The organism is Microcella alkaliphila (assembly GCF_004216855.1).
GTDB lineage: Bacteria > Actinomycetota > Actinomycetes > Actinomycetales > Microbacteriaceae > Microcella > Microcella alkaliphila.
This window is the reverse complement of the sequence record NZ_SGXT01000016.1, coordinates 114,707-222,151: the sequence shown is the minus strand read 5'-3', so window position 1 is coordinate 222,151 and position 107,445 is coordinate 114,707. Positions and strand designations below refer to the sequence as shown.

General features: G+C 68.8%; 135 protein-coding genes, 2 tRNA genes and 1 riboswitch (2 of these 138 only partly in view). Of the genes, 86 read left to right on the top strand and 51 right to left on the bottom strand.

Going from position 1 to position 107,445, the window contains the following annotated elements:
• A protein-coding gene (locus EV140_RS09920) for an alpha/beta hydrolase (RefSeq protein WP_130283484.1) crosses the window boundary here: on the bottom strand, positions 1-248 show its 5' end (the start). 271 nt of this gene lie to the left of the window's left edge; 248 of the gene's 519 nt are visible here — the first part of the coding sequence; its start codon is at positions 246-248; its stop codon lies beyond the left edge, outside the window.
• A 51-nt stretch (positions 249-299) separates the two neighbouring features.
• Here EV140_RS09920 and EV140_RS13265 point away from each other — a divergent pair, with 51 nt between their 5' ends.
• Entirely contained in the window at positions 300-473 is a 174-nt protein-coding gene (locus tag EV140_RS13265) for a hypothetical protein (protein ID WP_157985640.1), read from the top strand.
• Here EV140_RS13265 and EV140_RS09915 read toward each other — a convergent pair.
• Complete coding sequence (locus EV140_RS09915) at positions 470-970, bottom strand: FBP domain-containing protein (RefSeq protein ID WP_130283482.1); 501 nt, start codon at positions 968-970, stop codon at positions 470-472. The genes EV140_RS13265 and EV140_RS09915 overlap by 4 nt on opposite strands.
• Positions 971-1,042: 72 nt before the next feature.
• On the bottom strand, positions 1,043-1,609 hold the full coding sequence (locus tag EV140_RS09910; protein ID WP_130283480.1) for a YceI family protein: 567 nt from the start codon (positions 1,607-1,609) through the stop codon (positions 1,043-1,045).
• Positions 1,610-1,684: 75 nt separating this feature from the next.
• Between EV140_RS09910 and EV140_RS09905 the strand changes: the two genes are divergently transcribed.
• Positions 1,685-3,283, top strand: coding sequence for a DUF7059 domain-containing protein (locus EV140_RS09905; protein WP_130283478.1), 1,599 nt, complete (start codon positions 1,685-1,687; stop codon positions 3,281-3,283).
• A gap of 15 nt (positions 3,284-3,298) precedes the next feature.
• Here EV140_RS09905 and EV140_RS09900 read toward each other — a convergent pair whose 3' ends face one another.
• The 4 genes from EV140_RS09900 to EV140_RS09885 form a co-directional block, all read right to left on the bottom strand.
• Positions 3,299-4,096 carry a hypothetical protein gene (locus tag EV140_RS09900; protein WP_130283476.1) on the bottom strand — a complete coding sequence of 266 codons (798 nt, stop codon included), beginning with the start codon at positions 4,094-4,096 and terminating at the stop codon, positions 3,299-3,301.
• Positions 4,093-4,980 (bottom strand): ABC transporter ATP-binding protein, encoded by an 888-nt coding sequence (locus tag EV140_RS09895; protein WP_130283474.1) that lies wholly within the window; start codon positions 4,978-4,980, stop codon positions 4,093-4,095. Before EV140_RS09895 ends, EV140_RS09900 begins: the two co-directional genes overlap by 4 nt.
• Complete coding sequence (locus EV140_RS09890) at positions 4,977-5,333, bottom strand: GntR family transcriptional regulator (RefSeq protein WP_130283472.1); 357 nt, start codon at positions 5,331-5,333, stop codon at positions 4,977-4,979. The genes EV140_RS09895 and EV140_RS09890 overlap by 4 nt, the downstream gene beginning before the upstream one ends.
• A gap of 71 nt (positions 5,334-5,404) precedes the next feature.
• On the bottom strand, positions 5,405-6,208 hold the full coding sequence (locus tag EV140_RS09885) for a hypothetical protein (protein WP_130283470.1): 804 nt from the start codon (positions 6,206-6,208) through the stop codon (positions 5,405-5,407).
• A gap of 71 nt (positions 6,209-6,279) precedes the next feature.
• Here EV140_RS09885 and EV140_RS09880 point away from each other — a divergent pair, with 71 nt between their 5' ends.
• Positions 6,280-7,113: a DUF3097 domain-containing protein gene (locus EV140_RS09880; RefSeq protein ID WP_130283468.1), complete on the top strand. Its 834-nt coding sequence runs from the start codon at positions 6,280-6,282 to the stop codon at positions 7,111-7,113.
• A 112-nt stretch (positions 7,114-7,225) separates the two neighbouring features.
• Here the strand turns inward: EV140_RS09880 and EV140_RS09875 are convergent, their stop codons facing one another.
• Entirely contained in the window at positions 7,226-7,429 is a 204-nt protein-coding gene (locus EV140_RS09875) for a cold-shock protein (protein WP_130283466.1), read from the bottom strand.
• Between the two features lie 287 nt (positions 7,430-7,716).
• On the opposite strand from EV140_RS09875, the gene EV140_RS09870 reads away from it, so the two are divergent.
• From EV140_RS09870 to EV140_RS09840, 7 genes are all read left to right on the top strand, one after another.
• Positions 7,717-8,220, top strand: a complete 504-nt coding sequence (locus tag EV140_RS09870) for a hypothetical protein (protein ID WP_130283464.1) — start codon at positions 7,717-7,719, stop codon at positions 8,218-8,220.
• Positions 8,220-8,717 (top strand): DUF427 domain-containing protein, encoded by a 498-nt coding sequence (locus tag EV140_RS09865; RefSeq protein ID WP_130283462.1) that lies wholly within the window; start codon positions 8,220-8,222, stop codon positions 8,715-8,717. The genes EV140_RS09870 and EV140_RS09865 overlap by 1 nt, the downstream gene beginning before the upstream one ends.
• A gap of 75 nt (positions 8,718-8,792) precedes the next feature.
• Entirely contained in the window at positions 8,793-9,878 is a 1,086-nt protein-coding gene (locus EV140_RS09860) for a VIT1/CCC1 transporter family protein (RefSeq protein WP_130283460.1), read from the top strand.
• A 218-nt stretch (positions 9,879-10,096) separates the two neighbouring features.
• Complete coding sequence (locus EV140_RS09855; protein WP_130283458.1) at positions 10,097-10,783, top strand: M23 family metallopeptidase; 687 nt, start codon at positions 10,097-10,099, stop codon at positions 10,781-10,783.
• Between the two features lie 43 nt (positions 10,784-10,826).
• On the top strand, positions 10,827-11,528 hold the full coding sequence (locus EV140_RS09850; protein ID WP_130283456.1) for a TVP38/TMEM64 family protein: 702 nt from the start codon (positions 10,827-10,829) through the stop codon (positions 11,526-11,528).
• Positions 11,525-12,040 carry a GNAT family N-acetyltransferase gene (locus tag EV140_RS09845; protein ID WP_130283454.1) on the top strand — a complete coding sequence of 172 codons (516 nt, stop codon included), beginning with the start codon at positions 11,525-11,527 and terminating at the stop codon, positions 12,038-12,040. The genes EV140_RS09850 and EV140_RS09845 overlap by 4 nt, the downstream gene beginning before the upstream one ends.
• Positions 12,037-12,876, top strand: coding sequence for a glycosyltransferase family 2 protein (locus EV140_RS09840; RefSeq protein ID WP_130283452.1), 840 nt, complete (start codon positions 12,037-12,039; stop codon positions 12,874-12,876). The genes EV140_RS09845 and EV140_RS09840 overlap by 4 nt, the downstream gene beginning before the upstream one ends.
• Positions 12,877-12,897: 21 nt before the next feature.
• On the opposite strand, the gene EV140_RS09835 is transcribed toward EV140_RS09840, so the two are convergent.
• The 3 genes from EV140_RS09835 to EV140_RS09825 all read right to left on the bottom strand — a co-directional run bounded on the left by EV140_RS09835 (position 12,898) and on the right by EV140_RS09825 (position 16,270).
• On the bottom strand, positions 12,898-14,001 hold the full coding sequence (locus tag EV140_RS09835; protein ID WP_130283450.1) for a baeRF3 domain-containing protein: 1,104 nt from the start codon (positions 13,999-14,001) through the stop codon (positions 12,898-12,900).
• A 140-nt stretch (positions 14,002-14,141) separates the two neighbouring features.
• Positions 14,142-14,801: a response regulator gene (locus tag EV140_RS09830; protein WP_130283448.1), complete on the bottom strand. Its 660-nt coding sequence runs from the start codon at positions 14,799-14,801 to the stop codon at positions 14,142-14,144.
• A complete protein-coding gene (locus EV140_RS09825) occupies positions 14,798-16,270 on the bottom strand; it encodes a GAF domain-containing sensor histidine kinase (protein WP_130283446.1) in 1,473 nt (490 codons plus the stop codon). The genes EV140_RS09830 and EV140_RS09825 overlap by 4 nt, the downstream gene beginning before the upstream one ends.
• 54 nt (positions 16,271-16,324) lie before the next feature.
• A riboswitch (TPP riboswitch) is annotated at positions 16,325-16,432 on the top strand.
• Positions 16,433-16,490: 58 nt separating this feature from the next.
• On the opposite strand from EV140_RS09825, the gene EV140_RS09820 reads away from it, so the two are divergent.
• Genes EV140_RS09820 through EV140_RS09810 form a run of 3 tightly spaced genes read left to right on the top strand, consistent with a single transcriptional unit; the run spans position 16,491 to position 19,955 of the window.
• Positions 16,491-17,177 carry an ECF transporter S component gene (locus EV140_RS09820; protein WP_130283444.1) on the top strand — a complete coding sequence of 229 codons (687 nt, stop codon included), beginning with the start codon at positions 16,491-16,493 and terminating at the stop codon, positions 17,175-17,177.
• Positions 17,174-19,459: an ATP-binding cassette domain-containing protein gene (locus EV140_RS09815; protein WP_130283442.1), complete on the top strand. Its 2,286-nt coding sequence runs from the start codon at positions 17,174-17,176 to the stop codon at positions 19,457-19,459. The genes EV140_RS09820 and EV140_RS09815 overlap by 4 nt, the downstream gene beginning before the upstream one ends.
• On the top strand, positions 19,452-19,955 hold the full coding sequence (locus tag EV140_RS09810) for a nucleoside/nucleotide kinase family protein (protein ID WP_130283440.1): 504 nt from the start codon (positions 19,452-19,454) through the stop codon (positions 19,953-19,955). The genes EV140_RS09815 and EV140_RS09810 overlap by 8 nt, the downstream gene beginning before the upstream one ends.
• On the opposite strand, the gene EV140_RS09805 is transcribed toward EV140_RS09810, so the two are convergent.
• From EV140_RS09805 to orn, 6 genes are all read right to left on the bottom strand, one after another.
• Positions 19,933-21,144 (bottom strand): D-alanyl-D-alanine carboxypeptidase family protein, encoded by a 1,212-nt coding sequence (locus EV140_RS09805; protein WP_130283438.1) that lies wholly within the window; start codon positions 21,142-21,144, stop codon positions 19,933-19,935. The two genes, EV140_RS09810 and EV140_RS09805, sit on opposite strands and share 23 nt — an antisense overlap.
• A gap of 14 nt (positions 21,145-21,158) precedes the next feature.
• Positions 21,159-21,545, bottom strand: coding sequence for a metallopeptidase family protein (locus EV140_RS09800; protein WP_130283436.1), 387 nt, complete (start codon positions 21,543-21,545; stop codon positions 21,159-21,161).
• Positions 21,532-22,026 carry a DUF2017 family protein gene (locus tag EV140_RS09795; RefSeq protein WP_157985639.1) on the bottom strand — a complete coding sequence of 165 codons (495 nt, stop codon included), beginning with the start codon at positions 22,024-22,026 and terminating at the stop codon, positions 21,532-21,534. The genes EV140_RS09800 and EV140_RS09795 overlap by 14 nt, the downstream gene beginning before the upstream one ends.
• Positions 22,023-22,322, bottom strand: a complete 300-nt coding sequence (gene clpS, locus EV140_RS09790; RefSeq protein WP_157985638.1) for an ATP-dependent Clp protease adapter ClpS — start codon at positions 22,320-22,322, stop codon at positions 22,023-22,025. The genes EV140_RS09795 and clpS overlap by 4 nt, the downstream gene beginning before the upstream one ends.
• A gap of 91 nt (positions 22,323-22,413) precedes the next feature.
• A tRNA-His gene (locus tag EV140_RS09785) sits at positions 22,414-22,489 on the bottom strand.
• A gap of 40 nt (positions 22,490-22,529) precedes the next feature.
• A complete protein-coding gene (orn, locus tag EV140_RS09780) occupies positions 22,530-23,171 on the bottom strand; it encodes an oligoribonuclease (protein WP_130283430.1) in 642 nt (213 codons plus the stop codon).
• A gap of 147 nt (positions 23,172-23,318) precedes the next feature.
• On the opposite strand from orn, the gene EV140_RS09775 reads away from it, so the two are divergent.
• Entirely contained in the window at positions 23,319-23,582 is a 264-nt protein-coding gene (locus EV140_RS09775) for a glutaredoxin family protein (protein WP_130283428.1), read from the top strand.
• Here the strand turns inward: EV140_RS09775 and EV140_RS09770 are convergent.
• Both EV140_RS09770 and EV140_RS09765 read right to left on the bottom strand, forming a co-directional pair.
• The gene (locus EV140_RS09770; protein WP_157985637.1) at positions 23,541-24,143 is read right to left on the bottom strand and encodes a potassium channel family protein; all 603 of its coding nucleotides are present in this window, start codon (positions 24,141-24,143) and stop codon (positions 23,541-23,543) included. The two genes, EV140_RS09775 and EV140_RS09770, sit on opposite strands and share 42 nt — an antisense overlap.
• A 218-nt stretch (positions 24,144-24,361) precedes the next feature.
• Complete coding sequence (locus tag EV140_RS09765) at positions 24,362-24,604, bottom strand: helix-turn-helix transcriptional regulator (protein ID WP_130283424.1); 243 nt, start codon at positions 24,602-24,604, stop codon at positions 24,362-24,364.
• A gap of 150 nt (positions 24,605-24,754) precedes the next feature.
• Between EV140_RS09765 and EV140_RS09760 the strand changes: the two genes are divergently transcribed.
• Positions 24,755-24,946, top strand: a complete 192-nt coding sequence (locus EV140_RS09760; RefSeq protein ID WP_157985636.1) for a helix-turn-helix domain-containing protein — start codon at positions 24,755-24,757, stop codon at positions 24,944-24,946.
• A 26-nt stretch (positions 24,947-24,972) separates the two neighbouring features.
• Here the strand turns inward: EV140_RS09760 and EV140_RS09755 are convergent, their stop codons facing one another.
• Entirely contained in the window at positions 24,973-25,311 is a 339-nt protein-coding gene (locus EV140_RS09755) for an HIRAN domain-containing protein (RefSeq protein ID WP_157985635.1), read from the bottom strand.
• A gap of 83 nt (positions 25,312-25,394) precedes the next feature.
• On the opposite strand from EV140_RS09755, the gene EV140_RS09750 reads away from it, so the two are divergent.
• The 15 genes from EV140_RS09750 to EV140_RS09680 are packed head-to-tail and all read left to right on the top strand — an operon-like array spanning position 25,395 to position 33,478.
• Positions 25,395-25,628: a hypothetical protein gene (locus tag EV140_RS09750; RefSeq protein ID WP_130283418.1), complete on the top strand. Its 234-nt coding sequence runs from the start codon at positions 25,395-25,397 to the stop codon at positions 25,626-25,628.
• Complete coding sequence (locus EV140_RS09745) at positions 25,625-25,882, top strand: hypothetical protein (protein ID WP_130283416.1); 258 nt, start codon at positions 25,625-25,627, stop codon at positions 25,880-25,882. Before EV140_RS09750 ends, EV140_RS09745 begins: the two co-directional genes overlap by 4 nt.
• Positions 25,883-25,888: 6 nt before the next feature.
• Positions 25,889-26,131 (top strand): hypothetical protein, encoded by a 243-nt coding sequence (locus EV140_RS09740; protein WP_130283414.1) that lies wholly within the window; start codon positions 25,889-25,891, stop codon positions 26,129-26,131.
• The gene (locus EV140_RS09735; protein ID WP_130283412.1) at positions 26,128-26,769 is read left to right on the top strand and encodes a phage antirepressor KilAC domain-containing protein; all 642 of its coding nucleotides are present in this window, start codon (positions 26,128-26,130) and stop codon (positions 26,767-26,769) included. The genes EV140_RS09740 and EV140_RS09735 overlap by 4 nt, the downstream gene beginning before the upstream one ends.
• A complete protein-coding gene (locus tag EV140_RS09730) occupies positions 26,766-26,963 on the top strand; it encodes a hypothetical protein (RefSeq protein ID WP_130283410.1) in 198 nt (65 codons plus the stop codon). The genes EV140_RS09735 and EV140_RS09730 overlap by 4 nt, the downstream gene beginning before the upstream one ends.
• Positions 26,960-27,226 (top strand): hypothetical protein, encoded by a 267-nt coding sequence (locus EV140_RS09725; RefSeq protein ID WP_130283408.1) that lies wholly within the window; start codon positions 26,960-26,962, stop codon positions 27,224-27,226. Before EV140_RS09730 ends, EV140_RS09725 begins: the two co-directional genes overlap by 4 nt.
• Entirely contained in the window at positions 27,226-27,861 is a 636-nt protein-coding gene (locus tag EV140_RS09720; RefSeq protein WP_130283406.1) for a hypothetical protein, read from the top strand. The genes EV140_RS09725 and EV140_RS09720 overlap by 1 nt, the downstream gene beginning before the upstream one ends.
• Positions 27,858-28,637 carry a hypothetical protein gene (locus EV140_RS09715; RefSeq protein WP_130283404.1) on the top strand — a complete coding sequence of 260 codons (780 nt, stop codon included), beginning with the start codon at positions 27,858-27,860 and terminating at the stop codon, positions 28,635-28,637. The genes EV140_RS09720 and EV140_RS09715 overlap by 4 nt, the downstream gene beginning before the upstream one ends.
• Positions 28,634-29,116 carry a hypothetical protein gene (locus EV140_RS09710; RefSeq protein ID WP_130283402.1) on the top strand — a complete coding sequence of 161 codons (483 nt, stop codon included), beginning with the start codon at positions 28,634-28,636 and terminating at the stop codon, positions 29,114-29,116. The genes EV140_RS09715 and EV140_RS09710 overlap by 4 nt, the downstream gene beginning before the upstream one ends.
• Complete coding sequence (locus EV140_RS09705) at positions 29,113-29,469, top strand: VRR-NUC domain-containing protein (protein WP_130283400.1); 357 nt, start codon at positions 29,113-29,115, stop codon at positions 29,467-29,469. Before EV140_RS09710 ends, EV140_RS09705 begins: the two co-directional genes overlap by 4 nt.
• Complete coding sequence (locus tag EV140_RS09700; protein WP_130283398.1) at positions 29,466-29,708, top strand: hypothetical protein; 243 nt, start codon at positions 29,466-29,468, stop codon at positions 29,706-29,708. The genes EV140_RS09705 and EV140_RS09700 overlap by 4 nt, the downstream gene beginning before the upstream one ends.
• Positions 29,701-29,985: a DUF3263 domain-containing protein gene (locus tag EV140_RS09695; protein ID WP_130283396.1), complete on the top strand. Its 285-nt coding sequence runs from the start codon at positions 29,701-29,703 to the stop codon at positions 29,983-29,985. The genes EV140_RS09700 and EV140_RS09695 overlap by 8 nt, the downstream gene beginning before the upstream one ends.
• Before the next feature lie 12 nt (positions 29,986-29,997).
• A complete protein-coding gene (locus EV140_RS09690; protein WP_130283394.1) occupies positions 29,998-31,353 on the top strand; it encodes a ParB/RepB/Spo0J family partition protein in 1,356 nt (451 codons plus the stop codon).
• The gene (locus EV140_RS09685) at positions 31,350-31,733 is read left to right on the top strand and encodes a hypothetical protein (protein ID WP_130283392.1); all 384 of its coding nucleotides are present in this window, start codon (positions 31,350-31,352) and stop codon (positions 31,731-31,733) included. Before EV140_RS09690 ends, EV140_RS09685 begins: the two co-directional genes overlap by 4 nt.
• The gene (locus tag EV140_RS09680; protein WP_130283390.1) at positions 31,730-33,478 is read left to right on the top strand and encodes an SNF2-related protein; all 1,749 of its coding nucleotides are present in this window, start codon (positions 31,730-31,732) and stop codon (positions 33,476-33,478) included. The genes EV140_RS09685 and EV140_RS09680 overlap by 4 nt, the downstream gene beginning before the upstream one ends.
• On the opposite strand, the gene EV140_RS09675 is transcribed toward EV140_RS09680, so the two are convergent.
• Complete coding sequence (locus EV140_RS09675) at positions 33,475-33,810, bottom strand: hypothetical protein (RefSeq protein ID WP_130283387.1); 336 nt, start codon at positions 33,808-33,810, stop codon at positions 33,475-33,477. The genes EV140_RS09680 and EV140_RS09675 overlap by 4 nt on opposite strands.
• Before the next feature lie 48 nt (positions 33,811-33,858).
• Entirely contained in the window at positions 33,859-34,332 is a 474-nt protein-coding gene (locus EV140_RS09670) for a hypothetical protein (RefSeq protein WP_130283385.1), read from the bottom strand.
• Between the two features lie 608 nt (positions 34,333-34,940).
• Between EV140_RS09670 and EV140_RS09665 the strand changes: the two genes are divergently transcribed.
• From EV140_RS09665 to EV140_RS09500, 34 genes are all read left to right on the top strand, one after another.
• Complete coding sequence (locus EV140_RS09665; protein WP_130283383.1) at positions 34,941-35,321, top strand: hypothetical protein; 381 nt, start codon at positions 34,941-34,943, stop codon at positions 35,319-35,321.
• Complete coding sequence (locus EV140_RS09660) at positions 35,318-35,497, top strand: hypothetical protein (RefSeq protein WP_130283381.1); 180 nt, start codon at positions 35,318-35,320, stop codon at positions 35,495-35,497. The genes EV140_RS09665 and EV140_RS09660 overlap by 4 nt, the downstream gene beginning before the upstream one ends.
• Positions 35,497-35,913, top strand: coding sequence for a hypothetical protein (locus EV140_RS09655; protein WP_130283379.1), 417 nt, complete (start codon positions 35,497-35,499; stop codon positions 35,911-35,913). Before EV140_RS09660 ends, EV140_RS09655 begins: the two co-directional genes overlap by 1 nt.
• Complete coding sequence (locus tag EV140_RS09650; RefSeq protein WP_130283377.1) at positions 35,910-36,197, top strand: hypothetical protein; 288 nt, start codon at positions 35,910-35,912, stop codon at positions 36,195-36,197. Before EV140_RS09655 ends, EV140_RS09650 begins: the two co-directional genes overlap by 4 nt.
• Before the next feature lie 4 nt (positions 36,198-36,201).
• Positions 36,202-36,465, top strand: a complete 264-nt coding sequence (locus EV140_RS09645; protein ID WP_130283375.1) for a hypothetical protein — start codon at positions 36,202-36,204, stop codon at positions 36,463-36,465.
• A complete protein-coding gene (locus EV140_RS09640; protein ID WP_130283373.1) occupies positions 36,458-36,739 on the top strand; it encodes a hypothetical protein in 282 nt (93 codons plus the stop codon). Before EV140_RS09645 ends, EV140_RS09640 begins: the two co-directional genes overlap by 8 nt.
• Positions 36,736-36,927 (top strand): hypothetical protein, encoded by a 192-nt coding sequence (locus EV140_RS09635; RefSeq protein WP_130283371.1) that lies wholly within the window; start codon positions 36,736-36,738, stop codon positions 36,925-36,927. The genes EV140_RS09640 and EV140_RS09635 overlap by 4 nt, the downstream gene beginning before the upstream one ends.
• A 685-nt stretch (positions 36,928-37,612) precedes the next feature.
• Positions 37,613-38,164 carry a hypothetical protein gene (locus tag EV140_RS09630; protein WP_130283369.1) on the top strand — a complete coding sequence of 184 codons (552 nt, stop codon included), beginning with the start codon at positions 37,613-37,615 and terminating at the stop codon, positions 38,162-38,164.
• 67 nt (positions 38,165-38,231) lie between these two features.
• On the top strand, positions 38,232-38,522 hold the full coding sequence (locus EV140_RS09625; RefSeq protein WP_198674415.1) for an HNH endonuclease: 291 nt from the start codon (positions 38,232-38,234) through the stop codon (positions 38,520-38,522).
• A 32-nt stretch (positions 38,523-38,554) separates the two neighbouring features.
• Positions 38,555-38,842 (top strand): hypothetical protein, encoded by a 288-nt coding sequence (locus tag EV140_RS09620; RefSeq protein WP_130283367.1) that lies wholly within the window; start codon positions 38,555-38,557, stop codon positions 38,840-38,842.
• A gap of 2 nt (positions 38,843-38,844) precedes the next feature.
• Positions 38,845-39,048: a hypothetical protein gene (locus EV140_RS09615; RefSeq protein WP_130283365.1), complete on the top strand. Its 204-nt coding sequence runs from the start codon at positions 38,845-38,847 to the stop codon at positions 39,046-39,048.
• A 366-nt stretch (positions 39,049-39,414) separates the two neighbouring features.
• A complete protein-coding gene (locus tag EV140_RS13370; RefSeq protein WP_198674414.1) occupies positions 39,415-39,645 on the top strand; it encodes a hypothetical protein in 231 nt (76 codons plus the stop codon).
• Entirely contained in the window at positions 39,587-41,179 is a 1,593-nt protein-coding gene (locus EV140_RS09605) for a hypothetical protein (RefSeq protein WP_130283361.1), read from the top strand. Before EV140_RS13370 ends, EV140_RS09605 begins: the two co-directional genes overlap by 59 nt.
• Before the next feature lie 14 nt (positions 41,180-41,193).
• Positions 41,194-42,630, top strand: a complete 1,437-nt coding sequence (locus EV140_RS09600) for a phage portal protein family protein (RefSeq protein ID WP_130283359.1) — start codon at positions 41,194-41,196, stop codon at positions 42,628-42,630.
• Positions 42,627-43,832 (top strand): head maturation protease, ClpP-related, encoded by a 1,206-nt coding sequence (locus EV140_RS09595; RefSeq protein ID WP_130283357.1) that lies wholly within the window; start codon positions 42,627-42,629, stop codon positions 43,830-43,832. Before EV140_RS09600 ends, EV140_RS09595 begins: the two co-directional genes overlap by 4 nt.
• Before the next feature lies 1 nt (position 43,833).
• On the top strand, positions 43,834-44,199 hold the full coding sequence (locus EV140_RS09590; protein ID WP_130283355.1) for a DUF2190 family protein: 366 nt from the start codon (positions 43,834-43,836) through the stop codon (positions 44,197-44,199).
• Between the two features lie 28 nt (positions 44,200-44,227).
• Positions 44,228-45,124, top strand: a complete 897-nt coding sequence (locus tag EV140_RS09585; protein WP_130283353.1) for a phage major capsid protein — start codon at positions 44,228-44,230, stop codon at positions 45,122-45,124.
• Positions 45,124-45,420 carry a hypothetical protein gene (locus EV140_RS13365; RefSeq protein ID WP_198674413.1) on the top strand — a complete coding sequence of 99 codons (297 nt, stop codon included), beginning with the start codon at positions 45,124-45,126 and terminating at the stop codon, positions 45,418-45,420. Before EV140_RS09585 ends, EV140_RS13365 begins: the two co-directional genes overlap by 1 nt.
• A 15-nt stretch (positions 45,421-45,435) precedes the next feature.
• Entirely contained in the window at positions 45,436-45,804 is a 369-nt protein-coding gene (locus EV140_RS09575) for a hypothetical protein (RefSeq protein ID WP_130283351.1), read from the top strand.
• Positions 45,801-46,160 carry a hypothetical protein gene (locus EV140_RS09570; protein WP_130283349.1) on the top strand — a complete coding sequence of 120 codons (360 nt, stop codon included), beginning with the start codon at positions 45,801-45,803 and terminating at the stop codon, positions 46,158-46,160. The genes EV140_RS09575 and EV140_RS09570 overlap by 4 nt, the downstream gene beginning before the upstream one ends.
• A 15-nt stretch (positions 46,161-46,175) precedes the next feature.
• Positions 46,176-46,466, top strand: a complete 291-nt coding sequence (locus EV140_RS09565) for an HK97 gp10 family phage protein (protein ID WP_130283347.1) — start codon at positions 46,176-46,178, stop codon at positions 46,464-46,466.
• Positions 46,463-46,882: a hypothetical protein gene (locus EV140_RS09560; RefSeq protein WP_130283345.1), complete on the top strand. Its 420-nt coding sequence runs from the start codon at positions 46,463-46,465 to the stop codon at positions 46,880-46,882. Before EV140_RS09565 ends, EV140_RS09560 begins: the two co-directional genes overlap by 4 nt.
• 48 nt (positions 46,883-46,930) lie before the next feature.
• Positions 46,931-47,512 carry a hypothetical protein gene (locus tag EV140_RS09555; protein ID WP_130283343.1) on the top strand — a complete coding sequence of 194 codons (582 nt, stop codon included), beginning with the start codon at positions 46,931-46,933 and terminating at the stop codon, positions 47,510-47,512.
• An 80-nt stretch (positions 47,513-47,592) separates the two neighbouring features.
• Positions 47,593-47,970 carry a hypothetical protein gene (locus EV140_RS09550; RefSeq protein WP_130283341.1) on the top strand — a complete coding sequence of 126 codons (378 nt, stop codon included), beginning with the start codon at positions 47,593-47,595 and terminating at the stop codon, positions 47,968-47,970.
• Between the two features lie 65 nt (positions 47,971-48,035).
• On the top strand, positions 48,036-48,329 hold the full coding sequence (locus EV140_RS09545) for a hypothetical protein (protein WP_241971405.1): 294 nt from the start codon (positions 48,036-48,038) through the stop codon (positions 48,327-48,329).
• A 23-nt stretch (positions 48,330-48,352) separates the two neighbouring features.
• Positions 48,353-51,673 carry a phage tail protein gene (locus EV140_RS09540; protein WP_130283339.1) on the top strand — a complete coding sequence of 1,107 codons (3,321 nt, stop codon included), beginning with the start codon at positions 48,353-48,355 and terminating at the stop codon, positions 51,671-51,673.
• Positions 51,670-52,524, top strand: a complete 855-nt coding sequence (locus tag EV140_RS09535; RefSeq protein ID WP_130283337.1) for a phage distal tail protein — start codon at positions 51,670-51,672, stop codon at positions 52,522-52,524. Before EV140_RS09540 ends, EV140_RS09535 begins: the two co-directional genes overlap by 4 nt.
• Positions 52,515-53,627, top strand: coding sequence for a hypothetical protein (locus EV140_RS09530; RefSeq protein WP_130283336.1), 1,113 nt, complete (start codon positions 52,515-52,517; stop codon positions 53,625-53,627). Before EV140_RS09535 ends, EV140_RS09530 begins: the two co-directional genes overlap by 10 nt.
• Positions 53,628-53,683: 56 nt before the next feature.
• A complete protein-coding gene (locus tag EV140_RS09525) occupies positions 53,684-54,247 on the top strand; it encodes a hypothetical protein (RefSeq protein WP_130283334.1) in 564 nt (187 codons plus the stop codon).
• A 69-nt stretch (positions 54,248-54,316) separates the two neighbouring features.
• The gene (locus tag EV140_RS09520; RefSeq protein WP_130283332.1) at positions 54,317-54,628 is read left to right on the top strand and encodes a hypothetical protein; all 312 of its coding nucleotides are present in this window, start codon (positions 54,317-54,319) and stop codon (positions 54,626-54,628) included.
• Between the two features lie 74 nt (positions 54,629-54,702).
• Positions 54,703-55,893, top strand: coding sequence for a hypothetical protein (locus EV140_RS09515; RefSeq protein WP_130283330.1), 1,191 nt, complete (start codon positions 54,703-54,705; stop codon positions 55,891-55,893).
• Positions 55,893-56,840 carry a M15 family metallopeptidase gene (locus tag EV140_RS09510; protein WP_130283328.1) on the top strand — a complete coding sequence of 316 codons (948 nt, stop codon included), beginning with the start codon at positions 55,893-55,895 and terminating at the stop codon, positions 56,838-56,840. Before EV140_RS09515 ends, EV140_RS09510 begins: the two co-directional genes overlap by 1 nt.
• Positions 56,841-56,870: 30 nt before the next feature.
• Positions 56,871-57,209 (top strand): hypothetical protein, encoded by a 339-nt coding sequence (locus EV140_RS09505; RefSeq protein ID WP_130283326.1) that lies wholly within the window; start codon positions 56,871-56,873, stop codon positions 57,207-57,209.
• A 46-nt stretch (positions 57,210-57,255) separates the two neighbouring features.
• Positions 57,256-57,468: a holin gene (locus EV140_RS09500; RefSeq protein ID WP_130283324.1), complete on the top strand. Its 213-nt coding sequence runs from the start codon at positions 57,256-57,258 to the stop codon at positions 57,466-57,468.
• Positions 57,469-57,787: 319 nt separating this feature from the next.
• On the opposite strand, the gene EV140_RS09495 is transcribed toward EV140_RS09500, so the two are convergent.
• From EV140_RS09495 to EV140_RS09485, 3 genes are all read right to left on the bottom strand, one after another.
• Positions 57,788-57,860, bottom strand: a tRNA-Arg gene (locus tag EV140_RS09495).
• Between the two features lie 12 nt (positions 57,861-57,872).
• Complete coding sequence (locus EV140_RS09490; RefSeq protein ID WP_130283322.1) at positions 57,873-58,763, bottom strand: tyrosine-type recombinase/integrase; 891 nt, start codon at positions 58,761-58,763, stop codon at positions 57,873-57,875.
• 150 nt (positions 58,764-58,913) lie between these two features.
• Positions 58,914-59,171: a hypothetical protein gene (locus EV140_RS09485; protein ID WP_130283320.1), complete on the bottom strand. Its 258-nt coding sequence runs from the start codon at positions 59,169-59,171 to the stop codon at positions 58,914-58,916.
• 418 nt (positions 59,172-59,589) lie between these two features.
• On the opposite strand from EV140_RS09485, the gene EV140_RS09480 reads away from it, so the two are divergent.
• Positions 59,590-61,023, top strand: coding sequence for a pyridoxal phosphate-dependent decarboxylase family protein (locus EV140_RS09480; RefSeq protein WP_241971404.1), 1,434 nt, complete (start codon positions 59,590-59,592; stop codon positions 61,021-61,023).
• On the opposite strand, the gene EV140_RS09475 is transcribed toward EV140_RS09480, so the two are convergent.
• Genes EV140_RS09475 through EV140_RS09465 form a run of 3 tightly spaced genes read right to left on the bottom strand, consistent with a single transcriptional unit; the run spans position 61,020 to position 63,802 of the window.
• A complete protein-coding gene (locus tag EV140_RS09475; protein WP_096422189.1) occupies positions 61,020-61,790 on the bottom strand; it encodes a hypothetical protein in 771 nt (256 codons plus the stop codon). The genes EV140_RS09480 and EV140_RS09475 overlap by 4 nt on opposite strands.
• A gap of 26 nt (positions 61,791-61,816) precedes the next feature.
• Positions 61,817-62,794, bottom strand: coding sequence for an EamA family transporter (locus EV140_RS09470; protein ID WP_130283318.1), 978 nt, complete (start codon positions 62,792-62,794; stop codon positions 61,817-61,819).
• A complete protein-coding gene (locus EV140_RS09465; protein WP_130283316.1) occupies positions 62,795-63,802 on the bottom strand; it encodes an aldo/keto reductase in 1,008 nt (335 codons plus the stop codon).
• 36 nt (positions 63,803-63,838) lie between these two features.
• Here EV140_RS09465 and msrA point away from each other — a divergent pair, with 36 nt between their 5' ends.
• The 3 genes from msrA (at position 63,839) to ssb (ending at position 65,309) form a co-directional block, all read left to right on the top strand.
• Positions 63,839-64,366: a peptide-methionine (S)-S-oxide reductase MsrA gene (gene msrA / locus EV140_RS09460; protein WP_130283314.1), complete on the top strand. Its 528-nt coding sequence runs from the start codon at positions 63,839-63,841 to the stop codon at positions 64,364-64,366.
• Between the two features lie 82 nt (positions 64,367-64,448).
• Positions 64,449-64,661: a methyltransferase gene (locus EV140_RS09455; protein WP_096422181.1), complete on the top strand. Its 213-nt coding sequence runs from the start codon at positions 64,449-64,451 to the stop codon at positions 64,659-64,661.
• Between the two features lie 168 nt (positions 64,662-64,829).
• Positions 64,830-65,309, top strand: a complete 480-nt coding sequence (gene ssb, locus EV140_RS09450) for a single-stranded DNA-binding protein (protein ID WP_130283312.1) — start codon at positions 64,830-64,832, stop codon at positions 65,307-65,309.
• Between the two features lie 58 nt (positions 65,310-65,367).
• Here ssb and EV140_RS09445 read toward each other — a convergent pair whose 3' ends face one another.
• The 4 genes from EV140_RS09445 to EV140_RS09430 form a co-directional block, all read right to left on the bottom strand.
• Positions 65,368-66,018 carry a response regulator gene (locus EV140_RS09445; RefSeq protein ID WP_130283310.1) on the bottom strand — a complete coding sequence of 217 codons (651 nt, stop codon included), beginning with the start codon at positions 66,016-66,018 and terminating at the stop codon, positions 65,368-65,370.
• Entirely contained in the window at positions 66,015-68,309 is a 2,295-nt protein-coding gene (locus tag EV140_RS09440) for a PAS domain-containing hybrid sensor histidine kinase/response regulator (RefSeq protein WP_130283308.1), read from the bottom strand. The genes EV140_RS09445 and EV140_RS09440 overlap by 4 nt, the downstream gene beginning before the upstream one ends.
• On the bottom strand, positions 68,306-68,692 hold the full coding sequence (locus EV140_RS09435) for a response regulator (protein ID WP_130283306.1): 387 nt from the start codon (positions 68,690-68,692) through the stop codon (positions 68,306-68,308). Before EV140_RS09435 ends, EV140_RS09440 begins: the two co-directional genes overlap by 4 nt.
• A 65-nt stretch (positions 68,693-68,757) precedes the next feature.
• Positions 68,758-70,167: a sensor histidine kinase gene (locus EV140_RS09430; protein WP_130283304.1), complete on the bottom strand. Its 1,410-nt coding sequence runs from the start codon at positions 70,165-70,167 to the stop codon at positions 68,758-68,760.
• A gap of 396 nt (positions 70,168-70,563) precedes the next feature.
• On the opposite strand from EV140_RS09430, the gene EV140_RS09425 reads away from it, so the two are divergent.
• The 3 genes from EV140_RS09425 to EV140_RS09415 are packed head-to-tail and all read left to right on the top strand — an operon-like array spanning position 70,564 to position 73,256.
• Positions 70,564-71,076 (top strand): DUF6993 domain-containing protein, encoded by a 513-nt coding sequence (locus EV140_RS09425; RefSeq protein WP_130283302.1) that lies wholly within the window; start codon positions 70,564-70,566, stop codon positions 71,074-71,076.
• Between the two features lie 5 nt (positions 71,077-71,081).
• Positions 71,082-72,764 (top strand): energy-dependent translational throttle protein EttA, encoded by a 1,683-nt coding sequence (ettA, locus tag EV140_RS09420; protein WP_130283300.1) that lies wholly within the window; start codon positions 71,082-71,084, stop codon positions 72,762-72,764.
• Between the two features lie 15 nt (positions 72,765-72,779).
• Positions 72,780-73,256: an acyl-CoA thioesterase gene (locus EV140_RS09415; RefSeq protein ID WP_130283298.1), complete on the top strand. Its 477-nt coding sequence runs from the start codon at positions 72,780-72,782 to the stop codon at positions 73,254-73,256.
• Positions 73,257-73,279: 23 nt separating this feature from the next.
• On the opposite strand, the gene ykgO is transcribed toward EV140_RS09415, so the two are convergent.
• On the bottom strand, positions 73,280-73,402 hold the full coding sequence (gene ykgO / locus EV140_RS09410) for a type B 50S ribosomal protein L36 (protein ID WP_130283296.1): 123 nt from the start codon (positions 73,400-73,402) through the stop codon (positions 73,280-73,282).
• A 55-nt stretch (positions 73,403-73,457) separates the two neighbouring features.
• Between ykgO and EV140_RS09405 the strand changes: the two genes are divergently transcribed.
• Complete coding sequence (locus EV140_RS09405; protein WP_130283294.1) at positions 73,458-74,468, top strand: GTP-binding protein; 1,011 nt, start codon at positions 73,458-73,460, stop codon at positions 74,466-74,468.
• Between the two features lie 10 nt (positions 74,469-74,478).
• Here the strand turns inward: EV140_RS09405 and EV140_RS09400 are convergent, their stop codons facing one another.
• A complete protein-coding gene (locus EV140_RS09400; protein WP_130283292.1) occupies positions 74,479-75,363 on the bottom strand; it encodes an acyl-CoA thioesterase in 885 nt (294 codons plus the stop codon).
• 20 nt (positions 75,364-75,383) lie between these two features.
• Between EV140_RS09400 and EV140_RS09395 the strand changes: the two genes are divergently transcribed.
• Positions 75,384-76,073, top strand: a complete 690-nt coding sequence (locus EV140_RS09395) for a DUF8185 domain-containing protein (RefSeq protein ID WP_130283290.1) — start codon at positions 75,384-75,386, stop codon at positions 76,071-76,073.
• A 10-nt stretch (positions 76,074-76,083) separates the two neighbouring features.
• Here the strand turns inward: EV140_RS09395 and EV140_RS09390 are convergent, their stop codons facing one another.
• Positions 76,084-77,742 carry an FAD-binding dehydrogenase gene (locus EV140_RS09390; protein WP_130283288.1) on the bottom strand — a complete coding sequence of 553 codons (1,659 nt, stop codon included), beginning with the start codon at positions 77,740-77,742 and terminating at the stop codon, positions 76,084-76,086.
• Positions 77,743-77,939: 197 nt separating this feature from the next.
• On the opposite strand from EV140_RS09390, the gene pdhA reads away from it, so the two are divergent.
• The 4 genes from pdhA to EV140_RS09370 are packed head-to-tail and all read left to right on the top strand — an operon-like array spanning position 77,940 to position 82,378.
• On the top strand, positions 77,940-79,070 hold the full coding sequence (gene pdhA / locus EV140_RS09385; RefSeq protein WP_130283286.1) for a pyruvate dehydrogenase (acetyl-transferring) E1 component subunit alpha: 1,131 nt from the start codon (positions 77,940-77,942) through the stop codon (positions 79,068-79,070).
• Entirely contained in the window at positions 79,070-80,107 is a 1,038-nt protein-coding gene (locus EV140_RS09380; RefSeq protein ID WP_130283284.1) for an alpha-ketoacid dehydrogenase subunit beta, read from the top strand. The genes pdhA and EV140_RS09380 overlap by 1 nt, the downstream gene beginning before the upstream one ends.
• The gene (locus EV140_RS09375) at positions 80,107-81,504 is read left to right on the top strand and encodes a dihydrolipoamide acetyltransferase family protein (protein ID WP_130283282.1); all 1,398 of its coding nucleotides are present in this window, start codon (positions 80,107-80,109) and stop codon (positions 81,502-81,504) included. Before EV140_RS09380 ends, EV140_RS09375 begins: the two co-directional genes overlap by 1 nt.
• Before the next feature lie 4 nt (positions 81,505-81,508).
• Positions 81,509-82,378 carry a class I SAM-dependent methyltransferase gene (locus tag EV140_RS09370; protein WP_130283280.1) on the top strand — a complete coding sequence of 290 codons (870 nt, stop codon included), beginning with the start codon at positions 81,509-81,511 and terminating at the stop codon, positions 82,376-82,378.
• Positions 82,379-82,577: 199 nt separating this feature from the next.
• Here the strand turns inward: EV140_RS09370 and EV140_RS09365 are convergent, their stop codons facing one another.
• Positions 82,578-83,666 (bottom strand): NADH:flavin oxidoreductase/NADH oxidase, encoded by a 1,089-nt coding sequence (locus EV140_RS09365; protein ID WP_130283549.1) that lies wholly within the window; start codon positions 83,664-83,666, stop codon positions 82,578-82,580.
• Between the two features lie 62 nt (positions 83,667-83,728).
• On the opposite strand from EV140_RS09365, the gene EV140_RS09360 reads away from it, so the two are divergent.
• From EV140_RS09360 to EV140_RS09340, 5 genes are all read left to right on the top strand, one after another.
• The gene (locus tag EV140_RS09360; RefSeq protein ID WP_130283278.1) at positions 83,729-84,595 is read left to right on the top strand and encodes an NAD(P)H-hydrate dehydratase; all 867 of its coding nucleotides are present in this window, start codon (positions 83,729-83,731) and stop codon (positions 84,593-84,595) included.
• Positions 84,541-85,932 carry a glycosyltransferase 87 family protein gene (locus EV140_RS09355; RefSeq protein ID WP_198674412.1) on the top strand — a complete coding sequence of 464 codons (1,392 nt, stop codon included), beginning with the start codon at positions 84,541-84,543 and terminating at the stop codon, positions 85,930-85,932. Before EV140_RS09360 ends, EV140_RS09355 begins: the two co-directional genes overlap by 55 nt.
• The gene (locus EV140_RS09350; protein WP_130283274.1) at positions 85,929-86,261 is read left to right on the top strand and encodes a thiamine-binding protein; all 333 of its coding nucleotides are present in this window, start codon (positions 85,929-85,931) and stop codon (positions 86,259-86,261) included. The genes EV140_RS09355 and EV140_RS09350 overlap by 4 nt, the downstream gene beginning before the upstream one ends.
• A gap of 144 nt (positions 86,262-86,405) precedes the next feature.
• On the top strand, positions 86,406-87,959 hold the full coding sequence (locus EV140_RS09345; RefSeq protein WP_130283272.1) for an HNH endonuclease signature motif containing protein: 1,554 nt from the start codon (positions 86,406-86,408) through the stop codon (positions 87,957-87,959).
• A gap of 49 nt (positions 87,960-88,008) precedes the next feature.
• Complete coding sequence (locus tag EV140_RS09340; protein WP_338418546.1) at positions 88,009-89,310, top strand: MFS transporter; 1,302 nt, start codon at positions 88,009-88,011, stop codon at positions 89,308-89,310.
• A 14-nt stretch (positions 89,311-89,324) separates the two neighbouring features.
• On the opposite strand, the gene EV140_RS09335 is transcribed toward EV140_RS09340, so the two are convergent.
• From EV140_RS09335 to EV140_RS09310, 6 genes are all read right to left on the bottom strand, one after another.
• Positions 89,325-89,999 carry a response regulator transcription factor gene (locus tag EV140_RS09335; RefSeq protein WP_096422137.1) on the bottom strand — a complete coding sequence of 225 codons (675 nt, stop codon included), beginning with the start codon at positions 89,997-89,999 and terminating at the stop codon, positions 89,325-89,327.
• A gap of 39 nt (positions 90,000-90,038) precedes the next feature.
• On the bottom strand, positions 90,039-91,304 hold the full coding sequence (locus EV140_RS09330) for a hypothetical protein (protein WP_130283270.1): 1,266 nt from the start codon (positions 91,302-91,304) through the stop codon (positions 90,039-90,041).
• A complete protein-coding gene (locus tag EV140_RS09325; RefSeq protein ID WP_130283268.1) occupies positions 91,301-92,458 on the bottom strand; it encodes a sensor histidine kinase in 1,158 nt (385 codons plus the stop codon). The genes EV140_RS09330 and EV140_RS09325 overlap by 4 nt, the downstream gene beginning before the upstream one ends.
• A 56-nt stretch (positions 92,459-92,514) precedes the next feature.
• Complete coding sequence (metX, locus tag EV140_RS09320) at positions 92,515-93,714, bottom strand: homoserine O-acetyltransferase MetX (protein ID WP_130283266.1); 1,200 nt, start codon at positions 93,712-93,714, stop codon at positions 92,515-92,517.
• A gap of 59 nt (positions 93,715-93,773) precedes the next feature.
• Positions 93,774-95,090, bottom strand: coding sequence for a bifunctional o-acetylhomoserine/o-acetylserine sulfhydrylase (locus tag EV140_RS09315; protein WP_130283264.1), 1,317 nt, complete (start codon positions 95,088-95,090; stop codon positions 93,774-93,776).
• Positions 95,091-95,222: 132 nt separating this feature from the next.
• A complete protein-coding gene (locus EV140_RS09310) occupies positions 95,223-96,263 on the bottom strand; it encodes an acyltransferase family protein (RefSeq protein ID WP_130283262.1) in 1,041 nt (346 codons plus the stop codon).
• Between the two features lie 17 nt (positions 96,264-96,280).
• On the opposite strand from EV140_RS09310, the gene EV140_RS09305 reads away from it, so the two are divergent.
• Positions 96,281-97,099 carry an SDR family oxidoreductase gene (locus EV140_RS09305; protein ID WP_130283260.1) on the top strand — a complete coding sequence of 273 codons (819 nt, stop codon included), beginning with the start codon at positions 96,281-96,283 and terminating at the stop codon, positions 97,097-97,099.
• Here the strand turns inward: EV140_RS09305 and EV140_RS09300 are convergent.
• Positions 97,086-98,591 (bottom strand): MFS transporter, encoded by a 1,506-nt coding sequence (locus tag EV140_RS09300; protein ID WP_241971403.1) that lies wholly within the window; start codon positions 98,589-98,591, stop codon positions 97,086-97,088. The two genes, EV140_RS09305 and EV140_RS09300, sit on opposite strands and share 14 nt — an antisense overlap.
• 49 nt (positions 98,592-98,640) lie before the next feature.
• Between EV140_RS09300 and EV140_RS09295 the strand changes: the two genes are divergently transcribed.
• Positions 98,641-99,342 (top strand): uracil-DNA glycosylase, encoded by a 702-nt coding sequence (locus EV140_RS09295; RefSeq protein ID WP_422386112.1) that lies wholly within the window; start codon positions 98,641-98,643, stop codon positions 99,340-99,342.
• 23 nt (positions 99,343-99,365) lie between these two features.
• Positions 99,366-99,953, top strand: a complete 588-nt coding sequence (locus EV140_RS09290) for a GNAT family N-acetyltransferase (RefSeq protein WP_096422124.1) — start codon at positions 99,366-99,368, stop codon at positions 99,951-99,953.
• Here EV140_RS09290 and EV140_RS09285 read toward each other — a convergent pair.
• The 3 genes from EV140_RS09285 to EV140_RS09275 all read right to left on the bottom strand — a co-directional run bounded on the left by EV140_RS09285 (position 99,922) and on the right by EV140_RS09275 (position 101,666).
• Entirely contained in the window at positions 99,922-100,524 is a 603-nt protein-coding gene (locus tag EV140_RS09285; protein WP_130283256.1) for a TetR/AcrR family transcriptional regulator, read from the bottom strand. The two genes, EV140_RS09290 and EV140_RS09285, sit on opposite strands and share 32 nt — an antisense overlap.
• Complete coding sequence (locus EV140_RS09280) at positions 100,521-100,898, bottom strand: DMT family transporter (RefSeq protein ID WP_130283254.1); 378 nt, start codon at positions 100,896-100,898, stop codon at positions 100,521-100,523. Before EV140_RS09280 ends, EV140_RS09285 begins: the two co-directional genes overlap by 4 nt.
• Positions 100,899-101,003: 105 nt before the next feature.
• A complete protein-coding gene (locus EV140_RS09275) occupies positions 101,004-101,666 on the bottom strand; it encodes a hypothetical protein (protein WP_130283252.1) in 663 nt (220 codons plus the stop codon).
• A 113-nt stretch (positions 101,667-101,779) separates the two neighbouring features.
• Here EV140_RS09275 and EV140_RS09270 point away from each other — a divergent pair, with 113 nt between their 5' ends.
• Positions 101,780-103,234: an amidase gene (locus tag EV140_RS09270; RefSeq protein ID WP_130283250.1), complete on the top strand. Its 1,455-nt coding sequence runs from the start codon at positions 101,780-101,782 to the stop codon at positions 103,232-103,234.
• 19 nt (positions 103,235-103,253) lie between these two features.
• Here the strand turns inward: EV140_RS09270 and EV140_RS09265 are convergent, their stop codons facing one another.
• The 5 genes from EV140_RS09265 to EV140_RS09245 form a co-directional block, all read right to left on the bottom strand.
• The gene (locus EV140_RS09265; RefSeq protein ID WP_130283248.1) at positions 103,254-103,916 is read right to left on the bottom strand and encodes a hypothetical protein; all 663 of its coding nucleotides are present in this window, start codon (positions 103,914-103,916) and stop codon (positions 103,254-103,256) included.
• A complete protein-coding gene (locus EV140_RS09260; RefSeq protein WP_130283246.1) occupies positions 103,913-104,743 on the bottom strand; it encodes an SDR family NAD(P)-dependent oxidoreductase in 831 nt (276 codons plus the stop codon). Before EV140_RS09260 ends, EV140_RS09265 begins: the two co-directional genes overlap by 4 nt.
• A gap of 73 nt (positions 104,744-104,816) precedes the next feature.
• Positions 104,817-106,256 (bottom strand): dihydrolipoyl dehydrogenase family protein, encoded by a 1,440-nt coding sequence (locus tag EV140_RS09255; protein ID WP_130283244.1) that lies wholly within the window; start codon positions 106,254-106,256, stop codon positions 104,817-104,819.
• A gap of 39 nt (positions 106,257-106,295) precedes the next feature.
• Positions 106,296-107,081 carry a crotonase/enoyl-CoA hydratase family protein gene (locus EV140_RS09250; RefSeq protein WP_130283242.1) on the bottom strand — a complete coding sequence of 262 codons (786 nt, stop codon included), beginning with the start codon at positions 107,079-107,081 and terminating at the stop codon, positions 106,296-106,298.
• A gap of 87 nt (positions 107,082-107,168) precedes the next feature.
• Positions 107,169-107,445 carry the end of an arginase family protein gene (locus EV140_RS09245; RefSeq protein ID WP_130283240.1) on the bottom strand. 527 nt of this gene lie beyond the right edge of the window, so 277 of the gene's 804 nt are visible here — the last part of the coding sequence; the start codon falls outside the window, past its right edge — the gene reads right to left on this strand; it ends in the stop codon at positions 107,169-107,171.

Sequence of the window (107,445 nt, the reverse complement as noted above, 5' to 3'; positions counted from 1 at the left end):
AGGCCGTCGATCCCGCCGTCGGCGGCGACCAGGCAGGCTCGCACGCCACCCAGCGAGTGGCCGCCGACCGCCCACGAACTCACCCCGGGTGCCGCCGCCGTGAACGTGGACAGCGGACGCGTGTCGGCGATCGCGTCGCGGTCAGCGCGGTAGGGGCTGTACGCCCAGACGAGGAAGGCGATGACGGCGAGCGCGAGCGCGACGAGCGCGCTCCAGCCGGCGGTGCGAATGCGCGAGAGCACGGTCATGCCCACCAGTGTGCCCCGTTCCCAGCGAGAACCTGGCAGAATGGGGGCACCATGAAGATCCTGCCCGCCATCGCCGCCATCGCGTTGTTTCTCGCCTCGTTCCCGATGTTCGCGTACTCGTTCGCGGTGCCGGAGGCGTTTGCCCCCTTCTTGTTCTTCGCGGGCATTCTCGCGGTGACGTTCTCGCTGATGATCCCGATCACCATTCTCGGGCGACGCGACTAGCGTTCTGCGGTCTCCAGAATGCGCGCGGTGAACGCGCGCACGCGCTCACTGAGCCCCGCGCTTCGCCGCGCGACGAGCTCATCGCGCCGCAGCAGCATCTCGCTCTGACCGGGAAAGATGCGAATCATGATGGGGCAGGCCAAGTCGGCGCAGATGTAGGTGCCGATCGAGTTGCCGTCGCGGCCCGCCGCGCCGCCGCGCGGCGCACTGAACATCACGACCTGCGTCGCCGGCTGCGGCGTGTGGCACAGCGAGCACATCGCGCCGATTCCGGGGCGCATGCCGGCCGACGAGGCGCGAACCATGACGCCGACCGGCTCGTCGTCGATCCAGGTGACCAGGTAGCCGCGCAGCGAGCCCAGCGGGTCGCGCCAGCCGAGAAACTCGCGCTCGTCCCACACGGTTTCGTGCAGGCCCGGAATCTGCATGCGGTCAAGTTCGGCCACGGGCGCGTTGATGACGCTGCCGCGGATCTGGTCTTCGGTGAGGGGACGCATCGTCTCCAGGCTACGTGACACGGGGGCGCACGCCGTGTGCGCACGCCCCCGCGAAGCGGTGGCGCCGGGTCGCTACTCGGCGTCAGCCTGCCACTGGAACTGCGCGTCGATCGTGAGGGTCACTTCGTCGCCCAGGAGGAAGCCGCCGGTCTCGAGCGGAGCGTTCCAGCTCACGCCGAAGTCGTGACGGTTGATGGCGGCCGTGCCCGAGGCGGCCGCCTTGGTGTTGCCCCACGGGTCAGTGGCAATGCCGCCGAACTCGCCACGCAGGGTGATTGGCTTCGTCACGCCTTTGATTGTCAGCTCGCCGTCGACAAGCAGCTCGCCGCCTTCCTGCCGCAGCCCGGTCGAGCGGAACTCGATGGTCGGGTACTCGTCGGGCGAGAAGAAGTCGTTCGTGCGCAGGTGCTTGTCGCGTTCGGCGTTCTTCGTGTTGATGCTCGTCACGTCGATCGAGACGACGACGCTCGATTCGGCGGGGTTGCTCGCGGCGGTGACGGTGGCGTCGAAGCTTTCGAACACGCCCTTCACCTTACTGATGGCGAGGTGGCGAACCGAGAATCCGATCTCGGTGTGGGCCTGGTCGACGGTCCAGGTTCCGGCGCGGTAGCCGGGAATCGCTTCGGCGGTAATGGTCATTCGGATGCTCTCCTTGCGTGAGGGGTGCGGTGGTGTGTTCCGATCAGCCCACGCGCGCATTTTGTATGCGTACGCATGGACACGAAGGAGGATAAGGAGCACAGCGCCCCCAGTATTCCCCGCACAGCAAATTCCGGTGCGCACGTCATCGTGCGTTTGACTAGTCCCGTGAGCACCTCCGAGCTGCGGGCCGACCTTCTCGACGCCGACTACACCGTCGACCGACTACGAGGCTTATGGGGCCCGGTCGCCGACGCGGCGCTCGGCCGAGACAATCCGGTGCCGGCGCGGCGCGCACTGGCGGGCCTGGAGCATCCCGCCGCCCTCATGGCCCGACTGTTTCTGCTCGGCGACCTCGTCGACGACGACGCTCTTGGCCGCGCCTTTCCGCGAACGGGGGCAGCCGGACTGCGAGAGCGTGGCGTTCTCGGCGCCGACGGCCGCGCGCTCGTCGAGGTGCGGCCCTACTCGGCCGTCGACACCACGGGTGTCGTCAACTGGTGGGTCGCGTCCGACCACGGCGAGCTGGTGCGCCGCGCCCCGCTGTCGCCCGACCATGTTCTGGGCGTCGGTGGCGCCTCGCTCACGCTCGCGGGGCTCGTGCCGACGTCGCCTGCTCGGCGCGTGCTCGATCTCGGCACCGGCAGCGGTGTGCAGGCGCTGCACGCGCGCCGTAGCGCCGACCGTGTCGTCGCCACCGACCTCAGCGACCGCGCCCTGTGGCTCGCCGCACTCACCCTCGAACTGAGCGGGGTCGAGGGCGTCGAACTGCGCCACGGTGACATGTTCGCTCCCGTCGCGGGCGAGCGGTTTGACCGCATCGTGTCGAATCCGCCGTTTGTCATCACGCCGCGCGAGCGGGGCGTCGACGTGCTCGAATACCGTGACGGTGGCCGCGTCGGCGACGGCATCGTCGACGAGTTCGTGCGAGCCCTGCCCGATCACCTGGAACCGGGCGGCACCGCCCACCTGCTCGGCAATTGGGAGTACCGGGCGGGGGCCGACGGGCTCGACCGGGTGCGCGGTTGGGTCGAGGCGGCGGATCTCGACGCCTGGGTGATCGAGCGCGAGCGGCAGGACGTCGCCGAGTACGCCGAGACCTGGCTGCGTGACGGGGGAGTGCGCACCTCAAGCGCCGCCTTCGAACCCCTCGCCGAGGCCTGGCTGGACGACTTCGCCGCGCGCCGCGTCACCCATGTCGGCTTCGGCTACCTGACGCTCCGCCGGCCGCCTGATGAGTCGGCGCCGCGGTTGCGCCGCTTCGAGCGGGTCGCGACGGCGGCTCCCAGCGGTGCCTCTGGTCTGGGCGACGCGATCGCCGCGGGCTTCGCTGCGCACGATCAGATCGCGTCGCTCGATGAGGGGGCATTCGCTCGGATGCACGCGACCGTCGCGCCGGACGTCACGGAGGAGCGCCACTTCTGGCCGGGCGCCGAGCATCCGACCGTGATGCGCCTCGTGCAGGGCACGGGACTCGGTCGGGTGGTTGACCTCAACACGGGTCTCGGAGCGGTGGTCGGGGCTTGCGACGGCGAGCTGCCCATCGGCGTGCTCGTCGACGCGGTCGCCCAGCTTCTCGACGTCGACGCCTCGGCGCTCGCCGCCGAGGTGCTGCCGCGCCTGCGCGAACTCGCGGTGGTCGGCATGATCACGCTCGCCGACCACCGCGAGTAGCGGTGCCTGGTGCCGTCAGTCGCGGGGCGTTGCCCAGCGCAGCACGAGATACAGGGCGAGTGTTGCCGTGGCGGTCAGCACGAGCGTCCACAGGGCCGTGCCCAGCACTCCGGCGTCGGCGAAGAACTGCCCGACGGTGCCCCAGTTGTCGGTGTACCCGATGAGGGCCGCCGCGCCCACCACGATGATGGCCAGCCCGGCCCAGAAGACGTACATGCCGGTTGCGCGCCACCGAACATAGACCGATGCCACAGCGCCACCCACGCTCATGAACAGCAGCAGAATGAGGAACGAGAACAGCAACGCCGGCGCGAACTCGTCGAGGCCCAGGGAGGGATCTCCGAAGAAGCGCAGTTCGCGACCCCAACCGCTCGTCGCCTGCTCAACCTGCGCCAGCGTGGCGATGAGAAGAGCGTAGGCAGCCGACATCAAAACGAAGAATGTCAGCGTGCCGACGGCGAAATCGCGTCGCGTCGCGCCCCAGCCAAGAGCCAGAGAGAACGACAAGTACACGGCTTGAACCGCGATGATCAGCATGTAGATGTACAGGAATGCGACACCGCCATTGAAGGTGATGGTGATGTCCGCTTCGCCTCCGGCCTCGGCCGCGTTGGTGGTCGCCTGCTGGATGATCTCGCTGATCGCGACGTTGATGAACAGGATGAACACCAGCACGGCGAGCGGCCACACCAGGATGTTCGCAACGTTCGCGGTCTGCAGGCGCAGGATGGCGGCGATGCGCGTGGTCAACGGGCGCGACGCGGGGGCGCCGCCCCGGGCATCCGTCGTGACGGGTGTGGTGGGGGCGGTCATGCCGACACCTCCTCGGTGGTCCAGCCGCCGGAGCGGCGAATGATCAGTTGTTGCAACGACACGGGGCCGACCTCGAGCCCGGCCGCGGTCGCTGTCACACGGTCGGCGTCCGACAGTGCGCTGATGGTGGCCGTGGCCAGCCCACCGAGCGTTTGGTGGTGCATGACGTCGCGCGCGGCGACGAAGGCGTCGACCGCGCTGGCGGGGCCGCTCACGGTGACGGCGCTCGCGCGCAGCTCGTCAACGGGGGCGTCGAGCACGATGCGCCCGTCGTCGATCACGATCGCGTGTTCCAGCAGGTTGGCGACCTCGTCGATCAGGTGGGTCGAGAGGATGATCGTGCGCGGGTTCTCGCTGTAGTCGGCCAGCAGGTGGTCGTAGAAGTTCTGCCGTGCGATCGCGTCGAGGCCGAGGTACGGCTCGTCGAAGATGGTCACGGGCGCACGTGAGGCGAGGCCGACGATGATGCCGACGCTCGACAGTTGCCCGCGTGACAGCTTCTTGATGCGCTGCTTGCGGTTCAGGCGAAACTCGTCGACCAACCGCTCGGCGTACTCGGCGTCCCAGTTCGGGAAGAACCGGGGTGCGACCGACATGACGTGGCGCACCCGAAAGTCTTCGGGGTACTTTTGCGCCTCCTTGACGAAGCACAGCGTGCTCATCACGCGAGGGTTTTCGACGGGGTTCTCGCCGAGCACGCGCACGTCGCCGGTGGTGGCCAGTTCTTGGCCGGTGATGAGCTGCATGAGTGTCGTTTTGCCCGCGCCGTTGCGGCCGAGCAGGCCGACGATGCTGCCGCCGGGAATGGCGAAGCTGACGTCGTTGACGGCGTGCAGCGAGCCGTAGCGCTTCGTGAGGCCGTGGGCCTCGACGGTGAGCGTCATGAGGGGGTGTCCTTTCTGATCAGGTCGATGAGCTCGTCGGTAGTGAGGCCGAGAGTCTGGGCCTCCGCGAGCAGGGGGGCGATGTGGCTGTCGGCGAAGCGTTCGCGGCGGGCGGCGAGCAGCCGGTCGCGAGCGCCGGCCGCCACGAACATGCCGACACCGCGTCGCTTGTAAACGAGTCCGGCGTCCACGAGCCGCGTGATGCCTTTGAGTGCCGTTGCGGGGTTGATGCGGTGGAACGCGGCGAATTCATTGATCGACGGCAGTTGCCCCTCGTCGGGGTAGGTGCCGTCGATGATGCCGTCTTCGATGCGCTCGGCGAGCTGCAGGAAGATCGGTCTGCCATCGTCCATGCGCACCTCCATGGGGTTATGCGGTTAGTTACATGACTAACTAACCAGATAACCGGATGCGCGTCAAGCGTCTATCGACGAGGCCGCCGCTTCCAGCGCGGCACGGTCAGCGCGATCGCCACGCAGCAGAGCAGACTTCCCGTCAGGCCAAACATCGCCGAGCCAGGACTCTGCACCCCTCCCGCCATGAACGGCAGGTCGTCAGGGAGGTTGTTGCCGATCGAGAAGTACGGCCCGAATGCTGCGGTGACGATCACGCTCCCGGCAATCGCGCAGAGGGCGCCGAAGCGCAGCGGCGTCAGGAGGCGGTCCAGTACCGGCCCGCGGATTCGGCTGAGCACGAAGATCGTGGCCGCCACCACGAGGCTCGCGGCGGCCCAGATCACGAGGGACGCTTGGAATGCGAAGCGGGAACCAGCGCTCCACGCAGCGTAGATCTCGTCCAGGGTGAGGCGCCCCTCCGCGATCGCCAGGGGCTGTTCGACAGCGAGAGTCCACGCGCCGAATGCGGTCAGGGCGACAAGAGCAAGAGAAGCAATGATGCCGATGCGGCGGCGTGCCTGGACCGTCTGGCCCTCCTCGAGTTCTGCCTCCATGCCGTCGGGGTAGAGGATGCGAACTCGCGGTTCGAGCGGCGTTGGCGATGACGTGGATCCATCGACCCGCCCCAGGAGGTCATCGACGACACGGCCGTCGGCAACGCGTCGCACGCCCCGCACAATGCCCGCAGCATTGAGCGCGCCGCCCGTGATGACGGCGACGAGGGCGAGCCACAACAGAAGCGGCTGAGAAGTCACCCATCCGCCGAGGGCGAGAAAGGGGGCCATCAGCAACACCGCGATACCCCAGCGGACAAGGTCGGCAGTCAAACGCATGGGGCTCCTTCGCGGGCGAGGCTCGGCGTGTGCGGCAACCCTAGCGTTCACCGCTCGCGTAGCGTCTCCGCGTGGATCGCTACGGAAACGATGTGCTCGCCGGTGACTGGCGGTCAGCGGGTCGCGCACCTGTCGCGCGGGTGCCGGCTGACCCCGGGCTTGTCGTCGAGCTGCCCGACTCGGGCTTCGTGGGCGCGGTTATCGGCGTCGAGGTTGGCAACGTGCACCTGGAGGACCGGCAGGGTCGCGTCCGGGCATTTCCGCTCGGCCCGGGCTTCCTGATCGAGGGTGCGCCCGCAACCCTCATCGAGCCCACGGTCGCCGCGCCCGCGGGCCGCGCGCGTTCGCTCAGCGGGTCGTTCCACGTCGCCGACCAGCGCGCGCGCACGGCCCGGGCGAGTCGCCTGTGGGTCGAAGGTCGTCACGACGCCGAACTCGTCGAGAAGGTGTGGGGCCACGACCTGCGGGTCGAGGGCGTCGTCGTCGAGTACCTGGAGGGTGTCGATCACCTTGCCGACCGCCTCGCGAGCTTCGCCCCAACGCCGGGGCGTCGTGTGGGCGTGCTCGTCGATCACCTCGTCGAGGGCTCGAAGGAGGCGCGCATCGCGTCAGCTGCACTACGGACCGTTCCCCGGGGCAGCGTGCACATCGTCGGGCACCCATTCGTCGACATCTGGCAGGCGGTAAAGCCCGCCCGCCTCGGCATCGAGCGCTGGCCAGAGGTTCCCCGCACCGTCGAATGGAAGAGGGGGGTGCTCGCCGCGCTCGGCATGCCCCATGACGACCAGGCCGACATCGCCCACGCGTGGCAGCGCATCCTCTCGCGCGTGCGCAGCTTCCACGACCTCGAGCCCGCGCTGCTCGGCCCCGTCGAGGAGCTCATCGACTTCGTTACGGAGGCCTGAGGCCCCTTAACGGCGAAAACCGCCCGGCGTCCTTGACGGGCGGTTTTCTGTCGGCGCTCGCCCGTGAGGGCTCACGCGTCAGGGTTGCTCTGGTGCGAGCGGATGGTGCTAGTTACAGCGGGCGAATGTTCTCGGCCTGCAGACCCTTCGGGCCCTGCGCGACGTCGAATTCGACCTTCTGGTTCTCTTCGAGCGAGCGGTAGCCGCTCGACTGGATGGCGGAGAAGTGCGCGAACACGTCGGCGCTTCCGTCATCGGGGGTGATGAAGCCGAAACCCTTTTCGGCGTTGAACCACTTAACGGTGCCAGTCGTCATGACTAACTCCCTTTCCTTCTTGTTTCACGGAGTTTCGACTGTCGAAACCACCAGTCGAACAGGCTCGTGAACCGGAATCCATCGGGGAGTGCAACGACCTGCGAACTGCAAGACGCCCTGGACACACGAGGCGCATCAACTTTCTTCCCCTGAGACTAGTGCACAGCACCCACACCTCTTCGACTGTGACCCAGTTGTTACTCAGGATGTCGCTCATCGTTTCCTCAGCGCATCGCAGGACTTCCTGCGTACCGTGTGGCTGACCCCAGCCGACGCGGAGGCACGACGTGAGTTTCTTCGACCGATTGTTCGGCGCATCCCGTGACGGGGGCGATGCGCAGCCGGCGCCGCCCCGCAGTGACAATGCGCGCGCGGTAGAGCGCTACCGCTACCTGCTGCAGACCGCCCCGCCGGAGGCGATCGAGCGGGTGCACCGCGAGGCGTTCGAGCGCCTGACACCCGAACAGCGCGCCCTGCTACTGGACGAGTTGCGCAAGGACGCCCCCGCAGGCGAGCAGCCGGCGGACGACACCCCCGACACGCTCGCGCGTGCAGCGACGCGCGCCGAAATGCGCGAACCGGGCTCGATGGAACGCACGATGCAGGCGCCCGTTTTCGGGCAGGTGCTCGGCGCATCCCTGCTCGGAACCGTCGCCGGCTACGTCGTCGGCTCGGCGCTGGTGTCGGCCTTCCTGCCGCCGATGGATGCCGGGGGCGATGTGGCGAGCGACGGCGGGGCATTCGACGCGTCCGGGGACGCGGGCGGCGACTTCGGGGACTTCGGGTTCTGATGCGCCGCCGCACCCCCGACACCCCGGGCCCCGGTCAAGAGTCGGTCTGGGGCTACCCCCGACCCCCGCGCGTCGAACCCGTACACGGGCGCGTGACCGTCGAACTGAACGGCCGGATGCTCGTGGACACGACGCGCGCTCTCCGCGTCCTCGAAACCAGCCACCCGCCGACCGTCTACGTGCCGCGCTCCGACGTCGCGTCGGGCGCGTTGCGCGACGCCGAGGGAACGTCGTTCTGCGAGTTCAAGGGCCGGGCCGGGTACCTGGACGTCGTCGCGGGCGATGTTGTCGCGGCTCGCGCTGCCTGGTACTACCCGAGCCCCAGCCGCGGGTTTGAGCAGCTCGTCGACCACGTTGCGATCTACCCTGGTCGGATGGACCGCTGCACGCTCGACGGCGACGTGGTCACGGCGCAGGAGGGTGACTTCTACGGCGGGTGGATCACCCCCCGCGTCGTCGGCCCGTTCAAGGGGGCCCCCGGCACGTGGGGTTGGTAGGCGCCGGAGCCGGGAACCGCGTCGTTTTCGGATCGCCGAACCGCGCGCACGCGCGCGTTTTGCCAGGATGACCCCATGACGAACGCGGCGGAGCCCACCCCGACGCGCGCCCAGCTGCGACGCTGGCGGCGGTATCTCGCCGACGAGCGCGCCGAAGCGGCCGTCTACCGCGACCTCGCCGAGCGTCGTATCGGCGAGGAGCGTGAGATTCTGCTCGCGCTCGCCGACGCCGAACGCCGCCATGAACAGCACTGGCTCGAGCTGCTGGGCGACCATGCGAAGACGGTGCCGGCGGTCTCGCTGCGCACGCGCATCCTCGGGTTCTTCGCCCGCCGATTCGGGTCGATCTTCTTCCTCGCGCTCGCCCAGCGGGCCGAGGGGCGGTCGCCCTACGAGGCCGACGCCCACGCCACCGACGCGATGGCGGCGGACGAGCGTGTGCACGCCGAGGTGGTGCGCGGGCTCGCCGCGCGGGGGCGCAACCGGCTGGCGGGTACCTTCCGCGCCGCCGTGTTTGGCGCCAACGACGGCCTCGTCTCGAATCTTGCGCTGGTGCTCGGCATCGGGGCGACCGGCGTGGCTCCCGCCGTCGTCTTGTTCACGGGGTTGGCCGGTCTGCTTGCCGGTGCCCTGTCGATGGCGGCGGGCGAGTACGTGTCGGTGCGCTCGCAGCGCGAACTGCTTGAGGCCTCGACGCCCGACCCCGACTCGCACCGCGCGTTGCCCGCGCTCGACCTCGACGCGAACGAGCTCGCCCTCGTCTACCGCGCCCGAGGCCTGGATGCTCGGGAGGCCGACGAGCGCGCCCGCGCGGTGCTCGCTAGCGACCGCCCCGAGGAGGCGTCGCGCGCCCACGCGCCTGCCATCGACGAGCACGAAGAGGTGGGTTCCGCCTGGCGTGCCGCCTTCTCGAGCTTCGTGTTTTTCGCCTCAGGTGCGGCGATCCCCGTGCTCCCTTACGCGATCGGTCTGACGGGGCTGACAGCGGTGCTCTGGGCGGCCCTGTTGGTGGGCATCGCCCTTGTCGTCACCGGTGCCATCGTGGGCGTGCTGTCGGGAGCGTCGCCCGTCAAGCGCGCGCTCCGCCAGCTCGGCATCGGCTACGGTGCGGCGGCCGCTACCTACCTCCTGGGGCTCGCATTCGGCACCACCATCGCGTAGCGTTCGTTACCTATTTGTAACCTTTCCGCGTCTGTTTGCTACACTGGTGCTTCGTCGGCTCCGTTGCCGACGCGAGTGAGTGCCCGGATGACCCACATCTGCGAGCGCCATGACCTCGCATCCCGCCTCGCGTAGTGAGCGCGGTGACCCTCTCGCGATGACGCGATCAACCGTGTTCGAGGCGCGCCGCGCCGCTCACCGGAAAGCTCATTTCTCCTATGCTCCAACCCCGCCCTGGTGCGTCGCCGCGCGCGCACTTCTCGCGCAAGCCCGCCACCGCGTTGCTCGCTTCCCTGCTCGCCGCCAGCTTCTGGGCGGGTCACCCGATGACCGCCGAAGCTGCCGAGGTCGCGGTGGAAATCGAGGCAGCCGAGGCGCCCCCGCCGCAAACCTACGAGGTCCCGGTCACCGCGATCGCCGCATCCACCGCGATGCTGACGGCCGAGCGCGACAGCGTCGAGATCACCTGGCGCTCACCCATCCAGTGGCCAGTTGCCGAAGGAAGCCCCATCGGCAACGGCTTCGGCTATCGCGGCAACGTCTGTGCCGGATGCTCGACCTACCACCTGGGAGTCGACCTCTTTCCCGGCTACGGTGCGCCCGCCATGGCGATGGCCGACGGGGTCGTCACCGCGGTCAGCAGCAACGGCGGATGGGGTTCGTACGTCGCCATCGAGCACGACATCAACGGGCAGCGTGTGAACTCGCTCTACGCGCACCTGATCCCGGGCTCCGCGCCCGTGGTTCCCGGGCAGTTCGTCGAGGTCGGCCAGACGATCGGTCAGGTCGGCAACAGCGGAACGACGACCGCAACGCACCTCCACTTTGAGCTCACTGTCGGCGGTGGCCACGTCGACCCCGTCTGGTGGCTGCGAACGAACATCCCCGCTGATCCGACTCTGTGACGAAGCGGGAAGGGTCTGCGTCGATCCGTAGACTGAGCCGGCCATGACAGCCGCCGACAGCGAAACCGACCGCGCTAGCGAGGACGACCACGCGAGAACGGTGTCGCGTCGCGTCGTGGCGAAGCTTGTGGTCTTCGTGGCGATCGTCGCGATCGCTGTCGCCACCGGATTGCTCGTCGATCTGCCCTCAGTGGAGCAGGTCCAAACCGCCGCCGACGAGCTGGGCTGGTGGAGTCTCGCCGTGTTCGCCCTGCTCTATGGGGCTATCACGATGACGCCAGCGCCGAAGTCCGTCATATCGATCGCCGCCGGGGCAGTGTTTGGCTTCTGGACGGCACTTCCCGTTGTCTTGCTGGGTGCCTTGCTGAGCGCCACCGGCTCGTTCTTCCTTGGCAAAGCGCTCGGCCGCGGCGCCGTCGAGAAGTTCACCGGTCAGCGCGTTGACAAGGTCGATCGACTGCTGTCCGATCGTGGGCTCGTCGCGGTGCTTGGTGTGCGCATGGTTCCGGTCATTCCGTTCATGGCGGTGAATTATGCATCCGGACTCACCGGGTTGCGGCGGCGCGACTACATCCTGGGAAGCGCAATCGGCATGATTCCTGGCGTCGTCGCGTGGGTCGCCATCGGAGCGTTCGGTCTCGAACTGGGTCCGCCCTTTTGGATCGCGGTGAGTGCGCTCGGCATCCTGACGGCGACCGCCGGACTCGTCGCTTGGAAGGCGCGGAAGGCAGAATCAGATGCATGACATCGCCTACGCCCACGCTTCGCCGTCTCACCGCCGCTGACGCGGACGAGCTCACACCGCTCAATGACGCGGCGAGCCCTGCCGTGCCGATCACGGCAGCCGCGGAACTGGCGCGGCTCATCACCCTCGCCGCTCTGCCGCTCGGACTTGAGCGCGATGGGCGGCTCGTCGGCTTCGTGCTGGCGCTCGCCCCCGGTGCTGCGTACGACAGCGAGAACTACCGCTTTTTCGAGGGGCGCGGCGTCGCGAGTCTGTATGTCGACCGGATCGTCATCGCCGAGAGTGAGCGCGGCGCAGGGCTCGGGCAGGTCCTGTACACCGCGGTCTTCAACGACGCCCGCACCCGCGGGTTCGCCGAAGTGACCTGCGAGGTGAACCTCGACCCGCCGAACCTCGGGTCGCTGGCGTTCCATGCGCGGCTTGGCTTCCGCCAGGTGGGCGAGCAGGCCACGAAGGGCGGCTCCGTGACGGTCGCGCTCCTCGCCGCCCCCGTCGCGGTGGTGGCGGCGTGACGACGCCGCTCGCCGTCTCGATCGTCATCCCCGCCTACAACGAGGAATCGACCATCGAGCCCTGCGTGCTCGCGGCGCTCGCCCAGACCGTGCCGGCCCACGAGATCATCGTCGTCGACAACCGGTCGACCGACCGCACGGCGGCGATTGTGGCCGAGCTGCAGGCCTCCCACCCCGACGCGCCGCTCATCTACCTTCCGCAGTTCGACGAGCAGGGACTCGTCCCCACCCGAAATGCCGGCCTCGATGCCGCCACCGGTGACGTGCTCGGCCGCATCGACGCCGACAGCGTGCTCGAGCCCAACTGGGTCGAAGAGGTGCAGAAGGCGTTCGCCGACCCCGAGGTGGCGGCCGCCACGGGACCGGTGCTCTACTACGACATGCCGTTGCGCCGATTCGGCCTGAAGGCCGACGACACCCTCCGGCGCGCGATCCTGCGCTTGGCCCGCGAGTACCACTTCGTGTTTGGCAGCAACATGGCCCTGCGGGCGAGCGCGTGGCAGGCGATCCGCGGCGAGGTGTGCCGCGACGAAGACGACCTGTTCCACGAAGACATCGACATCTCCGTACACCTGTACGACGCGGGGCTCACCGCGCGGTACATCCCGACGATGGTCGCGGGCATGTCGGCCCGGCGCATCGATGACAGCCCGCGCGACTACTACTCGTACGTCGGTCGCTTCGACCGCACGTACACCCACCACGGGGTGCGCAACCGTCGGCTGCGCGCCCCCGCGTGGGTCTTCCTCGCCGTCTATCCGGTCGCGAAGGGGCTTCGCTGGGGGCAGGGCGAGTGGGATGCTCGCCGCCCGCAACCGCCCGGCTCGCGTCGCTGACGGCGAGCGCCCCGCACCCGACTAGTAGCGCAGTAGGCCGCTGAGGGGCGCCGGTGCCGCTTCGTCCTCCGCGACGACGATGCGCACGGCCGTGCCGAGCGCGGCGCTGACGAGCTCGTCGAGGTCGTCGTCGTGGCTCGCCGCGGTGCCCGCCGACACGATGAGCGTGCCAAGACGCCCCTCGAGGGCCGCGGTCAGCAGTTCGGCGGCGTCGCTCGTGGCCGACCCGTCGGCGCGACCGAGCGCCGCGACGACGGTGCTGAGGGCGTCGGCGCGGTGCGCATCCAATTCGGATTCGATGGCTTTGAGTGCGTGCGCGTGGAGATCCTCAGGCGTCAGCGATTCGGGGTTGTGGTCGACATCGGCGGCGAAGAGGCCGCTCGGCCGAAGCAGTCCAATCATCTCCGCTCCAGCCACGAGCACGATGCGCTCGTGGCGGTCGCTCGTCGCCGCGGTCAGCGCCTGCACCACCGCCTGCGCGTGGTCGTGCTGACGAGTCTCGCGCCACTCGGGGGGAGCGTCGCCGTACACCTGTGTGTTGCTGATCGAGGCGTGGCCGGTGTTCGGGCGAAGCGGCGGGCTCGCCTGCACCGGGTTCTCGTAGTCGTTCTCGACCCCCTCGTTGCCGGCGCTCGACGGCAGCCCGACCGCGAGCGCGTCGCCGAGGTCGGCGCGCGTCGCCGTGAAGAGCTGGGCGCCGTCGTGCGTGGCAGTGGCGACGAGGAACGCGTCGTCGGCATCGAGCAGACCGAGAACCGGCGCGATGCGGAAGCGTCGGCCGACACTCACCTGCGGGTCGACCGACACTCCAAAGCGCACCAGGCGTGGCTCGTGACCGGCGGTGAGATAGATGCCGAGGCTGGCGCCTTGGTTCTGCCAGAACTCGTGGTCGTCGAGCAACTCGGTGGCGGGGGAGAGGAGGGCGGCCTGGTCGCTGTCGGAGACACCGGCGTCGGCAACCTTTTCGCCAGCGTCCCGTAGCGCGTTCTTGAGCACGGTGCTGTTCGCGGCCGTCTCCTTTCCCGTCGTTGCCATCGGCACGAGGATGCTCACGGCGAGCTCGGGCTCGGCGGTCGCGAGCGAGACGAGGGTGTCGGGGCTGGCGTTTTCCGTCGTTGCGTACATGGTTTCCTCCGTGATCGAGCACCCGCGGGGGCGGGCGCAGAAGAACCGGAGACGCTAGCGAGGGGCCCTGGGCGTGTTCTCAGAATTTCGCGCGCGGCATCCGTCGTGTCGCTGCCGTAGGCCGCGCGGGCTTGCGGGCGCTAGCGAGCCGCGTCGAAGCGCTTGGGCAGCCACTCCGCGGCAAGGACGGCGGCCTGTGTGCGGCGCTGCATTCCCAGCTTCGCGAGGATGCCACTCACGTAATTCTTAACCGTCTTTTCGGCCAGGTACAGGCGCAGCCCTATTTCGCGGTTCGACAGCCCTTCGGCGACCAGCGCGAGGATCTCGGTCTCCCGTCGGGTCAAGCCATCAAGCGGTGTCGTTTCGCTGGCGGCCGCGCGCATCTTCGCGGTAACGCGAGCGACGACGGCGGGGTCGAGTAGCGACGCTCCCGCATTGACCTGCCGGATCGCCTCGACGAGTCGCGTCGCGCGCACCTCCTTCAACAGGTAGCCGTTCGCGCCGGCCAGCACCGCGGCGAAGACGGCCTCGTCGTCGTCATAGGAGGTCAAGATCAGGCAGCCGATGTCGGGCCGTGCCGACTTCACGTCGCGGCAGACGTCGATTCCGCTGCCGTCGGGCAGACGCCCGTCCAAGACGGCGACGGTGGCATCGGCCGCGATGATCGCCTCCGCGGTTCCGGCCACCTGGCCCGCTTCGCCCACCACCTCCATGCCGTCCTCCGCGTCGAGCAGGTCGGCAAGCCCGCGGCGCACGATCTCATGGTCGTCGAGCAGGAAGACGCGCACGGTGTCGGTCATGATGCCCCCCAGGGTACGCGCCAGAGAAGTTCGGTGCCGCCGCCCGATGAGGCACCGACCTCACACGTGCCGCCGCGCTCCACGGCACGGGCGCGCAGATTCTCGAGTCCCGACCGTCGCGTCGAATCGCCCAGTCCCTGACCGTCATCAACCACACGGATGCTCACCTCGGCTCCGCGCACCGCCACCGCCACATCCACGCGATGCGCCTTCGCGTGCCGCACCGCGTTCGACAGTGCCTCCCGCACGACGGCGACTACCTCGTCGCCCAGCTCGGAGTCGACGAGAGTGTCGACCGGGCCCTGGAACTCGAGCCCCGAGACGAGGTCTTCGCCCTCGAGCGTCTCCCGCACCAGGGTGTTGATGCGGGCCCGCAGACTGTATGCGGCGGCCGACGGCGGCGCCGACAGACGGTAGATGGCCTGGCGAATTTGCCGGATGGTGGAGTCGATCGCGTCGACCTGGTGGGCGATGCGCGCACCCGTCGGAGTCGTGGGGTCACCCACCACGCTTTGCAGGCCCAACCCCACCGCAAACAGACTCTGGATGACATGATCGTGCAGGTCACGAGCAATCCGGTCGCGTTCGTCCGACAGGGCGATGCGCTGCTCGTCAACGCGCGCCCGGGCGAGCTCGCGTGCAATGGTGACCGACTCGACGAAACGGGTAAGCATGGCGTCGTCCTCAGCGACGTCGCGTCCGGCACCCCGCGCATCCGCCTGGGGATCGACGACGAGGCGATCGTCGTCGTCGACCGTGATGACCCCGGTAGGCACCCTCGTGAGCGCGACCGCGGCGGCAGCGATGGCGGACCCGTCGTCGGGTGAGAGCTCTGCGGCGAGCAGTCGGCGCGAGACCTCCTCCGCCGCCTCGAGCCAGACCCGTGAGCGTTCCGAACGGGCGTACAGGCGCGAGTTCGCGATCGCCGTGCCGGCCATCGCCGCGAGGCTCGCGATCACGCTCGCATCCAGGTCATCAAAGGGCCCGGAGTCGCGCTCGGTGAGGTAGAGATTTCCGAAGGCGGCGCCGTCAACGTGAATCGGCACCCCGAGAAACGAGTTCATCGGCGGGTGATGCGCGGGAAACCCGACAGAGCGTGGGTCGTCCGACAGTCGTGGTAGGCGAATGGTGGCGTCGTCGGCGATGACCGCGCCGAGAATCCCGCGACCGGTCGGCGGGGGGCCGAGGCGGGCGACGGTGTTGTCGTCGAACCCGGCATGCACGAACCGCTCGAGGCTGCCGTCGGGGGCGATGACGCCGAGGGCACCGTAGCGGGCGCGCACCAACTGACGGGCGGCCTCTACGATGCGCTGCAGGGCGATCGACAGGTCCAGATCTCGCGTCACCGCCTGCGCTGCCGAGATCAGCAGGCTGACGCGATGGCGGCCCTCGGTCTCGTCGGCAGCGTCGTCGAGCACCCGTCGCACGAGGGTTTCCAGCTCGTCGCTCTCGCCCATCAGTGGTGCCATGCCCGGAGTCTACTGAGGGCGGGATGCCGCCTTCGAGCCGCCGGGCGTACACTGATCGACGTACACGGGAGCCCGATCGCCGGGCTGAGAGGAAGCCGCAGGGCTTCGACCGTCAAACCTGATCCGGATAATGCCGGCGCAGGGAGGACATCTCGCACCCGTGCCGTTACGGAGAACGGTGCGCGTCCACGGCGCGCACCCATAACGAAAGGCACGAATCATGACCGCACCCACCACCCCGAAATCCGCCGCGCGCGGCGTCGGTCGCCTGCGCTGGCGCGTCGTCGACATCGTCGTTGCGAGCGTCGTCGGCGTTGCCGTCGGGCTCGTCTTCTTCGCGTGGAATCTCACCTACAACCCGATCGGCAGCGCGCTCGGCGCTCTGCTTCCGGGCGTGCAGGGCAGCGTTCACGGCGTCTGGCTGATCGGCGGTGTTCTGACCGCCCTCATTGTGCGCAAGCCTGGCGCCGCGATCTACGGCGAGATGGTCGCCGCAACCGTATCGGCACTGTTCGGAAACGAGTGGGGCCCGCTGACGCTGCTGTCCGGGCTCGTGCAGGGCCTCGGCGCCGAGATCGTCTTCGCGCTCCTGCTGTACAAGGCGTGGGGTGTTGTCGCCGCCATGCTCGCCGGCGCGGGCGCTGGCGTCGGCATGGTCATCCTCGACCTCGTGCTCTGGTACGCCGGAGCCGGCGCGCTGTTCGCCACCGTCTACGCCATCTCGGGCATCGCCTCCGGCGCCATCATCGCCGGCCTGTTGTCGTGGTTGGCGATGCGCGCGCTCGCGCGAACCGGCGCGCTTGATCGCTTCGCCGCGGGTCGCGAGCGTGGCGATGACGACGAAGACGACGACGAGCCCTTGACTGGCGCGTCGGCCGTCGACGACGAACACGCCGCCACCCGGTGACATCCGCCCTGCCGGCCGGCGCCGGCACCACCACACACCCGCGGGCTGCTCGCCTCGCGGCGCACGGCTTCGGCTGGCGTCCGCGCGGCCGCAAGGCCCCGGTGCTCGCCGACGTCGATCTTGCGATCGAGGCCGGCGAGCGCGTGCTGGTGCTCGGTGCCTCCGGCAGCGGCAAATCCACCCTGCTTCAGGCCTTCGCCGGAGTGCTCGGCGGCGACGACGACGGCGACCGCACGGGAAACATCACAGTCGACGGCCGCGACCCGGCGGATGCCCGCGGCCGGGTCGGTCTGCTTCTGCAAGACCCTGAGGCGGGCATCGTTCTCGAACGCGCCGGCGACGACCTCGCGTTCGGCCCGGAGAACCTGGGAGTACCGGTCGCGGAGATCGCGAAGAGGCTCGACGGTGCCCTCGACCGGGTGGGACTCGACATCGCCGCCGACCGGCGCACACCTGAGCTGTCGGGCGGGCAGCAGCAGCGCCTCGCCCTCGCCGGCGTGCTCGCGCTCGAGCCCGGGGCGTTGCTGCTCGACGAACCCACCGCGCAACTCGACCCCGCAGGCGTCGGCGAGATCGTCGACGCCGTCATCGCCGCCGTCGAGCGTCGAGGGCTCACCCTCGTCGTGATCGAGCACCGCGTCGACGTGTGGCTTCCCCACATCGACCGCGTCATCGTGCTTGACCGGGGACGGGTGATCGCCGACGGCGACCCCGCGTCGGTTCTCGAGCGTGAGGGGGAGGCGCTCGCCGAGCGGGGCGTCTGGGTTCCTGGTCGCCCGCCCGTGCATCCGCCTGCCGCCGTCACGGCTCCCGCGCGAGAGCGCACCGTGCTCCTGGAGGCGACCGGGCTCGCCGCCGGTCCCGCCGGAGCCGAGCCCGTCGTCGAGAACATCGACCTGACCGTGCGCGCGGGCGAGGTGATCGCTCTCACCGGCCCGAACGGCGCAGGTAAGTCAACACTCGCGCTGGCGCTCGCGGGGCTACTGCCGAGGGCCGCGGGAACCGTCACGACCGCCGACGGCGTCGACCCTGCGACGGTCAGCTCGGTCGAGCTGTCGCGGCTCGTCGGCGTGGTGTTCCAGAACCCCGAGCATCAGTTCGTCGCCGCCACCGTGCGTGACGAGCTCGCCCTCGGTGCTGGCGAAGTGCCCGCCGCATTGCTCGACCGTCTCGGGCTCGCGCGCCGCGGGGGAACGAGCCCGTACCGACTGAGCGGGGGAGAAAAGCGCCGCCTGTCGGTCGCGACCGCCATCGCGGCGGGGCCGCCCGTGTTGATCCTCGACGAGCCGACCTTCGGCCAGGACCGCCGCACCTGGGCCGAACTGGCCGCGCTGATCGCCGAACACCGCGATCGCGGCGGGGCCGTCATCATGGCCACGCACGACCGCGAGCTGATCGCCGCGCTCGGCGCGCGCGAACTGCGTCTACCCGCCCGACCGCCGAGGCTCACCCCCGACGAAGCTGGCGAGCCGGTCGCCGCGGGCGGGCCGTCAGCCGGGCCCGTGAGCAGGCCGCCGTTGCTCGAGCGCCTCAACCCGGTCGCCGCGCTCGCCGCCGGCCTGTTCCCCGCGCTGATCCTCGTCGCGACGATCGACATCGTCTCGGCCGCCGTCGCCCTCGCACTGCAGCTCCTGCTGCTTCCGCTGCTCGGGGTCGACGCCCGCACGCTCGTTCGACGCACGGCGCCGGTCTGGATCGCCGCGCCGCTATCGGGCCTCACGATCCTCCTGTACGGGCAGACGAGCGGCCAGATCTACGCCGAATTCCTCTTCGTGCGCATCAGCGACGGGTCGATCGAACTGGCGATCGCGACCGTCCTGCGCGTGCTCGCCATCGGCATCCCCGCCGTTGCGCTGTTCGCGCGCGTCGACGTGACCCGCTTCGGCGACGCGCTCGCGCAAACGCTGCGCCTGCCCGCCCGCTTCGTGCTCGGTGCCGTCGCGGCGCTGCGCATGCTCGGGCTCCTCGGCAGCGACATGCGGATGCTCGAACGGGCCCGCCGCGCCCGCGGGCTCGGCGACCGGGGCCGTATCCGCCGACTTCCCGGCCTCGTGCTGGCGCTGCTCGTCCTCGCGATCCGACGCGGTGCTGCCCTTGCCGTCGCGATGGAGGCGCGCGGCTTCGGCGCCCCCGTCGCCCGCACGTGGACTCGGCCGTCACCCTGGCGTGGCATCGACAGTCTTGCCCTTGCCGTCGCCGTCGCCGTCGCGGTGATCGCGACCGTGGCGGCCGTCGCGACGGGGCAGTGGAACAGCATCCTCACAGGGCGCGAGTTTGGCTAGCGGCGCGCCGCCGATCATCCTGATCGACGGTCGCTCGGGCGCGGGCAAGACGACGATCGGGCGCGAACTCGCCGCGCGCGAGGGCGCGACCCTCCTCAGCCTCGACGACGTCTACCCCGGCTGGGACGGCCTGGAGGCGGCCGAACATCACGTGCTCGTGCACGTGCTGCGTCCATTCGCGGTGGGTGCGCCCGCGCGATACCGGCGCTGGGACTGGGCACGGGCATCCCCGGCCGACTGGGGCGACATCGACGGCGACCGTCCGCTCGTGATCGAAGGATGCGGGGCGATCGGCCCCGAGGCGCGTCGGCTCGCCGCCCGCGCGATCTGGGTGGAGCTTGACGACGTCGAGCGCCGCCGCCGCGCGATCGACCGAGACGGCGACGTGTTCGCCGCCCAGTGGGAGCGGTGGGCGCGGCAGGAAGAGTGGCACGCGCGGCGGCACCGACCGCGCGAGCTTGCGGGGGAGACGGTCAGCGGTTCCAGCGGTCGATGACGGTGAACGGGTCGGCGAAGCGCCACCCGATCCCCGGCTCCGTGATCGTCTCGGCCGACTCGAGGATCACGACCGAGCGACCGTCGCCCGTCGTCACCGTCATGCGACCAACGGTGGTGCCGCGCAGGACGGTTGTGCGCTCGTCGATCTCGAAGCTGACGTCGGCCTCGCCCGCGCTGAGCGACGTCGTCTCGACGGTGTCGGTTGCGACAATGCGGGCGGTCTGACCCCAGTCCGACACGTACTCTGCCACCGTGTCGCCCGGCGACACGATCGTGGTCGTGCGCAGGTTCTCTTCGAGCGCGGTGACGACGGAGCGCAGCGCCTCCTCCGCGGCCGGGTAGCTGGGTTGCCCGTACAGGGCGATGGTGACGGTCGTGCCCGCTATCTGCACCGAGGTCAGAATGCAGACGCCCGCCTCATCGGTGTACGTGTTGACGTAGCCGTTGGCACCGATCTCGGGCAGGAACCGGGTGTTGTCGCTGAAGCTCGCGCCGGTCGACACGGTGGAGGGCCGAAGCGCGTAGATGTCGGCCATGACCGGCTGCTGCGCGGTGAGCTGGGCGAGCAGGGCGAGGTCAGCGGCCGTCGCGGTCGTGCCCGGGTTGATGCCCGACACGTCGGCGACCTGCGTGTCGTCGAGGCCGTTCGCGTCCAGCCACGCGCGGGCCGCCGACTGGTAGGCGCCGAGGTCGCCGAACACCTCGATCGCGAGAAACTCGGCGAGGTTGTTGCCCGAGCCGAGCAGGGTCGCGACGAGTAGGTCGCGCCGCGTCCACGCCTCGCCGACAAACACTGGCACGGTGCGGATTCCGGCCGAGGCCAACTCCCGCGTGCGGGACACGTGGTCGGCGGTGATGATGAGCGCCTCGCCGGTGCGTCCGACCTCGAGCGGCTCGCGGTCGAGCACGACGTGGGCGAGGACCAGCCGCGCGGTTCCCGCGATGGGCCGTGGTCCCTCGTCGCCGGCCGTGATCGGGTCGCCCGTGGGCAGCACCACGGCGGAGGCGCCGACGGCGGGTAGTTCGAGTGCCGCACCGGCCTCGCCGCCCGTCTCGATGGAACGCTCGGCGATTTCGAGAGGAGGAACTGGGCTCAGCATTGCCCCCGCGGCATACACCGCGCCCGCCGCCACGGCGAACGCCATGAGTCCGCTGATCACCCGTCCGACGCGCCTACCTGCCCCCATACCGCAAGGCTAATTCAGCCCCACCCCAGTCGATGCAGTTCTTCGTCATCGATTCCATAAAAATGAGCGATCTCGTGCACAAGCGTCACGTGAATCTGCTCGCGCAACTCATCAATGTCGTCGCCCGCGTGAGCGATGAGAGGCTCGCGATACAGGATGATCCGGTCGGGCAGCTCGCCGAACCCGTACTGACCGCGGTCGGTGAGCGCGACACCCTCATACAGGCCGAGCAGGTCGAGCGAGCCGTCCTCTGGCCGCGCCTCCGTCACGAAGATGACATTGTCGAGCCCGTCGACCATGTCGTCGGGCAGGGCATCCAACTCGTCGACCACCAACCGCTCGAACTCGGCCTCCGTCAGCGACAGCGGTTCGGGATGCTCGTGCTCGCTACCGTCCGCCATCGAGTGCCCTCACGAGGTCGTCTTGAATCCACGCCAGCCACCGGTACAGGTCTCCCGCCTCGGGCGGGTCGTCCGCTCCTTCGTCGCCGTCGACGAGAATCCCGAGACGATCGGCGAGGATCAGGCGCAGGTCCCCGATGGCGCGCATCCAGTCGATCGCCTCGCCCTCGGTGACCGACAGAGGAGCGGGGCCGTCCCCGTCCGCGATGGCGCGCAGTCCGGTCGTCATCGTCGCGGCAAACGCACTCTTGCGCTCGATGAGTCCGCGGCGGCTGAGCTCGCGCCACTCGCGGGCGGCCTCCTCGTCGTCGCGGTAGGCGTTCGGAATGACGCGGTGCAGGGCCTCGTCGGCGGCGGGATTCCCGCCGAGCCCGTCAGCGAGCAGTTGCTGGAGTTGCTCGCCGAGCGAGATCAAGATCTTCGCCTCATATGGCTCAAACACCGCCTGGTAGCCGCCGTCGTGCGGCTGGAAGCCCCTCACCGTTCGACCCGCTCGACGCTCGCCCACAGGCCGTACTCGTGCATGGCCTCGACGTGGCGTTCCATCTGCTCGCGGTTGCCCTCGGCGAGAATCGCGCGGCCGTCGTTGTGCACCTGCAGCATGCGCTGCTCGGCGGTGGCCTCGTCGAGTCCGAAGTGGCGTCGAAACACCCACGAGACGTAGCTCATCAGGTTGACGGGGTCATTCCACACGACGGTGCGCCAGGGCACCTCGGCCGCGTGCTGGGGCGTCACCACGACCTGGTTGTCGAGAGCGGGAAGCGGGGCGGCGGTCATCGCCCCATTGTCTCGCATGACCATGGCCTGACCTGAGTGGGTGTGGCCGGAAACGACGTCGGGCCCCGCATTGCTGCGGAGCCCGACGGGGTGGGGTGAGTAACGGGGCTTGAACCCGCGACCTCCTGGACCACAACCAGGCGCTCTACCGACTGAGCTATACCCACCGTGCGTCGCACGAGTGCGACCGGTCAATGGTAGTACAGGCTAGTGCCCGCCGCGCACCACGGGCAGTCGGTCGGCCCAGGCCTCCACGACCGTCTGCGCGGTGGCCTGCGCCTCGTCAGAGGTGGGGCCGGGGTCGGCGACGAACGCCGCCTGCCGGTAGTAGGCGAGCTCGCGAATCGACTCGAGGATGTCGGCGAGCGCGCGGTGCCCGCCGTTCTTCTCGGGCGCGTTGAAGTAGACGCGGGGGAACCAGCGCCGCGCCAGCTCTTTGATCGATGACACGTCGACCGAGCGGTAGTGCAGGTGTGCGTCCACCGTCGGCATCGAGCGCTGCAGGAACGCGCGGTCGGTGCCGATCGTGTTGCCGGCGAGCGGTGCGGAACCGGTGGTCGGAACGTGCTCGACGATGTAGTCGAGCACCGCCTTCTCGGCCTCGGGGAGGTCGGCGCCGAGGGGCAGCTCGTCGAGCAACCCCGACGACTCGTGCATCTGCCGAACGAAATCGCTCATGTTGGCCAGCGCCGTGGGCGACGGCGCGATCACGATCGAAAACCCGGGATGCACAGGGGCGAGGTCGTAGTCGGTGATGACGACGGCGACTTCGACGAGTTCGTCGACGGCGAGGTCGAGCCCCGTCATCTCGCAGTCGATCCAGACGAGACGGTCGTTGGCTGCACTCACCCGGGCAGTCTACCGGCGGGCTCCGACACGGGCGGCGGCAGGCCGTCGCGGTGCGGGACACCGAGCGCCTCGATGGCGCGCCGTGCGAGCATCCGTCATTCACTGTTCACCGCAGGTTCGCCGGGGGCCGCGCCGTAGCATGGGGGCGTGCGACTCGAGCTTTACACGTCAGCGTTCTGCGACCCCTGCCATCGGGCCAGGGAGGTCGTCGCTGAGGCACAGCGCCTCGTGCCCGCGCTCGAGGTCGTCGAGCGCGACGTTGCGGCGCACCAAGAGCGAGCGGCTGACCTTGGCATTCGGTCGACGCCGACCGCGGTCATCTACGCGGCCAACGGCGACGAGCACCTCCGCGCGGAAGGCGTGCCGACACTACCGCGCCTGCTCACCGCCCTCGCCGCCGTCGCCGACTGAGCTGGCGCCGCCCGCCGCAGCCTCCTTCGCCGCTCGCTCCGCCTTCGCCTGCTCATCGACGTCCTTGATGCGCTCGACGAACCACGAGGCGAGCGTCGCCGTGACCGAACCGACGAGGGCAATGCCCGCGATCATGAGCCCCGAGGCGATGATGCGACCCGTACCCGTGACCGGATACAGGTCCCCGTAGCCGACCGTGGTGATCGTCCCCAGTGCCCACCACAGCGCATCGGGAAACGTCGTGATGAGGGCGCCGTCGGCGTTCTGCTCGGCGTCGAGCACGCCGAGCGCACCGATCAGGATGATCACGAGGGCCGACACCGTGACGTACACCGTGACCGTGCCGCGGAACGCCGAGCCCGTGGCCTTGCGCAGCACCGCCAACAGCGTCATCAGGCGCAACAGGTACAACGGGCGGAAGAATGGGAGGACGACCATCAGCAACAACGGGATGTTGCGCCAAAACCAGCGCGCCCGCGGCTTCGCGAGCGCCAGCCGCGCCACATAGTCAACCGCGAACACGACCCACAGAACGAGCAGTGCCACATCGAGGGCGATCAAGGTCGTGCCCGTCGGCTGGGCGATGACTAGCCACGAACACGCGCCCAAGAAGACAATAGCCGTCGAGGCGATCGGTCACTCGGCAACGCGGGTCCAGCGCTCCTACATCATGCGATCCACGGGAGGCAGGGGGGCCGGGATCTGCGGAGAGGGCGCGCCGCTCCGGTACCCTGAACGCGGTAAAGCCCTCGTAGCTCAGCGGATAGAGCAGGAGCCTTCTAATCTGAAGGCTGGTCTTCTCTCCGCGGGGCGAGGTCCTCGCGCGCAACACCTGTCACATCGGCCCACTCGCGGAGGATGTACTCCTTCTTCGTCCCGCGCTTCTCGTAAGCGATCACCGACGCGCGGTCGATACCGATGCGGTCGGCGATCTGCTGCTGCGTCAGGCCCGCAATCTCGCGCGCCTTCTTCAGGAAATCTGCCTGTGTGAAGTGAATGCGTACCGGGGTGGCTGTGCTCATGTGTCGATGCTACGACATGCGCCGGGAACAGGTCAATAGCCGCACCCACCCCAAAAGAGGGACAAACGAGACACGCCGTAGTTTCGACATATGTTGACTCGCGTCGCAACATCGTCGTAACCTCCACATATGTCAAACTCTCCACAGCCGATGACGACCACCGAAGTCGCCACTCTGCTCGGGAAACAAGCGCGAACCATTCAGCGCCAAGCCGACGCCGGCATCCTCCCCACGATCGGCAAACTCCCCGGCCGCACTGGCGCCTACCTCTTCGACCGCGCCCTCATCGAGCAGCTCGCGAAGGGCGAGGCGGCGCTCGCCGAGGGCGGTGATGCAGCGTGAAGAACGAACCGAATCGCGAGGGCACGCTACTTGAGCAGGCTGGCAACCACGGAAGGATCAGGCAGCCACAGCAGAATCCAGCGAGCCTTGCCGTCTACGGTGAGCCGCACCTCTCCGGGCACGACAAAACGTCGCCGACCAATGCTCCGACACAGCGGACTCCACACGCGTGCGAGATCCCTCGGCAGGTAGCCAACCGCCTTTCTCGCCACCACGGCAACAGCGTTCGCGTCATACGCGTTACTCGGCTCCGCAGCAAGCGTGAACCAGTAGCTACCGACCTTCGGCACATGCCGCTGTCGATAGCTCGTCCCCTTCACAGCGACATCAATGTCGCCACCCTCGATCCGCAGATACCTGCTCACGCCCACGACAGTACGTCGGAGCGCAGCGAGTTCGCCACCCCCATCACGTGTCGCCAGGCGCTCGCCGAGGGCGGTGACGCCGCGTGAGCGAGTACCTGCTGCTGAACATCGCCGTCGTCGGCATCCTCGTCGCCGCCGCGCTGCTCGTCGTCGGCACGATCCTCCTCGGCCGCATCGTCACGCTCGTGTATCGGGCGAACCGTCGCCTCGTGATGGCGGAGATGAAGAACCAGGCAGCGAACGTCGCCTATTGGGATTCCCTGCACACCTACTGGGCGGCGCTCGATGCCGTCCGCATGGCCGGGGTGCGCTCATGACGACCACGCGCCTTCACACTCTCGACGGCCCCCCGACGCTGCCGGCGTCTCCGTCGAGTGCCCCCAGCGGGAGCGCGGCACCGCAGACCCGAAGCGGCCGCCGCGCTCCCGCACCCATCCGGCACCTCGCACGCCTCACCGTGCTCGCGCTCGCCTTCGCCGGCATCCACGCCGCCGCAAGCCACACCCTCGCCGCCATCACCGTCGCGGCCGTCCTGTTCGCCGTCCTGCTCCTCACACCGTCCCGGAGGTAACCCACCGTGCGCAGCCACCCCACACTCCGCCGCATCCGCCCCGCCAACATCGCAGCGTTCCTCGCCGGCGTCGCCGTCGTCGTCGCGATCCACGTCGGCGGTCTGCAGCCGATCCTCGACTACCTCGTCCAGGCCGCCATGCACACGCGGGTGATCTTCCTCGTCATCGTCGCGGCCCTCCTCGGTATCGTCGGGCTTGGCTCCGCGATCCTCGCCCTCCGCCACCTCGAGCGCCACGCAGTCCGATGAGCGACGAGCCACGCACCGTGGTCGTCCCGTTCCGCTGGACCGGGCACGGCATCGACATCCGCGCCGTCCTCACCGACGGCGACAGCGAGCCCCGCTTCGTCGGCCCCGACATCTATACCGCGCTCGAGCTCATCGACGACAACCGCGACCTCCTCACCGTCGCCGAGGTCGTCGCCCTTGTCAACAGATTCCCGAACGAGCAGCGACTCGAGTTCCTTGTCTGGTTCGACGAGATCCGCCAAGAGCTCGTCGACGGCGTCTTCTACGCGATCGTCACCCGCACACCCTTTGGCCGCGGCCCCGTCGACGACGGCCACCACTCCATCAGCGAAGCGGCCGACATCCTCTCCCGCGACCCCGTCATCCGCGTCAGCCGCGACGAACTCTTCCGCGACCTGCTCCGCGACTACGGCTGGACCATGCGGGAACCCATCACCGGCGCCTGGATCCCCACCGACCGCGCCACTAACGCCGGCTGGCTCGCCCGCGACCAAACTCGCGGCCGCACCGACCGCATCGCCTACCCGCAGGTCCGCGTCACCCGCGCCGGCCTCGAAGAGCTCCACCGCCGCCTCGGCGGCATCGCCGCGCTCCACGTCGACGACCACCACCCGCAACTGATCGAGCCGACAGCATGACCCGCGACCGCTACACGATCGTCGTCGTCGACCAAACGGCCGGCGCCACCTTCACCCTCACCCGCACACCGATCGGCACGACCATCGACGGCACCCGCCAGGACGGCCACGCCATGCCCGGCAGCGAGGCCCTCGCGATCCTCCACGACATCACCGTCGACCAGCAGCTGCAGTCGATGGAGGCCAGCCTGTGATCCACGTCGAGCCCCTCACCCAGGCGACGTCGACGACGCTCACGTGCGACTTCTGCACGAACACCGTCCAGCACGTCGCTGGCACCGAGTCGCCCTCCATGGTCGAGTACTTCTCCCGCCTCGGCTGGATCGTCCGCAACGACCCCGACGCAGCCTTCGTCGTGATCTGCAACCGCTGCCGACCGCTCCTCGAGGACCTCACCATCGCCCTGGACAGTGCCCTCCCGCGCGCGATCGCGGACCGATCGAAGGCGAGCAGCTGATGCCGTTCGAGACGTTCCAGAAGCCGGCCCGCCGCATGGGTCGCCCGCCGACGAACCCACAGGTCGCACTGCCGGGCGATCACGACGCGATGACCGAGACGCAGAAACGCACCCACTACTCGCGCGGGTGCCGCCACGACGTCTGCCGTGCCGCCGCCAGCGCGTACAACAAGGCTCTCGCCGCCCGCAAGAAGGCGAACGCCACCGGAGCGGCCTCTGACGCGGCAGAGCCCGCCGTGCTCACGCAGGCTGAGCGGGAACAGCGTCTGCCCGCTCTGGGCGCCACACGCCGCATCCAGGCCCTCATGCGTGCCGGCCACTCACCGGTGCAGATCGCCCGCCGCTCTCAGGTCGGCGTCGATGCCGCCTGGTGGCTCGCGCTCGGCCAGGTCGACGACGTCGCGAAGGTCACCCACACCCGCATCGACCAGGCCTTCCACACAATGCGCACATCCCTGCCTGAGCCGATGGCGAAGACCCGCGCCGACGGCGACCGCATCACGGCCATGTCCCGCGGCTTCGCGATTCAGCAGGGCTGGGCTGGCCCTTTCGACTGGCGCGACATCGACCGCGACGAACGACCCCAGCACACCCCGAGCACGCGCCGTAGGACGGCCACGGAGGCCACCGCATGACCTACTTCCTCGTTGACGACGAGATCTCCTTCCACCCCAAAGCGCTCGCGGCCGGCAACGCTGCCATGGGCCTATGGGCGCGCGCGGGCGCATGGTCCAAGAAGTACGTCACCGGCGGGCTCATCCGCGACGACGTCGCCCTGAGCATGGGCACCAAGGCGGAGTGCGAACGCCTCGTCGCCGCCGGCCTCTGGGTGAAAGTCAAGGACGGCTACCGCTTCCACGACTGGGAGGACATTCCCGGGAACCTCGACGCCGACGGGGAAAAGAAACGCCGCGATTCCGCTCGTGAGCAAGCCCGCGTCCGCAAGCAACGACAACGCTCTCGCCAGACTCCCGGTCACGCCGACAGTCACGCAGAAGGTCACGCCGTGACAGACACCGTGACACGTCACGAAGTCACGGCGGGAGTCACGCCCCCTGTCACGCCCCAGTCACGCACACCCTCAGTCCACAGTCCTGTTAACAAGACTTCTTCTGTCCGTCCAGTACCCGAACGCGCGGAAAACGACGGACGGACGGATGATGCCGACGCCGATCAGAGCATGCGCGCATCCGTCGCCGGCCTCGGCGTCGACTACGACAAAACCGCCGCCGCCATCGGCAAAGCCTGCGGCCGCATCGCATCCCCATCCGACGTCGCCCGCATCGTCTCCACGATTCTCGACCGCGCCACCACCACACCCCGATCACCCACCGGCTTTGTCGTCACCGCCATCCAGAACGACTGGCCCGAGTTCCAAAAACTCATCGACACCGCCGAGGAGGCAGCATGACCACCCCACCCCAACAAGCCATCTGGGACGCGATCATCGACATCGTCGCCGAACACGCAGACGGCCAGTGCGACCACGACTCCAACGTCTGCCCGACGATGCTCACCGCATCCGAAGCGCTCGCAGCCGGCATCGACGCCCGCACCCCCGACGAGCAAGTCGACACCGTCCGCTGGCTGATCCGCCAGCTGCACTCCACGAACCTCACGAACTCGATCACCGAGTCCCAAGACCACGGCCACGCCGTCGCCGTCAGCAGCGCCTTCAACATCGCCGAAAGCGGCGGACTCATCGCCGGCATGCTCTACATCGCCGACGCATCCGGCAACCCCCGCCTCGGAGACGCCGCCGAGCTCATCATGCGCGCCCTGGGCACCACCGGCAGCGTCCGCACCGCAGCCGCCATCCTCCCCGCCCTCGTCAGCGCCCTCCGCCACCGCCGCCAGCAAATGGCCGCCCCCGTCCGGAGCAGTCGATGACCGCCCTGCCCGCATCGATCGACGCCGCCGAGTACGCCAAGCTCCGCGCCGACCAGATGACCGAGAAGCAACTCCAGGACGTCGTCACCCGCCTCGCCGGCACCCTCGGCTGGCGCTGCTACCACACCCACGACTCCCGCCGCAGCCAACCCGGCTTCCCCGACCTCGTCCTCGTCCACCCCCGCCTGCGGCTGACCCTCTGGCGCGAGCTCAAGACCCAGAGAGGCAAGACCAGCCCCGCCCAAGACGGCTGGATCCGCGACCTCACCGCCGCCGGCCAGGACGCCGCCGTCTGGCGACCCATCGACTACTTCACCGGCCGCATCGAAACCCAACTCCGAGGCCAAGCATGACTGGGACGGCGCTCGCCGCAGCGGTCCTGGCCGAGCGTGCCCGGTGGGAGCGGAATCTCGAAGCGGAACGGGTGACGCACTCGCGCGAGACGCTCCCGGAGCTTGTTGCCCGCCTCGAGGCCGCCGAGCGCCCTCGGCCGGCCCGTCCGCGCGTCTCGCTGGCGCCGCTCGGCGATGCAGTGATCCAGCAGCTGTGCGACGACGTCGCCGCCCTCGACCCGTGGACCGGCCATGCGTGACCCGAAGCCGGCACCTGCCGCGCATGAACCGTCGTGGACGGTCGCGCAGATCCTCGACTTCGCCCGCACCCACCCGCGCCTCGGCATCAAGAACGACCGCGAGATCCGCGCTCAGCTGCACGTCTCCCGCACCCGCTACGCGCAGATCCTCCTCGTTCTGACCGACCCGAAGCAGGGCTACCTCAAGGTCGCCCTGCAAACCGACCCGATCACGACCCGACGCATCATCGACCACCTCGCCACCCGCCAGGGCGCCCGCGCCCGCCACACGAAGTAAGGAACCCGTCCCATGCCCGCAACGACAGCCACCCCCACCGTCGTCACCCTCAACCCCGCCGACATCCGCGTCGACGCCAACATCCGCCGCCACGTGAAACCCGACCGCAGCTTCTGGGCCTCCGTCAAGCAAGACGGCGTCGTCGTCCCGGTGATCGTCGAGAAGACCGACGACGGCTACCGCCTCATCGACGGACAACGCCGCACCCTCGCCGCCACCGACGCGAAACTCGACGCGATCCCCGCCGTCGTCATCGACCCCCTCGCCGACGACGCCGGCCGCATCATCCGCCAACTCGTCGTCAACGAACACCGCGAGCAGCTCACCGACGCCGACCGCACCGCCGCCTTCCAAACCCTCTTCGACCTCAATGTCTCCGCCGACCAAATCGCCCGCAAGACCAAAACCCCAAAGGCTCGCGTCGAGACCGCCCTCAAGGTCGCCGCCTCCACCCACGCGGCCGCCGCGATCGAGAAGAACGTCCCCCTCGACCTCGCCGCCGAGATCCTCGAGTTCGACGACGACCCCGACATCGCCACAGAACTCGCCGACCTTGCCGCCACGGACCCCGGCCGCTTCGCCCACACCATCCAGCGTCGACGTGAGGAACGCGAAGAACGCGAAGTCATTGCCGCGGCGCTCGCCGAGCTCTTGAAGGCCGGCACCCGCGTCATCGAGTCGTTCTCTCGCTGGGACCACAAGGGGCCGGAGAAGTACCTCGACGATCTCGCCGAGACCTCCGAGGATGCCGCGGGCTACAAGCGCTTCGACCCGGTGACGCACGAGTCGTGCCCGGGCCACGCCGTGGCGATCACCGTCGGTTACGACTGGTCGAACGGCGACCGCACAACCAAGGCGGTTCTCAACCCGGTCTGCACCGACTGGAAAGCGAACGGCCACTTCATCCGCGGCCGCGCCAAAGCTGCCGCCGGCGGCGCAATCGACGAGGACGAGAAGGCCCGCCGCAAGCTGGCGCGGGAGAACAACAAGGCCTGGTCGACCGCGACCGTCGTCCGCATCGAGTTCGTCAAGAACCTCCTCGCCGAGAAGGAACCGCCCGCCGCCTGGGAGGGTTTCGTCGCGCACTTCCTGGCGCGCGGGGGAGTGGAGGACTACCGCATCCGCAGCACCACCGAGCAGCTCCTCGACATCCGCTCCGACTGGGTGAAGTGGCTGAAGGAAAACCCGACCCGCGCCGCCCACATGTGCCTCGCGCACGCGATCGCCGCGATTGAAGGCCAGTACGAGTACGCCAAGAAGGGCTGGGACCACTCACTCACCCCGAACTACCTCGCCTGGCTGTCCGGCTGGGGCTACACCCTCTCCGACGTCGAAGAGACCGCCAAGAACGCGAAGGCGAAGAAATGACCGCCTCCGCCGCCACCGGCCTCGCCGTGTCAATCTTCCGCGGCGACCTCGCCACGCTGCGCCCGACCTACACGAACGAGGCCGACCTACAGCGCGCGATCGCCGACCACCTCACCAACCGCGGCTACACCGTCCAAAGGGAAGTCGAACTCAGCGGCGCCGACCGCATCGACATTTACCTCCCCGTGCTGCGCTTCGGCATCGAAGTGAAGATCAACGGCAACCTCTCCCAGGTGCAGCGACAGCTGACCCGCTACGCCGCCTCACCCGCGATCGACGCCCTCATCCTCGTCACCACCCGCGCACGCCACTCCCGCCTCCCACACACCATCAACGACGTCCCCGTCGCCGTGCACTCACTCATCGTGGCCGGCCTATGACCCGCACCTACGGCACCTACACCCTCGGCCACACCGAACCGACCGCCATGACCCCCGGCCGGCCCACCTGGTACCTCACCCTCGAACCCGACGTCCGCATGCGCGCCCGCCGCATCTTCGGCCGCATCGGACACACCCGCACCGAGCAAGTCACCATGACCCACACACCCGAGGTCTGCACAGACCTCACCTGGTTCATGGACCGCTACCCCCTCACCCCCGAACGACCCGAAGACGCCACGGCGCTCGCCGAGGGCGCGGCCGCGCATGCTCGAGCTCGTGAGGCGGTCGAGCAGCTCCGTGCTGGCGGCCCGGTGGCGCTGCAGCTTGAGCACGAACCGGCGAAGACACCGCGCGAGTACCAGCTCGCCGCCGTGCAGCTGCTGCGCGCCACGCGGCGCCTCATCCTCACCGACGAGGTCGGCCTGGGGAAGACGTTCACCGGACTGCTCGCCGTCAACCACGCCGACGCGCGCCCCGCGCTCGTTGTCCCGCCGACGCATCTTCCGCCGCGCTGGGTGACGGAGCTCGAAGAGGCCTTCCCGACGTTCACCTACGACGTCGCGAAGAAGACCGCATTCCCGCCGAAATACGCCGTCGAGGACCTCCCCGACGTGCTCATCGTCCCGTACTCGAAGCTCGAAGGGTGGGCGTACCACCTCGCCGGCCGGATCCGCACGGTCATCTTCGACGAGGTGCAGGACCTCCGCCGCGGCACCGTCACCGTCAAAGGCTCCGCCGCCGCACGCATCACACAGACCGCCGACTACGTCCTCGGCCTCACCGCCACCCCCGTGCACAACTACGGCGGCGAGATCTGGAACCTGTACGACATCCTCGCCCCCGACGTCCTCGGCACCCGTGAAGAGTTCAACCGCGAGTGGGTGTCCACCTACGTCTCTCAGAACGCTGTCGTCGGCGATCCCGCAGCGCTCGGCGCACACCTCCGCGAACAAGGCCTCATGCTCGGCCGCACCCGCAAAGACGTCGGCCGCGAGCTCCCGAAGACCGTCAAGGTCCCCATGGTCGTCGACTCCGACCACAAGGCACTCGCTGATGTCGCCGAGTCCGTCCGAGCTCTCGCCGAGCGGATCTTGTCCGACACAACCTCGAACCAGGAGAAGTGGCAGGCCGGCGGGGAGATCGACTGGCAGTTGCGCCGCGCCACCGGCGTTGATAAGGCCCCGCACGTCGCTGACGTCGTTCGCATGCTCCTCGATTCGGAAGAGCGCGTCGTCCTGTTCGGCTGGCACCGAGACGTCTACGAGATCTGGCTCGACCGCCTCGCCGACTTCAACCCCCGCCTCTACACCGGCACAGAATCGCCGAAGCAGAAGCAGGCCGCTATCGACGCGTTCACAGAGGAACTCACCCAGGAGCGCGACGACCAGTGCCGCATCCTCATCATGTCGCTCCGCTCCGGCGCCGGCGTCGACGGCCTCCAGAAAGTCTGCCGCGTCGCCGTGTTCGGCGAACTCGACTGGTCACCCCAAGTGCACGAGCAAGCAATCGGCCGGCTCCGCCGCGACGGCATGGGCGACGACCCGCCCGTCGCCTACTTCCTCCACTCCACAGAAGGCTCCGACCCGGCACTCCTCGAGGTGCTGCAGGTGAAGCGGCAGCAGGCCGAGCCGATCGTCTCACCCGACGGGAAGCTGCTCGGCAACGCCACCATCGACACCGGTCGCGCACGACGTCTCGCCGAAACCATCCTCGGCACCGCCCCACGGAAGGCGGTGGCCTAGATCGTGCCCTCCTCGCAACGGCCCAACGTAAACGTGCTCCTGCCTTCGAGATCGACACCCTCGCGCGTTGCCGCTCGATACGCCATGTCCTCCCGCCAGCCATGCATCATCTCGAACTCGGTCTCATCTAAAGCCGCTCGCGCGCTGCCCCAAACCTTCACGATGAGCCCCGGAGATGAATCCGGCACCAACTTCACGAACGCGGATTTCGGCGTCAACGACCAATCGAGGTCACGCCCCTTCATCGATAATCCGGACAAGCGATCAGCGAAGGACCCTGCAACAGGGCCGGTCAAGCCGAACTCGTACACAACCTCGGTCCACCAAGCCATCTCGGAACCGTACTCAACGACGCCCGCCGCCCGTTGCGCTGAAGTGGTTCACGCCAAAGTCGCGTGTTGCTCCCTCGGTCCTCCCGTCTCACTTTCCCAACGCACAGTGATCGGCATTGTCGAAGGGGAGGAAAAGCTCTTGCTCCAGATCACGACGATGGTTTCTCCGAACCGCACCGTGGCTGGCAACTTCTTGCTCACGATCTGGATCGCGTTTTTCTGCTCGGCCTCAACGGTCACGCCCTGCAGATCCCGCCCGCTTTCGTTTATGACATGCCAAGCGCTCTCGCTCGCGGAAGCAATGCCCCAAGCGGGGCGGTCCAACTGTCGTTCTAGCGCTTCCGCCTGCCTCTCGGCGGCGGAGACAGCGCGCTGCTGGAACTCGTCCGCCCGCAGGGCAGCTGCGTCTGCATTCTCGCGAGACCGCTTCGCCGAGGCCGCCTGGGACCACGCGGCCCAAGCCGCGACGCCCGTGACCACCAGCAGACCCGCCTGGAGCGCAAACATCAACCAATCAGACATACCCGAACTCTACTCATCGGCACTCGCCGCATGACACGGATCAGCTTCGACCCCGACTGCAGGGTCTGCGAGAACGCCAGCCCCATGACGCCCCACCACGACCCATCACCGCACTGCCAGTCCGGCTCCCGCCCTCACTGCACCTGCGACACCTGCTACTAGGAGACGACCACCATGACCCGCACAACGCCACATACCACCACCCGCCGTGCGGAGACGACGACGGCGCTCGCCGAGGTGGTGCGCTGATGCTGAAGGGCTATCCGAAGCATGTGGTGGCATCGACGGCGGGGGAGTGCTCGAGCTCGGGGTGTGCGCGTCCGCCGGTTCCGGGGTCGGATCTATGTCCGCCGCATGTGGACGAGCTCGGGAAGCTGCTGGGGGAGTTGTCAAGGATGCTCGGCCCGCTGCGGTCGTCGACGCTGCGAGTGACAGATCACCGCTCGTACGCAGCCCGCCCGTCGGGATCCCCGTCGGCGCCTCGCGATGTGTCGTCATCGTGGAACCCGGCAGCCTCCCCGGTCGCGTCGCAGGTTGACGACTGGGCCGGCTATCTGACCCGCACGGTCCTCACAGAGCGTCCCGTGCCGGCAGGACGATCCCATGGAGTGCGCGAGGGAGACTCGGCGGCGTTGCAGCTGCAGGTCATCGCCCGTCATCACAGTGGCTGGCTTGGTCGGTACCCGTTCCTCGGCCCCGACCTGCTGTCGTCGTCTCGGGATCTGCTGCGCCGCGTCCATTCCGCCATGTCAACGACACCGGTGCGCCGCGTCCTCCTCGAGCACGACGGGCATCCGATCCGATGCCGCGACGTCGTCCTCGAGACAGACCTCGGCCCGGTCCTGTGCGAGTCGCCGCTCGCGGCCGTGATCTCCAACGAGGATCACCGCACGCCGTCGCGGATCCTCTGCACGGCCGACCGCGACCACACCTCGTATGCCCCGCACCAGTGGGACGAGCTGATCTCCGCCTGGACGAGAACGGCATGACCGATGAGCACCGATACCTCAACGCGGCCGCGGCCGCCCTGATCCTCGGCGTGTCCGTGAAGACCGCCCGCAACCTCGCCGCCGCTGAAGGGTGGCGCCACGACCAGGGCCGCCCCCGCCGCTGGCACATCGACGACATCCGACGCACCCGCACCCACCGAAAGGACACCCCCTGATGCCCACCACCCAGACCTTCACCGAGACGCTCGTCGTCCTGCACTGCTGGAAGTGCCGATGCGCTTTCGGCATCACCCGGGATCACTACGACCGTGCGCAGGCCAGCAGCGACGTGAACTTCTACTGCCCGAACGGACACAGCGCCGTGTTCAAGCAAACCCGCGAGCAGGAACTCGAGACCCAGCTCGCACGCGAGAAGCGCCTCCGCGGCTACACCGAGTCGTCCCTCACCCACACCCGCGACCAGCTGCAAGCTACCGAACGCAGCCTCCGCGGCCACAAGGCGGCGAAGACACGCATCAAGAACCGCATCGCCGCCGGCGTCTGCCCCTGCTGCAACCGCACCTTCCAGAACCTCGCCCGACACATGGCAGGCCAGCACCCCCACTTCTCCAGCACAGAGGAAACACCATGAGGACCACCGGAGACCCGGCCGACCCGTTCGAGCAGCTGCTCCGAACTGCGATCCGCGACGGGAAACTCACCCCCGCCGAAGCCGACGAGGTGTTCAGGAAGACCCGCACCGCACATACCCCGATCCAGCACCGCGCCGCCAGCAACAACATGATCACCGAGCGGGTCGGCTACGGCATCGGCGCCCTCTTCGCCGTCGTCATCGCAGGAGGCCTACTCACACTCATCCTCATGCTCACCGCAACCGCCGCGACCACCCTCTGGCGCATCATCACAGGAACCTAACCCCATGACCACCCACCCCCGCACTCGAACCCACTACCCCCGCATGAAAACCCGCGGCGGAAAACGACGCCACCACCGCAGACAGACCCAACAGCGCCAACTCTTGATGCACTTCATCGCGCTCGGCAACGCCATCGTCGAAGCACGCAACGCCGTCCACTTCATCGCCATGACGGCCGCAACCACAGCAGCCACCACCATGACGGCGCTCGCCGAGGCCGACCGCAAATCACATGATTCGCGCACAGAGGAGGCCGACCGTGGCTGATGGCAACGTGACGCGCATCCACCCAGCGCCGAGCATCCCGAACCCTCTCATGCACAACCCGTGGGCGGCGCTGACGGATGAGCAGATCGAGGAGCAGATATTCGCCGCGAAAGTGCGGATCGACGCGGCGGAGCACACCGTCCGATCGCTTGAGCGTGAAGCGATGCGCCGCAACCCGGCGAAGCGGTTGGTTCGCGACGCTGGTGGGCGTTCCGCCGACCAGGTAGGAGCGTTCCACCGACCGGCTGATTCAGAGACAGGAGACGACCGGTGAACCGGCCAACGATCAGTGAGAACGTGCCGACGTGCGTCGAGTGCGGCGTCGAGCGACCGAAGCAGGCCAAGGATTACAACCCGATGCAGGCCATTATCGGGGCCGAGCTGGGCTGGTACTCCGGCTCTGACGGCGAACTCTGCGGGCCGTGCCTCAGCGCGCTCATGAGAATGGCGAACGGTCGATGAGAGTGTCGCCCGATTCAGGGGACGCGGAACGATGAAGCGCGTGAACCCCGCGGCTCAGCACCAGCCTGATAGCTACGAGCCCGCGAGCCTCGACGTCGCGTGGACCGAGTATCGCGACGCGAACCCAGCACGGAACAATCCCGACGGGTTCGCTGCATTCCGAGCGGGCTACCGCCGTGGGATATCACAGGGCGCTCTGCTCGCCAGTTCGATAGTCGTGCACGCATCGTCCCATTCAGACACCACGACCTCATGAACGCCCTCGCCCTCCACGTCACCGAAGACCTCAACAAAACGATTACGGCGCTCGCCGAATCAACGACACGCCGCATCCAATGACGCCGAAACGCTGTCAATGCCGGGACGGTTGTCGCATAACGTCGGGCGTCCTGCGTCCGAAGTTCGAGCCTCGCACTGCGGGGCTTTTCCCGTTTCTGAGGGAACTCACTCGCCGCACGGCCCGGGTCATAGGGGTGGCTGGTCGCGCGGTCCGGTCTGATCCTCCGGGCATTCGATGCAGAGCGGATCCTTCGCGCGCCGGCGGTCGGGGCTTCCTGCTCGGACCGCCGGCGCACTCAGACAGCCCGCCGCCGCTCTTCACACCATCCTGACTGCGAGCCCGAGCGGCGGGCACCCCTCAACGCAGGACTACCCGCTATCGCCCGGATCAAGGCAGACTGGACCGATGACCGAAGCTCAGGGAACAACCGAAACCGCTGCCAAGAAGCCTTGGTACAAGAAGCTGTGGATCTGGGGCATCGTCCTCGCTGTCCTCGTCGTGGGCGGCATCGGCAATCTCGCGACCGGTGACGAGCGCGAAGCCGCGCAGATCAATGCCACCCCGACGCCGGCAGCCACCGAGCCGCCGGAACCCACCGAGCCGACCGAGGCCGCTGAGGAGCCAGTGCCCGAGCCTGAACCCACGGTCGACGAGGATGCCCGCAGCGCCGCCTTCGAGCAGGCCATCAGGGATGCGTTCGGCGGCCAGGAGTACTCCGAGGTCTTCGCCTCCGACCCGACGCTCTGGTACGGCTGGATCTCAGGCGTCCGCACCCAAGGATCGAACGGGTATGTGACGCTCCAGGTCGGGTCCGGCTCACCGGACCGTGACGACCTGGGCGAACGAGCTGCAGACGCACTGCCCCGCCTGCTCCCCGCCGAGGCGACTGCCGACATCGACTGGATCATCGTCGAGGACGCCTCCGGCGTCGTGATCGCACAATCGCGCACCCATTAACCCGACTCGACTGACCTGAAGCCCTCGGCATGCCGCCGGGGGCTTCGTCATTCCCGGAGGTGTCGCCGTGAGCAACCGCTCCATCCGCGACGGCAAGGGCAAGGCTGCTTACAAGCGGAAGCGGAAACGCCTCCTGGCCAGAGTCCGCGATGAGGGCCTCGTCTGCCACATTTGCGGGGGCGACATCGATGTGACGCTTGATCGACGCGATCCGATGAGCTTTACCGCAGACCACATCGAGCCGCTTGCGAACGGCGGCGACCTCGTCCGCAACGAGATCCGCCCGGCGCACCTGAGGTGCAATGCACGTCGCGGCACCGCGGCGGACGTCGCGATTGAAGCTTGGGGAGCCTCCTGATGAGCCCCACAGAGACCACCGAAGGAGCACAAATGAAGGTCAGCGCCCGCGTCGACGTCGTCATCGCCGACGAGACTCCCATCCAGCCGCCACCGACCCGCGTCATCGTGATCGCCCCCACCAAAGAAGCCGGCCAAGACGCGGTCTCCAACATGACCGACGCCGTCGAGGTCGTCGCGATCGTCACGCCCCGCTCCCCGCATGCCGCACGCGGCACCCTCGCGGACGAGATCATCGAGGTCGAGGGACTCACCGACGAACAACTCGAAGCACTGCGCGACGAGGCCGCACCCGCCCTCGCTACCACCCAGGAGAAGTAGCCATGGCCACCACCGTCGGAACCATCGACACCGCGGTTCTCCTCAAGGTGGGCGACAGCACGCCCATCGAGGTCGCAACCATCACCCCAACCATCCGCGCAACCTGCACAGGCGCCACCGTGCACGTCAACACGCCCAAGTGGCGCCGCACACTCGCCCTCACCTTCCTCCGCCTCGCCTGGCACCTCTTCACCAGCCGACGCTGACCCCCACCGCCCGGGCCCGCCATAAAATCCAGCGACGCCCGGCCGCTGGCCACCTCCCGCGCGGCGTGTCCGCATTTCTCCCCGCACTTTTTGGTCTCCGACACGAAGTGCGCTCTCACACCAGTTCGGAGGCGCCGAATGCCGCAACGCAAAGCGCCCTGCGGCACCTACAGCGCCTACAAAAGGCACCTCCGGAACAAGGAGAAGGTGGACGCGAAGTGCCGCGCCGCCCAGCGCAAACACGATGGCACTCGCTCCACCTCAGCGACCGCCAGAGCGGCCCGCGCAGCGAAGCCAAAGACGCCGGCAACGCCGCCTGCGACTATCGAACTTCCCGCACCGGCTCCGAGCACCGCCCGCACGGAAGTGGTGTCACGACTCGACGTGCTCAAGGAGCTGCTCGAGCAACAGAGACTGCTGCTACCCACCCTCCGTCAAGAAGAGCCGGCCCGCGCGTACCTGCTGATGCGGGAGCAGCGCGAGACACTCCGCGAGATCGACGAGATCCAGAACGCCGGCGCGTCGAAGGGGGCCACCCTTGCCGACCAACTCGCCGAAGCCCGAGCAGCTCGAGCTGCGCGGGCGGCAGGAGCCTAGGCTCTACACGCTCCCACCCCGCGCCGGCACCCTCGCCGACGACGCACTCGATCTCTGGACAGTCGCCGGCCGCGAGCTCGACCCGTGGCAGGAGCTTTCCCTCGACGGGATCTTCTCCGTCGACCACGCCGGCTTCTGGACCTGCACTGAGTGGGGTGAGCTGGTCGCACGCCAGAACGGCAAGGGCGACATCATCACTGCCTACTGTCTCGCCAAGCTGTTCCTTTGGCCCAAGCCTGACGGAACACCGCGAACCATCGTCTACACCGCCCACCAGTTCAAGACGGCGCGCGAGATGTTCCGACGCATGCGGTTCATCATTGAAAGCGCGCCGCTCCTCATGGCCGAGCTGCGCGGCGGGGCCCGCGGCATCACTACCGCCCACGGCGAGGAAGGCTTCGAGCTCAGCAACGGCAACCGGCTCCTGTACCTCGCCCGATCACGAAACAGCGGCGTCGGATTCACCGTCGACGACCTAGTAGTCGACGAAGCACAGGAAGCATCCGTCTCAGCGATGGACGCCCTGCTGCCGACGATGTCGTCCGTCGAGAACACCCAGGTCCTGTTCTTCGGCACCGTGCCAGACGAGCTGAACGAAGCCGAGTACTGGGAAGGCGTCCGAGATCGCGGCCGTGCCGCAACCAGCCCCCGAACCGGATGGATCGAATTCAATCCCGATGGCTCCGACGACCCTGACACCGCGGACAAGATCGACATCTATGACGATGATGTCGCCGCCGCCGGCAACCCAGGCCTCGGGTACCGGCCTGGCCTGACGCTCGAGCAGATCACCGACGAACGCGGCGAACCCGGCATCGAAGGCCGAATGTCCAAGGAGTCCTTCCGCCGCCAGCGGCTCTCGATCTGGCCGAACCGACGCGCCGAGGTCAAATCCAAACTTTCCGAACTGGACCTCGACGTGTGGGACAGACACAAGTCCGAAGACGCCGGTGTAGCTGCCGAAGGCATGGTCCTGTCGCTGGCTCTCGGTCGAGGTGGCGGGTACGGAACGATCGGGAAAGCGATCCGCGTCGACGAGAGCATCGCCGTGGAGCATCATCGGACCGACCGCGGCACGCGCTGGATCGCCGACGAGCTTAAGGAGCTCAAGGAGGCGTACGGCAACCCGCTGCTGGTGCTCGACCCGAAGAACGCGGCCGCCGTAATCTCGTCACTCGATCGAGCCGGCGTGAAGTACCTCGCGATGAACCTCGACGAGATCGCCGCCGCCCACGCCCTGTTCGTCGAACACGTCAACGCGGGCCTGGTGCCGCACCGTCCACAGGATGAGGTTCGGAAGTCGCTCGAGTTCGCCACCACGCGGAACATTGGCCGCGCCGGCGTCACGTGGGAACAGTCCGATCCGACGAAGCCGGTCTCCATGGCGCAGGCCGTCACGTGGGCCCTGTGGGGGGTGCTGAAGTCCGAGGCATCCCCGAAGAAGCCACCGCCACCGCCACCGCCTCCCGCTGAGGTAATCGCTCGCGACGACGTCGCCCAATCCGAAACGAATCTGGCCTCCGCCAGCTTCTGACGAAGGAGGCCGCCTTGCCCGAGACCGGATACCAGGCGGCGCCGAACCTCCTCAGCTGGGGAACGCTGATCGCGGAAACGCACGAGCCGAACCCGGACCTGCAGTGGCCGAAGTCGATCGACGTGTTCGACCGGATGCGCCGCGAAGATCCGCAGGTCAAGTCGGTCCTTCGCGCGGTGACCCTCCCGATCATGCGTACCGAGTGGGTTATCGACGGCGCCGGCTGCCGGGACGAGGTCGTCGCTCACATCGCAGCAGACTTCGGACTCCCGATCAAGGGGCAGGCATTCGAGGCCCCTGTTCGCTCCAAGGGTCGATTCTCGTTCAAGGAGCACCTCCGTCTCGCGCTGCTTGAGCTGCCCTACGGGCACTCGTTCTTCGAGCAGGTCTATTCGCAGGCCGATGGCCGTGCGCACCTGGCGAAGCTGGCATGGCGGCCGCCGCGGACGATCTCCGACATCGAGGTTGCTCAGGACGGTGGGCTCGTCGCGATTAAGCAGCACGCGATCGCCGGCGGCACGAAGGAGCCGCGCATCCCAGTCGACCGGCTCGTCGCTTACGTCAACGAACGTGAGGGCGCGAACTGGCTCGGCGAGTCCCTGCTCCGGTCGGCGTACAAGATGTGGCTCCTGAAGGACCGCGTGCTGCGCATCCAGGCCCTCGTCGCTGAGCGCAACGGGCTCGGGATCCCCGTCTACGAAGCGGCCGAGCTGCCCGACGGCATCGAGAGTGCCGAGCGCGACGCGTGGCTGAAGTCCGAGAAGGACGCCGGCCTCGCGCTCGCGAAGAGCATGCGCGCCGGAGAAGCCGCCGGAGCGTCAATCCCGAACTCGGCCAAGCTGAGCCTCATCGGAGTGACCGGGAAGCTGCCCGACACGGATAAGCCGATCCGGTACTACGACGAGCAGATCGCTCGCGCCGTGCTCGCCCACTTCCTGAACCTCGGCACCGAGACCGGGTCGTGGGCGCTCGGTTCGACGTTCGCGAACTTCTTCACTGACTCGCTCAACGCCGTCGCGCAGCACATCGCCGAGGTCACGCAGCGGCACGTCATCGAGGACCTTGTGGACCTCAACTGGGGTCCGAACGAGCCGGCGCCGCGCCTGGTGCCTTCTCCGATCGGGGAGCAGCAGGCGGCGACAGCTGAAGCGATCAAGTCGTTGATCGACTGTGGTGCTCTGTCGAAGGATCCCGCGCTCGAGCAGTTCCTCCGAGCGAAGTATGGCCTGCCAGTCAAGGAAGAGTCGGACGCTGCCGGCACACCTGCGGCCGAAGCGGAGCGAGCCCGAGCCGCGGCCGAGACTGCGCAGAAGGTATACCTCGCGACCGACAAGCCACCTCTGAGGCAGGAGGAGGCGCGCGAGCTGATCAAGCTCGCCGGCGCCAACCTCACCGGGGACGGGCCCGACACGCGACGCATTCCCAACCACGACTCTGAGGAGAGCGCATGAACCCCTTCCGCAACGCTGCGCGCCACGACACGCAGCGCACACCCATCAGGGCGGAAGCGCCATCGGTGAAGACCGACGGCACGGTCGCGACCCTCCGCCTGTACGACCCGGTCGACAGCTGGGGCGACTGGTGGGGTGTCTCCGCGAAGGAGTTCACCCGCGTTCTCGACGAGCTGCCCGACGACACGACCGAGATCCGCCTCCTGATCAACTCACCCGGCGGTGAAGTGATGGAGGGCATCGCGATTATGAACGCGCTCCGAGCGCACCCGGCGCGAGTGGTCGCCGTCGTCGAAGGCATCGCGGCATCGTCGGCATCGTTCATCGCGGCGTCGGCCGACGAGCTCGTCATGATGCGGAACAGCGAGCTCTACATCCACAACGCGTGGGGGTTCGTCGTCGGGGACGCTGCGGACCTCCGAGCGGTGGCCGACGACCTCGAGCAGCACTTCGACCGCAACATCGCGAGCATCTACGCCGAGAAGTCCGGCGACACCGTCGAGCACTGGCTCGGCGAGATGGACAAGGACCGGTTCCTCACCGCCGAGCAGGCCGTCGCAGAGAAGCTCGCCGACCGCATTGACGGCGTGGGCGACGCAGATGCTGCGAAGGCGAAGTTCGACCTCTCAGTGTTCGCCCGCGCTGACGGGCGCCGCGCAGCCGCGATGGCGGCCACCACCAGACCCCCGAGCTCGTCCGAGCCGGGTGAACCCAACCGAAAGGAGAACGCTGTGGCTTACAGCGATCTGACGGCTGGCCTTCGCGAGCGGCTCGGCGTGACCGATGCCACCGCCGACGACGAGACGCTGCTCGCAGCCCTCGACGAGGCACTCGAGGAGCGAGCCGAAACCCCCGAGGCCCCGCAGGCCTCGATCCCCGAAGGTGCCGTCGTCATGGACGCCGCGCAGCTCGAGGAACTCCGTGCTCAGGCCGCGCTCGGTGCGCAGGCCCGTGCGCAGCAGGAGAGCGACCGCCGCGACGCCATCGTCGCCCAGGCGCTCTCGGAGGGTCGCATCGCCGCCTCGTCGCGTGACTCGTGGCGGGCGCAGCTCGACAAGGACGAGGAAGGCATCACGGCACTCCTCGACTCCTTCCCGAAGAACCAGGCCGTGCCGGTCGCCGAGGTCGGTCACTCCGACTCGCTGACCAGCTCGGACGACGCCCTGTACGCGGCGGCGTTCCCGACCACGAAGGAGGCCTGACATGGCTGACTACCTGCCCAAGTTCAAGCCCGGCCAGTCTGTGACCTTCACCGCGTCGGCAGCCGTTGTCGGTGGACGTCTCGTGGCGGTCACCGGCGCACGCACCGTCGGGCCCGCGGGCGATGACTCGGCCGCCGTGGTCGGGGTCGCGGGATTCGACGCTGCAGCGGGCGAGCGTGTGACCGTGTTCACCCGCGCCGGCGGCGTTCATCGCCTCACCGCGTCTGCGGCGATCGTGGCCGGCGTGAAGGTCTCCTCGGCAGCAGCCGGGAAGGTCCAGACCGTCGGCGCCACCCAGAACCCGATCGGCCTCGCGCTCGAGGCCGCCACTGCCGACAACGACGTCATCGACGTCCTGTTCATCTGAGGGAGATGACGTGTCTTACACCTATCCGGTGAGCCACCCCACGGGGTCGCCCACGAAGGAGCAGCTGCACCTGCTGCTGTCGAACCCTGCACTCATCGCTCGTCGAGTCGCGGACTTGACCCAGATGAAGTTCATTGCCGACTACCTGCTGCCCGCGCGTTTCGATGCGACGGGTGGCGGGATTTTCTACGAGACCGGTGAGCCGGTGTTCGCGTCGGATGACCCGGAGGCGATCGCGCCGCTGGGCGAGTTCCCGATGGTCGTGCTCGACGACGGCACTGTTGTGTCGGCGAAGACCGACAAGTGGGGTCTCGACACGATGGTCGCGGACGAGAAGATCGCCCGCCAGGGTCGTGTGCCGGTGGATCGGGGCCTCAAGCGGGTCTCGAACACGATCGTGCGATTTGTCGACCAGGTCGCCATGGCGGTCATCGCTTCTCGCGTGTCGAGCACCTTCACCTCCGCAGCTTGGGCGTCGGCTGGCGCGGCCGTGGAGTCGATTCTGACCATCCAGGCGGAGCGCGCGCAGCTTGGCCTCGGCTTCGAGCTCGACACGATCGTTCTGCGACCGGCGCAGTACGCGAAGGTCATCGGCATGCTGATCGACGACAAGTCGCTCCCGCGCGAGCAGGGCGCCACGGCCATCCAGGGAAACCTGCCGGTCGACGCGCTCGGTCTCACCTGGGCGACCACGCCGCACTTCCAGGGGTCGAACCCGCTCTTGGTCGACCGCGACAACCTCGGCGGTATGGCAGACGAGCGCCTCGGCGGTCCCGGCTACGCCTCCGCTGGCAACTTCGGCGTTGAGGTGAAGTCCATCCGCGACGACGACGCTGAGGGCTACAAGCTCCGCGGCCGACGCGCCACGGTGCCGGTCGTCACCGAGCCGCTCGCCGGCGTCCAGCTGACGGGCACGGGCCTCTGATGGCTGGCCAGGACACGGCGCAGAACGCCGCGACCGCGAAGGCGGCGGCTGAGAAGGCAGCGGCTGAGAAGGCAGCGGCTGAGAAGGCGGCGGCTGAGAAGGCCGAAACTGAGCGCGCGAAGGCTGCGGAAGCCGCCGCGAACGCGCTGCAGGTGATCGGACCGGTCGCGGTCCTGCCGCTCAAGTCGGGCGGTGAGCGGTACGTGTACCGCGGCACCGCCATCAGCGACGAGTTCACCGATGAAGGCATCAAGCATGCCAAGTCGGTCGGCCTCGTCGGCAAGCCGAAGAAGTAACCCTGAAGGGGGGCGATGGAGATGATTCGACCCGACGACATCCCTGGTGTCGACGAGGATGTTGCTCGCACGATCATCGTGGCAGCACGCTCCATCGCCCCCTGCATCGACTCGTTCCCGGACGAGAGCGAGGAACGCAAGAACGCCGTCGCGATCCTCCGGCGTGTGGCCGCGGAAGCCCCGCCTGCAGGAAGCCGCAGGGTTCGCTCTCAGCGAATCGGCTCCGCGGCGGTCGACTACTGGAACGCCGACACGTGGTCGCCTGAGGACCGCAGCCTGCTCCGCTCATTGTGCGGGCAAAGCGCGGCCCCCAACGCTCCAGTAGGGAGCTTCCCCGAGGGCCGACCCATTCAGCGGCTGTGGCCGGAAGGACGCCACTCGTGAACTTTCCCGCCGGACGAAAGGTGTACCGGCTGCGGGCGAGACCGGTCCTGGACCCGTACTCGAAGAAGCCGATCTCCGCCGACTGGGCCGACCCCCTCGTGCTCGAACTTCCTGCCTCCTTCGTCGCGCAGACGTCGACGTCGATGCTGGCCGGCGCGAGTCGCGAGCAGGCGGCCGAGTCGAAGTCGCTGTTCTGCGATGGCTCGTTCGACGTGCAGAAGGGTGACCGCATCCGGGACGGAGAGCCCGGCGCACCGGTCTACACGATCGATGGCATCCCGCCGGCAGCCGACACGAACCCGTGGACCAATTGGACGCCACCTCGAGAGATACCGCTGACCCGATACGTCGGCTGAGCGAAGGAGTGGACGATGGCCAGAAGCGGCCAGACCAAGGTCGAGTTCAACCCCGGATACTTCGAGACGGTGCTTCGGCAGTCGAAGGTTGAGCAGCTCACGGATGACGCCGCGAAGCGTGCCCTGAGCGCGGCGCGAGCGAACGCACCCGTCGACACCGGCGCCTACCAGCGCGGCCTTCGCCTCGAGCATCGCAACTCGCGTTTCCGTCGCACGTCACGAGTTGTCGGCACCGACCCGAAAACGCTGCTCATCGAGTCGAAGACGGGCACGCTGGCCAGAGCGCTAAAGGCTGCGAAGCGATGACAGTCAGCCCTCCTGATCTGGAGCTGTGGCTGACGGAGTACGTCCGCGCTGCCGCGGCGGCCGACAGCCTCGACGTCGATGTCGACAACAAAGAGCCCCCTGAACTGCAGTTGCCATTGCCGCGACCGCTGATCGTCATCCGGGATGACTCCGGCCCCCGCCTGGACCACACCACTTTCGACCGGTCGATCGGCGCGACGGTCCTCGCTGGCACGCGCCTGTTCGCGAAGCCTGCCGGCGACATTGCGCGGTGGCTGTCGGGCGTGCTGAACGACGAGGCCATCGTCCTCGCACAGGGAAGCCCGATCGCCGCCGTCGACTGGAGCGGCAGCAACGGACCGTTCGCGGTCCCCGAACAGCTCGACGTCGCACGGCAGTACCAGACCGCGCAGTACGTCGTGTCCGGCTCGTGGTGAGCCGGAAATCACCCATGAGCCCGCGGGAGCGGGAGAAGGAGTACCAACATGCCCGCGGATAGCCAAGGGAATGATCTCGGCGCAGTCGCCGTACCCATCACCGGCATGGCCGCCTTCGCGCCTGCCGCAGCGGAGAACGTCATCGCGAAGGCAGACCTGGGCGCCAGCCCGCTCGTGCTGTCGACCGCGTTCAAACGGCTCGGCCTGTACAAGACGGACGGCGGTCCCGCCGCAGCTCGCGAAAGCGGCGACGAGATCGAGTTCTTCCAGAAGGGGTACACCCTCGCCGGCGACGGTGAGCGGATGGTCACCATCGGACTGGCCGAACAGAACCCGACCGTCCAGGCGCTCATTGAGGGTGTCGAGCCGGACACGAACGGTGTGATTGAGGTGTCGTCCTCGCTGCCCGACAACCGGTTCATCCTGCTCGTGGTCACCCGCTACCGCAACGGTCACGAGAAGCGCGAGATCGGCGTCGCGTCGATCACCTCTGTCGAGCCGGATCAGTCGACCCGCGGTGAGGTCGAAGGTCAGAACGTGACGTTCAAGTGGCAGGAAGACCCGCTGTTCAACGACGCGCCGTTCTGGCGTTGGGGCCCCGCAGCCCCGGTCGCGCCTGCCGGCGTCTGACACAGACGACTGGCCGGGGTGTTTTCGGGTCGCCCCGGCCAGTCCACACCCGAACCCGATAACCCGAATGGAGCCCCACCATGGCAACACGCACCAAGCCCGCGCCCGAGCCCGAAGAGTACGACTTCGACAACTGGACCGAGGACGACGAGACAGCGGCCCTCGCCGCCCTCAAGCCGGACATCAAGCACATCATCGTCGAGAAGAACTTCATCGGCCGCTTCCCGGACGGCGTCATCGTCAAGATGCCGCTCTCGCTCAGCCTCGACGACGTCGACGCGCTGCAGGAGGACGCCGCCAACCCCGTCGACCAGTTCAAGACGCTGCTCAAGCGTGTCGCCGGTGACGACGTCGCGGCGGAGTTCTCGAAACACGACCTCGCGGAGACCGTCATCATGGCGGACCGGTACTTCACCGTGTTCTCGAAGATCTCGCAGGCCTCCTTCCCGGAATCCTGAGCGTCGTCCAGCTGATCCGAGAGCACCGCGGAACAGTCGCACGCACCCTGCGTGAGACATTCAACGTGGGGCTCTCGGACCTGGGCGACGCACTCACGTGGGGTGAGGCCAGGAGCTTGCTCGAAGAAGCGGCCGCTGATCCTGGCACCGCGCTTGGCGCGCAGCTCGCTGGGTGGGCGTACCCCGCAAACATGCTCGAGCTGTTGAACCTGACCGCCATGATCGGCGACGCGAAAGCCTCCCGGAAGGTCATGCCGTGGGCGATGAACTCGCCCCGGTCGAACGCACCAAAGGCGACCACTGAAGAGGTCGCGATAGCCCAGGCAGAGCTCGAGGACGGCATCGTCTTCGCAAGCTAGCCGCTCAGCCCTGTGGAGGTGTGATGTCGTCCGAGGTTGGCTCTGGTCACATCAGCATCTTCCCGGTGATGACCGGCTTCAAGTCGCGTGTCACCAAGGGCACGCAGGAGGCCGGCGCGGCTGGTGCGAAGTCGTTCGAAGGCGGCTTCAAGGGCGCGGGTGCGAAGACGGGTCGCTCGCTCGGCCGCGACATGAAGTCGGCGTTGTCGTCGTCGGCGGGCAACCTCGGCGCGGCCGAGCTCGGCAAGCTGAACGCCGGCGTCGCGGCGGCCTCCGCCGCGCTATCCAAGGCGCGCCTGCGGCAGCAGGACGAAGCCGGCAAGGTGCGGGTTGCTGAAGTGCGTCTCCAGGAGGCGATCGAGAAGTCTGGGGCGGGCTCCGCGCAGGCTGTGGCAGCTGAGGAGCGCCTCGCGGCCGCTCGACGCCGCCACACCTCCGCCGTCGACGCTGTCACGGCAGCCTCTGCGCGGCTCACCGCTGCGCAGGAGGCCGTGCGGGTTGCGACGACCGACCTGGCGTCCTCGACGGACGGCACGACCGGTGGACTCCGCCGCATGGCGTCCGGGTTCCGAGACGGCTTCCGAGACGCGAACGCGGCGAAGTCCTCATTCACCGGCGTCGCCGGGTCGATCGGTGGCGTCCTCCGCGCAGTATCCGACGTCAGTGGCTTGACGCACTTCGGGCGCCTCGCGCGGTTGATGGCTCAGCAGGCATACACGTCGTTCACCTCCATGGCGTCGATGGTGGGCGGCCGTCTTGCGAGTGTGTGGTCGTCGACGAGTCGTTGGGCGATGAGCGTCGGTTCCGTAATCGGCAACGCCTTCGCGCCCGTCGGTCGCGTTCTCAGCACCGTCGGTACCGCCATCGCGTCACCGTTCATCCGGCTCGGCACGAACGTCGCCGCGTGGATGCAGCCGGTCACCTCGCAGGTGACGTCGCTGTTCTCGAAAATCGGCGCAGCTGCGGGCCCGGCGGTCTCGCGGATGGTGTCGACGTTCGGGACAGGCGTCTCTCGACTTGCCTCGTCGGCAGCCTCGGGGTTCCGTTCGGTCGTCGACGCGGCGGCTCGAGCTGGCGCTGCTGCGGGGAAGGCTCTCGGCGACGGCATCAAGAACGTCGCGACCGGAGCGGTCGCTGCTGCCGGCGTCGCGGCGGGCATCGCCCTCGGGAAGGGCTTCTCGCGCCTCGCCTCGATCGACACCGCGCAGGCGAAGCTTCGCGGCCTCGGCAACGACGCAGGCACCGTCACGGCCATCATGGGCGACGCACTCGCCTCCGTGCGCGGAACCGCGTTCGGACTTGGTGAAGCGGCAACTGTCGCCGCGGCCGCCGTCGCGGCGAACATTCTGCCGGGAGAGCAACTTCAGGGACACCTGAAGCGGATCGCGAACAACGCGGCCGCAGCGGGCATGTCGATGGAGGAAATGGGCAGAATCTTCAACCGGGCCGCCACGCAGGCCAACGGCGTCCAGAACGACGTCATCGGTCAGCTCGCCGACCGCGGCATCCCGATCTACCAGGCTCTCGCGGACCAGCTCGGCGTCACGGCCGGTGAAGTGTTCAAGATGGCCTCCGAGGGCAAGGTCGACTTCGAGACCTTCTCGAAGGCGGCAGAGGTCGCCGCTGGCACCGTCGCGGAGGAGATGGGCCGCACTGTGCCCGGCGCGGCGAAGAACTTCTTCGCTGCCATGGGGCGTATCGGAGCGAACGCGCTCGAGGGCATCTACGGCAAGATCGGTCCGCTGATCCAGGCTGCGACGTCTGCCCTGGGGCCGATCGAGGAACGCGCGAAGGCGTTCGGTGATGTGCTACTCCGGGTACTCGGCCCCGCCATGGACTGGGTGACCGACCTGCTCAACCGAATCGGTGAGGGCACCGGCATTGCGGGCACTGCGCTCGAAGGCCTCTCGGGCATCATCGGTCCGATCGGTGGCGTCATGGCCGCGCTCGGCGCCGGCGGGCTGGCGAGCGTCCTCGCCCGTCTCGGGCCGCTCGCGGCGCTCCTGGGCCCGCTGGGGCCCATGTTCGCGGCGTTGGCATCGCCTCTGGGGCTTGTGGCCGCGGGGTTCGCTGGCTTCGCTCTCACGGGTGCTGATGCGTCTGGCCTGGTGTCGAGCATCACGGGGATCGTCTCGTCCGTGGTGAGCGCTCTGCCTGGCCTGGTGGCCAAGGTGGCAGAGTTCGTGCCGCAGTTGGTCGAGTCGATCCTCGGTCAGGTGCCGGCGCTCCTTACCGCGGGTGTCGAGATCGTCGGCGCCCTTGTCGATGGACTCATCACTGCGGTTCCGGTGATCATCACCGGCGCTCTGGCCATGGTCGACGGACTCCTGTCGGCCATCGTGTCGAACCTGCCGAAGATCATCGAGGGTGCCATCACGCTGGTCCAAGCGCTACTCCGTGGGATCATCCAGGCGGTGCCGCTCCTGATCGCTGGCGCTCTGCAACTCGTTGATGGGCTCCTGTCCGCAATCGTGTCCAGCCTGCCGATGATCATCGACGGCGGCATCGAGCTGCTCATGGCGCTGGTGCTCGGCATCGTCGGCGCCCTGCCCGCTCTGCTTGACGCGGCGCTCAACCTCGTCATGGGGTTGCTCGACACGATCATCAAGAACCTGCCGAAGATCATCGAGGGCGGCATCCAGCTGCTCCTCTCGCTGGTGCAGGGTCTGGTGAAGGCGCTACCGCAGCTCATCCGAACCGCGATCGACCTTGTCATCCGGCTGGTCACGGGTCTGCTCACGATGCTGCCTCAGCTCATCCAGGCCGGTATCGAACTGGTGGTGGCGCTGATCGTGGGACTGGTGAAGGCCATTCCTCAAATCATCGCGATGCTCCCCGAGATCATCGCGGCGATCTGGAACGGCCTCGTCGGGGTCGACTGGAAGAGCCTCGGAATCGAGATCGTCCGGGGCATCATCAACGGCCTCCGCTCCATGATCGGCGCCGTCGTCAGCGCGATCACGAACGTGGCCAGTGCCGCGTTCGATGGGTTCAAGTCGTTCTTCGGGATCGCCTCGCCGGCGAGACGGATGATCGGCCCGGGTCGGAATGTGGTCCAGGGAGCTGCTCTCGGTGTCGATCGAGAGCAGGACACGCTCGAGGAGTCGATGCAGGACCTCGCTCAGCGCGGCGCCGAGGCTTTCGAGTCTCAGATCGGCCGCGTCTCGGGTGACCTTTCGCTGGCCGTCGCGCAGAGCCGCGTCCCAGCCGGCGCAGTGCCCGAGGAAGGCAGTGGGGGCTCGTCTGGTGATCTGAGGCTGCGAGACATTGTGCTGCAAGGAACGGATCCCTACGTGCTCCTGTCGATGCTGAAGCAGGAGATCGAAGGGGGGTTGCTGCCGTGAGCTCAGTCGAGATCGACGGACTTCTGTTTGAGGGCATTCCCGGTTCACCTCCTAGCGGCCTGGTCTACACACGACTGCAGGGCTGGCAGTCGGGGCCGCCGATGCGAGACGACGCGGAGGGCCGCGCTGACAGTGACGGCGCGTTCCCGGTGGAACGCGCTTTGCGGTCAGCGCGCGTGCTCCGTTTCCAGGGAGCGTTGGTCGCACCCACGCAGGCAGAGGCTGAACAGTTGTGGGCGCGCTGGGCGGCCATCCAGAGTGATGGTCGCCCCTTCCCGCTCACGGTGACGGATTCACTCGGGCAGCGGACCTGCATGGTGAGCCTGTCGGGTGAGCCCGAGGTCATCCCCATCAACAACCGCAAGGCACGCGTCATCGGGCGATTCATCGCGCACGACCCGGTGAAGTACGGGCAGCCGCGCAGCGCCAGCACGGGCTTGCCGGTGCCAGGCGGCGGCCTCGAGTATCCGCTCGGGTCGCCGTCTGGTGCACTGCACTACGGAAGCAACGGCAATCTTGGGCGCGTCACCGTGTCGAACATCGGGACGGCGCCGATCTCGCCACGCATCCGGGTGACCGGCGGGCTGACACTCGGGTTCGAGGTGGTCCGCTTGGACACCTCTCAGCGGCTCCGATACGACCGCATCGTCCCGGAGGGAACCGACGTCCTCATCGACTGCCGCACTGGTGGCGTGCTGATCGATGGCACTTCGGACGGCTCCACGTATCTGACCGTCGCGGACTTCTTCCAAGCCGGTCGCGGCGAGTCCTTCGAGGTCCAGTTCTTGGCTCTTGGCGAGTCGATTGGCGCACCAACGATGACTGTCGAGTGGAGTGATGGGTGGTGGTGAAGTGGATCGTCGGTGACCTTCTCACCGGGCAGCGCATCCAGACCGTACCCGTTATCTCGGGCACGTGGCGGGACACGCTCAACGATGCAGGAGCTCTCTCTTGCACGGTGACGCTCCGCAATGAACAGGTGAGGCGGCTGGGCTTGCAGGAGTCCGCGAAGCCGGGCAAAGCGTTCCTGGCCGCTATCGAGGGGGATCTGGTTCTGCAGGCGGGACCGATCTGGATCCACGACTTCGACAACGACACAGGTCGACTGACGATCCAGGCTTCCGGCATGTGGTCCTACTTCGATCACCGCGTGCTCATACCGGTGCTCGCTGGTTTTCTGCCTTCGAGCCCGAGCGCGGATACGAACCTCACTTCTTCTCTGCAGGGGATTGCTCGCACGCTCGTCGCGCAGGCTCGGAGCCACACGGGCGGCGCTGTCCCGGTGATCCTGCCGGCGGCGATCGCGGGAACCAACGTGCGCAACTACGGTGGCGGCGACCTCGGGATTGTGGGGGAGCGACTGCGCGAACTCACGCAGGTTGAGAATGGCCCTGACATTCGATTCCAGCCGCGGCTGAGGCCAGACAAGACCGGCATCGAGTGGGTCATGCAGATTGGCACACCGACTCAGCCGCTGTTGTTCTCGCAAGTGCGGCCGACATTCACGATCGGTCTCGATGGCTCGTCTGTTTCGCGGCTCAGGATCAAGGCCGACGGCACACGGTTGGCGGGCCGCGGATTCGCTTCTGGCGGCCGAGCAGCTGACGACGTGCTCGTCGCGGTGTCGGAAGATGCGACGCTCGGCGTTCAGGGCTTCCCCCTGCTCGAGGTGGTGGATTCGTCCCACGCAACAGTCTCTCGCATCGAGACTCTGCAGAGGTATGCCGCCGAGGTCACGACGCTCGGTCGGCGTCCGCTCGAGACGTGGTCGGTGCGGCACGAAACCGCGCAGAGACCGTTCCTGTCGGGATTCACGGTCGGTGACTTTGCGAAGGTTCGGGTGCGGAACAACTTGTACCTGGAGAACCGAGACCACAGCATGCGCATCATCAGCAGATCCGGAGACAACCGCGGCCGCAGCGTCGACCTGGAGCTCCAACCGGAGGTGATCTGATGGCCGGAGGGTACGCGGCACCACCACCGGGCAACGTCGGGGAACTCACTGAAGCCGTGAAGCAGCTCCGCAAGCGGGTGGCTGAGCTGGAACGGCCCACGGGTACGCAGAATGCTCAGGCGGTTGCGGCGTTGCAGGTCGCACAAGCGGAGCTTCAAAAAACAGTCGACACCCTCGACGGCGTAATCGACCTCATCGCACGAACACAAAACACGGCCGGGCGAGGATTCTCCGAAACGTTCGCCCTCACCACCACATCAACAACACTCACCTCAACAGTGTTCACCGCACCCAACTACCCATGCCGGGTCACGTTCACCGCAAGCGCGATCGTCGCCGTGTTCAACAACTCCGGCGCGGCCGACATTGCCTACAGCACCATCGAATACCAAGTCAGCGGCGCGGCAACAGTGAACTCGCAACGCGCATTCGCCGCGCTCGGCACTAGCGGGTTCGCGACCCTGAACACGACCATCAACGGGTCCGTCGTGATGCCCGCATCGGCAACAATCACGTTCCGCGTCCTTGGGAACTCCCAAGTCGGCCCATGGTCTCCCGCGCCGGGAACGAACGGTGCAGAAGTGTACTACCAGGCCGTCGTCGAACCGATCATCCCCTAACCAATTCACTGCATCTACCCTCACCAACCGGTTGAGGGTTGCTGTCGCGCCCACATTTAGGGGCCCCACATGACTGCACAGCCTGGTCTTGGCATCACCGGTAATGGTGTCGGTGTCACTACCCCGATCGCGCACCGCCTCGCACAGTCAGGCCTCGTCGCGAAAGCGGGCGGCACCCCCAACCTTGTCCGCGCGGGCGTGTTCTACGACGGCACCGTCAACATCGTGACCGGCACGGCAGGAATGATGTTCTACCCGGCAGGCGAATACACCATCAGCCCTGTGGTCGCTCGTGTCGGACTCTCTGCCGGGTCACCGTTCCTGCACTTCATCAACGCCGGCCCGATCCGGCTGACCGCTTCGGTCATCAGCACGCTCTGACCTTCACGGTCGCTGTTCGGTTCTCTCCGCCCCGGCTATCGGGGATTTTCCCCATGCTTTGAGGAGGCACGCTCATGACCGTTTCGAAGGGTCTCGGCACATACGGTGACGATGAAGGAGTTGTCACTCCCACCGACCACAAGCTCGCACAACTCGGGTTGATCGCGAAGGCAGGGCTGACGGACAACACGATCCGGCCCGGTTTGTTCTTCGACGGTCGGAACAACATCGTGGTCGGAACCGCTGGCATGTCCTACGACGTGTTCCCGTTCACGGCAGTGTCCTCGCGCGGCCCGGGTCTCGGTGCTGTCCTGTTCGCGAATGACGGTGTCGTCAACGTGCCCACGACCGCAGCGCCGGGCGCGAACTCGCGCATCGATGTGGTGTACGTGTGGCAGCGCGAGTTCGCACTCGATGGGGGAGCGACTGCTCCTGAGATCGGTGTGCTGCAGGGCACGCCGGCATCTTCACCGACTGCGCCGTCGCTGGCTGCATTCCCGGGTGCTATCGAGCTGGCGCGCATCACCGTGCCCGCTGGCATTACGGCGACGAACTCTGGTGCCACGATCACGCAGACCTCCCGGTTCACAAGTGCCGCGGGAGGGGTGTTGCACGTACGGACCGCGGCTGAGCTTCCGGCTCAGGCGGTCCGGAACCAGCTCGCCGTGGCCACGACCGCGCCGAGCATGTGGAAGTTCAACGGCACGTCGTGGTCGCTGCTGCAGACCGAACCGTACCGGTGGCCAGACACGGCGGCGCGGAACGCTGAGACCGGGATGCGGGCTGGTGACACCGGCTATCAGGTTGACCAAGCGTCAACGTGGGAGTTCGACGGCAGCACGTGGATCGAGACGACCCGCGCGCTCCGATACTTCGCCGGCACCCAGTCCCTGAACAACAACACGCAGACAGACCTGCAGTCGAACACGAACACGGGCGGCTTCGGCTCCACGATGAGTCCGGGCACGAACGCGATCGTGATCAGCCGGGCAGGCTGGTACCGCATCCTTGCGACCGCGAACTTCGCGACCAGCAGCACCGGTTCTCGGCTGCTCGAGATCACGTTGAACGGTTCCGTTCCGTCTCCGCGGCTCGCCGTGAGGGCGCCCGCGGCTGCGGCGTCCGCCCTCACTGCGTCGGGTGTCCGGTTCTTGCCGGCCGGTACCGTCGTTCGGGCGCAAGGATTCCAGGACTCCGGCGGCACTCTCTCCGTCGTCCACACCCTCAGCGTCGAGCTGATCCGCGGCGGAACCGCGCCAAGCTGATGAGTCTCGCTTGGGGCGGCCACCAGAACGGCCGCATACCGTTGACGGCCCTCTCACCGATCGGTAAAGGTGCGCTACCCGGCGGGATGCAGTTCGGCAAGCAGCAGTACGTGCACCACACCGTGGCCAGAGCGTGGCAGGCGCTCGTGCGCGCTGTCGCGGCCGAGACCGGGGTACGTCTCCGTGTGAGCGAGGGGTACCGCGACTTCGCGCTGCAGCAGCACTACTGGAACACCCTTCCGTTTCCGCAAGCCGCAACACCCGGCACGTCGAGCCACGGTTGGGCTCGCGCGATCGACATGTACGGATACACCGTCTCCGCACTCCAAGCCGTAAGGCGCATCGGGCCCACTTTCGGGTGGTCACTCGAGACCGGCGATCGCGTGCGCGAGCCGTGGCACATCGAATACGTCGCCTCGCTGATCAGTCCACCCGACTTCGCCGACGACGGCACCAACCCGATCCGTCCACCCGATGAGATGAGGCTCCCCATGACCGTTCGCGTATTCCGACGTTCCGACACGGCGATCGAGGAATGGTCCCGTGTTGGCGACACCATCACCTCGACTGCTGGCGACGGCTTCGAACCCACGACCGACCGTGCTCGCGCCGAGGCGTGGATCCGTCAGTACGGGCCCGCAGCCGACTTGCCTCGATCGACGTACATCGCGACGCAGGAGTACTGGGGCAACCAGTACCGGGCTCGCGTGAAGCGTGAAGAGGAGATGATCGCGAAGCAGATCGATGCAGTGCTCGCCCGGGTCACCCGCAACGCGATCAACCAGCACACCACCGACCGCGCGGCCGAAGTCATTGCCGAGGTGAAGAAGGTGCAGACGGGCGGTTCCGGTGGCTCCGTGGACCTGCAGCCGGTCCTGGACGCGATCGCTAAGGTGCCGACCGCAGCGCAGAACGGTCAAGCCGCCCGCGACGCGATCGTCAAGTAGTCCCTTCCCGCCTTCGGGAGGGGGCACCACATGACCGAACAACTCGTCATCGGCCTGCTCACCCTGTCGGGCGTCGTGCTCACCGTCGTCGGTGGAATCGCGGGCGCTGTGATCGCCTCGCGCGGACAGAAACGCGTCGGAAACATCGCGGCGAAGGCCGCCACCGACGCCGCCAAGCAGTCCAACGAGCAACGAATGATCGACCAGCTACAAGAGGAACTCTCCCGATACCGCGACCAGACAGACCAGCGCCTTGAACGGCTCGAGTCCGAGAACCGCGCCTACCGCGACTTCATCTTCATCCAGCGCGACCACATGAAGAACCACGGCGTCACCCCACCACCTTGGCCCGACACCCTCCCTCGATGAGCGGTTGCCATCGACCACGAACAGACCCCCAAAAGGAGCACACATCATGAGTAAGTACGCATCGAAACGGTTCTGGGTAGACACTTTTGACCGATGCTTGGCGACAACCGCGCAAGCCGCGATCGGTGTCCTCACCGCAGGCGTGACCGGCCTGCTTGAAGTCGACTGGGTTCAGGGCGCATCCGTCGCCGGACTCGCCGGCCTCGTGTCGGTGTTGACTTCTGTCGCGCTGCGCGGCGGCAAGGAGACCGCAGAGTGAGCGGCGGCACTGAACAGGGACGAGAACCGTTGCGAGTCGTGCGAATAGGTGTCACACGTTCCTGCGTCGTGTAAACATTCGACGCGAAAGTTCACATGAACGGTCTGCGGTTGCGCGGACGAACTCACAACTGCCAACGCGGGAGTGAGCCTCGGTCGTAGACGTACGACCAACCCCCCTGCATCATCGGAGCAGCCACACGGGCTGACGGTGACGCAGGGGGGCCTTTTTTGTCGTTGGTGGGCGGTACACTGATCGCATAGCTCCCCACCGTCCTCCGGGCCTGGTGGGGCTTTTTCGTGCGTTACGCGGCGATCTGCGCCCCCGGCAGGACTCGAACCTGCAACCACCGGATTAGAAGGCCGATGCTCTATCCATTGAGCTACGAGGGCTACCCGCACAGGCTACCCGGCCCGATTCGCTGGCGCTCGCCGCAGGTCGCTGCGGCCCGCTGGACGGGTCGGCACACTCACTCGGGGTAGTCGCTCCATCGCCGCTCTGATTCGGTCCTGAGAGGGCCGCACGTAGGCGCGCATCGATTGCCCGTCCGAGTGGCGGAGTGAGTGTTGCACGTCGATCGAGTCGGCTCCGAGCTCAAGCAGGGTGGTGCCGTGCCAAGCCCGCATCTGATGGGCCCGGTGAGCGATGCCGGCGCGGCGGAACGCGGCGCAGAGCGTGTTGGACACGGACTTGCCTCGCACGTGTTCGCCGGGGATGAGGCCCGGGAACCACCAGTCGTCTCGCGGGTAGTCTTCCGCGATGGCGTGCTCGAGCACGATCGAGTGCAGTGGGCGTGTGACGATCTTCCTCCCCTTGCCCTCGGCGGTGAGGATGGTGCCGGCGTCCCAGTCGATGTTGTCGCCGCGAACGGCGGCGATCTCCGACGCTCTGAGGCCCTGGTAGCTGTACAGCAGCACCTTCATGACGGTGGGCCCGTAAATGCCGGACTGGAGCACGTTCTGAATGTCTTCCGTGCTGACCGGGTTCGGCTCAGTCGGCTCGACGCGCGGCCGCGGCAGACGAGCGGCGGGGTTGTCGAGCCGGAGACCCTCGTCCTGCATCCACGTGAAGAACGTGTGCAGCGTCGACCGGTAGTTCTGCTTCGTCTTCCCGGTCAGGTCTGGTCGGCCGAGAAACAACACGAGCTGCTGCTTCGTGATGTCGAGGATGCTCGCCGCGCCGGTGTGGCGGAGCATCGCGCGGATGAAGATCCCGCGTTCTCGGATGGTGCGTTCGGTGCAGTGTTGGGCGCGCATGTAGGCGGCCCAGTAGTCAATGATTTCGTCGGTGTTCATGCGCTCTCCTTCCGTTACGTGACGCCCTTTCAGTCCATAACGGTCGGCGCATGCTTTCCAGCCCGCCTTCTGGGACTTACCAGTGCAGACGTTGTTGTCTATGCAGGCGGCGGCGCACCCCCTTCGGGTGAGGGTGCGACGCCGCCAGGTCTAATCGAGACCGCGCGTGAGCAGCGGCCGCTTCACGCCAGGCTTCCTGGCGCACGCCGGGCACGTATAGCGCGCTCCGGTGCTGCCGTCGAAGTCGTGCACGAACTCGGCAGGGTAGGGCGTCACCCACCAGCCCAGGCTCATCGTGGTGATGTCGAGCGGCCCCTCAATAGGACGCGACTTCCGGCCGCAGTACTGGCACACCATGCTGATCCGCCCTGAGGCGTAGATCTTCACGTTGAGCGGTGCCGTGCTCATCGTGCGCGTCCCTTTGGTCCACTCGTGCCGCGACCACGAGGCGCGCGCGGTGGCCGCGTCGAACCCAGATCCTGCATCCGGCGCGGTGGTCGCACATCCGTGGCCGAGTAATCTCTTGGTCGCAGGTTCGATTCCTGCCGAGGGCGCGTAACCCCAGATCTCGTGGGCGTTCTCATCTCTTGGTCGCAGGTTCGATTCCTGCCGAGGGCGCAGCGTTTACTTCTGGTTGCGCCGCCGCTTCTGCGTCGCAACGCGCTCCGCGCCACGAGCGCGGTCGCGGCGCTCCACTTCCTGCCGAGGGCGCGCTCACGCAATCTCGTACGCTTCCAAACGATCCTGACTAGACTCAGGCCTGCCACCCGGGGTGGCGGCCGATCCCGCGCCGCGTGCCCCGTTCATCCACACGAAGGAGTGCGGTGTGTCGTCCTCGAAGCGCGCCATGACGCTGGCCGAGTTGGTTCCCCAGGTCATCACGGGAATCGAAGACCTGAAAGCGACGTACGGAACGTGGGAGGCGCATCCCGCGACGCACGCCGACCCGACGCAGGTCGAGTCGGTACTCGGTGAACTCGTCGAGCGGCTCGACGTCGATTTTCCGTACTTCCACCCGCAGTATGCCGGGCAGATGCTGAAGCCGCCGCACCCCGTCGCGATGGCGGCGTACATCGCGGCGATGCAGATCAACCCCAACAACCACTCCATCGATGCGAGCCGCGCGACGACGCAGATGGAGCACGAGGTGCTCGACCAGCTCGCCGCCATGTTCGGTCTCGGCGCCGACTACATGGGTCATCTCACCTGGAGCGGCACGACCGCGAACCTCGAGGCGCTGTGGGTGTGCCGCGAGATTCGGCCGGGCGCGGCGATCGCGCACAGCGCCGACTCGCACTACACGCACTCCCGCATGGGTGAGGTGCTCGGCATTGACACGGTGAGTATCCCCACCGAGTCCGACGGGCGCCTGTCGCTCGACGCGCTCGAGGAGCAGCTACGCAGCCGCGAGATCGGTGTCGTGGTGGCGACCCTCGGCACGACCGGCCTCGGGGCCGTCGACCCGCTCGCCGACATCATCCCGCTTGCGCGCGAGTACGGCGCGCGCGTGCACGTGGATGCAGCGTACGGCGGCTTCTTCACGCTTCTGCAGGGCGAGCTCGCGCCCGAAACAGCCCGCCACTACGCCGCGATCGGCGAGGCCGACAGCGTCGTTGTCGACCCGCACAAGCACGGCCTACAGCCGTACGGCTGCGGGGCGGTGCTGTTCCCGGACCAGTCGATCTTGCGCTTCTACCACCACGAGTCGCCGTACACGTACTTCGCCTCCACCGAGCGGCACTTCGGTGAGATCCAACTCGAGTGCTCGCGGGCCGGTGCCTCGGCCGCGGCGCTCTGGGCGACCCTCAAGGTGTTCCCCCTCGACATGTCGGGTCTCGGTGCGATCATCGCGCCGGGCTACCGCGCCGCGCAGGCCTGGCACGGCCTCATCAGTGACAGCGAGATCCTGCAGCCGTACCAACGCCCCGAGACCGACATCATCACGTACCTGCCGCGGGTGGAAACAATGCGTCAGCTCGACGAGGTGTCGCACGCCATTTTCGAGATGGCCGCGGCTCCCGCGCGCCCGCAGCAGACACACCTCGCGACGTACGTCGTGAAGCCCGAACAGTTGCGGATGCGCGGCATCACTCTGAAGGACGACGCGCCCACCGCGCGCATCATGCGCAGCGTATTGATGAAGCCCGAGCATGAACCGCTGATCCCCGAGATGCACCACCACGTGTCGATGTGGTCGCGCCGCGCCTACGAGCGCATACTCGCCGGGAAGTCCGCCCTGGCGAGCGCCGCGGAGGCTTAGGAGTTCTCGTCGCCCTCGATGCGTTCGCGAACCGCCGATGCCGGCTTTGGCGCCGGGGCATCGTCGCTCGGCGCTGAGGGCACGACCGCGGGTGGGGGAGCGAAAGCGAGGGCAACGGCCTCCGAGTTCGACGCCTCCGCGGGCTCCGATTCGGGTGTCGCTGGCGCTGGCGTGACGACGGCGGGTGCCGCGACCGTCTTTTCGTGCTCGGCTTGCGTGTGCCCGCGCTCCCACTCGACCTGTTCAGCGACGAGCTTCTGCTCCTCCGGGTCGGCCTCGTACTTCCAGCGCTCAAGGTCCGCGCCGAAAAGCTTCTTCGCCCGGCGGGGCTTCTCGTTCCATGCGATCAGTCGGTCGCGGTACTCGGCGAGCAGCTGTTGGGCCTGGAAGGAGAACCCTGCCGAGTTGCGCTTCATGTCTTCCAGCTGGTGGGCCGACCAGTTGGCGGCGAGCGCGGCACCCGGAACGGGCAGCAATCGGATGCGCGTCTCGGCTTCCGCGATGAGGTGATCGACCTGCACGCGCTCGATGGTTCCGATCGCATTCCAGCCGGCGGCTTTGCGCCCGGCGAGCACGAGGCCCTGCACCGCGGCGGTGAGCGCATCGCGCTGGTATTGCGCGATCACCCGTTTCGACGCCGCGCGGCCGATCAGGGCCGCGATAATGCCGGCGACGACGATGGCGACGGCGGGCACGACCGAGCTGAACAGCACACGCTGCCCATCGTCGGTGGCCAGCCAGGTGAGTAGATCGTTCCCCCATTGCATGGGGTCAGGCTACTCCCGCTCAGGGCTCATTCGCGGGAGGCCTCGCGGGTGTGGATAGTCGTGATCGGACCGGTATCGAGCGCCAGGTCGGCGTCGACGACCGGACGCTTTCCGACGCGCGCGGTCTGGGCGAGCACAATGCCGACGAGCACGGTCGCCGCCCCGAGAACCTGCACGAGCGCGAGCGTTTCGCCAAGCCACACCCAGGCAACGGCGAAGGCGAAGATGACCTCGCTCGAGGCGACGATCCCGGCCGCCGTCGCGGGCAGGTGGCGCAGCGCGGCGAGGCTCAGCAGGAAGGGGGCGAACGAACCGAGCACGACGTTCCACAACAGCGGAATCAGCATCGGCACGCTGAGCTCACCGAGCACTCCACCGACCTCGACCGGTGTGACGAAGACGCCGGGTTCGAGTTCCCACCATCCACTGACGAAGGCCCAAAAGACGGCGGCGATCAGCATCGTCCAGAACGACACCGCCAGCGGCGAGGTTGTCGCGACCTGACGCTCACCGACGAGGAAGTAGGTGGCGAGGCAGACGGCCGCCGCGAGCGCGAGCAGAACGCCGACGAGGTTGAGTGTGCTCGACCAAATCTGGGCAACCACGGCAAGCCCTACGAGCACGAAACCGATGGCAACCCAGAGTCTGGCCTTGACCGGCTCGCGGAAAATGAAGAAGGCCACCAGCGCGACGAAGAGCACCGCGAGGTACTCGAGCAAGAGGGCGATGCCCACCGGCAAGAGCTGAACGGCAGCGGCGTAGGTGGCCTGCAGCAGTGCGACGCCAACCACGCCGAGCACGATCAGTACCGGCCACTGCCGACGAGGAACCCGGAATGCCCGACGCTCAATGAGGAACAGCACCACGCCCGCGATGAGCGCGGTGCCGATGAGTCGGAACTGTGTGACCTGGGCGGGGCTGAGCCCGGCTTCCATCGTCAGCTTCGTGACGCTCCCGTTTGCCCCGAACAGCACAGCGGCGATCAGGGCGTAGAGGTACCCCACCTAGCGCCGGGACCCAGTGCCGTGAACCGCGTGCGGCTCGATCAGGGCGAGAGTGTCATCGTCGAGCGGATCGCTCCCCAGTGCATCCAGGTTGTCGTCCAACTGCGCGACGCTCGATGCGCCGATGAGGGCGCTCGTCACCTGCGGGTGCCGCAGCACCCACTGCAACGCGAGCTGAGCGAGGCTCTGGCCGCGGTCCGTGGCGATCTGCTGCAGGGCGCGGGCGCGCTCGAGGTAGGTATCGTCGATGTGATCGGGGGTGATCCAGCGACCCTCTGCGGCGCGCGATCCGTCTGGCACGCCGTTCAGGTAGCGGTTGGTCAACAGGCCCTGCGCGAGCGGCGAGAAGACGATCGAGCCCATCCCGGTGTCGCTGAGGGCGTCGAGCAGGCCGTCTTCGACCCAGCGATCGAACATGTTGTAGCGCGGCTGGTGAATGACGAGTCGGAGCCCCAGGTCGAGCGCCACGTCGTAGGCCTCGCGCGTCTGCTCGGCCGAGTAGTTCGAGATGCCCGCGTACAGCGCCTTGCCGCTCTGCACGGCACTCGCGAGCGCGCCCATCGTCTCCTCGATCGGGGTTTCGGGGTCGGGTCGGTGCGAGTAGAAGATGTCGACGTAGTCGAGCTGCATGCGCTGGAGGCTCTGATCGAGCGACGACAGCATGTACTTGCGCGAGCCCCACTCGCCGTACGGTCCCTCCCACATGTAGTAGCCCGCCTTCGTCGAGATGACGAGCTCATCGCGGTGCTGCGCGAGGTCGTCGCGCAGGATACGGCCAAAGTTGATCTCGGCACTGCCCGCCGGTGGGCCGTAGTTGTTTGCGAGGTCGATGTGCGTCACGCCGCGATCGAATGCGCGCCGGATGATCGCCCGTTGCGTCTCGAGCGACCGGTCATCGCCGAAGTTGTTCCACAGTCCGAGTGAGATGCGGGGGAGCCTCAGCCCGCTGACCCCGCACCGGGCATAGTCGAGGCGGCTGTAACGATCAGTGGCGGCGACGTAGCTCATGGCGTCACTCTAGCTTTGCCTGCGTACCATGAGCGCATGCGTACCTTTCACCTCGCCGGCGGTTGCTTCTGGTGCCTGGATGCGGTCTACCGCGTGCTCGACGGAGTCGAGGATGTGATCTCGGGTTACACCGGCGGAAGCCTGCCGAATCCGAGCTACGAGCAGGTCTGCGCGGGCACAACCGGGCACGCGGAGGCGGTGAAGGTCGTGTTCGACCCCGAGATCATTCCGGCCGACGTCATCCTGGATATGTTCTTCACCCTGCATGACCCGCGGCAGCTGAACCGTCAGGGGGCCGACATCGGCACGCAGTACCGCTCGGCGATGTTCTACGCCGACGACGAGGAGCGTGCGCTGTTTGAGTCGGCGATCGCGCGCGCCGACGCCACCTGGGGCGGCGGAATCGTGACCGAGCTGTCCCCGCTCGGCTATTGGTACGACGCCGAGGAGTACCACCAAGACTTCTTTGCGAAAAACCCCGGTCAGGGATACTGCCTGGCGGTCGCTCTTCCGAAGGTCAACAAGATACGTCAGTCGTACGCTCCCTACCTTCGCTCCCGCTGACACCCCTACCGGCCTCGGTGCCGGAGGAGTACCGTCGATGAGTGCACCGAGTACGTCCCTGCGTGACGAGTAAGGAGCACCGATGACGAACCACACTGTCTACGACCAAAGCTGGGTCGCGACCGGCTCGGCGGGCACCGTCGGGTCGATTCTGCGGCACGGCGACGAGTTCTCGATCCGCGTTGCGGGGAAGGACGAGCTTCGCGGCCCGTTCGACTCGTTGGATGCGGCAAAGGGTGCGTTGACGGCCTCGCTCGGCCCCGGCGCCGATCGGCCTGAGTTCCGCGAACACTAGGCGCTTTCCGGCGTCCCTCCTCCCCACGCGGCGGCCGCGTCGCGGCTTCGACACTTCGCGGCTTGTGCCGCCGCCGCACTGCGGTGCGCGCCGACACTGTGCGCGGACGCCGGGCGTTCCCGGCACGAACCGTCCGGCGTCCACTCACACACCCATGAGGAGGACACCATGACCGACACCATCACCGTGACGGGGCTCGTCGCCACCGAGCCGCGCCACATCACGACCCAGAACGGGCTGACCATCACCTCGTTCCGGCTCGCGTCCAACCAGCGCCGCTTCGATCGCAGCCAGAACGCATGGATCGACGGCGACACCAATTGGTACACCGTGACCGCTTTCCGTCAACTCGGGATGCACGTGGCATCGAGCGTGCGAAAGGGCGAGCGCGTCGTCGTGGCCGGCCGCGTCCGTCAGCGCGACTGGCAGAGCGACACGAACAAGGGAACGACGATCGAGATCGACGCCGACACGGTCGGTCACGACCTCACCTTCGGCCGATCGACGTTCACCCGCACCGTGAAGGCGGCGTCGACGACGTCCGCCGAGGGTGAGGGTGCGCCCGGCGCCGAGCAGCCGACCGGCGCAGAGACGCAGTCCGCGCCCGAGCCTGTTGCGGCAGAGGTCGAGGCCGGCGCGCCGTTCTGACGGAGGCCGCCCACGCTTGCCCCGCGCTGACCCGAACGGTGCGGGGCGAGTTGCCGCCTCAGCGCACACGAATGTCGCCGCGCTGCCACATTCGTACCGCGGCGACGCGGGGGTTCGCGGCGTCGCTCGTGTCGATGCCGAGCGCGTCGAACAGTCGATGCAGCATCGTCTCGACCGCCCGAACCGACGTTCCGCGGTGATCGGCCAGGGCCTTCGTCGATGCGCCTTCCGCGAGCATCCGCAACACCTCAGCCTGGGCCGCGGTGACCACCGGGATTCCCTCGTCATCGATCGGCGGCTCGACGTCGCTCGTCGCGCCGCTGATGGCCCGTTCGACGGCGCCCCGCAGTTCGTCGATTGCCCCAAGCTTCGACTTCACCAGATACACCACGGAGTCGGGAATGAGCTGCGGGTTCGGCACGGCCAATTCGGGGGAGCGGTGCGAGGTCAGCACCACCAGCCCAATCCACGGAAACTCGTGGGCGACCTTCGCCAAGAGGTCGGCACCCGTGCGGGTCGTGCCGAAGTTCAAGTCCGACACGAGCGCGTGAGGGTCGCCGGTGGCGACGTGGTGAAACGCCTCCTCGACGGTGGTCGCCGTGGTCACGGCGTACCCAGACGACTCGAGCGCGCCCGCGACGAGGGAGATGGTGAAGGCGTCGTCGTCCGCGACGACAACGCGCAAGTGTCGGGCGTCGGGGGCGCTCATTCCGTCACCATACCGTCGACGCGGTGCTCGAGCAGGGTGTCCCGCACCGTGGTGAGCAGCATGCTCGTCGTGTACGGCTTCGGCAGGAACCTCGACACGCCCATTCCGACCGCGCGTGCCACACCGCCGTTCGAATTGAGCCCGCTCGCCGCAATGACCGGAATTACCGGGTGCTCCTCTTCGAGGTGCGCCGACAGTGCAGCGCCGTCCATGACGGGCATCATCATGTCGGTGAGCACGAGGTCGACAGGCTCGTCACTGCTGGCGATGACGTCGATCGCTTCGCGCCCGTTCGCGGCCCGCAGGGTTCGGTAGCCGTGGAGCTCCAGCGTCTGGCACGTGATCTGCAGAATGGTCGACTCGTCGTCGACGACGAGGATCCGCTCCCCGTGTCCGCGCGGGAGTAGCGCCTCGGGGCGTGCGGCCGCGGGGCTGTCGGCGCGCGGAGACGACGACACGGGCAAGCCGACCGTGAAGCGGGTTCCGCGCCCCAGCTCGCTGTAGACCTGCATGAAGCCGCCGTGGCTACGCACGATTGCGAGTGACGTGGCGAGCCCGAGCCCCGTCCCCTTGCCGATGTCCTTCGTCGTGAAGAATGGTTCAAAGATCTTCTCCGCGACCTCGGGGCTCATGCCGTGACCGGAATCTTCCACGTCGATCGCCACGTAGCGCCCCGGCATGGCGAGGTGGCTGACGGAGGAGTACGTATCCTCCAAGACCAGTTCCGAACTGCGGATGCGCAGTGTGCCGCCGCTCGGCATGGCATCACGCGCATTCGTCACGAGGTTGACGAGAATCTGTAGCAGCTGGGTCGGGTCGCCGCTCGTCGCGGGCAGACTCGTGTCGAGCACGAGATCGAGGTGCACGCTCTCCGGCAGGACATCTTGGGCGTACGCCACGACGTCGTCGACGAGACGGACGACATCGACCTCGACGCGGCGTCCTTCGACCCCGCGGGCGAACGACAGCACCTGGCGGATCATGTCGGCGCCGCGCTTGACGGCGCCCTCCATAGTTTTCAGGATCTCCCGACGACCCGCGTCGTCTTCCCCCTGCTCGAGAAGCTGCACCGACATGAGAATCGGCGTCAGCACGTTGTTTAGGTCGTGGGCGATGCCCCCAGTGAGGGTGCCGAGGCTTTCCATGCGTTGGGCGCGCAAGCGAGCCTCCTGAGCCTTCTTCTCTGCGGTGATGTCGCTGACGACCGCGAAGATCGACTCGGGGGCGCCCGAGCCGTCGCGGAGCAACTGCCAGCGGCACTCGGCGACCAGGGCGCGGCCCGATCGCGTCCGCTGGTCGAGCTCGCCACTCCAATAGTCGTCGCGCAGTGTGTGAGCGACCGCGTCATCGTAGGCGGCGGTGTCGTCGTACAGCAGCTCGTGCTCAGCCCGGCCGATGGCCTCCGTTGCCGACCAGCCGTAGAGCGCCGCGGCCGCGCGGTTCCAGTAGGTGATGTGACCGTCAAGATCGCGGACGATCATGGCGTCCTTGGCGGCCTCGATGAGCGCGGCCTGTTCGGCCAGCCGCCGCGCCGACTCCTCGCGTTCGTCGCGAAGTCGCTCCTCTTCGGTCACATCCTTCAGGTAGACCGCAACGCCGTTATCGGAGGGGTAGATGGTCGCCTCGAAGATCGCATCAAGTGGCGGGTAATAGTCGCGGGTGATTGTGCGTTCGCGGCGCGTCAACGACGTCTCCAGGGCCGCGAGAAAGCTCGTGCCGGCCGCCTCCGGAAACGCGTCGAGCACCCTGACCCCCTCGAGCGATTCGACAGAAGACTGCAGCATGCGGGCGCCGTCATCGTTGACGAAGGTGAATCGTCCCTCGTGATCGATGAAGAGCATCCCGTCGGTAATGGTGTTCAGCGTTGCTTCCAGTCGCGCCTCGAGCGCTCGAGTGCGCTCTCGTTGCTCCGCGGTCGCCGTGATGTCCCACACAGCGCCATGGGCGCGTTCGATGCTTCCGTCGGCCCCCCGGGCTGCTTCGCCGATCGTACGAATCGTCAAGAGCTCCCCGTCGGTGGTGCGCATAGGGGACTCGATGTCGAAAGGTTCACCAGCAGTGAGGCACCGTTCGAGGTGAGCAGCAACGACCGGGCGCCACTCCTCGGGATGCAAAGTGAAGACCGTCGCGAGGTCGAGCGGTCCGCTCGGAGGCAGGGCGAGTATCGCCCTCGCTTCGGCGCTCAGCTCCAATTGGTGGGTCCGCGCATCGACGGACCACCCTCCGAAACGGGCCATTGTTCCGGCGATTCGCAGCAGTTCTGGACCGTCCGGCGACTCGTTCGCACTCATGGGGTGCTCGCCGACGGAGTGCCGAGCAGGTGGCTGACTCGACTCCGTAGTTCGTCGAGGTCTATCGGCTTGCGGGCGAAGTCGTCGATGAGGGGCGCCTCGCTCGCGGGTACTTCGGTATCGCCGCTGAGGATCAGGATGCGCGCGTCCGGCGCCGCCTCCCGCACGAGTGCGATGTTCGCCGCGAGTCCCGGCCCTGGGATCGAAATGTCGAGAATGGTGAGGTCGACGGCGCCGTCGTCGATGGCGGCGGCGAGAGCGCGCGAGTCGGCCGCCTCGCGGACGGTGAGCGACATCGACGACAGCGCCATCCGCAACACGGTACGCACCAGATCGTCGTCATCGGCGACGACCACGGTGGCGGGCCGGTCGGGTGCAGCCATGGTGCCAGTGTAGGCGCGGCCCGGACGTAGCGCACCGGACAGGCGGCCGAAACTGCGCCCCCCGATCAGGGGTGGCGCACGTCGCCCAGCCCGGCCTCGGCGCCCAGTCGTTGAAGCTCTCCGGTCACGGCTTGCAGGTGTTCGAGCACGGCGTCGAGCGTGGCCTCCGCCCGCGCCGGGTCGCTGTTCACCATCTCCGCATGGAAGTTCAGTGCCATGACGCAGGCGGCGAGGCGTCCCTGGATGGGCCCGTGCATGAGTTGCGCCATGCGCTCTCGCGCCAGCCGCGAGCGTTCCGCCCTTTGTCCGCGCACCGCGTCGAGTTCGGCGCTCGCCGCGCGCAGGGCTGCACTGTCGTCGGCGTTCGCGTCAGCGACAATGAAGGCGACCGAGTACAGGGTGTGGGCGAGCGCGAGAGCCAGCAGGGTGAGGGGGACAACCGGCCGATGTGCCGACGACCACACGCTGGGCGGGATCACTGCGAGGATCACCGCTGCGGCGGCGACGGCGACCGATTGCAGAATCACCGTTGCCCGGAGGTGGGTCATCCGTTTGCCCCGAGAGGCGCGCTCGGCAAACAGTGCGGGGAGCGCAGCCAGCAGGATGCCCGAAGCGGTCACCGCGAGTGCGACCTGCAACGCCGCGATCGGCCCGTAAATGCGCACGGTGTCGGGGACGACTCCGACGAGCGTCGCCAGGGTGACGAGCGCGGCTATGCGCGCCGGCGGCACGGTGGTGATCTCGAAGGCGCGGCGGAAGGTGACCCGTTCTGCGCGCTCCAGCAGTGCCGGCGACGTGTCGGGGGTGTCTTCCCCCTCGACGAGCTCCGCCGTCTCGTCGTGCACGCGCGAAATTCGCATGCTTAATTCGGCCGCCGTCGACCCGGTGATGCGGCGTCGGGCGGCGTTGAGGCTCTCCTCGAGGTCGGCTAGAACGGGCGTGAGCTGGGCGGTGACGGTCGCGAGCAGTCGCGCCTGCAGTTGCTGCGATGTCTCCTCGCCCTCCGCGCGTTCGGTGAGCAGAGCATCCGTCGTGATGTCGCGCGCCGCGAGCAACAAGCGTCGCTGGTCGAGCTGCGCGACCGCGAACACTGTCACCGGCACCCAGAGCGCACTGACGCCGAGCCAAATCAGCGTGTCGATGATCAGAGACGACTGTTCTGCGTACCCGACCGCGGTCACGGCGTGGGCGACGGCCGCACGCACGACGCACGCGAGGATCCACAGAGTGGCCACGACGCCCACGTGGAGGATGCTGCGTGTGCGGCGGAGAATCGCGCCGACGCCCACCACCACGAGACCGACCGCGATGTGCTGCACCGTCGCCGAGCCGACGCTCCACCACACGCTGTCGGGGCGAAGCGCCTGGTCGCGGTAGACGACGAACAACAGCGTGACCGGGTAGAGGCCGGCCCAGATCGTCCAGTGCGTCGACCAGGCACCACCGAAAGCCGCGCGTGCGCTCAGGCTCGACATCGGTGGGGGTCCTTCCGCCGGTAGCGGTTCGGCTATGTCCGTGGCTCACGGTACCGCGAGTGCGCGGCCGTGAAAGAGAAGCGGCCGTCCCTGGCCCCACCCGAAGAGGCCAGGAACGGCCGATGTGTCTCAGGAGCTTTCGTCCGACCCGAACGGTCGAAAACCCCTGTCACGGTTGCGGCCCCCCGGCGATCCCCCGATCGCCTGTCCGCTGTTCCTGAGATGAGTCTGCTCCGGCAGTGTGATGGGTGCAAGCGTCTGCAATTGTTCGTGTTCGGATATCGAATACGCCGCTCGCCGCCCGTGTTTTTTTGCAGCGACTGTCGTGTACTAATCCCGGCGCTCGCGCCCACGCCGCGACCGTAGACTCGACGGGTCACCCGGGAAAGGGGCCCCATGCTTCGTCGGTCCGCGTCGCGCACGGCGCTCGCCGGTGCGCTCGTCGCGGTCGCGGCGCTCATCACCGCGGGATGCACGCCCTCCTCCCCGACAGACCCTCCGTCGACCGCCGCGCCGCTTCCGACCTCGACGGCCTCGCCCGGCGAGCCGGGCGGCCCCGACGTCGACCCGTCGGAGCCGGCCCCCGAGTTCGTCGAGGGAGGGAGCGCCGCCGACAACGCGCCGTTCGCCCGTTTCGTCGTGCAGCAGGGCGCGGACGCGGTGGGCGAGCGCCCGAGTTCGGCCCAGGTGGCAGACGCGCTCAGTACCGGCGGTTTTGACCGCGCTGCGCTCGAGGTGACGGCTGACCGCACCCCGCTCGGGATGGCTACCGATGTCATCTCCTTCGCCGTGCGTATCGATGACGACTGCATCATTGGCGAGGTGCGCGGCACTGCAGTCACCACAACCGTTGTGCCCGCGCTCGCAACCGGCCGGTGCCTTGTGGGGGCTGACGCCTCAATAGACTGAAGCCCATGGCCGAATTCATCTACACCATGGTGCGCGCCCGCAAGACGGTGGGCGAGAAGCTGATCCTCGACGATGTCACGATGTCGTTCTATCCCGGAGCGAAGATCGGCATGGTGGGCCCGAACGGGGCCGGTAAGTCGACCATTCTGAAGATCATGGCGGGGCTCGACACCCCGTCGAACGGCGAGGCGCGGCTCTCCGAGGGCTACTCGGTCGGCATCCTCATGCAGGAGCCCGAGCTCGACGAGTCGAAGACGGTGCTCGAGAACGTGCAGGACGGCGTGCGCGAGCTGTACGACAAGATCACGCGCTTCAACGAGATTTCGGCCGCGATGGCCGACCCCGACGCCGACTTCGACACGCTGCTGGCAGAGATGGGCGTGTTACAGGAGGCGATTGACGCCGCGAATGGCTGGGACCTCGACTCGCAGCTCGAGCAGGCGATGGATGCGCTGCGGTGCCCCCCGGGGGACGCCGTGATCACGCACCTGTCGGGTGGTGAGAAGCGCCGCGTCGCGCTGTGCAAGCTTCTGCTCGAGAAGCCCGACCTCCTGCTGCTGGATGAGCCCACGAACCACCTCGACGCCGAGAGCGTGCTGTGGCTTGAGCAGCACCTGCAGAAGTACCCCGGCGCCGTCATTGCGATCACGCACGACCGGTACTTCCTCGACCATGTCGCCGAGTGGATCGCCGAGGTCGACCGTGGTCGCCTGTACCCCTACGAGGGCAACTACTCGACCTACCTCGAGAAGAAGGCCGAACGCCTGAACGTGCAGGGCAAGAAGGACGCGAAGCTCGCGAAGCGTCTCGCCGACGAGCTCGAGTGGGTGCGCTCGAACGCGAAGGGTCGCCAGGCGAAGTCGAAGGCGCGGCTCGCCCGCTACGAGGAGATGGCGGCCGAGGCCGAGAAGACGCGGAAGTTGGACTTCGAGGAGATCCAGATTCCCGCCGGTCCGCGGCTGGGCTCGATCGTGATCGAGGCGAAGAAGCTGCACAAGTCGTTCGGCGACCGCACCCTGATCGACGGTCTGTCCTTCAGCCTGCCGCCGAACGGTATCGTCGGCGTGATCGGCCCGAACGGTGTGGGAAAGACCACGCTGTTCAAGACGATCGTCGGTCTCGAAGAGTTGGATGGCGGCGAACTGAAGGTCGGCGAGACGGTCAAGATCAGCTACGTCGACCAGTCGCGCGCGAACATCGACCCGAACAAGACCCTCTGGGAGGTCGTCAGCGACGGGCTCGACATCATCACGGTCGGCAAGACCGAGATTCCGTCGCGCGCGTACGTGTCGAAGTTCGGCTTCAAGGGCCCCGACCAGCAGAAGAAGGCCGGCGTGCTCTCCGGTGGTGAGCGCAACCGTCTGAACCTGGCTCTCACGCTCAAGGAGGGCGGCAACCTGCTGCTGCTCGACGAGCCGACGAACGACCTCGACGTCGAGACGCTGCAGTCGCTCGAGAACGCCTTGCTCGAGTTTCCCGGCTGCGCCGTGGTCATCACGCACGACCGGTGGTTCCTCGACCGCATCGCCACGCACATCCTCGCCTACGAGGGCACGGAGGAAGACCCGGCGAACTGGTACTGGTTCGAGGGCAACTTCGAGGCGTACGAGGCGAACAAGATCGAGCGACTCGGCCCCGATGCGGCTCGCCCACACCGGGTCACCTACCGCAAGCTGACCCGCGACTAGGGCGCGACAACTCGCATGTCTCGCGTGAGCGTCGACGTGCCCGTGCGCTGGAGCGATCTGGATGCGTACGGGCACGTCAACAACGCCGCCTTCCTGACTCTGCTGGAGGAGGCGCGCATCAGTGCGTTCTGGGTGGGACCAGACGCCGTGCATCCCACGGCCGTCCTCCAGTCCGGGCCCGAGGCTCTGCAACACACGGTGATCGCGGCGCAGCGCATCGAGTACCGCCGCGAGATTCCGCACCTGCGCGAGCCGCTCGAGGTCTCGCTGTGGATCGCGCGCATGGGAGGGGCGAGCCTCGAGGTGCACTACGAGGTGCTTCCGCCGCGCGCTGTCGGTGACGCCGACACCGGAGACCGTGCCCCGTACGCGATAGCCGCGACCACGCTGGTACTGGTCGATGCGGCGACCGGCGCGCCCACGCGCATCCCGCCCGCGGTGCGGGAGGTGTGGCAGCGCTACACGGACGAGCCGGTCGCCTTCCGCGGCTGAGGCCCGCTGAGCGCCGAGCCGGACTAGCCCTGGCGCGCCTTAAAGCGCGGGTTCTGCTTGTTGATCACGAAGACGCGTCCGCGGCGGCGCACAACCTGCGATCCGGGCATCTTCTTCATGCTCTTGATGCTGGTGCGAACCTTCATCGCCACTCCTCGCTATAGTGATAATCGTTATCAGTAAGCTAGCACGAGGAGTTCGATGCCCGTCCCGCCCGTCTTGGTCACGCTCGTCACCGGGCCGAACCGCGCACCGCGCGCCGAGGCTGCCGCGCTCGTCGCCGACCGTGTCGGCGAGTGCCGCACGAGCGACGGATCCGGCATCGACATCGACGCTCTGATCGCGCGTATTGAGGATGCGGTGCCCGACGCGATGCCGCACTCCGCACCCGTCACCCTTGCCCTCGGCATCGACGATGCGCACGACCCCGCCGACGTCGGCTTCGCTCTGCACGCCGCCCTGGCGGCCCGCGAACCGAGTGAGCGCCCACTCCACGTGCGAGACGTCATCGCCGTCGTGCGCGGCGACGAGCTCGACCGGCTCCTGCACCCCGGACGTGACACGGGTGACGGAACCTCTGCGCAGGCGATTGCAAACCGCGTCGAGTTCGCCACCGCCGTGATCGTGGTCGGTGACGCGCCGGCGCGCGCCGCCGACCTCGCCTATGCGCTGAACCCGCGCGCACCCATCCTGCTGGTCGACCGACCCGCGTCGGTCGGCGCCTACCGATTCCGACGCCTCATCCGCCCGCCGGTCGACGACCTCGCCTCCGAGCAGGGCTGGATGCTCGCCCTCAGCGACCGCGCACCGCGCCTTCCATGCGGGGTCGACTCGGTCGTGTTTCGCGACCCCCGGCCCTTTCACCCCGGCCGCCTCGACGAGGTCGTGCGGGTGTGTCTTACGCCCGAGCACGCCGGCACGATCTGGCGCTCGCGCGGTGTCGTGCGCCTCGCCTCCCGGGCCGGATCGGTCGGCTCCTGGTCGAGCGCTGGAGCGCACCTGAACCTCGACCCGACCGGCCTGAGCGACGACGAGCCCGACATCATCAGCGGGCAGGAGATCGTCTTCCTGGGGGAGCGGCTGCGTGAGCGCGAGATCACCCGCGCGCTCGGCGCGGCCCTGCTCGCCGACGACGAGCTAATCGCCGGCCCCATGGAGTGGGCAGGCTATGTCGATCCGTTCCCCGCGTGGGGCCGGGGCCACGCGCACTGAGGCAGGGTGGCTACGCCTGGCGCGGCACCCGCACCATGCCCTCCTGCGCGACGGAGGCCACGAGCATCCCATCGCGGGTGAAGATGCGACCGGTCGAGAGTCCGCGGCCGCCGATGGCGTTCGGCGACTCCTGCACGTAGCAGAGCCAATCGTCGACGCGCGCGAAGCGGTGCCACCACAGGGCATGGTCGAGGCTCGCCATCTTGAGCCCCGGCGTCGCCCACGAGTGGCCGTGCGCGCGCAGGATCGGCTCGAGGATCGAGTAGTCGCTCGCGTAGACGAGGGCTGCGCGGTGCAGGTCGGGGTCGTCGGGCAGCGCCGACAGCGCGCGGAACCACACGGCCTGGTGCGGAACATGCTCGCCGTCGACGCGGAAGTAGACGGGCCCCGGCGCGTGCCGCAAATCGAACGGCCGGGAGCTCGCCCAGAACTGCGCTGTCGGGTGGTCGATCGGCTCGAGCACCTCGGCCGCGCTCGGCAGCTCTTCCGGCTGCGGGAGACCTTCCGGCATTGTCGCCTGGTGGTCGAGCCCCGGGTCGTCGTCTTGGAACGACGCGATCATCGAGAAAATCGGCACACCGTTCTGGTACGCCTGGCTGCGCCGCGTCGAGAACGACCGGCCGTCGTGGATGCGGTCGACGCTGAACGTGATGGGCTGGGCCACGTCGCCCGGCCGCAGGAAGTACCCGTGCATCGAGTGCACGCTGCGGTCGGCCTCGACGGTGCGCATGGCGGCGAGCACCGACTGGGCGGCGACCTGGCCGCCGAACACGCGCCCGTGCGGCATCCACTGGCTGGGGGCGGTGAAGATGTCTTCGCTCGTGCGCGCAGACGTCTCGCTGAGCGTGAGGGCGGCGAGCATGGAGGCAACGGGGTCGCGTTTGTCGTCGTTCATCGCCCCGTAGTCTAGAAGCGATGCCTGCGTTCGTGACTCTGGGCAGCGCCGCGGCGCTGCGCGACCTCGGCACGCTCGCGGCCCGCGCTCTGCGCCTCGACGAGGCCGGTTCGATGCGCGTCATCGCCGACTCAGGTGTGCTTGCCGCCTACGTCGCCGTCATCGCGCCGAAGGGCCTGCTCGACCGCAGCCCGACCGTTTTAGGGTTGCGCACGCTCGCGGCCCCCGAGGGGTCCGTCGACGCCGTCGTGCCGTTGCGCTCGCTGAACACCCGGGTGGATGCTCGCCTCACGCAGGTCACGGACGACACCGCTCCCGTCGACCTCGCTTTGCCCACGCCCGTGCACTCCGTGAGCTGGGCCGCGATCTCGCCGCCCCGCGGCGGCTGGCAGCGCATGGCGCCCGTCGCGGTGTCGACCCTGCGGCGGACAGCGTCGGAGGGCATCGCCGAAGTGGCGGCCGCGGTGCCTGACAATCCCGGGCAGGCCCTCGTCGACCGCGTACGTTCCGAGGTGTGGGGTCGCCCGATCGACGGCCACGACCACCTGCCGGCCGGCGCGGCTTTTGCGGCGGAGAGCCTCGCCTTTCTCGGCGACGAGTCGGAGGGTGCCGACGACGAGCAGGTGCAACAGTTCGCCTCAGGGGCGTGGCTGCGGCTCACGTCGCGCCGCGGCCACGTGCTCGTGAAGCCCGTCGCCTGGAGCCTGTAGCCGGCCGCGCTCATCCGCGCGCGATGGCCCGCCCCGCCCGCAGCCCCGTGTGCAGGCAGCCGCCGAGGAACGTGCCCTCGAGGGAGCGGTAGCCGTGCACGCCTCCGCCGCCGAAGCCCGCGGCCTCGCCGACCGCATGCAGCCCGCGGATCGGTGACCCGTCTGCGTCGAGCGCCCGGCAGTCGAGGTCGGTCTGGATGCCGCCGAGGCTCTTGCGCGTGATGACGTGCAGACGCACGGCGATGAGCGGCCCGTGTTTCGGGTCGGCGAGCTGGTGGGGGCGGGCGACCCGGATGAGCTTGTCGCCGCGGTACGTCCGCGCGCCGCGGATCGCGGTCAGCTGGGCGTCCTTGCCGAAGCTGTTGGCGAGCATCCGATCGCGCGAGGCGATCTCGTCGCGCACGCGGTCCGTATCGAACGGCACGCCCGGTTCGAGGGCGGCCATGCGCTCAACGAGCTCGTCGACGGTGTCGGCGACGATGAAATCTGCCCCCTGCCGCTTGAACGCCTCGACCGGCTCCGTCGCTCCCTTCCCGAGGCGCTGCCGCACCAGCTCGCGCACGCTCTTGCCCGTCAGGTCGGGGTTCTGCTCGCTACCGCTGAGCGCGAACTCTTTTTCGATGATCGACTGTGTCGTGACGAACCAGCTGTGGTCGTACCCGGTGTGTCGCAGGTGCGCGAGCGTGCTGAGGGTGTCGAAACCGGGAAACAGGGGGGTCGGCAGTCGTCTGCCCGTCGCGTCGAGCCACAGGCTCGACGGCCCCGGCAGAATCCGAATGCCATGCCGCTGCCACACAGGCGCGTAGTTCTCGAGGCCCTCCACGTAGTGCCACATGCGGTCGCCGTTGACGAGTCGCGCACCGGCCGCCTCGGCGATGCCGAGCCCGCGCCCGTCGACGTGTTCCGGCACGCCGCTGAGCATGCGGGTCGGGGGAGCGCCGAGCCGCTTCGGCCACGCGGCGCGCACGAGGTCGTGGTTGCCGCCGATGCCCCCGGAGGCGATCACGACCGCATCGGCGTGCAGGGCAAAGTCGCCGACGACGTCGCGATTCGACGGCGCGCCGCGCTCGGCATCGTCGGGCGCGAGGATGCTGCCGGTCACCCCGTGAACGCGCCCGTCGGTCACCGACAGCGCATCGACGCGGTGGCGGAACGTGAGGGTGACGAGCCCCTCGTCGACGCCGCGCCGCACGGTGCGGATGAACGGCTCGAGGATGCCCGGTCCCGTGCCCCACACGATGTGAAAGCGGGGCACCGAGTTGCCGTGCCGCGTCGCCGTGTCGCCGCCGCGCTCGGCCCAGCCGACGACCGGGAAGAGGCCGATGCCCTTTTCGCGCAGCCATGCGCGCTTCTCGTCGGCAGCCCACGCGAGGTAGGCCTCCGCCCACGCCCGTGCGTGGTCATCTTCCGGCCGATCGAAGCCCGCCGTGCCCACCCAGTCCGCACGCGCGAGCTCGAGCGAGTCGCGGATGCCCATCCGGCGCTGTTCGGGGCTGTCGACGAGGAACAACCCACCGAATGACCACCAGGCCTGCCCGCCGAAGGTGGCCTCCGGCTCCTGGTCGACGATCGTCACGCGTTTACCGGCGTCGACCAGCTCGGCCGCCGCCACGAGGCCAGACAGGCCCGCGCCGATGATGATCGCGTCGGATTGATCGGTCTCGGTCATAGAGAAGTCTCCGCATCGTTGGGGCCCCGGCCAGTATGCCGCGAAGCGCGTGCCCGGCTTGTCGCGGGAGCGCTTCGGGGATACCGTCGTAGGTAGCCTCGGGCACCGTCGCCCGGGTCAGTTTCCGCCACAAGTGGGAACTGTGAGCGTCACCGCGCACCGACACACCAGTCGCGAGCGGTGGATCGGAGGAGCCAATGCCGTCGTCCCTGTCCGAATCCCGCGAGTCGCAGCCGCGCGCATCCGCGCCGCACGACCGCCCGGTTCAGCTGCTCGACCCCTCCGGTCGCCGAGTTCCGCACGCTCCCTACGACGACTACGTCGCCGACGTCTCGGGCGACCAGCTCGCGAGTCTCTACGAAGACCTCGTGATCGTGCGTCGCCTCGACGTCGAGGCGACCGCGCTGCAACGCCAGGGCGAGCTGGGTCTCTGGCCGCCGCTGCTCGGCCAGGAGGCTGCTCAGGTCGGCTCGGCCCGCGTGCTGCGCCCCGACGACTTCGTGTTCTCGAGCTACCGCGAGAACGCCGTCGCCTACTGCCGCGGCGTGAAGCTCACTGAGATGCTGAACGTCTGGCGCGGCACCGCCCTCTCGGGCTGGAACCCCTACGAGGTGGGCATGGCCACCCCCGCGATCGTCATCGGCACGCAGGCCCTGCACGCTATGGGATACGCGGTCGGCGCGAAGCTCGACGGCGAGGACTCGGTCGCGGTCGCCTATTTCGGCGACGGCGCCACGACCCAGGGCGACGTGAACGAGGCGATGGTGTTCGCCGCCTCCTTCCGCGCCCCCGTCATCTTCTTCTGCCAGAACAACCAGTGGGCGATCAGCGAACCTGTGACCCTGCAGGCGCAGCGGCCGATCGCCGACCGGGCACCCGGCTTCGGCATTCCCAGCGTGCGGGTCGACGGCAACGACGTGCTCGCCGTCATGGCCGTCATGCGCCGTGCCGTCGAGCAGGCCCGCGAGGGAGGCGGCCCGACGTTCATCGAGGCGATCACCTACCGCATGGGCCCGCACACGACCTCCGACGACCCGTCACGCTACGTTGACCCGCTCGAGCGCGAAGAGTGGGCGGGGCGCGACCCGCTCGCGCGCGTGGAGGCGCACCTGCGGGAGGCCGGCGGCCTCGATGACGCGCTCGCCGCATCCATCGCCCGCCGCGCCGACGAGGCGGCCGCCGAATTCCGAGCGGGATGCACGGAGCAGGTCGACCCACCGCCTCTGACCATGTTCGACCACGTGTACGCCGAGCCGCACCGCGGCGTCGACGAGCAGCGCCGCCAATTCGGCGAGTACCTCGAGAGCTTTGAGGAGGGCGTGAACTGATGGCCGAGATGACTCTGGCAAAAGCACTCAACGCGTCGTTGCGGCGCTCGCTCGCGCACGACGACCGGGTGCTCATCATGGGCGAAGACATCGGCACCCTCGGCGGGGTCTTCCGAGTGACCGACGGGCTCAAGGCCGAGTTCGGGGGCGACCGGGTCATGGATATGCCGCTCGCGGAATCCGGCATTCTCGGCATGGCCGTCGGGCTCGCGTTCAAGGGCTTCCGACCGGTCGTTGAGATCCAGTTCGACGGCTTCATCTACCCGGCGTTCGACCAGATCGTCACCCAGGTGGCGAAACTCCACTACCGCACCCGCGGGAACGTGCGCATGCCCATCACGATTCGCGTACCGTTCGGCGGCGGCATCGGGGCGGTCGAGCATCACTCCGAGAGCCCGGAGGCCTACTTCGCGCACACGGCCGGCCTCAGGGTTGTGACCTGCTCGACGCCGCAGGACGCGCACACGCTGCTGCAGCAGGCGATCTGGTGCGACGACCCCGTGCTGTTCTTCGAGCCCAAGCGCCGCTACTGGACGAAGGGCGAGGTCGACGAGGACGCCCTCGACCGCGACGACGTGCTGCCGATGGGCTCGGCCCGCGTCGTCGTGCCCGGCTCGGACGTCACGCTCGTCACCTACGGTCCGCTCGTGGCAACCGCGATCGACGCCGCGGCGGCCGCGGCAGCGGGCTCGGGCGGCGGAGACGCCGACACCGTCTCGATCGAGGTGATCGACCTGCGCTCGCTCGCCCCGGTCGACGTCGACACGGTCGTCGCCTCGGTCGCGAAGACCGGGCGGCTCGTCATCGCGCACGAGGCCCAGCGCACCGGCGGAATCGGCGCCGACCTTGCGGCCGAACTCACCGACCGCTGCTTCTACCACCTCGAGGCGGCACCCCAGCGGGTCACCGGCTTCGACATCCCCTACCCGGCCTCGCGCCACGAAGAGCACTTCCTGCCCGACCTCGACCGCATCCTCGACGCGGTCGACCGCACCATGGGCAGACGGCCGGCCCTCTACGCGGGGGCGGTGCTCTGATGGCGACCCGCGAGTTCCGCCTGCCCGACCTTGGCGAGGGGCTCACCGAGTCTGAACTCGTCGAGTGGCACATCAGCGTCGGCGACACCGTGACGCTCAATCAGACGATCGCCGACGTCGAGACCGCGAAGGCCGTCGTGCAGTTGCCGTCGCCCGTCGCCGGCGTCGTCACCGAACTGTGCGCCGAACCCGGCGAGACGGTGCGGGTCGGCACGCCGATCGTGCGCTTCGAGGTGGGCGGTGGCGACGCCGCACCCGCGTCGGTCCCCGACGCGCCCGCGGCAAGTGCGTCCTCCGCAGAGCCCGCGGCCGCGGCTCCGGCCGAGCCCGAGCGCCAGTCGGTACTCGTCGGCTACGGGCCCGCCGCGGCCTCCGGCAGGGCGCCCGCGCGGAAGGCGCGGAAGGGGGCGTTCATGCCCGCCGCGACGAGCATCCCGGACGCCCCGGCCGCCGTCGCGACCGCGACCCCGTCCGCGCCGGCAGCCAGCACCCGCACCCTCGCGACCCCGCCCGTGCGGAAGCTCGCGCACACCCTCGGCGTCGATCTCGCCCAGCTCACCGGCTCCGGGCCGCACGGCCTCGTGACCCGCGACGACGTGCAGCACGCGGTGTCGGCGCCGAGCGCGCCGAGCGCCCCGGCCTCCTCGAGTGCACCGTCGACGGGCGACCGTGCCGCCTCTGGCCCCTCACCAGCGCGTGCGGGCTACCCGGCCGAGCGTCGCACTCCGATCAAGGGCGTGCGCAAGGCGACGGCGCAGGCCATGGTCGACAGCGCCTTCACGGCGCCGCACGCGAGCGTGTTCCTCACGGTCGACGTCACGCGCACGATGAAGCTCGTGAGGCGGCTCACCGAGGCGGGCGACCGCGCCTCGCTGCTCGCCGTCATCTCGAAGGCGGTGTGCTTGGCGGCTGCGGCTCAGCCCGCACTGAACTCCCACTGGAACGACGACGCCTCCGAGATCGTCGAGTGGGGTCACGTGAACCTCGGCATCGCGGTCGCCGCGCCACGCGGGCTGATGGTGCCCGTCGTGCGCGACGCACACGCGAAGACGGTCGCGGAGCTCGCTGACAGCATCGGAGATCTGGCGCGCACCGCGCGGGCCGGCGAACTCAGCCCGCAGCAGCTGAGTGGCGGCACGATCACCATTTCGAATGTGGGCGTCTTCGGCATCGACGCCGGGACGCCGATCCTCGTGCCCGGGCAGGCGGCGATCCTCGCGACCGGTGCCGTGCAGCGCCGTCCGTGGGAGCATCGCGGAAAGGTGCGCCTGCGCGACGTCATGACGCTCAGCCTGTCGTTCGACCATCGGCTCGTCGACGGCGAGCAGGGGGCGCGCTTCCTCACCGACGTCGGGCGGATGCTGACGGACCCGGCGACCGTGCTGGGGCGGGTGTAGCGCCGTGAACGCGGCAACCGCATCCCGCTCGTCGAGTTCTGCGGCGGGCGCGCCGCGCCGCAACCACTTCGACGCACCGAGCGTTCCCGAGAACTATCACCGCTACCTCGATCCCGTCCTCTTCGAGCCGTGGGCTCACCGGCTGGTGCGCCTCGCGCGCCTCACGCCCGGCGCGACGGTGCTCGACGTCGCCGCCGGCACGGGTGCCGCCTCGCGGGCGGCGGCCGCGGCCGTCGGTGAGTCCGGTCGCGTGATCGCGTGCGATTCGAGCGCCCGGATGCTCGACTACGCCATCGAGGACGCCGCGCCCGGCCGCGCCCCCATCGAAGCGCTGGTCGGCGACGCGACCGCCATCAAGCTGCCCGACGACAGCGTCGACGCCGTGCTCTGCCAGCAGGGGCTGCCCTTCATGGCCGACCGGCGGGCCGCCCTCGCCGAGTGCCGGCGTGTGCTGCGCCCCGGCGGAGTGCTCGTCGTCGCCGTGTGGGCAGAGGGCGAGCGGCTCGACCCGTTCGACGCCTTCGCCGACGCGCTCACCGCTGACGCGGCCGCGGCAGGCACCCCGCGCACGATCTCGAACGCAGCGCTCACCATGTCGGTGGCCGACGTCGTCGACGCGCTGGTGGGCGCGGGGCTATCCGAGGTGCGTGCGGCGCGCGAGTCGCTGCCCGTGCGCTGGCCGAGCCTCGACGCCGAGCTGAACGGGCTGTTCGGCACCCCGTTCGGCCCCGTCGTCGACCGCTTCGATGACGACCGGCGTTCGGCGCTCATGCGGTCGCTGCGCCTCATGTTGACGAGCGGCGACGGCGCGACCGTCGACCACGTGACCACCTCGGTGCTCGGCCGGGCGGTGAAGCCGGCCCGAGCATCCTGAGCCCCGGACGGTGAAGCCGGCCCGAACTTCGAGATCGCCCGTGGTGCGAGTGTCGCCTGGCCCCGGTTCGACCGATGAGCCGCGGCGTGGCGCGCTTCAGTCGCGGCGTGTTATGCGAACCACCGGGGCGACGCGACACCCAGTGGTTGGTGGCGCAGAGAGTTGGCGGCGCAGGGGCGCAGGGGCGCCGCGCTGACCGCTACACGTTCGCGCGCACGTACTGCGGCGGCCAGATGTCGGCGCCTTCGTCGAACTCGACGCCGAGTTCGCGGGCAAATCGCAGCGGCGCGTGTGGGTCGCGCATGAACTCGCGGCCCATCATGATCGCGTCGGCCTTCCCCTCGCGCAGGATCTGCTCCGCCTGCTCGGCGGTCGTGATGAGTCCGACGGCGTTGACCGGCACCTCGCCGTGCTCGCGGACGTGCGCCGCGAGCGGCACCTGGTAGCCGGGCCCGACGGGGATCGGCGCGCGCACGAGCCCGCCGGATGAGATGTCGAACAGGTCGGCTCCGGCCTCGAGCGCCCAATGGGCAACGGTCGCCGTCTGGTCTTCGTCCCAGCCGCCCTCGGTGTAGTCGGTGGCGCTGAAGCGCACGAGCACCGGCACGTCGACGGTGGCGCGTACGGCCCGCACGATGTCGAGCAGGAAGCGCGCGCGGTTCTCGAGTGAGCCGCCGTACTCGTCGCCGCGCTCGTTCGACAGCGGCGACAGGAACTGGTGAATCAAGTAGCCGTGGGCGGCGTGAATCTCGACGAGGTCGAAGCCGGCCTCGACGCTGCGACGCGCGCCGTCGGCGAACGCCTGAACAAGCTCCTGGATGCGCGAGGCCGACAGTGCGGCGGGCGTCGCGTATGGCTCGAACGCAATCGCGCTCGGCGCCTCGGTCACCCAACCGCCCTGCTCGACCGGCACCGTGCCGCGTCCGGCGTGCCCGCCGGCGAGCGTTCCCCACTCGGGATAGACGCTCGCCTTGCGGCCCGCGTGGGCGAGCTGGATCGCCGCGGCCGAGCCCTGGCTGTGGATGAAGTCGGTGACCCGCTTCCACGCGGCGGCCTGCTCGTCGTTCCAGATGCCGGTGTCGTGCGGGCTAATGCGCCCTTCCGGAACGACGGCGGTCGCCTCGGCCATGACGAGGCCCGCACCGCCGCGGGCGAACGAGCCGAGGTGCACGAGGTGCCAGTCGGTCGGCATGCCGTCGGCGTTCGTCGACGAGTACTGGCACAGCGGCGACACCCACAGGCGGTTGCGCAGGGTCAGCGATCGGAGGGTCAGGGGGCTGAAAAGCATCGAATCCACGCTTTCATCCAAGCGGACGGCGGCTGAGCGTATTCCCGCCGTAGGGTGGGCGCATGAGCGGTGAGGCTGGGACGTTCGGGGTGTCAGATGCGGCCGCGTGCATCCGCGTGCCCGAGGATTCCGACGACAAGTACGCGCGCGGGGTGCTCGGCGTCGTTGCCGGGTCTGACCGATACCCGGGCGCCGCGGTGCTCGCCGTCGAGGCGGCACTGCGTACGGGGCTCGGCATGGTGCGCTACCTCGGGCCGCGCCGCGCCGCCGATCTCGTGCTCGCCCGCCGCCCGGAGACCGTCACGGCTGCGGGCCGCGCGCAGGCGTGGCTGATCGGCTCAGGACTCGACGACTCCGGTGAGACCGACCCGCTCGCGGAGCACCGCGTGAGCGTCGCCCTGGAGGCGGGCGCCCCGCTCGTGCTCGACGCCGGAGCCCTGCCGCTCGCTCGAGACCCGCGCGCCCGTTCCGTGCCGCGCGTGCTCACTCCGCACGCGGGTGAGCTCGCCCGACTCACCGGCGTCGACCGCGCCACCGTCACGGCCGACCCCGAGCGCGCCGTGCGCGACGCCGCGGTCACGCTCGACGCTGTCGTACTGCTGAAGGGCGCCACGACGCGCATTGCCACTCCCGACGGCCGGATGCTCGTGGTCGCGGAGGCGACGCCCTGGCTCGCCACCGCCGGCGCCGGTGACGCGCTCGCGGGCATCCTGGGAGCGCTCGTCGCAACGCACGCGCGCGACCTCGCGCTCAGCGAGATCGCACGCGGTGCGGACCACGACCGGCTGGCCGAGCTCGCCGCCGCCGCGGCGATCGTGCACGGGCGGGCGGCGCTGCGCGCCTCGGCGGGCGGGCCGCTGACGATTCTTGACCTGTGCGCGGCCGTGCCAGCCGTCATTCGCGGGCTGCTCGACGGGAGCGAGCGCTGACCCGGGAGCGAGCGCTGACCCGGGCGCGCCTCAGGGCGCTGGGCGCGCATCCCGTCGCCCTCATCGGCGGCTTCGTCGCGGTGCACGCCTGGTTGGTCGCCGGAAACCTGCTGCTGCCGGGCTTGCCGCTCGGCGACGTCCAGCTGGTGTACCCGTTCTGGGCGGGGCTCGGCATCACCGGCGAGGGCTGGGTCGGCATCGACACGGCGTGGGTGTACCCCTACCCGGCGCTGCTGCCGATGCTCGCCGTGTTCCCGTTTGGGCAGGGGCTTGCCGGGTCGCTCGCGTGGCTGCTGCTCATGTCGGCGCTCAACGCGATCGCGCTGGTGGCGCTCGCGGGCGTGCAGCGCGACGTGCGCCGGGTCGCCGCGGCCTGGTGGTGGCTGGCGTTTCTCGCCGTGCTGGGCCCGATCGCGCTCGGCCGCATCGACGCGGTGACGGCCGCGCTCGCGGTTTCGGCGGCCGCGGTACTGGCGGAGCATCCGCGCTGGGCGGGCGCTCTCATGGCGGCGGGTGCCTGGGTGAAGGTGTGGCCGGGGGCGCTGCTGCTGGCCGCGGTCGTCGCCGCTCGACGCTGGGTCGACGTGTCCCGCGGCTTCCTCGGCGTCAGCGTCGTGGTGATCGGGGTGGGCGTGCTGCTCGGCGGTGGGTGGGCGCTCCTCAGCCCGCTCACCGAGCAGACCGGCCGTGGCCTGCAGGTCGAGTCGCCGCTCGCTCTGCCCTGGATGTGGCTCGCGGGCCTCTCGGGCAGCGGCGCGGGCGTTCGCGGGGCCGGTGCCGACCGGTTGGCCGTCATCGCCTACGACACCGACATTCTCACCTGGCAGGTGTCGGGGCCGGGCAGCGAACTCATGGCGGCACTCGCGACCCCTGTGCTCGCCGCGGTTGTGCTGGGCGTGCTCGCCCTCGGTCTTCTCGCGCGTCGCCGCAAGGTCGCCGAGCACCTACTGTTGCCCGCCCTCACGCTCGCCCTCGTGGCCGCGCTGATCACGGTGAACAAGGTCGGATCTCCGCAGTTCGCGACGTGGCTCGCGGCGCCGATCGTGCTCGGCATCCTCGCCCGCGCCGACGGAGGCGTGCGGTTCCGCGTGCCCGCGACGATCGCGATCGCCGCCGCGGCACTTACGCAGGTGATCTACCCGGTCGAATACGGCGCCGTCTTGAGCGCCGAACCCTGGATGCTCGTGGTGCTCACCGTCCGCAACCTCGCATACCTCGCGCTGCTCCTGTGGGCGACCTGGATGCTCGTGGCTCTCGCGCGGGGCAGGATGGGGGCGGACGGCGAGGCGCGCTCGGCGCCTGTCGCCGTCGCGGACGTGGAAGGAGCATCCCCATGATCGTCGCCTTTTCGGTCGCCCCGTCGGGCGGCAGGGCCGGTTCGGAACCCGACTCGGTGCACGAGGCGGTGGCGGCCGCGGTGCGCATCGTGCGCGAGTCGGGGCTGCCGAACCGCACGTCGTCGATGTTCACCGAGATCGAGGGGGAGTGGGACGAGGTCATGGACGTCGTGCGCCGCGCCACGGAGGCCGTCGGCGAGTACGGTACGCGGGTCTCGCTCGTGCTGAAGGCCGACATTCGGCCGGGGCGCGTCGGCGAGCTGAACGGCAAGGTGGCGCGGCTGGAGGCGGCGCTGGAGGGTGGCGACGGGGCGGACGACACGCCGTAAACGGGGGTTGTCGCGGCCGTCTGGCCTGTAGCTGTGCGGTGTTTCAATGCGGTCTCATGCCGCTCGGCAAGGTTATCCCCAGCCCGCGCGCCCGCGGCCGGCCGCCGCCCGCCGGATGTCGGTGGTCGCTGGTTCACTTCACTCATGGACGCCCCCACCGCCACCCCGAGCTTCGACCGCCACGCCGTGGTCAACCGGTTCGGGGTCGCGGTGCCCCTCGCCGATCCCGACGGCGAGCGCGAGCAGCAACTGCTCGACGACCTGATCGAATTGCAGGCTCGTGAGTCGCTCATCGAGGCGCGTCGCGCGCGCACGATCGAGCAGTTGCGCGCACTGACCGAGCGCCGCGTTGCCGCAACAGCCGCTGCGCGATCCGCATCATCAGGCGCTGATTCTGCGGATGCACGCCGCGGCGCCACCTGGACGCCCCGCTTCACCGCCCGCCGCGAACTCGCCACCGAGCTGGCCACGCTGCTGCGCGAGTCGGAGCGCACCGCCGAAACCCGCATCGCGCACGCCGAGTTGCTTGGCGCCCAACTGTCCGAGACGGCCGACGCCCTCGAGCGCGCAGTCATCACGCCGCGTCATGCTCAGTTGATCATCGACCGGGCGTGCGACCTACCGGCCGAGACGCGGGCCGAGTTTGAGCGACTGGCGCTATCCGCAGCAGAGCGCATGGGCGTCGGCCCATTCGCGCGACGGCTGCGGCGGCTTCGCGAACTGATGCACCCCGAACCGATCGAGCAGCGGGCCGAGACGGCCAGCGCCGAACGGTGGGTGGCGGTCGAGCCCGCCGCCGACGCGATGGCCTACCTCACCGCCTACCTGCCAGCCGTTGACGCGGTGGCGATCCACGACCGGGTGAACGACATCGCGCGCCACCTCGCCGGGGACGGCGAGACGCGTACCGCGGCCCAGCGCCGTGCCGACGTCTTCACGGCACTCCTCGTCGCGGGAGAGGTGCCGGGCGGTTCGTGCGACGCGTTCGGCTGCGACGGCGCGGCCTCGTCCCCCGGCACGAGCGGCGATTCCGGCCGGGTGCCGCTCGGCCACGGCATCAGACCCCGCGTCTCGATCACGGTTCCCGCCCTGACGCTGCTTGCCCGTGCCGGCGTCGACGTACCCGCCGACGCCCGGGCGGCGCACCTGGAAGGCTACGGTCCTATCGACGACGAGACGGCTGCGCGGTGGGCGGCTCGAGCACCGAGCTTCCGGCGCATCCTCACCGACCCCCACACCGGCGCCGTGCTCAGCGTCGGCCGCGAGCGCTACGCCGTGCCCGCCGACCTGGCCGCCGCCCTCCGGGTGCGCGACGACACGTGTCGGTTCCCCGGCTGCGTGCGGGCCGCGAGCGTTTGCGAACTCGACCACACTGTCGACTGGGCTCACGGGGGCGAGACCTCCGCCGACAACCTTGCCCACCTGTGCCGGTCACACCACCAGCTGAAGCACCGAACCTCGTGGAGCGTGAAACACCTCGGCGCCGGGCGCCTCGAATGGACATCGCCGCGCACGCGCGTCCACGTGACCGAACCACCGGGCTTCGACGACCCGCCGCGGGTGCGAAGCACTGCGCGAAAGGCGACGGAGGCGAGACCTGTGCGGTCGCGCGAACGCCGCGACGACGGCAGCCCGCCTCCCCGACCGCGCCGACAATTCGGGCCGAGAGCGCCGCTCCCCGACGAACCACCGTTCTGAGGCTCCGGGGAGGGGCACCCCACTCGAATCGATTCGATAGGCTGAACAGGTGACAACGCCCTCCGTGCCGGCCGGATCCGTGCCGACCGAGTCCGTGCCGACTGTGCCCACGCCGACGGACGCGGCGACCCACCGAATTCCGGCCCTGTCTCGCCGCCGAACGATCGCCGCGCTGCTCGCCCTCGCGCTCGGCGGCTTCGGCATCGGCGTCACCGAATTCGCCGCCATGGGCCTGTTGCCCGACATCGCCGCAGACCTCGTGCCGGGCCTGCTCGCCACCGACCCCGACGCCGCAATCGGACTCACCGGCTGGGTCATCACCGCCTACGCCCTCGGCGTCGTCGTCGGAGCCCCGACGATCGCGGCGATCGCCGGGCGGTTCCCCCGCCGCGGCCTGCTCGTCGCCCTCGCCGTCGCCTTCACGCTCGCCACCCTTGCGACCGCCGCACTTCCCACCATCGAGGGCGTGATCGCCGCCCGCTTCATCGCCGGGCTCCCGCACGGCGCCTACTTCGGCGTCGCCGCGCTCGTCGCCGCCGAACTTATGGGCCCCGGCAAGCGCGGCCAGGGCGTCGCGCTCGTGCTCGCAGGCCTCACCGTCTCGACCGTGATCGGCGTGCCGATCATCACCGCGGCCGGCCAGGCCGCCGGCTGGCGCGCCGCCTACCTGCTCGTGGCCGCCGTCTTCGCGGCCACGATCCTCGCCGTGCGCATCCTCGTTCCGCCAATCGCCGGCGACCCGAACTCGACGATCCGCCGCGAACTGGCGGCCTTCGCGCGCCCCCAAGTCTGGATCGCCGTCTCCGTCGGCGCCATAGGCTTCGGCGGCTTCTTCGCCGTCTACAGCTACATCGCGCCCCTCGCGACCGAGGAGGCCGGCTTCTCCGCGGCCGCGGTGCCGTGGCTGCTCGCCAGCACGGGCGTCGGCATGACCCTCGGCAACCTTCTCGGCGGTCGCCTCGCCGACGGCGGCGCCACGCGCGCCGTGTTCATCGCCTTCGCGGGCCTCGCCGCGGCGCTCACCCTCACAGGCCTCGCGGGGGGCACGCCGGTCGGCGCCGCCATCGGCACCTTCACCGTCGGATTCACCGCCGCCGCCCTGTCCCCGATCATCCAAACGCGCCTCATGGATGTTGCGGGCGACTCCCAAACGCTCGCCGCGGCCCTCAACCACTCGGCCCTCAACCTCGGCAACGCGCTCGGCGCGTTCCTCGGCGGGCTCGTCGTCGTCGCAGGGTTCGGCTACCTCGCACCCGCCTGGGTGGGCCTGGTGCTCGCCGCGATCGGAGTCGGCCTCGCACTGCTGAGCGTCGTGGTTGCCCGGGGTGAGGGCGCGCGGGTGCGCGGCTAGACCGGTTTCGTCGCCTAGACCGGGCTCGCCCCGGTCGGGGTGTCGACGAGAATCCCGTCGTTGATGGCCTGCTTCCGCAGCGCCACCTTCGTGCCGACGTCAATACCGGCAATGCGGTACTTCTCGCGGATCCGCTTGAGGTAGCTCTTCGCCGTCTCCTCCGAGATGCCGAGCTGGTACGCGACCGACTTCACGGGTTCACCGGCGCCGTACAGCGCCATGACGCGCCGCTCCTGCGCGCTGAGGCGCGGCGACCCGCCGCCCTCGCTGGCGTGCAGCGCGAGGTCGAGCTCTGTCGAAATGAACGACTCGCCCTGGCGAGCGGCGCGGATCGCCTCCACGATCATCCCGGCGTCTTCGCTCTTCACGAGGTAACCGAGCGCGCCCGCGTTCAGCGCCTCGCGCACCACGTTCGGCTCGGAGTAGGTGCTCATGAGCACGACCCGCACGCCGGTCGACTTCAGCGTCTGAATCTTCAGCGATACGGGGATGTTGTCTTTGAGGTCGAGGTCGAGAAGCACCACATCGACCGGGAACTCGGGGTGGGCGAGCAGCTCTGGCCAGCTCGCCACCGCCGCCACCATGTCAATGTCGTCGGCGGCCTGACGGATCCACTCCGTCAGAGCCCCCAGAAGCATGCGGTGGTCGTCAACGATCGCCAGACGGATCGACGGGTTCGCGGATGCCATGCGGTGCCCCTCCACAGGTTCGTCGGCTCGCGTGCCCGGTCAGGAGGGCCGGGCGGCGTCAGCCGGGTTCACGACCACGCAGTCCACCTCGATGCGAAGCGAGCCCTGGGCCGTGGTGTCACTGTAACGCCCGACGCGGTCGAGGGCTTCCCACACACCGGGGTCGACACGATTCCGTTTCATTCCTGAGACACGGATCGCGATGGGGACGATCGTCCGGTCGCCGCCGGTGGAGACCGCCCCGCCCACCATCGGGCCGAGCTCGACGGCAATGGTGCGCGCGGGCGCCACTCCGACCGGGTCGGTCGACAGTAACCACAGGGCCGCCAACAGGGCGTCGCGCTGCACGTCATCGAGCAGACCCGCAAGCGTCCCCGGATCACTGACCGTGACGTGACGGCCGAGGTGATCCGACTCAGTGATCGCGTGGAACAGCCACGTCTCACGCCTGCCCTGCACGAGGTGCAGGCGCAACTCCGTCGCGAGCGAGGATGCGCGCGACGCAAGCGATGGCGGGAGCGGAAGGGGAGCATCCCCCGTGGCCACCGCGTCGAGGAGCTCCTCCGCGTCATAGTCAAGCCGCGCGAGCTCCTCGCTGGCGAGCATTCCGACGGCGAGCCGCGGCGCCGTGACGGTCGACTGCACGAGTACTCGATCCAGTTCGCGTCGCAGAATGCGTTCAAAGCCCGCAACGAGCATGACGCCGATGATGCCGGGCGACACCGCGAGGGCGACGGCGGTCACCTGATACGGAATCGTTACGGGCGTGAGCGGGGTGGTCAGCACGATCGCCACGACGAAGGCGACGCCCAGCAGGCTGGTGGCGACCAGCACCTCCCAGCGTGATCGCAGCGTCACGATGACGAGCAGGACGAACCCCGCCGAAATGGATGCGCTGGCATTGCGTCCCACGTCATTGAACGGCGCAATAGCCACAAAATCGAGCCAGACGACGGCGCCGAGGGCGACGAGGAAGAACGCGTACAACCAGTCGGGCAGCCGCTCGCCCGTCGCGGAGATCGTCACGATGATGCCGAGGAAGGTGACGAGCAGCAGGGTCCACGCCGAGACGGCGGGCAGCAGGCTCGCGTAGGTGTCGGCGCGCGCCAGGAAGATGCCGAGGCCGAGCATCGACTGCAGCGCTGCGACGATCGCGATGCCGATGCCGAGGAAGCCGCTGCCGAGCGCGGACACGTGCGTCGAGGTGGGGGAGCCACGGCGGGTCGACGAGCGGGCGCCGGCCGGGCGGATACGGGCACCGAGGGTTCGCTCGTCGGGCGCCGCCGACGCGTGCTTGCCGCTCATCGCGGCACCTCGAGAATGACGGTGGTGCCGGCCCCGGGGGTCGAAAACAATCGCGCATTTCCGCCGACGTCCCGCAGCCGGGCGATGACCGACTCGGCGACGCCAAGCCGCCCGACCTCGACCTCGTCGAGGGAGAATCCCACCCCCGCGTCGGTCACCACGGCGCGCAGGGTGTCGTCACTCTCGGTGATCGTGACGTCGGCGTCGGTGACACCGGCGTGCCGGCGCACGTTCTCGAGACACTCCGCCAGGGCGAACAGGAACGCATCGAGCACGTCGCTGCGCAAGAGAACCTGGCCGGTACCGTGCCAACGCACTTCGAGGCCCATGCGGAGGAAACGCTGCTTGACGCTTTCCAGCGTCGTGCCAAGCGTCGACTCCGACACGGGTTCGAGGTTGTACGAGCCCGAGAACCGCGGCATGGGGGTCGAGCCGAGCCGCAACTGGCGCAACAGGCGAGCATCCTCTGTCGCCTGCTGGCGGAGCGCATCAGCGCTCACGCCGACACCCGAGTGGGCGAGCAACGTCAGGGTTGCGAGCACCGTGTCGTGCAGCAGACGCGCGCTCTGCCGCCGCTGCGCCTCCATCTCGCTCGCCTGGCGCTCCACCTGGTGGGCCCGCCCGATTCCGTCGATGCGCACGAGCGAGCGCTGCACGCCGACCGTCACCCAGATGCCGATGATCATCGTGATGGTCCAGCCGGCGAGCGTCGCGATCGCCGCTGTGGAGAAGAAGCCCATTGTGGGGCCGGCAAGGGCGACGAGGAAGGCCGAGCCGAGCGTTCCGCCCGCCCAGAGCAGCCAGCGTGGCTGGCTCTCGCTCAACACGATGCCGACGGCGCCGATGCCGACGGCGCCGAGCGGGGCGAGCGCGATCGGCAGCGACACCGACGTGTTTCCGCCGAACGGCAGTTGCGCGACAGCGAGTGCTGCGAGGCCGAGCACGATCGTGAGCGCCGGCCAGCCGACGTGCTCGCTGCGGCCGACCATAATGAGCGCGCCTGCCTGACCAATGAGCAAGATCATGACGGATGGCAGCAGATCGGGGTCGACGATGCCCGGCAGCGACAGACAGAACGCCGCGATGATGAGGCCCGAGAGCCCGATCGCGCGCGCCGCCCGCTGCAGCAGACTGCGTCGTTCGCGCTCGATCACAGGGTCAGTCTGTCATCCTGCGTCCCGTGCGCCCCGGCGCCGACACGCGAGCGGGGTCAGTCGGCGAGCAGCGCCGCTAGATGCCGGCCGACGAGCTCGTCCTCGATGAGGAACGCGTCGTGGCCGAAGGGGGAGGAGATGACGACCGCTTCCGAGCCGTGAATGGTCGTCGGGATGCCCGCTGCGATCGCCTGCTGCTGTTCGACCGGGAACAGCCGGTCGGTGTCGATGCCGAGCACAAGGGCGCGTGCGGTGACCGTCCCGAGCACGTCGGCGAGCGTGCCGCGGCCGCGGGTGACGTCGTGCGAGTTCATCGCCTCGACGAGCGTGATGTAGCTGTTGGCGTCGAATCGCCGGGTGAACTTGTTGCCGTGAAAGTCGAGGTAGCTTTCGACCGCGAAGCGCCCGCCGTGGCCGAGCGGGTCGAGGGCGCCCTGCCATGAGCGTTCGAAACGCTCATTCAGCTCGTCGGGTGAGCGGTAATTCAGGAGCGCCATGCGCCGGGCAAGGGCGAGCCCGCGATACGGCCCCTCGTCCTCGTCGTAGTAGGCGCCGTTGCGGAACGTCGGATCCATGCGGATCGCCTCGATCTGCACCGAGTTCAGAGCGATCTGATCGGCGTTCGAAATGGCAGGAGCGGCGAGGATGGCGACGCGGTCGAGTCGATCGGGCGAGCCGACCGCCCACTCGATCGCGTGCATCCCGCCCATCGACCCGCCGATGACGGCGGCGAAGCGCTCGATGCCCAGCCGGTCGGCGAGCAGGCGCTGCGCGGCAACCTGGTCGCGGATCGTGAGGTACGGGAAGCGCGACCCCCACTCGACGCCGTCGGGGGCGAAGGAGGCGGGGCCGGTCGATCCCTGGCAGCCGCCCAGCATGTTGGGGGCGACGACGAAGTAGCGGTCAGTGTCGATCGGAAGGCCCGGACCGACGATGCCGCCCCACCAGCCGGCGGTGGGATGCCCGGGACCGGGCCTGCCGACCACGTGGCTGTCACCGGTCAGCGCGTGCACGATGAGCACCGCATTGGATGCGTCGGCGTTCAGTTCGCCCCACGTCTCGTAGGCGAGACGCGTGACGGGTAGCGTCTCACCCGACACCAGCGCGAGGGCTCCGAGCGAGGCGAATTGGCGGTCGCCCGGGTCATCCCCCTCGCGCCACGCGCCGGTCGTCGGAGGGGTGCCGCGCAGGGCGCGACGATTCGCCTCGGTGATGAACGCCGAGGGAACGGTGTCTTCGCTGGTCTGCCAGTCCATCAGGGCCATTCTGGTGCACGCGCGGGGTGCTGGCCCGCACGTGCACCAGGGACCGAGTGCTACGCGCCGGCGGTCTTCGCGGCGGCGAAGCCGCGCTCGAGGTCGGCGATGATGTCGTCGAGGTTTTCGAGCCCGACGGACAGGCGCACGAGGCCGGGCGTGACTCCCGCCGTCAGCTGCTGCTCGGCGGTGAGCTGCGAGTGCGTCGTCGAGGCGGGGTGGATGATGAGGCTGCGCACGTCGCCGATGTTCGCGACGTGGCTGAACAGCTGCACGCTGTCGACCAGCGCGCGACCGGCGTCGACCCCGCCCTTCAGCTCGAACGAGAGCACCGCGCCGACGCCCTTCGGGGCGTACTTCTGGCCGGCCGCGTGCCAGGCGCTCGACTCGAGGCCGGCGTAGTCGACGTGCGCAACATCCGGGTGCGCCTCGAGCCACCGAGCGACGGCGAGGGCGTTCTGCACGTGCCGCTCGATGCGCAGGCTGAGCGTCTCGATGCCCTGAATCAGCTGCCAGGCGTTATCGGGCGAGATCGCCGAGCCGATGTCGCGCAAGAGCTGCACGCGCGCCTTGATGATGTAGGCGATGCCGTCGCCGAGCACGCCCGTGTAGCTGGCGCCGTGGTACGAGGGGTCGGGCGCGGTGAGTCCCGGGAACTTGTCCACGTGCTGCGACCACGGGAAGCTCCCGCCGTCGACGATGACGCCGCCGAGCACCGTGCCGTGCCCGCCCAAGAACTTCGTCGCCGAGTGCACGACGATGTCGGCGCCGTGCTTCAGCGGCTGAATGAGGTACGGGGTCGCGATCGTGTTGTCGACGATGAGCGGCAGTCCCGCCTCGTGCGCCACACCGGCGACCTTCTCGATGTCGAGGATGTTCACCTTCGGGTTACCGACCGTCTCACCGAACAGCAGCTTCGTGTTCGGGCGGATCGCCGCTCGCCATGCCTCGGCGTCGTCCTGGTCCTCGACAAAGGTGACCTCGATGCCGAGCTTCGCGAGGGTGTACTTGAACAGGTTGTAGGTGCCGCCGTACACGGTCGACGACGAGACGATGTGGTCGCCCGCGTTCGCGATGTTCAGCACGGCGTAGGTCGTCGCCGACTGGCCAGACGACAGCAGCAGCGCGGCCGTGCCGCCCTCGAGGGCCGCGACGCGCTGCTCGACGACGTCCTGCGTCGGGTTTTGGATGCGCGTGTATATGTTGCCGAACTCGGCCAACGCGAACAGGTTCTTCGCGTGGGAGGAGTCGTTGAACGTGTAGGCGGTCGTGCGGTAGACCGGCGTCGCTCGGGCGTTCGTGACCGGGTCGGGCTGCGATCCGGCGTGGATCTGCAGCGTCTCAAAGCGCCAGTCGGCGGTGGGGTTCTCGCTCATGATGGGTCCTTCCCTGTCGCGGTGTGCCCACGCTAGGGGGCGGCGAGTGGGGCGGCAACGGCTCGTGACACACGCCGTAACCGGACCGTGACACCGGGCGTCACGCGGGGTGTCTCGCGGGGTGTCTCGCGACTAGCGTTTTGACGAGAGAAGCCACTCGACGCGCGGTTCGATGATGGGTCGGGTGATCGCGCGCACGGGGCGACTCGCGAGCACCACCGTGAGGGCAACCGACCCGGCGATCAGGCCGACGAACCACACCCACCCCGGGGCGCCCACCCCGGTGAGCTCGCTCTGCCGCAACGCATAGAGCGGGAACGTGTGCAGCAGGTACACGTACATCGTGTGCGTGCCGATCGACGTGATGGGCGTCACGGTCCGGGGCACGAGCGCCAGCATGCTGAGCGTCATGAGCACGCCGAGCCCGATGACGAGCAGGCGCACGACGCCCGCCCACCATTCGTCGAGGCCGAGGGCCGCATACGGGTCGGCGTAGAACAGGATGCGCCCGGCGCCGATCGACCCGAAGTAGTCGGTGCCGATGAGGGCGATGGTGGCGGCCGTGCCGAATACGAAGGCCGCCACCGCGCGGGTCACGACCACCGTCGGGTCGAAGCGGGCGCGCTCGAGCCAGCGCACGCGGTCGATCACGCGGGTGTGGGCGAGCCACCAGCCCAGCGTGAAAAACGGCAGGAGGCCGAACAGGCGCGACAGCGAGAAGGTCGTGTCGACGCTGTCGACGTAGCCGACCCCCACCGACAAAAGGATCGTGACGACGAGCGGCCACCGCAGGCGGGCGATGACCGGCAACACCATGCGGAAGATCGCGAGCGCGAGCAAGAACCACATTGTCCACGACGGCGACGCCGGGTCAAACGTCGTGCCGCCGGTGACGACGAGGCGGACGACGGTCCAGATCGTCTCAACGATCAGGTACGGCACAAGCAGGTCGGTGACGATACGCCCCCACTGCTTCTTCCCGGGCTCCGCCCTGCTGAAGTACCCGGCGAGCAGGGCAAAGGCCGGCATGTGGAACGCGTAGATGACGAGGTACGTCGCATACGACGGCGCGTACTGACTGTTCAGAGGCTGAATCGCGTGTCCGATGACGACGAGGGTGATGGCGATGGCGCGGGCCGTATCCCAGTACGGGGTGCGAGTCGTCGTAGGCACCGCGTTAGCCTACGAGCATGAGCGACCACAGCGCTTCCACGAGCCACCCCGCCCGACGTCACGCCCTCGTCACCGGAGCCTCCAGCGGCATCGGCGCCGCCACCGTCCGCCGCCTCGCCGCCGCCGGCTGGCACGTCACGGGCGTCGCGCGCCGCGCCGACCGCTTGGAGGCGCTCGCCGCCGACACGGGATGCTCGGTGCACGTCCTCGACGTGACCGACGACGCCGCCGTGGCCGGCCTCGCGGACGTGCTGCGGGCATCCCGTGAATCGGGGGCGCCGCCGGTCGACGCCGTCGTGCTGAACGCGGGGCTCGCGATCGGGGTCGATCCGGTTGTCGAGGCGTCCACGGCCGACTGGGCGCGCATGTTCGACGTGAACGTGCTCGGCGCCCAGCGCGTGCTGCGCGTCCTCGTGCCGATGCTGCGCGACACGGCCCGCGTGCGCGGCGGGGCCGACATCGTCGCCGTCACGTCGACGGCCGGCCAGCGTGCCTACGAGGGCGGCGCCGGGTACTCGGCGTCGAAGGCGGGTCTGCGCATCATGATGGACGCGCTGCGCCTCGAACTCGCCGGCGAGCCCCTGCGGGTAATGCAGGTGGCCCCCGGCATGGTGCGCACCGACGAGTTCACGCTGAATCGGCTCGGGGGTGACGCCGAGCGCGCGGCGGCGCTGTACGAGGGCGTGGACCGTCCGCTGACCGCCGACGACGTCGCCCGCGTGATCGTCGACGCGCTGGGGCTGCCCGCGCACATCAACGTCGACGAAGTGACGATGCGGCCCGTCGCGCAGGCCGCGCAGCACAAGCTCGTGCGCGGTCCGCTCAGCCCTCGGTAGGGGCGTCGGGGCGCGCAGACCCTGCCCCGGGAGAGGCGATCGTTTCGGCCACCTCGTCGATGATCGGGTCGCGGAAGGCAAGCTTCGGCACAAACACGAGCAGCACCGCGCCGATGAGGGCGGTGCCGCCGCAGATCGCGAAAACCGTCATGTAGCCGCCGTAGGTGCCAGCCGTCGCGACCACCGACTGCGTTCCGACGTAGACCACGACGATCGCGAAGATTGCGCTCGCGAACGAGCCGCCGATCGTCTTCGTCGTGTTGGTGAGGCCGGCGGCGATACCAGTCTGCCCGAGCGGTGCCCCGGCGGCCGCAGCGGCCGGCAGGGCGGCGACAAGCGCGCCCGAGCCGAGCCCCGCGATCACCATGTTGGTCGCCACCTGCACGGGAGTGAAGTGGAGCGGCAAGAAGAGCAGGTAGCCGACCGCCACGAGGCTTGTCGCGACGATGAGGGCGACCCGAGGGGAGAGTCGCCGCGCCGTCGCTGAAAACAGGGCTGCACCGGTGATCATGCCGATGAGGTAGACGCCGACGATGGTGGAGATGTCACTCGCGCCGAGCCCGAGGCCGTACCCCGCCTCGACGGGGGTGCCGGCGAACGTGGCGAGCGGCGCCTGCGCGCCCAGCACGCTGATGCCGAAAAGCCCCGCGACCAGCTGCACGGGCCACATCTCGGGCCGGCGCAGCACACGAATGTCGATCGCCGGGTCGGGGTGGCCGAGCACCCAGCGGCCGAAGGGGTAGAGCAGAGCGAGCCCCAGCAGAATCACGAGGTAGACCCAGATCGCCTCCGGCCCGTTGATGCGCAGGAACGCGAGCCCGCTCGTGATGGTCATGAGCGACAGCGTCAACAGCACGAAACCAACGGTGTCGAGTCGGCGACCGGGAACAGGTGTCGACTCGGGTATCCCGAACAGGATTACGAAGAATGCGATCGTCACCGCGATCGCGGGCACGGCGAATGTCAACGGCACATTGCCGTCGAACGCGTCGAAGATGCGCCCGCCGCCGAGCGCGCCCACGATCGCGCCTGCCTGCAGGGCGACGACGAGCAGTCCGGCCGCGCGCCGGGTCTGCGAGGGGCCCCGGCCCGTCGTGCGCCCCCGGTCGAAGATCAGCGCAATCTCGAGCGGCAGCCAGACGACATAGAAGCCCTGTAGCGCCCAGGCGAACAGGAAGCTCCAGAAGTCGGCGGCGGCGACGAGCCACCAGCTCGCGCCCGCCGTTACGACGGTCGAGATCAGCAGCACCTTCTTGTGCCCGATCATGTCGCCGAGCTTCGCGAGGATCGGCACCACGAGCGCGCTCAGCAGCAACTGCGCGGCCTCGAACCAGTTGAACTCGGGGTCGTTGATGGCGAGGTACCGGGCGAGGTCCGGGATGAGCGGAATGTAGTAGCCCTGAATGATGCCGCTGACGAACTCGACGAAGAACAGGTACCCGACGAGCCCTGCAGTGATCGCGCCAGATTTTCCGGCCAGCCTCGATGCCATGGTCGCGAGGCTAGCCCTCGGGATGCCCAGGGCTCGGTAGCGTGGGCCCGTGCGCGTCCCCGAGATCATCGCCCCGCCAGGCGGCCTGGGTGACGGCTGGGCCGTGGCGCTTGACACGGTGGACCCGCAGTTCGACGACGCTCTGGCGGCGATCGCCGCCCGGCTCGATGCTGAGGCCTCTGCGGGCCGCGAATGGCTACCGGCTCCTCAGCGTGTGCTGCGCGCGCTGACCGTGCCGCTCGCCGATGTGCGGGTTCTCGTCATCGGCCAAGACCCGTACCCGACGCCCGGCCATCCCGTCGGCCTCGCCTTTTCGGCGGATCGCTCCGTGCGGCCGCTTCCGCGCAGTCTCGCGAACATCTACCGCGAGCTCGCCGATGACGTGGGAGTCCCCCCGCCGCCGCACCCCGACCTGTCACCGTGGTCCGAGCGCGGCGTGCTCCTACTCAACCGCGTGCTCACCGTCGCGGCGGGCCGGGCGAACTCGCACCGCGGCCTCGGTTGGCAGCGCGTCACCGATGCCGTCGTGCGCGCCCTCGTCGCGCGCGGCGGACCGCTCGTCGCCGTGCTCTGGGGGCGCGATGCGGAGGCCGTGCGCCCGCTACTGGGCGATGTTCCGGTGGTCGCGAGCGCACATCCGAGCCCTCTGTCGGCCCGCCGCGGGTTCTTCGGCTCACGCCCGTTCAGTCGGGTGAACGCGGCGCTTCTCCTGCAGGGTGCCGAGCCGATCGACTGGGACATCAGCCCGTAACCCGCGCGACGTAGGCTGATTCCATGCTTGAGGAGGAATACCAGCAGCGTCGGCGCTTGCCGCGTCACCTGAAGCCTGCCCCCGAGCCAGAACCGGAGTTCAGTTTCACCCTGCGCGACGCGGTGACCGCCGACCTGCCCGCGGTGCGCGAGATCTACAACCACTACGTCGCGAACTCGACCGTCACGTTCGACGAGCAGCCGTGGACGCTGAAGGGGCTGAAGCAGAAGTTCGCGCATCTGCAGAAGCTGGGGTACCCGTTCCTCGTCGCCGAATCGCCCCGCGGTCAGCTACTCGGGTTCGCGTACGTGTACCCCTGGAAAGAGAAGGCCGCCTACCGCTACACGGTCGAGAACTCGATCTACCTCGCGCCCGCCGCCACCGGTCGAGGGCTGGGCAAGGCCATGCTCGGCGAGCTACTCGAGCGCGCCGCCGACGCCGGGGTGCGCGAGGTGGTCGCCGTCATCGCTGACCAAGGCGCCGAGGGCTCGATTCGCCTGCACGAGTCGTTCGGCTTCACTCAGACCGGGTCGATGGGCCGCGTCGGCTTCAAGTTCGACCGGTGGCTCGGCATCGTGCTCATGCAGAAGTCATTGCGTCGTCGTCGCTGAGCGGGGCAAGCGCCGCGGCGACCGCCGCGCGCACGTCGGCGGGCGTGTGCGGTTCGCCACGCCACAGCATCCGCAGGATCAGTCCGTCGAGTGCGAGCGCCGCCGTGCTGATGCGCGTGGCGCGATCCTGTGCGTCCTCCGGCAGTGCCGTGGCCAGGTCCCGCTCGAGCAGGGTGTACCAGTGTTCGGCGTCGGGGCGAAGTGCGGGCCGCCGGGTGGCGAGCAGCAGCAGTTCGTAGTGGGCGACCGCGGTCGAGCGCTCGTCGATCGCATACTGGCGGATCGTCGCGGCCGCGGCGTCGACGTCGAGCGCATCGAGCGGGCCCACGGTTGCGTCATAGTCCGCGATGCTCCGCCGAAGAACCGACACGAGCAGGTCGTCGATGTCCGCGAAGTAGTACGTTGCCGCCGACGTGGGCAGCCCCGCCTCGGCCGCCACCGCACGGTGGGTGAGGGCAGCCGGGCCGTCACGCTCGATGACCGTGAGCGCGGCGTCCAGCAGGGCGTCTCGGCGCGCGCGGCCCTTGGCGGTCAACCGGGGGCTGTCATCCCGGCGTGCACTCGGGCTCATGCCTTCGGGAGGGTCGCCGGCGCACTGAGCCCGCTGGCCACGGACGCGTCGTGGTCGCCCGTCAGCTCGACGAGGGCGACGCCGGCGATGATCAGGGCGATGCCGATGAGCTGACCGATGGTGAGCGTCTCGCCGAAGACGAGCCAACTGACGCCGGCGACGAGCGCGACGCCCATACCCGCCCAGATGCCGTAGGCCGTGCCGAGGGGCACGCCGCGACCGAGCGACGCCGACAGCATCGTGAAAGCGGCGATGTAGCCGACGACCACGATGGGGAAGGCCCACCAGACGACCCGCTCGCCGCTCGTGAGCTTCAGGAAGCTCGTGGCGATGACCTCAGCGACGATCGCGCCGGCCAGATAAATGTACCCCATGGCACCCTCTCCTCAATTCTGGAACAAATGTACCAAAAATAGGATGAGTTGGCAGGGCGCGCCGATGATGGGGCGCCGACGTGCGGCGCTGACTGGACCCTCGCGCTACTCGAGGGCGCCGTAGGCAACCCCGCGCAGCTCTTCGGTCAGCAGAATCGACTCGTCGAAGCCGGCCCGCCCGCCGAGCGAGTTCAACATCGAGAACCACGCATCGTTCGTGATCAGGTTGTAGATCGCGGGCGGCCCTCCCGCATCGCCGATGAGGCCGTAGGCGAGCGAGGAGTCGTCGCGGTCGTACGCGATGTACCCTTGTGCGATCAGGTCGTCGATCGTCTGCGCCCGGGTCGCGGCGTTCAGCGGAGCAACGCTCAGCAGGATGGTCGAGAGATCGACACCCTCCTGCCCCCACACGCAGCTGATGCCGCCGACGAGCTGCTCGGGAGTCTCGTCGAAGAAGAAGTCGTCGCCGTAGATGCTGCCAGGGCCGCCCAGCAGTTGCAGGTTCTGCGCCTCGAGTGACGCCACTCGCGCGGTCGGCAAGATCTCGGTGCAGTCGGTGGGCATCGCGAAGACGAGTTCGGGCTCCGGTTCGGGCTCGGGTTCCGGCTCGGTCGCGGGTTCCGGCTCCGGCGCCGTGGTCGGTGCGGCGATCGGCTCGGGGGCCTCGATGGGCTCGGCGGCGCACGCGCCCAGACCGACGGCGAGAAGACCCCCGGTAAGGGCGGCGACGAGGCGGGAAGCGCGGCGATGGCAGAAAGCGGTCACCATGGCGCGAATGTATCAGCGTGAGCAGAACGGAATAGGCACGATTCCCCGGGGCGCGGCCCTTTGCATCCTCTTCGTTGCCGAATCGATACGGCGCACCGCCGTAGGCTGACACGGTGACCGCACTGCACGAGTTGACCGCCCTCGAGCAGTGGAGTCTCATCCGATCCGGCGAGGTCACGCCCGGGGACCTCGTTGAGCACTATCTGGCGCGCATCGAGAGGCTGAACCCCGAGGTCGGGGCGTTGACCGTGGTCGCGGGCGGCCGGGCGCGTGACGCCGCGGCACGCCTCACGGAGACCGTCAGCACCGCCGCGCCGCTGTTCGGATTGCCGCTCGTCGACAAGGAACTCACGGCCAGGGCCGGGCAGCGCACCACCTACGGCTCGCGCCTGTTCGCCGACAACGTGCCCGAGGCCTCTGACGAACTCGCCCGGCACCTCGATGAGGCCGGGGCGATCAGCCTCGGGGCGAGCGCGGCGCCCGAGTTCGGGCTGCCGTCGTACACCGAGTCGCGCGTCGCGCCGCCCGCGCGCACGCCGCACGCCCTCGACAGGGGTGCTGGTGGGTCGAGCGGCGGGGCGGCCGCCGCGGTTGCTGCCGGCCTCGTGCCGTTCGCTCCGGGCTCCGACGGCGGAGGCAGCATCCGCATCCCCGCTGCGGCGTGCGGCATCGTGGGGCTCAAGCCCTCTCGGGGCAGGGTGCCCGCGGGCAGCGGGCTCGCATCGCTCGCCGGACTCGTGGTCGCGGGCCCTCTCGCCCGTACCGTCGCCGACGCGGCGCTGTTGCTCGACGCGCTCGTCAGCGCCAGCCCCTGGCCATTCGCGACGCGCGCCGCTGGCCCCGCGGCGGAGGGACCGTTCCTCGCCCACGCGGTCCGCGGCGAGGGGCGTGTCCAGGTGGGCGTGCTGACCGAGAGTCCCTGGCAGCTCGACTATGAGCTGACAATCGCGCCTGAAGCGCGCCACGCCCTCGACCGGGCCATCCGCCACCTCGACGACATGGGCCACGGTGTCGACGACATCGACCTGGGGCCGAGCGACGACTGGGCCGGCTACCCCGACGCGTTTCGGATCGTCTGGATGGCAGCGGCCGCCGGAATCCCGGCCGAGAGCGACGCCGAGCTCGCGCTGCTCGAACCGCTCACGGCCTGGCTGGTCGCCCGAGGACGCGAGTTGCCGGTCGCCCGTCTCACGGCGGCGCTGTCGTGGCTCTCGGGCTTCGAACGGCGGCTGATCGCGCGGTTTTCGAGCGTCGATGTCGTGATGACGCCGGCACTCGCGCTGACTCCGCGCCCGCTCGGCTGGTACGACGCGGGGGATGCGGAGCGCAACTTCGCGCAGCAGGTGCAGTACACCCCGTGGACGAGCATGATCAACGTCGCGGGGCTTCCCGCCATCACGATCCCGATGGGGCTGAGCCGCGAATCGGACGGCGAACTCAGCGATCGACCCGGCATGCCCATGGGCGTGCAGCTCATCGGCCGGCCGGGCGGTGAGGCAACGCTGCTGGCGGTGGCCGCGCAACTGGAACGGCGGCTACGGCTTCCGTCGACCCCCGTGCTCGACTGAGCGCCGGGGCGAGCTGCCGCTACGGCGCGCTGAGCTGCGCGCCCGCGTCGAGGGTGAGCGGTTCGGCATCGCCGCCGAAGGCCTCCGTCGCGACGAGGAGGCCGTCAACGATGAGGTGCGCCTCGCTGTACGGGAAGTCGCCGTCGACCACGAGCGTGTAGAGCTGCCCGCCGAGTGCCGAGGACCCGGTGAACCCCGCCGTGTCGGTCAGGTGCTCGGCAACGAAGTCGGCCGTTGCGTCGTCGATGCGGATGATCGTGGTCGTCGACCCGCTCTCGCTGAACGGCAGGATCCAGCTGCAGCTGACTCGCTCCATCGCACCCTGGAGGAGGGCGACGATCACGGAATCGCCGCTGCCCCAGCCACCGGCACCCGCCGCGGCCGTGTCGCCGAGTGACTCACGCCCCTCGTCGGTGAGTTCTGCGGTGAGCTCGGGGGAGTAGATCTCGTCGCAGCCCGGCAAGGCGACGACGTCGTCCGTGTCGCCGTCGCCCGGGTCGATGCCGGAATCGGCGTCGGGGGTCGGCGAGGCCGAGGCGGGCGCATCCGGCGATGACGGAAGGGTATTCGGATCGGGCCCCGCGCATCCGGCCAGCGCGAGAAGAGCCGCGACGGTCAGCGCCGCGGCGCGAATCGATGGGGCAAGGCGAACGCGGGCACGGGGGCGCGCGGGCTGGGTCATGCGGTGTCTCCGGTGCGAATTCTGCTGCCGAACCGATCTTCGACCGCCGCGAACAGCTCATCGCCGAGCCGCGTGTCGGTGGCCGAGCGGTGGGTGGCCCCCCAGGGTGTCAGACCGTCGAAGTAGGTGCCGTTGGGCACGCCCAGTTCGGGAGTGTCGACCAGGTGTACGACTGGCGCGGCACCGGCCTCGACGCTGATCTGCAGGGGCGCGGTCAGCGATTGAACGACTCGCGCGCTCGACGACCCGGCACCGAACCCGCTCCGCACGTATCCGGGATGCACGGCCACGTTCTCGAGTCCCGTGCGCGCGGCCAGGGCGCGCGCGTACAGAATGACGCCGAGTTTCGCGGCGGCGTAGGGCTTCCACCCGCCCTTGTAGGGGCGGCGGTCGAAGTCGAGGTCGTCGATGCGCAGGCCACCGAGGCGATTCATGACGCTCGAGGTGTGCACGATGCGGGCCCGGCTCTCGGTGAGGCGCGGAAGGAGGAGGGTGGTGAGGAGGGCGCTTGCGAGCAGGTTGCGCTGGAGCGTTGTCTCGTGACCGTCGACGGTGAGCGCGCGCTGCGGCACGAGACCGCCCGCGTTGTTGACGAGCACGTCGATGCGTCCGAAGCGACCCTGGAGTGCGTCGGCGAGGGCGCGCACGTCGTCGAGGCGATCAAAGTCGGCGACGAACGGGACGGCGCCGATCTCGGCCGCGACATGGGCGGTGCGTTCGGGGTGACGGCCGGCGACCGCGACCTGCCAGCCGCGTCGGACGAGTTCGCGCGCCGCCTCAGCGCCGATGCCGGCGCTTGCCCCCGTGATGACGGCGGTACGGCTCATCTAGACCACGTCCATGCGCCCCATACTGGCAGGAATTGTCTACTCCCGCTTGCCGGAATTCGACAGGGGGTGGTCAGGAGGGTCTGCCGAGCGCCTCGAGGAGGCGCAGCCAGACTTCGCTGGCCGTCGGATACGCGGGCACGGCATGCCACAGCCGCGCAATCGGCACTTCGCCGACGATCGTGACGGTGGCGGCGTGCAACAGTTCGGCGACCTCGTCGCCGACGACCGTGAAGCCGACGATGACATCGCGCTCGGCGTCGACCACGAGCCGGGCCTGACCCTCCGCACCGTCGCGGTGCACCGAGACGCCGGCGACGCGTCCGAGCGCGTAGTCGACGACGCGGGTGGGGATGCCCGCTTCGGCGGCCTGGTCTGCCGTCAGTCCGACGCTTGCCACTTCGGGGCTCGAGAAGCACACCTGCGGCACGGCACGATGGTCGGCGGTCGCCACGTGCGTTCCCCAGGGAGCGTCGTCGATGGGCCGCCCCGCCGCGCGGGCGGAAATCGCGTCACCGGCCGCGCGAGCCTGGTACTTGCCCTGGTGGGTCAGCGGCGCCCGCATGGTGGCGTCACCGGCCGCGTACAGCCAGTCGGTGCCGGTCACGAGCATCGTGTCGTCGACGGGGAGCGCGTCGCCGGGGGTGAGGTGGTCGAGCCCGAGAGTGTCGACCCCGACGTCTGCGGTGCGCGGCGTCCGGCCGGTGGCGACCACCACCTCGTCGGCCTCGATGGTGTCGCAGCCTGCGAGCGACATGCGGACGCGTCCCGTAGCGTCGCGCTCGACCCGGGTGGTCCCTGTGTGCGTCAGCACCCGCGCGCCTGACTCTTGCAGGCGCTGAGCGACCGCATCGCCGGCAAAGTCTTCGAGCGCGGCGAGAAGGCGACCGCGCGCGATAACCGTCACCGAGCATCCGAGAGCGGTGTATGCGGTGGCCATTTCGACGGCCACGACGCCGCCACCGATGATGGCGAGCGAGCCGGGCACCTCTTTCGCGCTCGTCACCTCGCGGCTCGTCCACGGCTCCGCCTCGACGAGGCCCTCGATCGGCGGGATGCTCGCCCCGCTTCCCGTGCACACCGCAACGGCGTGCCGGGCGGTCACCCGCCGCGTCGCGCCCTCGGCGTCGGTAATCACGACCGTGCGCGCGCCGTCGAGCCGGGCGTGCCCGCGCGCGAGGTCGATGCCGGCCTGCTCGACCCAGCGCACCTGGCCGCTGTCGTCCCAGTGTGCGGCGAAGGAGTCGCGGCGGGCGAGCACAGCGGCGACGTCGACGCGGTCACCGGAGATGGCCTCGGCCGCCCCGCCGACCGCGCGGGCGGCGTTGAGCGCGGCGGCCGAGCGCAGGAGCGCCTTCGACGGCATGCAGGCCCAGTACGAGCACTCGCCGCCCACCAACTCGTGCTCGATCAGCAGGGTGCGAAGACCGCCCTGCACGGTGCGATCGGCGAGATTCTCGCCCACGGCGCCGGCGCCGATCACGATGACGTCGTACTGGTCGTCGCTGCTCATGGGGTCTCCGTTCGGCGGGCGGTCACATGGCGCTCAGAGTCAGCGCCCGATGAACTGGGGCGTGGACCGGGTCATGAAGGCTTCCACGCCGATGCGGGCGTCTTCTGTCTGCATCAGGCGGACGAGGTCGCTGGGAAGGCGGGTCGCGGCGGCGGTCTCGCCCTCCGCGACGGCGAGGCGGGCGTTGGCGAGGGTCGCCTGCACGGCGAGTGGTGCCTGGGCGGCGATGGTCTGGGCAATCGCCGTGGCCCGCTCGAGCTGCGTGCCCGGTTCGACGACCTCCTGCACGATGCCGATGCGGTGCGCCTCGTGCGCGTCGAAGCGGTCGCCCGTGAGCATCCAGCGCATGGCGTTGCCCCAGCCGGCCTGAGCGGCGAAGCGGGTCGTCGCGCCGCCGAACGGCAGGATCGCGCGGGCCACTTCCAGCTGCGCGAACACGGTGTCGGAGGCGGCGACGACGATGTCGCTCGCGAGCGCCAACTCGATGCCGAGGGTCAGGCAGGTGCCCTGCACGGCGAGCACGACGGGCTTCGAGACCCGGGTGCCGTCCATGCCCCACGGGTGAATACCGCCTTCGGGAACCATGTCGAGGCCGCTCGCCCCGATGCGCGGGGCGATGTCGGCGAGGTCGAGCCCTGAGGTGAAGTGCTCCCCGTGGGCGTAGACGACGCCCACGCGCAGCTCGGGGTCGCGGTCGAGTTCGCCGTACGCGAGGGCGAGCTCGCTGAGCAGCCGATGGTCGGCGGCGTTCATCTTCTCGGGGCGGTTCAGGCCGATGAGCAGCAGGTGGCCGTCGCGGTCGACGGTGACGCGGGGTTCAGACATGGCAGCAGGCTAGTGATCGGGATGCGCCGGACGCCGATTCCTGTGGCATTCGCTCAGCGGGCACGATGTCCGAACGCGCATTCATTGTCAGTCGGCGCTGAGCGCGGCGATGACGCGCAGGATCGTCGCGGACTCGTCGGCGAGCAGCTCGGGGTCGGCGTCGGCCGCGGGCGCGTACTCGGTGACGCCGGCTCCGCCGAGCGGAAGGGCCGCGCGAGCGTCACGCACCGCGCCGAGCAGCTCGTCGAGGCTCAACCCGAACGGCTCGGCAAAGCCCACACTCGCCATGATCGACGGATCGAGCACGTCAAGGTCGATGTGTACGTACAGCACCGCGTCGTCGCCCGCGCGCGCGGCGATGGCG

Excerpts from the sequence above, each read along its gene's own strand:
- EV140_RS09845 (WP_130283454.1), top strand. The coding sequence starts at position 11,525 with ATGACATCGCCTACGCCCACGCTTCGCCGTCTCACCGCCGCTGACGCG.
- EV140_RS09700 (WP_130283398.1), top strand. The coding sequence starts at position 29,466 with ATGACTGGGACGGCGCTCGCCGCAGCGGTCCTGGCCGAGCGTGCCCGG.
- EV140_RS09720 (WP_130283406.1), top strand. The coding sequence starts at position 27,226 with ATGCCGTTCGAGACGTTCCAGAAGCCGGCCCGCCGCATGGGTCGCCCG.
- EV140_RS09335 (WP_096422137.1), bottom strand. The coding sequence starts at position 89,999 with ATGGCATCCGCGAACCCGTCGATCCGTCTGGCGATCGTTGACGACCAC.
- EV140_RS09330 (WP_130283270.1), bottom strand. The coding sequence starts at position 91,304 with ATGAGCGGCAAGCACGCGTCGGCGGCGCCCGACGAGCGAACCCTCGGT.
- EV140_RS09850 (WP_130283456.1), top strand. The coding sequence starts at position 10,827 with ATGACAGCCGCCGACAGCGAAACCGACCGCGCTAGCGAGGACGACCAC.
- EV140_RS09760 (WP_157985636.1), top strand. The coding sequence starts at position 24,755 with ATGACGACCACCGAAGTCGCCACTCTGCTCGGGAAACAAGCGCGAACC.
- EV140_RS09825 (WP_130283446.1), bottom strand. The coding sequence starts at position 16,270 with ATGGCACCACTGATGGGCGAGAGCGACGAGCTGGAAACCCTCGTGCGA.
- EV140_RS09895 (WP_130283474.1), bottom strand. The coding sequence starts at position 4,980 with ATGACGCTCACCGTCGAGGCCCACGGCCTCACGAAGCGCTACGGCTCG.
- EV140_RS09835 (WP_130283450.1), bottom strand. The coding sequence starts at position 14,001 with ATGTACGCAACGACGGAAAACGCCAGCCCCGACACCCTCGTCTCGCTC.
- EV140_RS09435 (WP_130283306.1), bottom strand. The coding sequence starts at position 68,692 with ATGGCTGCACCCGACCGGCCCGCCACCGTGGTCGTCGCCGATGACGAC.
- EV140_RS09730 (WP_130283410.1), top strand. The coding sequence starts at position 26,766 with ATGACCCGCGACCGCTACACGATCGTCGTCGTCGACCAAACGGCCGGC.
- EV140_RS13365 (WP_198674413.1), top strand. The coding sequence starts at position 45,124 with ATGGCTGGCCAGGACACGGCGCAGAACGCCGCGACCGCGAAGGCGGCG.
- EV140_RS09285 (WP_130283256.1), bottom strand. The coding sequence starts at position 100,524 with ATGAGCCCGAGTGCACGCCGGGATGACAGCCCCCGGTTGACCGCCAAG.
- EV140_RS09515 (WP_130283330.1), top strand. The coding sequence starts at position 54,703 with ATGACCGTTTCGAAGGGTCTCGGCACATACGGTGACGATGAAGGAGTT.
- EV140_RS09575 (WP_130283351.1), top strand. The coding sequence starts at position 45,436 with ATGGAGATGATTCGACCCGACGACATCCCTGGTGTCGACGAGGATGTT.
- EV140_RS09675 (WP_130283387.1), bottom strand. The coding sequence starts at position 33,810 with ATGGCTTGGTGGACCGAGGTTGTGTACGAGTTCGGCTTGACCGGCCCT.
- EV140_RS09490 (WP_130283322.1), bottom strand. The coding sequence starts at position 58,763 with ATGAACACCGACGAAATCATTGACTACTGGGCCGCCTACATGCGCGCC.
- EV140_RS09405 (WP_130283294.1), top strand. The coding sequence starts at position 73,458 with ATGCCCGTCCCGCCCGTCTTGGTCACGCTCGTCACCGGGCCGAACCGC.
- EV140_RS09400 (WP_130283292.1), bottom strand. The coding sequence starts at position 75,363 with ATGAACGACGACAAACGCGACCCCGTTGCCTCCATGCTCGCCGCCCTC.
- EV140_RS09315 (WP_130283264.1), bottom strand. The coding sequence starts at position 95,090 with ATGAGCGAGAACCCCACCGCCGACTGGCGCTTTGAGACGCTGCAGATC.
- EV140_RS09455 (WP_096422181.1), top strand. The coding sequence starts at position 64,449 with ATGACGAACCACACTGTCTACGACCAAAGCTGGGTCGCGACCGGCTCG.
- EV140_RS09300 (WP_241971403.1), bottom strand. The coding sequence starts at position 98,591 with ATGGCATCGAGGCTGGCCGGAAAATCTGGCGCGATCACTGCAGGGCTC.
- EV140_RS09830 (WP_130283448.1), bottom strand. The coding sequence starts at position 14,801 with ATGACCGACACCGTGCGCGTCTTCCTGCTCGACGACCATGAGATCGTG.
- EV140_RS09695 (WP_130283396.1), top strand. The coding sequence starts at position 29,701 with ATGCGTGACCCGAAGCCGGCACCTGCCGCGCATGAACCGTCGTGGACG.
- EV140_RS09715 (WP_130283404.1), top strand. The coding sequence starts at position 27,858 with ATGACCTACTTCCTCGTTGACGACGAGATCTCCTTCCACCCCAAAGCG.
- EV140_RS09440 (WP_130283308.1), bottom strand. The coding sequence starts at position 68,309 with ATGAGTGCGAACGAGTCGCCGGACGGTCCAGAACTGCTGCGAATCGCC.
- EV140_RS09250 (WP_130283242.1), bottom strand. The coding sequence starts at position 107,081 with ATGTCTGAACCCCGCGTCACCGTCGACCGCGACGGCCACCTGCTGCTC.
- EV140_RS09615 (WP_130283365.1), top strand. The coding sequence starts at position 38,845 with ATGGCCACCACCGTCGGAACCATCGACACCGCGGTTCTCCTCAAGGTG.
- EV140_RS09900 (WP_130283476.1), bottom strand. The coding sequence starts at position 4,096 with ATGACCGCCCCCACCACACCCGTCACGACGGATGCCCGGGGCGGCGCC.
- EV140_RS09260 (WP_130283246.1), bottom strand. The coding sequence starts at position 104,743 with ATGAGCCGTACCGCCGTCATCACGGGGGCAAGCGCCGGCATCGGCGCT.
- EV140_RS09630 (WP_130283369.1), top strand. The coding sequence starts at position 37,613 with ATGACCGAAGCTCAGGGAACAACCGAAACCGCTGCCAAGAAGCCTTGG.
- ssb (WP_130283312.1), top strand. The coding sequence starts at position 64,830 with ATGACCGACACCATCACCGTGACGGGGCTCGTCGCCACCGAGCCGCGC.
- EV140_RS09670 (WP_130283385.1), bottom strand. The coding sequence starts at position 34,332 with ATGTCTGATTGGTTGATGTTTGCGCTCCAGGCGGGTCTGCTGGTGGTC.
- EV140_RS09805 (WP_130283438.1), bottom strand. The coding sequence starts at position 21,144 with ATGGGGGCAGGTAGGCGCGTCGGACGGGTGATCAGCGGACTCATGGCG.
- EV140_RS09550 (WP_130283341.1), top strand. The coding sequence starts at position 47,593 with ATGGCAACACGCACCAAGCCCGCGCCCGAGCCCGAAGAGTACGACTTC.
- EV140_RS09560 (WP_130283345.1), top strand. The coding sequence starts at position 46,463 with ATGACAGTCAGCCCTCCTGATCTGGAGCTGTGGCTGACGGAGTACGTC.
- EV140_RS09350 (WP_130283274.1), top strand. The coding sequence starts at position 85,929 with ATGATCGTCGCCTTTTCGGTCGCCCCGTCGGGCGGCAGGGCCGGTTCG.
- EV140_RS09765 (WP_130283424.1), bottom strand. The coding sequence starts at position 24,604 with ATGAGCACAGCCACCCCGGTACGCATTCACTTCACACAGGCAGATTTC.
- EV140_RS09365 (WP_130283549.1), bottom strand. The coding sequence starts at position 83,666 with ATGCTTTTCAGCCCCCTGACCCTCCGATCGCTGACCCTGCGCAACCGC.
- EV140_RS09360 (WP_130283278.1), top strand. The coding sequence starts at position 83,729 with ATGAGCGGTGAGGCTGGGACGTTCGGGGTGTCAGATGCGGCCGCGTGC.
- EV140_RS09905 (WP_130283478.1), top strand. The coding sequence starts at position 1,685 with ATGGACACGAAGGAGGATAAGGAGCACAGCGCCCCCAGTATTCCCCGC.
- ettA (WP_130283300.1), top strand. The coding sequence starts at position 71,082 with ATGGCCGAATTCATCTACACCATGGTGCGCGCCCGCAAGACGGTGGGC.
- EV140_RS09275 (WP_130283252.1), bottom strand. The coding sequence starts at position 101,666 with ATGGTGACCGCTTTCTGCCATCGCCGCGCTTCCCGCCTCGTCGCCGCC.
- EV140_RS09710 (WP_130283402.1), top strand. The coding sequence starts at position 28,634 with ATGACCACCCCACCCCAACAAGCCATCTGGGACGCGATCATCGACATC.
- ykgO (WP_130283296.1), bottom strand. The coding sequence starts at position 73,402 with ATGAAGGTTCGCACCAGCATCAAGAGCATGAAGAAGATGCCCGGATCG.
- EV140_RS09430 (WP_130283304.1), bottom strand. The coding sequence starts at position 70,167 with ATGTCGAGCCTGAGCGCACGCGCGGCTTTCGGTGGTGCCTGGTCGACG.
- EV140_RS09855 (WP_130283458.1), top strand. The coding sequence starts at position 10,097 with ATGCTCCAACCCCGCCCTGGTGCGTCGCCGCGCGCGCACTTCTCGCGC.
- EV140_RS09540 (WP_130283339.1), top strand. The coding sequence starts at position 48,353 with ATGTCGTCCGAGGTTGGCTCTGGTCACATCAGCATCTTCCCGGTGATG.
- EV140_RS09620 (WP_130283367.1), top strand. The coding sequence starts at position 38,555 with ATGAAGGTCAGCGCCCGCGTCGACGTCGTCATCGCCGACGAGACTCCC.
- EV140_RS09255 (WP_130283244.1), bottom strand. The coding sequence starts at position 106,256 with ATGAGCAGCGACGACCAGTACGACGTCATCGTGATCGGCGCCGGCGCC.
- EV140_RS09645 (WP_130283375.1), top strand. The coding sequence starts at position 36,202 with ATGACCACCCACCCCCGCACTCGAACCCACTACCCCCGCATGAAAACC.
- EV140_RS13265 (WP_157985640.1), top strand. The coding sequence starts at position 300 with ATGAAGATCCTGCCCGCCATCGCCGCCATCGCGTTGTTTCTCGCCTCG.
- EV140_RS09265 (WP_130283248.1), bottom strand. The coding sequence starts at position 103,916 with ATGACCCAGCCCGCGCGCCCCCGTGCCCGCGTTCGCCTTGCCCCATCG.
- EV140_RS09660 (WP_130283381.1), top strand. The coding sequence starts at position 35,318 with ATGACCGATGAGCACCGATACCTCAACGCGGCCGCGGCCGCCCTGATC.
- EV140_RS09425 (WP_130283302.1), top strand. The coding sequence starts at position 70,564 with ATGCTTCGTCGGTCCGCGTCGCGCACGGCGCTCGCCGGTGCGCTCGTC.
- EV140_RS09380 (WP_130283284.1), top strand. The coding sequence starts at position 79,070 with ATGGCCGAGATGACTCTGGCAAAAGCACTCAACGCGTCGTTGCGGCGC.
- EV140_RS09475 (WP_096422189.1), bottom strand. The coding sequence starts at position 61,790 with ATGCAATGGGGGAACGATCTACTCACCTGGCTGGCCACCGACGATGGG.
- EV140_RS09510 (WP_130283328.1), top strand. The coding sequence starts at position 55,893 with ATGAGTCTCGCTTGGGGCGGCCACCAGAACGGCCGCATACCGTTGACG.
- EV140_RS09390 (WP_130283288.1), bottom strand. The coding sequence starts at position 77,742 with ATGACCGAGACCGATCAATCCGACGCGATCATCATCGGCGCGGGCCTG.
- EV140_RS09415 (WP_130283298.1), top strand. The coding sequence starts at position 72,780 with ATGTCTCGCGTGAGCGTCGACGTGCCCGTGCGCTGGAGCGATCTGGAT.
- EV140_RS09890 (WP_130283472.1), bottom strand. The coding sequence starts at position 5,333 with ATGGACGATGGCAGACCGATCTTCCTGCAGCTCGCCGAGCGCATCGAA.
- EV140_RS09885 (WP_130283470.1), bottom strand. The coding sequence starts at position 6,208 with ATGCGTTTGACTGCCGACCTTGTCCGCTGGGGTATCGCGGTGTTGCTG.
- metX (WP_130283266.1), bottom strand. The coding sequence starts at position 93,714 with ATGGACTGGCAGACCAGCGAAGACACCGTTCCCTCGGCGTTCATCACC.
- EV140_RS09800 (WP_130283436.1), bottom strand. The coding sequence starts at position 21,545 with ATGGCGGACGGTAGCGAGCACGAGCATCCCGAACCGCTGTCGCTGACG.
- EV140_RS09280 (WP_130283254.1), bottom strand. The coding sequence starts at position 100,898 with ATGGGGTACATTTATCTGGCCGGCGCGATCGTCGCTGAGGTCATCGCC.
- EV140_RS09685 (WP_130283392.1), top strand. The coding sequence starts at position 31,350 with ATGACCGCCTCCGCCGCCACCGGCCTCGCCGTGTCAATCTTCCGCGGC.
- EV140_RS09565 (WP_130283347.1), top strand. The coding sequence starts at position 46,176 with ATGGCCAGAAGCGGCCAGACCAAGGTCGAGTTCAACCCCGGATACTTC.
- EV140_RS09820 (WP_130283444.1), top strand. The coding sequence starts at position 16,491 with ATGACCGCACCCACCACCCCGAAATCCGCCGCGCGCGGCGTCGGTCGC.
- EV140_RS09915 (WP_130283482.1), bottom strand. The coding sequence starts at position 970 with ATGCGTCCCCTCACCGAAGACCAGATCCGCGGCAGCGTCATCAACGCG.
- EV140_RS09655 (WP_130283379.1), top strand. The coding sequence starts at position 35,497 with ATGCCCACCACCCAGACCTTCACCGAGACGCTCGTCGTCCTGCACTGC.
- EV140_RS09345 (WP_130283272.1), top strand. The coding sequence starts at position 86,406 with ATGGACGCCCCCACCGCCACCCCGAGCTTCGACCGCCACGCCGTGGTC.
- EV140_RS09305 (WP_130283260.1), top strand. The coding sequence starts at position 96,281 with ATGAGCGACCACAGCGCTTCCACGAGCCACCCCGCCCGACGTCACGCC.
- EV140_RS09555 (WP_130283343.1), top strand. The coding sequence starts at position 46,931 with ATGCCCGCGGATAGCCAAGGGAATGATCTCGGCGCAGTCGCCGTACCC.
- EV140_RS09465 (WP_130283316.1), bottom strand. The coding sequence starts at position 63,802 with ATGAGCTACGTCGCCGCCACTGATCGTTACAGCCGCCTCGACTATGCC.
- pdhA (WP_130283286.1), top strand. The coding sequence starts at position 77,940 with ATGCCGTCGTCCCTGTCCGAATCCCGCGAGTCGCAGCCGCGCGCATCC.
- EV140_RS09520 (WP_130283332.1), top strand. The coding sequence starts at position 54,317 with ATGACTGCACAGCCTGGTCTTGGCATCACCGGTAATGGTGTCGGTGTC.
- EV140_RS09705 (WP_130283400.1), top strand. The coding sequence starts at position 29,113 with ATGACCGCCCTGCCCGCATCGATCGACGCCGCCGAGTACGCCAAGCTC.
- clpS (WP_157985638.1), bottom strand. The coding sequence starts at position 22,322 with ATGACCGCCGCCCCGCTTCCCGCTCTCGACAACCAGGTCGTGGTGACG.
- EV140_RS09860 (WP_130283460.1), top strand. The coding sequence starts at position 8,793 with ATGACGAACGCGGCGGAGCCCACCCCGACGCGCGCCCAGCTGCGACGC.
- EV140_RS09375 (WP_130283282.1), top strand. The coding sequence starts at position 80,107 with ATGGCGACCCGCGAGTTCCGCCTGCCCGACCTTGGCGAGGGGCTCACC.
- EV140_RS09500 (WP_130283324.1), top strand. The coding sequence starts at position 57,256 with ATGAGTAAGTACGCATCGAAACGGTTCTGGGTAGACACTTTTGACCGA.
- EV140_RS09485 (WP_130283320.1), bottom strand. The coding sequence starts at position 59,171 with ATGAGCACGGCACCGCTCAACGTGAAGATCTACGCCTCAGGGCGGATC.
- EV140_RS09910 (WP_130283480.1), bottom strand. The coding sequence starts at position 1,609 with ATGACCATTACCGCCGAAGCGATTCCCGGCTACCGCGCCGGAACCTGG.
- EV140_RS09690 (WP_130283394.1), top strand. The coding sequence starts at position 29,998 with ATGCCCGCAACGACAGCCACCCCCACCGTCGTCACCCTCAACCCCGCC.
- EV140_RS09680 (WP_130283390.1), top strand. The coding sequence starts at position 31,730 with ATGACCCGCACCTACGGCACCTACACCCTCGGCCACACCGAACCGACC.
- EV140_RS09505 (WP_130283326.1), top strand. The coding sequence starts at position 56,871 with ATGACCGAACAACTCGTCATCGGCCTGCTCACCCTGTCGGGCGTCGTG.
- msrA (WP_130283314.1), top strand. The coding sequence starts at position 63,839 with ATGCGTACCTTTCACCTCGCCGGCGGTTGCTTCTGGTGCCTGGATGCG.
- EV140_RS09445 (WP_130283310.1), bottom strand. The coding sequence starts at position 66,018 with ATGAGCGCCCCCGACGCCCGACACTTGCGCGTTGTCGTCGCGGACGAC.
- EV140_RS09735 (WP_130283412.1), top strand. The coding sequence starts at position 26,128 with ATGAGCGACGAGCCACGCACCGTGGTCGTCCCGTTCCGCTGGACCGGG.
- EV140_RS09875 (WP_130283466.1), bottom strand. The coding sequence starts at position 7,429 with ATGACGACTGGCACCGTTAAGTGGTTCAACGCCGAAAAGGGTTTCGGC.
- EV140_RS09290 (WP_096422124.1), top strand. The coding sequence starts at position 99,366 with ATGCTTGAGGAGGAATACCAGCAGCGTCGGCGCTTGCCGCGTCACCTG.
- EV140_RS09595 (WP_130283357.1), top strand. The coding sequence starts at position 42,627 with ATGAACCCCTTCCGCAACGCTGCGCGCCACGACACGCAGCGCACACCC.
- EV140_RS09590 (WP_130283355.1), top strand. The coding sequence starts at position 43,834 with ATGGCTGACTACCTGCCCAAGTTCAAGCCCGGCCAGTCTGTGACCTTC.
- EV140_RS09395 (WP_130283290.1), top strand. The coding sequence starts at position 75,384 with ATGCCTGCGTTCGTGACTCTGGGCAGCGCCGCGGCGCTGCGCGACCTC.
- EV140_RS09865 (WP_130283462.1), top strand. The coding sequence starts at position 8,220 with ATGCGCCGCCGCACCCCCGACACCCCGGGCCCCGGTCAAGAGTCGGTC.
- EV140_RS09650 (WP_130283377.1), top strand. The coding sequence starts at position 35,910 with ATGAGGACCACCGGAGACCCGGCCGACCCGTTCGAGCAGCTGCTCCGA.
- EV140_RS09745 (WP_130283416.1), top strand. The coding sequence starts at position 25,625 with ATGACGACCACGCGCCTTCACACTCTCGACGGCCCCCCGACGCTGCCG.